The sequence below is a fragment of the Leptotrichia rugosa genome (genome assembly GCF_041200005.1).
Taxonomy (GTDB): domain Bacteria; phylum Fusobacteriota; class Fusobacteriia; order Fusobacteriales; family Leptotrichiaceae; genus Leptotrichia; species Leptotrichia rugosa.
This window is the reverse complement of the sequence record NZ_CP165644.1, coordinates 863,442-978,784: the sequence shown is the minus strand read 5'-3', so window position 1 is coordinate 978,784 and position 115,343 is coordinate 863,442. Positions and strand designations below refer to the sequence as shown.

Sequence of the window (115,343 nt, the reverse complement as noted above, 5' to 3'; positions counted from 1 at the left end):
GCCCTCTTAGCGCATCATTGTAGGGCTTCAAAATGTTGTCCCCTATTTCTATGGCTTTAGACGTTGTGTATCTCGAAGCTTCCGGTCCAAAGTACAGGCTTATATCCTCAAGCCCGACTAAGTTGTTAAGCCCCTGTATCGGATTTGTGTAGTTTACCCCTGACGTGTCCACATACATTCCGATGCTTGTCGCTTCCGAAGCTGACGGGAAGTTCTGCATATTGTTTACCGCCAGATTCAATGTTGTTATCCCTGATGGCGATGTCACCGTTACTGACACCGGATTCGGTGCTGGAGTGTCTGTGTCAACTTTTACTATCGGTATCACATTCCCTTGCGCATCTGTCACTGTCACAGGCGTCATTCTTGGCGGAACTTTTATTGTCACTCCTCCCATTTCCTTCATGTCATCCGCTGTCACCACTTTTATTAGCGGTGTCGAAGTTCCTGTCTGGATTGCCCCTGTTATCGGGTTTCTTCCGCTTGAATTTTCTTCAGCGTTCGGGAACGACTGAGTATCTGCCCAGATCCCTGCACTCTTAATATCTGAAGCCGCTATGTTTATTGTCCCGTAGTTCTTTATGTAGCTTCCGTTTGAAAGATAAATACCTTTTACTCCTCTAAGTCCTGATACAGTTGTCTGGATTGTCCCCCAGTTTTCACCATGTGCACCCCTGTCAAGATACATTCCTATCGTATCTCTTCCCGATAGGTTTATAGTTCCATAGTTTATTGCTTTTGAGCCAGGCCCTACTGCATACATTCCCATTGTGTTCGCCTTGCTTACTTCTATTGTCCCTCTGTTTATGATTGTTCCTTCATTTGAAGTTTTATTTGTTGCCTCATCATAGTATCCTGTTGCCATACCTACACCATATTCTTTTGCACTTGTGTTTGAAGGTCCCACTTTTATTGTTCCAAAGTTTGTCGCTACTCCGCCGTTTGTTGAATAAATTCCTACGTTACCGTTTCCATTTGAGAAGTCTATTGTTCCGTAGTTTTCAGTAGTCCCGTTTCCATAAAGTCCGTAGTTTCTGTCCCCTGATGATGTCAATGGAGTGTAGTTTACTATCTTTCCTGTATTGTCATTCTGGTAAGCATAGATTGCATCGCTTCCAAGAGTTACTGGATTTGCGTATGATGTTATCGTGTTCCCTTTTCCTGCGTCCACAAATCCAAATGAGTCATCTCCTATGCTAAATGTGGAACCTGCATTTGTATTGATGTTTTGATTAGAACCAACCGTATAAATACCAATTGCTTTATTATTCCCAACTGAAATAGTTCCATCATTTGTTATATCTCCATCGTTGGAATAAATACCTACATTGGCATCTCCAACAGTAATTTTACCGCTTGATGTATTATTTACAGTTTTACCGTAAATACCAACTGCATCAGTTACACCTGTTGCTGTTGTTACTATACCATTATTTGTTATTGCATTTAAACTAGATGAATACATACCAGTACCTTTATTTGCTGTTATGTTAATTTTTCCATCATTTGTTAAAAATCCACCTGTTGTTACCATACCAAAATTGGAAGCACCTACCTCAATTGATCCAGCTGCTTGGTTTGTAGCCGCTCCATTTACAGTATATACTGCGGTATTTTTAGTTCCTGTATTAAATTCAAGTTTTCCAGCATTTGTAATTGTTCCGCCAGTTTGGTATAGACCAATTACTCCATTACCTACAGAAGTTAAATCCTGTGCATTATGTACATTTCCATTTGTTGCATCAGAATAAATGAAAATAGAACCGTCATCTAATGTAATTGGATTGCTTCCATTTGAATTTGTATAATTTAAAGTATTCACATCTTTAAAGAAATATCCATAAGAGTTTTTACCAAGATTACTTTGAACTAAATCATGCACATCTATATTTACAGTTGAAGCTGTACCACGAGAATTATCTACAAATACTCCTGTTGCATTGTCAGCTGGTGTTGACCCGCTTCCACCTTTTATCAATTCAATCTTAGCGCCAGGATTAACTTTAACATCTCCTGTACTTGAATATAAGGCAACTCCTGAATCTCCAACTGTTATACTTGAGCTGCTTCCCAATTCAATTTTATCTTTTCCATAAATTCCTATTGTTTTATCTATTCCTTTAATAGTTCCATTATTTGTAATTGTTCCTTTAGCACTTGTATACATTCCAACATTGTTATTAGAATTATTTAAATTAATTTTTCCAGTTGTGTCATTTAATATATCGGAATTATCTCCAACCATTGCAATGTTATTATCTCCAGTTGTTGTTATATTTCCACTATTTTTTGCTTTTTTATCTAAAACTGCCAAAGGATCTTCAACAGAATACATTCCTATTGACGATACTCCATTAATTGTAATGTCACCTTTATTTTCTGTATTAGCTTCTGAACCGACTATGCCAAACGCTTTTATTCCGTCCATTGTTATAGATTTACCACTATTATTAGTACCTTCTGCACCGTCTCCAACATAAATTCCAATTCCATCATTGATTTTACTTGTGATAGTTCCATCATTTACAGCTTTTGAAGCTACTGTATGTGTCTTGTCATCAGTTCCTATTGCAACCAATGTTTTTAGTGCAGGTGTTGTAGAATTCATTGTAATTGTTCCTTTGTTAGTCAAGGTTCTTCCGTTATTTACTCCAAGAATATACCCTTGACTGACTAAATTAGTTGATGCTGCCACATTAGGAGAAGCCCCATCATGAACAGTTGTTCCATTATTTACAGTTATATTTGAGTCATATATTGAAACTTTATTTAACTTATTATTTACGTCTGACAAATCATAATTTGTTTCGTCTATTTTTACATCTGCCCCTTTTACTGTTAAATATTGATAATCTCCAGTAAGTGTCGCTACTATTTTACTACTATTTTGTAAAGTTGGACCTGTTATAGGTGTTATATTACTGAATAATACATTTTTATTTGCAGCATCACTTACGTCATCTAACAATAAACTTGAACCAGGCTTCATTGTCAAAGCTATTCCATTTCCTGTTCCTGTATTAATCCATTTATCTAAAAATTGAGCAAATGTAGTTCCACCTGAAAATAGATTATCATTAGTATAGAAAGCAAATGAATAAGCTCCTATTGAGGCAGTACCTGGATTATTTGTTACATCAAATTCTCCTGCAGTACCTCCTGATGTTGATGGAATATTATAAAATAAAATTGACCCAGCTTTATCAGTTCCTGAAACATCGGCATTCAATCCTTTTAAAGTTTGCTTAGAACCGTCATCTGCATAAAGTCCTACTCCACCATCAGAAACATTTAATGTTGCTGAATTTGGAGTACCACTACCTATATTAGTAGTTGAGTTTGTACCATTTTTAGAATAGACTCCCACTGAATTTACTCCAGTTGCTTTTATTGTTCCACCTTTGAAATCAAAGGTTCCTTTATTTACAACTCCTACATTGTTTGCATATGCTGTGATAGTTCCGCCATTTTGTTCAGCAAAAGATTCTTTATCATTTGTATACATACCTATTGAACCTTTACCACCAACATTTATAGTTCCACTATTTCTAATAATAGTTTTGAAATTAGTTACAGATCCAGAATCATCCTGTGCCATCATACCAACGTTTTTTCCACCATTAATATTAATAGTACCAGTATTATTACCTAAAATATTTTTTCCACTAGCTGAAGGAATAGTACCACCATTACTATCGACGTCCAGAACATATATACCAACATTTCCTTCTCCATTATTAACATTTATTGTCCCATTATTTATCCCTTCAGGACTCCCTTCTGCATTACCCATTGGTGGTGTTGTATCATAATAACTCTGAATTCTTATCCCAGCATTACTTTCAGCAACGGCATTAGAAAAATTAACTGAATTATTAGGATTATTGAACAAATTATATGCTTTATCAATAGTAATATTTCCATTATTTGTTACAGTATCATCATAAATTGATTCCAATAAAATTCCTGAATTATTATAACCTCCTACATAAATTTTACCATTATTGAATATTGTATGTTGTGAAGACCATTTTGCTTCTTTTAACTTTGCCATACCCGCAGATGAACCATAGCTTTGACTTGCAGGTAAACCATCATTGGTCCTACCAATAGTTATTCCTGTATCATATGAACCTGAAATTAAGATTAAACCATTATTTGCCATATAAGAAGCTACATTAGAATTTGGATTATAATCACTATTATCAACTTTTATAGCCTGACCTGATAATTTCATTCCATAAGAATGTGAACCATCTAACTGAATATAACCATTTTCTTTATTATTAGCTCTAACTAATGAACGATCATTAGTTGGACCTGGTACACCACTTGGTCTATGTTCAGCAGCAACTTGTATTCCTGTCGAATAGTCTCCACTAAAATGTATTACGCCTTTTGGAGTAAAAATATTTCCATTAATATTCGTATCTTTTAATGCAGTAGAAATTGAAGAAAAAGTAGGACTGCTAACAGCAGCATTCAATTTACTATCAAAGTCATTAAAGAAACTAGGAGTACCTGCTGTATCTCCATTAAAAAATTCATAAAATGTCTTTCTTGTGTAATTGACTGTTTCTTCAGTAGTTTGTGCCAAACCTACTTTATAACCAGTTTTTCCTTTATCATTTACATATACAACCTTACCATAAGGCAATGTTGCATTTACATTATTTCTTAAAGTTCCTGAGTAGCTACCTTGTGGAAGAATTTCACTTTCGTCACTAATACTTCCTACATTTGTAATATTTGTAGTTATATTACCATCTGTATATGAAGTTTCCTCATTTACTATAGCGGCTATTGCAGGTCCTTTTAAACCAATATTAGCTTGATTTTCTAATTTAAAAGTTAAACCAGGTACACTATTCCTAACATCATCAATATAGGCAAATCTACTTCCTCCACCATAAAAGTTGGAACCCAGTATATTATTTGCTGTTGCATTTCCAATCATAGTTATTGTTGTGTTTGAAGTATTATATATAGGATTACCCGTAACATCTTCATTTCCAGCAAATTGATAGTATGAAATATATTGAACACTACTAGGAGTTGCTGGATGAATATATGATGTTTGAGAATATGAATTTAAAGATAAATCCAATAATGTACCATCACTACCATTTGTATAATATTTACGTGTACCATGAGCTCCATTATCTAATGAATTAGGAAAAACTAAAGTAAAACCTTCAACCTTTTTCATACTAACAGTAGGAATATTAACTTTTGGCGGTGTTATAGATGGAACCGATGCAGTCGATGGTGTCACACTCGACACATTAACATTCAAAGTCGGTGTTTTTATAACTGGAGCTGAAGCGCCAGCTATAGCATCTATAGTTACAGTTTTTGGTCTAACCGCCGCATCCACAGGCACAGCCGAAATCGGTTCAATAACCCTTTTCAACTCAGTAGTCCCCTGCTTTGCTCCCGCATAAGTCCCGAACTTGTCATTTTCTCTCGCATATTTTATAGCTTCCTTTTTATCTCCACGACCTTTGTAAGTCCCTTTCCAGTCGTTATACACATAGTTTGAACCGAACTGAAAACTGCCCCAAGGTGATTTTACTACGTGATCCCCCTGTTCCATTAACTGAATCAATTCTAAATTCGTATTTCTCAAAAGTTTATTGTTTTCCTGCCTTGCACGCTTAAAGTCCTTTTGCAGCTGGAATATTGACATGTTTATCGCTTCCTGCTGTGTCTTGATTTCATCCGAGTAAAGATTAAGTGAAATACCGCTAAGCATTATTAGCCCAGTAAGTAAGAAAGTAATAAGTGCCGAATCGGTGTATTTAAAATCTTTAACTCTTTTTGCAAAAGATTTCAATTCTTTTTTTAGAATTCTCAAATCATTTGTCATACTTTTACCTCTTCTTTCCTAAAATTAAAAAATCCAAAAAAGCTATCAAGAATAGTTTTAAATGAGTGAGTGAGTGGTTAATAATTTTTTCAGTTTCTTCAATTTTATTTGTTTTTATTTCTTGAACCATTAACATTATAACAAAAAAAAAAAACAAGTATTTTTTTAAGAAATAGCAAAAAAATTTAAATAAATAATAATTTTTTTATTTATTTAAAAAGGAAAAACAAACGCAATTTCAATATTTATAGGTATAGCGTAAAAAAGTTTTTTATTTATTTTAGGAAAAAAATTTTTTTATTTTTAGTTACAAAAAAAAGACACTACTTCAATAGCAGAGTCTTAATTTTTGTAATTTACCTATTTCCATATCAAATGACTTTTTTCAAAATCACTACATCTCTCATCTTTTAATTTTAAACTACAATTTAAAAAATTCAGTCTATCAGATTTTATTATTTCATCCTCTAAATTAATAAACTCTATTTGCAAACAACCTTCACTTCTTTTCCATAGAACGCAATTCCAATTTTTGAAATATTCTTTATCCCTCTTGCCTTTAATCTTGTGTCATACTTCTTTTCATCAATTTGTTTCAGTGCTTCGTATGCCTTTTCTTTCATTCCCTTCTTTGTTTTTGATATTGTGAACTACTCCCGCTTTTAGAAGCGGGAGCTTCTTGGGAAGTACCTGCTTTTGCTAGCCAAATATATTTACCAAGCTCTTCGGGCAGTCCCTGCCCTGTTTTCTTTTATTTTTCTAATATCCCATTATTTCTTTTCCAACGTTTCTTATATTCAGTGCCGCATTGTAATCTCTATCAATTTCAATCCCACAGCACTCACATTTATAACTTCTTTCTGATAATTTCAGCTCCTCTTTAACGTTTCCACATCTACTACAAGTTTTCGACGATGGAAACCACTTATCTATCTTCAAAAATTGCTTTCCTAAAAACATCAGTTTATACTCAACCATCCTCAAAAACATTCCCCACCCATTATCTCCTATACTTTTACCAAAATTTAATGCCTGGCTCATCCCTTTCATATTCAAATCCTCAACAACTACAGCATTATACACTTCAGACAATTTTTTCGATAATTTATGCAAAAAATCCCTTCGACAATTTTTGATATATTCATGCAATTTTGATATTTTCGATCTTTGCTTATACCAATTTTTAGAAAATTTCACTTTTCTTGACAATGATTTCTGTAATTTCTTCAATTCTTCTTCCAACATCCTAAAATATCTTGGATAATCAGCCCTTTGGTTTTCAGAACTGACAAATAATTCAGGCATTGAAAAATCAAGCCCAATTACTTTATCGCTACTTGGTATTTTTTGAATTTCTTTTTCAAATTCTGTCAAGATGGAAACATAGTAATTTCCATTACTGTTTGTCAATGTTACCGACTTTATTCTATAATTCTTTGGTATTTCTCTATGATATTTTAATTTTATTCTTTTCAATTTTGGCAAGACCAAATATTTATTCTCCTCAATTCGTATCGAATTGTTCACACAATTTGTTGTATAACTTTTAACATTATTCTTTTTAGATTTGAACCTTGGAAACTTTGCTCTCTTCTGAAAAAAATTCATAAACGATCGTCTTACATTTAATTGAGCATTTGAAAGTGCCAAACTGTCTACTTCTTTTAGAAATTGATTTTCACTTTTCAAACTGGCAGGTGTAATTATTTTATTTTTTCCAGTCTCTTCATAAATTTTATTCGCAGTGTACAAAATTGTATTGTAAATAAAACGAACACATCCAAAAGTCTTGTTTATCAATAATTCTTGCTCCTTATTTGGATAAATTTTGTATCTGAATGCTAAATTATATTTCATAAAATTACACCTCCTTTTGATTTTGAATATTATTTTTAATTATTTCTTTAGAAATTTATCATTAGTGATTTCTCTTCGATATTTTATACAAAAATTGTATCATAGACATATCCTTTTTTCAATTTTTTTACAAAAAAAGCAATTCATCTCCCACTTGTAGAAGTCGGAGACTTCTTGCTATCTTTTTGTTAAAATATCAGTCTTTATTTCTGTTCCAAAAAATCTATCTAAAAACATATTTCCAAAATACTTTCGTATTTCCTTGTTTGGTATTTTTAAATTGTAAATATTCGTATATTCTGAAGTTACGTCTATCTCTCTTTGCTTTTCATCCTTTGTCAAATATCCGCTGTATAAAAGTAGCTGCCATATTTCATCATCACTGTTTAAAAGGCTTTTTATCGTAGTCCCATCTGAAATATATTTTTCAATACTCTCCCCTTCAGTAAACCTTTTTAAATCATCGTAAACACTTTCTCCAGCGTGATAAAGCATATTTTCTAAAAGCGTATTTCCTGAAACATTTGCCCAGTACGCTTTTATTTCTTTTTCTCCCGCATAATTCACAATGGACCAAGGATTGTAAATTTTTTTGTTTCCAAAAATGTATCCGTCATACCATTCTCTGACTTCTTCTATTCTGTATTTCATATTAAAATAATCAAGCATTTCAATTACTTCACTTTCAAGAAGTCCAAAATACTCTGAGTAATTTTTACTTAGAATTGTATTCACATAAAGATTATTTAATCCTGAAAATATTCCTTCTTTTATAATCCTTGTTATTCCAGTTAAAATACCATATTTTAAGGAATCATTTGTTTTTAATGCTGAGCTGTAAAATACTTGGAAAAAGTTTATTGCTTCATTGTAGTATCCTTTATCAAAAGCATTTATTATTGCAGCATCGTATTCATCTATTAGGATTATTACTTTTTCTCCGTAATATTTACACAAATAATTCGATAAATCCAAAAGCGAGGTTTTAAAACTTTCTTCACTATCTGTCATTTCCCAAATTTTATCAAATTCTCTTTTTTCAACAATATTTAATTTTTCTCTCACAAATTCGTATTCATTAAAAATTTTATACATTGTTTTTTTTAAATTTTCAAAGCACTTTTCCCAAGTATTTCCCTTCAAATCTTTTAGTGAAATAAATATAACAGGATATTTCCCCTGTTCACTCATATATTTACTGCTAGATATTTTTAAATTTTCAAAAAGTTTTCTATTTTCTTCTTTATTTTTTACATCGAAAAAGTATTTTATCATCGACATATTCAGTGTTTTTCCAAATCGCCGTGGCCTTGTAAAAAGTGTAACTTTTGCTTTGGTTATTAATATTTCATCTATTAACAAAGTTTTGTCAATATAATAATATCCGTCTTGTATCAATTCTTTAAAATTTTCAATTCCTACGGGAGCCGCTTTTTTCTCCATAAAATCACTTCCTCACTTTTTTATTTTCTTGAATTTAATATTATTTATTTACTAAATGACTTATGTCTTCAAATTAGCAATCTCTTCTATATGAATACTATCATATGGAAACAGTAAAGTCAATTTTAAATCACGACACTTTTCATACGGAGTATTTTTATGTGTTGACAAAATTAGCTTATTGAAAATAAGTGGTGGTACATAAAAATATCTGTCCAACTTTTTGAAGTTGATTCGCAAATTAATCAATAAATAAAGACCCTTATTCAATAAGAACAGAGTCTTTATTTTTACTGCTTTTTTTACCCTCTTAACTGGTTTTTCCTCAAAACTATTATACCGCTCATTTTTTTAATTTAATAAAAAACTTTCTGAAATTTTAAAATAAATTCTAAAATGCTGGAATAATTCTTCCTTCATATTTTTCTTCAATATATTTTTTTACTTTTTCACTTTGCAACGCTTTCATCAATTTTTGTATTCTAGGGTCATTTTCATTACCTTTTAGAACAGTTACAACATTTGCATAAGGCGAATTTTTATCTTCCTGCAAAATAATTTCGTTTTTAGTAACTCCCGCATTAATTGCAAAGTTTGAATTAATGATTGCTCCTGCAACTTCAACTAATCTCGGTGCAATTTGTTCATTTGACAAAGTTACAATTTTAATTTTTTTAGGATTGCTTGCTATATCTTTAGTTGTAGAATCCAATTTTTTGTTATCTTTCAATTTTATAATTCCCGCTTTATCAAGCAGAATTAAGGCTCTTCCACCGTTTGTCGGATCGTTCGGAATAATTAGTGTATCATTCGGTTTCAAATCTTTTATATTTTTAATTTTTTTAGAATAAAGCGCCATTGGTTCCAAGTGCACATTTCCAACTGAAACTAAAGGAATGTTATTTCTTTTTGCAAAATCTTCCATATATGGAACATGTTGGAAAAAGTTTGCGTCTATACTTTTATCCGCAAGAGCCTTATTCGGCAAAATATAGTCGTTAAATTCAACAATTTCCAAATCAACTCCTTGTTTTTTCAAATCATCTTTTACTAATTTTAGGAACTCTCCATGTGGAACTGGAGTCGCTCCAACTTTCAATTTTTCCCCTTTTCCGCAAGACACTACAAATAGTGCAAGTGCAACTAACAATGCTAATATTTTTTTCATTTTACATCATCCTTTCTTTTTAAATTAAATTAAATTTTTTATTTATACTTTTTTTCTTTTTTCAATAATTTTATTTACAATTGTATCTCCAATAAATTGTATAATTTGAACTAAAACAATAATAACTATTGTAGCTTGCCATATAATTGCATAATTTTGATTTTGATAACCATCCATTACAGCCGAATTTCCTAATCCTCCACCGCCAATAGTTCCAGCAAGTGCGGAATACCCAATAAGTGTGATAATTGTCAAAGTAATTCCATGTACTAACGAAGGCAATGCTTCTGGTATCATCACTTTTAAAATTATTTCTTTAGAAGTTGCTCCCATTGATTTTGAAGCTTCTATTAATCCTTCATCCACTTCTTTTAATGCTCCTTCAATTATTCTTGCAACAAATGGAGCAGCACCTAACGCAAGTGGTATAATAAACGGAACACTTCCAATGGAAGTTCCCACAATAAATCTCATTAATGGAAGCAACAAAACCATTAATATAATAAATGGAATTGATCTTGTTATGTTTACCAAAATAACATCTAAGATTTTATGCAGTGATTTATTCGGCTTAATTCCTTTCTCTTCAGAAGTAACCAACAAAATTCCTATTGGAAAACCAATAATTAATGAAATTAAAGTCGCAATTCCAACCATATAAATTGTTTCCCAAAGTGGTACAATCATATTTTGAAATTGAAAAAATTCTATCCAATCAAATCTCATAAATTATAACACCTCCGAATCTATTTTATGTTTTGTAAGCCAATCTATAATTTCGTGAACTTTTTTTTCATTCGCTGTAATTTCAATAAGCAAATTTCCAATTATGATGTTGCTTACTTTGTCAATAAAGCCACCTAAAATATTTACTTCCACATCGAAAGTTCTTATAAGTTCTGCAATATAAGAACGGCTAACTTGCTCTTCGTTATATTTTAATTTTAATCTCAGTTTACCGCCACTGCTATTTTCTTTTCTTCTCTTAATTTCTTCTTCCGTTCTAAAAGTATCGTGTGACAAGTGAGCGACAAATTCTTTAGTTAGTTCATTTTTGGGACTTAAAAATATTTGTTTTGTAGTTCCACTTTCAACAATTTCCCCATTCGACATAATCGCAACTTTGTTACATATTTTTCTAATCACTTCCATTTGGTGAGTAATTAAAATAATAGTTATCCCAAAATCTTTATTTATCTGTTTTAATAAATCTAAAATTGAATTTGTAGTTCTAGGGTCAAGCGCTGAAGTCGCTTCATCAGACAGAAGTATTTTAGGATTATTCGCTAAAGCCCTAGCAATTGCCACTCTTTGTTTTTGCCCTCCTGAAAGTTGTTCAGGATAATTTTCTTTTCTGTCTGAAAGTCCAACAATTTCAAGCAATTCATCCACTCTTTTATCAATATCAGCTTTTTGCCACCCAGAAATTTCTAGCGGAAACGCAACATTTTGTGCAACATTTCTCGAATTTAGCAAATTAAAGTGCTGAAATATCATTCCAGTTTTTTTCCTGTATTCTCTAAGTTCCGCTTCATTAAATTCCAAAATATTCTTTTTTGAAAAATCAGAGTCTGTACCATTTGAATCAGCATTTTCTTCAACCAGAATCTGTCCTGAAGTCGGTTCTTCAAGCCTATTTAATAGCCTTATAAGTGTTGATTTTCCAGCGCCGCTAAGCCCCATAATTCCATAAATATCGCCCTTTTCAATCTCAAGATTTATGTTATTTACTGCAAAAATCTCTTTTCCATCGGCTAATTTATACTTTTTTACCAAATCTTTTATTTCTATAAAACTTTCCAACCATTTTCACCTCTTTCATATTTATTTTGCTTCTAATATTTTTGAATAATTTTAAAATTAGAATTATTATGGTTCATTATATCATTTTTTATGTGTATATGCAAACGTTTTTTTGATTTTTCAAAAATATTAATAAATTGTATTTAAAAATTCTTTTACACGATGAGATTCTGGATTTTCAAAAATTTGTTTAGAAGTTCCTTTTTCCAATATTTTCCCATTTTCCAAAACGACAACTTTATCTGAAATTTCTTTCACAAAATTCATCTCGTGACTTACAATTAACATTGTTATTCTTTCGTTCTTCAATTTTCTTATAATATCTAAGACTTCTTTTACAAGCTCTGGATCAAGTGCCGAAGTCGGCTCATCAAAAAGCAAAATATCAGGTCTAAGTGCCAGTGCTCTAGCAATTGCCACTCTCTGTCTTTGCCCTCCCGAAAGCTCACTCGGAAAATTATCAATTTTATCGGCAAGTCCAACGACTTCCAAAACTTCTTTTGCAATTTTTGCAGCTTCACCCACAGAAGATTTTTTCACCAATTTTAGCGTTCTCACAATATTATTTCTCACCGTCATATGCGGAAATAAATTGAATGATTGAAAAACCATCCCTGTTTTTAACAAAATCTCTTTTTTTAATTTTCTATCCTTCAAATTTTTCCCTTCGATAAGAATATCGCCATCGGTAATTGTCTCCAAATCAATGATACATCTCAAAATTGTAGACTTCCCACTTCCTGAAGGTCCTATAAGCGAAACGACTTCCCCTCTATTAACAGTCAAATTTATATCGTGCAAGACTTCATTTTCACCAAAATTTTTTCTCAAATTTTTTACTTCAATTATTTTTTCCATTATTTAACTCCCAATTTCTCTTTTTTCTGCCCAATTTTATATTATATTCTAACTTTATTTCGTTTTTCAATAACTTTAAACAATCTGTCAATACAAAAACTCAAAATCAAATAAATGATAATTGCACAAATATAAGGAGTTATTGTGTAAGAAATATTCGCCAAATCTTTTGTTCTCTTCATAACTTCTGTAACAGCCAAAATATACATAAGCGATGTGTCTTTTATAAGGGTAATTGCTTCATTTCCCAAAGTGGGAAGTACTCTTCTTAGCGCCTGTGGCAAAATAATATAAATTATTTTTTGCCAATATGTATAACCCAAGACTTTTGCAGCTTCATGCTGTCCTTTATCAATGCTCTCAAGCCCACTTCTTATAATTTCAATAAGATATGCTGCATAATTTATCACAAATGTTATTGCAACAGCCATATAAGCCGTCAAAGTTATACTATATCCTTTTATTTTTATAAGCGGCAATCCATAGTACACCATCAAAAGTTGTAGCATAAGCGGCGTTCCACGAAAAATCCAAGTGTAAGTTGAAATCAAAAATTTTATAATTTTATTTTTCCCAGTATATGACAGCGCACCTAAAATTCCTAACGGGACGGAAAATACTATCGTTGTTATATACAACAGAAACATACTTGGCAATGTCTTTACAAGTTCAAAAAATATTTGAAAAAAGGTCATTTTTTCCATATTTAATCTTTAAACCATTTTGAATAAATTTGCTGATAAGTCCCGTCTTTTTTCAATTCTTCAATTGCCTTATTAATTGCGTCAATTAATTTTGCATTTCCTTTTTTAGCAGCAACTGCATATTCTTCTTGCCCAAAATCTTCTTTTAAAATTTTATATAACTCTTTTTTAGCTTGTGTTTCTTTTACTTTTTTTGTATATTTTGCCAAAACTTCATCTGCTACAATTGCATCCACTCTTCTAGCATCTAAATCCATAAACGCCTGGTCATATTGAGCGTATGTTTTAAATTCTTTAAATTTCTTGTCAAATCCAGATTTTTTCACAGCTTCTTCCCCACTGCTCTGAGTCTGGCTTCCAACATTTTTTCCAATTAAATCATTTTTATTTTCAATTTTTTCACCAGCTCTTGCAACAATAAGTTGATGCACTGTCAAATAAGGATTAGACATTTCTGTCTCCTTTTTTCTTTCATCCGTAATAGTAAGTCCATTCCAAATCAAATCTATATTTCCTGCATTCAAGTCCAAAATTTTAGAATCCCAGTTTATCGGTTTAAACTCAACTTCACTTCCAATTTTTTTAGCAACTGCACGAGCCAAGTCAATGTCAAATCCCACAATCTCACCTTTTTCATTTTTGAATCCCATCGGAACAAATGAGTCATCAAGTCCCACAATAATTTTTTTTGGGATTCCATCTTTACTAACTTCTTTTTTTTCATCTTTTTTAACACTGCACATTACAAACAACAGCGCCGCAATCATCAGTAACAATACTTTTTTCATTTTTTACCTCCATAATTTTAATATTTTTCCTTCAAAAAACATCATTTTTCAAATAAACAAGGCTTTCCTTTGATATACATTATTTTACCATAGATAATTTGAAAAAGCAATGGAGCCAAAATGAAAAAAAGATCTTTAAATAAATAATTCAAAAAAAATCACAATCAATTAAATTAAATTTAAGACTGTGATTTTTCTTAATATTTTAAATATTTTAGAATGTCCTATAATATTTTTTATTTTTTATAAAATTATTTTACAGATGCTTCATAAATTTCTTTAATAGCTTTTGCCAAATCTTTATTAAATTCATCATCGCTTTGTTGTGCTGACAATCCTTCAGTCAATGCTCTTGAAAAACTTGCGATAACTCCTTTATTTTTAGCAAGAATTTCGTTTGCTTCTTTTCTTGGGTAACCTCCTGATAATGCGACAACTCTTACAACTCTTGGATGTTTTGTCAAATCTTCATAAAAGTTTTCAACTGTTGGAAGTGTAACTTTTAACATAACATTTGAAGTTTCAGGTAATTTATCAAGATGTTTTTTGATTTCATTTTTCAAAATAGTTTCGCATTCTGCTTTGTCAACATTATGAATATCTACTTCTGGTTCAATAATTGGAACAAGACCAGCTGCAATAATTTTATCTGCAACTTCAAATTGTTGATCTACAACTTTTGCAATTCCTGTTTGAGACGCTTTTTTAATAACAGAACGCATTTTTGTTCCGAAAATATGTCTTTCATTTGCTCGGCTCAAAAGATCGTCCAATCCTGGGATAGGTTTCATAATTTGAACTCCATCTTCCAATTCTTCTAGTCCTTTGTCAACTTTCAAGAAAGGTAAAACTCCTTTTTCTTCCCACAAAAAGTCAGCTGTATATTTATCGTCAATTTTTCTATCCATAGTTTGCTCAAATAAAATAGCTCCTACAATTTCTTTATCACTAAAAGCAGGACTTTTTATGATTCTTGTTCTCATTTTATGAATTAAGTCAAACATTTCCGTATCATTAGAATACTCGCTTTCATCAATTCCATATAATTTTAATGCTTTCGGAGTACTTCCACCACTTTGATCCAATGCTGCAATAAATCCTTTACCATTTCTCATTCTTTCTAATCTTTCTTTCATCGCAATAATCCTCCTAATTTAAAATAGTTTGATTCACAAACTTCTCTTTCTATTTTTATGATAACACTTTTTTTTAAAATGTCAAGAGTAAAAAGTAAAATTATTTTTATTATTAATTTTTCAAAAATTACATAAAGTTCCAACTTTAAATTTTATTTCTCCATTTCCCACCACTTTCAATTTTTTAATCTCAACTGCCGTTTTTGGAAATAATTCTGATTCTTTTTCAGAATCTATAATTTGAAGCACAACCGTTGCAATTTTAACATTTGTTCTTTTTGCAAAAAATTTTGCATTGAACAGAAGATTTCCATCAAAATTAAATTCTCCCGTCAAAAGTAAATTACTGTAAGAAGTTTTGGGATTTGAAATAATTTCAAACTCCGTTTCGTAATCAATATTTACTAAAAGATATTCCATCAAATTGAACTCATTTTTTTCAAACATCTTTTTTCTCCTCTTAAAATTTTATATATTAAGTATTTTAGTTATGTCACATTTTTTGTTAACATATCAAAAAAACAGGAGAAAGTTTATCTCCTGTAAAAAATTATTATTTCATTATTAATGTTCCATAGATATTTTTTAAGTCTGTTTCACTTCCTAAAATATTACTTGCATTTTTGACTGTCGCTTCAATATTTTTGGCTCTTATGGATTTTATCATATTTTCTATGCTTTCAGTCAATATCTTGGCATTTTTCTTAAGTTTCTCATAGCTTTCCTTGCTTATATTTTCTTTTCTAGCATCTTCAAAAGTTAGAATTTCAATATTTTTATACGATTTTTTTACTTCTTCTTTTAATTTTTCCAAATTTGCAATCTCATTTTCATCGTAGCTTAAATTATTTTTTGAAAATGCCTCTTCTGAAAATTTATTTATGTCATTTACAAATTGAACTACACTTGATTTAACTTTTTTATTATTTTTCTCAAATTTTTCAGCTAATTTTTTATTTAACAAAATCGACATTTCCTGCAATGAAGTTGTCAAAATTTTGTCATTTTCTTTTCTTGTCTGTGAGACCAGTTTATATTTATCATTCAATTCTTTTACTTTTCCCAAATTATCTGCTTTATACTCACCTTTTTCAAAATAATCGTCTATCTCGTTTAGCACCTTTTGTTCTTCAACAAGCGATTTCAAAAGATTTTCCGCATTTTTGTCAATAGTTTCAAATTTTGGATTTCTTTGCATCACATCTTCCAAATCTCGAATTTGGTTTCCCAGCAATTTTACTGAACTTTTTATATTTTCAATGGCATCATTCCCTTTTAAATTAGTTAAAACCTCTCCATTTGCATTTTTAAATTTTCCCTCATCAATTCCATCAAATAGCATAAGCCATTCATCTGAATTAGGTACTTCGCTTATTCTCACATACTCCGTATATTTAGATAAACGGTCGGAACTTAAATCATCTTTGACATAAGTAATTTGCGCTTTATCTTTTGCACCACTTTTACTGCCATCCTTTTTTCCGCATGAAACTGTGACGAGTAATGCTAAAACTCCAATAAAAATATTTTTTTTCATAGTTTTGCCTCCATTATTTATAAAATTTCAACTTTTGCATTCAAACTATAGATAACATCTTTTCTTTCAACTATAATTTTAACTTTTTCACTCAGATCTATATCTTTTTTTATTTTTTCTAGCAACTTTTTTGCAGGATTAATTGCAATGGCGTTTCCCACATTCTTAAACATTGTCAAATCACCCGTCGTATCTCCATAGGCGTAAGATTTCTTTAAATCAATATTATATTTTTTTACGAAATCAGAAATTGCTTTTTGCTTGCTGTCGGCATCCCACATCGGCACCACTTCCCCCGTAAAAATCCCATTTTTATTAACTTTATAAATAGAAGCGCGATAATCCTTGACTCCATATTTTATAGCAAGTTTACTTACCAGAAAATCTGGGCTCCCGGAAATTATGATGACCTTATGATTTTCATTTTTGTGAAATAAAAGTCTTTCCCTTGTATAGCGATAGACTTTGTCGCCTTTTAATTCCATCACCCTTTTTGCTATAAAATCCATATCACTTTTACTAAAATTTTTTAACGCTTCTGTATATGTTCTAACCAGCTCATCTAAATAATCATCATAGTCTCCAGTTCTATTTTCCCACTTAGAAAATTTTTCTTTTACTTTCAGCTCCCAGCTCGTCATATCTATATATTGATATTTCAGTAACATTTTAAAATGTTCAATTAATAGCGAATCTCTGTAAATCGTCCCATCTATCTGAACCTCCCACTTCTTGCGTCGCAGGGTTCTTGGGTAGTAGTTGCTTTTTTTAGCCAACTAAATTTACCAAGCTATCCCCATAGTTCCTACGGTTCATATATTCTTATTTAAGCACTTATTTCTAATATCCTTAGTCCTTCTTTTAATATGTTTTTTGCTGCATTTATATCCCTATTATGTACAGCTCCACAGAATGTACAAGTCCATTCTCTTACGCTTAAATTCTTTACTTTTTCGTTCTTATATCCACAACAGTTACATATTTGACTACTTGCAAAAAACTTATCTACTCTTACTATTGTTCTTCCATACCACTTCGCTTTATATTCCAGTATTCTACTAAATTCACTCCATGATACATCTAGTATATTTCTTGCTAATTTATGGTTTCTTACCATATTTTTTACTTGTAAATCTTCCATACAAATAATATCATATTTTCTTATTAGCTCTGTCGATAATTTCTGCAAAAGTCTTTTCTTTGATTTGTTACTTTTTCATAGCATTTTGCCACTTTTATCCTAACCTTATTTCTATTTGAACTGCCCTTTGGTTTTCGTGACAGTTCTCTTTGTAATATTGCTAGTTTATTCAAAGATTTCTGTAAATATTTTGGATTTTCTATTAAGGTTTCATCACTGGTAATCGCAAAGTCCTTTATACCTAAATCTATTCCAACATTCTTATTTGTGCTCTCTAGTTTTTTTACTTCTACATCTTTACAACATAGAGACACATAATATTTTCCACTAGGTGCTTGTGTTATTGTTGCATTTATTATTCTTCCTTGTGGCTTCATCTTATCTCTTATTTTTAGTTTTCCTAACTTAGGTACTTTTATCCATTTACCTAAAAACTCTATATTATTATTAGTATAACTAGTTCTGTATGATTTTCTATTATCTTTCTTAGATTTAAACTTTGGATAACCCTTTCCACTAAAAAAGTTCTTATAGGCTACATCTAAATCTTTTAAAGAATTTTGTAAAGAAAATTTGTCCACATCTTTTAACCATTTATTTTCTTCTTTTAAAACTGTTAGCGCTTTACTACACTCACTATATGACATAGATTTTTCTCTTTGTTATACAATTCCTGTTTTAAACCTAAAAAATGATTATAGATGTATCTTACACAACCAAAAGTACAATTTAACTTTTCTATTTGAGTTTTAGTTGGATAAAATCTGAACTTGTATGCTTTTTCCATTTGATTTCACCTCCATTTACTTATACCTAAGTATACTATTTTTTATACTGTAAGTAAATGAAAAAAGTAAAATTTTTCTAAATATATGAACCTAAAAACCGACTTAGTCGTTTTAGAGGTTGTCGTTCACATAAGTACGCTACCACTTATGCAGTTCTCTTATGAACTTCTTAATATTTCTATTAAGCACAGACTATATCTTATCCCACAGCTCTACCTGTTTGGGTCTACCCACTTCCACGAAGCTTTTCGTGTACTTCCCTCAGGAGGAATAGTCGTTGAACCTTACCTTGCGGTCTTGGCTGCTGATTGCCCATTATCTTAACACTTAGGGTTTAACCTTATGTCATCTAGTATATTTTTTCTGCTTTCGCAACGTTCACACTTGCCTCTCTCCTTAATTTGTTAAGGTGGAGTTGCTATGTTGTAGTTATACTAGCTTTAGGGGTTTCCAGCAATTCGAGCAGTATTGGGTAACTTCTTTTAAGTTGCTACCTCTACATACATATTTCTATATATGCTGACTATACTTAATGGTCTAACTCACTTCTTTTGTTGCAAGTGTGCGACCATATTTTTAATCAAAAAAAGCCGCTATATTCTTCGTCATAACTATTCTCCTTAAAATTCATTTTTTTTGTGAGAAATATTGCCATAAATACTACTATAAAAATACCACATATATTTAGAAAAGTCAACTTTTATTAATAAAATTTTAACGTAAAAGCAAAAAGGCGTTGATTTATTTTTCTAATCTGTTCTAAGTGCTTCCATAGGTTCCAATTTTGCCGCTTTTTTAGCTGGATAAACTCCAAATACAAGTCCCAACATTGTAGAAACAAATATACATACAAACACTACACCTGGACTTAATATTGGAGATGTCTTAATAAATATACCAATTAAAAGTGCTAAAGAATACCCAATTATAACTCCAATTATACCTCCAAAAAATGTTAAGATTACCGCTTCAATCAAAAATTGCACAAGAATGTCCTTCGTTCTGGCTCCCAATGCTTTTCTTAGGCCAACTTCCCTTATTCTTTCAGTAACGCTGACAAGCATAATGTTCATTACCCCAATTCCACCTACAAATAGCGAAATTCCAGCAACTCCGCTTATAAATAAAGTTACCATATTTAAAATATTATTAAATTGATCTAATCCAGAACTTTCTGATCTCACATTATATATGTCAGGAGAACTTCCTCTTCTTGACATCAAATCTTTAACTTCCGCCATTGCGATATTTAATGAATTTGCAGAAGCCACCTTTACTTGCAGTTCTTCAAACTTATTTTGCTCTCCTCCATTGACAAACACTAAAAACTGGTTTGGTATAAGTCCGCTCGATGGCGCACCTCCTCCACCTCCAAAATTTAGACTTGAATAGGGATCTTTATACACTCCGACAATGACTAATTCATATCTGTTCTTTTTAAAGTTTAGAGTTACCTTTTTTCCTATCGGGTTTTCATCTGGATACAGCTGCTCTGCTGTCGAACTGTCAATTATTATGAACCTTCCATCTTTTTTATACTCACTGGGTAAAAATTTTCTTCCTTTTACTATAGTAAAATTTGATATTTTAAAATAATCTTGCGTAACTCCTGTTCCCATAAACATTTTTGTATTTCCATCAACTTCAATTCTGGCAAAGGCACTGGAAGTTGGACTAACCGCTTCAACTTCTTCTATTTTTTTTATATTTTCAATATCTTTTTCTGTCATCAGATCTTCGCTTTTATAAGTTTGTCCAGGAGAGGTATCAATCGAAACATTGAAATTTCCCACTCCTAGCTTATTTAAGTCTCCCGTTATGTTTTGCTTCATTCCAGCTCCCAATGATGACATCATAATAACTGCTCCAATTCCAATTATTATACCTAACATCGTCAAAAATGACCTCACTTTATAACTAAATAAATTGGATAAAGACAACTTTAGCGATTCCAAAAAATCCATTTACACTCCTCTCCGGTTTACGACAATTTCATCTTTTTCAATTACGCCATCCTTTAATCTAATAATTCTTTTACAATGCTCGGCGACATCTTCTTCGTGAGTTACCATAACAATCGTTGTCCCTTTATCGTTTAATTTTTTAAAAATTTCCAAAATTTCTTCAGTCGATTTGGAATCCAGATTTCCAGTTGGCTCATCTGCCAAAAGTATATTTGGACTATTAATGATGGCTCTTGCGATTGCAACCCTTTGTCTTTGCCCTCCAGACATTTCATTTGGCTTATGGTGAATTCTATCTCCAAGTCCTACACTTTCAAGTGCTTCTATCGCCCTTCTCATTCTTTCTGACTTTTTTACCCCTGCATAAAGTGCTGGAAGTGCAACATTTTCAACAGCATTCATTTTGGGAAGCAAATTAAAAGTCTGAAACACAAATCCAATTTTTTCATTTCTTACTTTTGCCAGTGCATCGCCTTTTATTCTAGAAACATCTTGACCGTCTAAAATATATGTTCCTGAAGTCAGACTGTCAAGGCAGCCCAAAATGTTCATAAGAGTAGATTTTCCACTTCCACTTGGTCCCATAAATGCGACATATTCTCCTTTTTTGACTGATAGATTAAGTCCTTTTAATACAGTCAATTCCAAATTTCCATTTTTATACGTCTTTACAACATCTTTTACATCTATCATAGATTTATAATTCCTTTATCAGATTTTAAATTTTTTTACATAATTTTACATAGGTCCAGGACCTCGCTGCATCACCTGCTGGTACACTTTCTACATTTTGTTGTTTTATTATTTTTTTGTTATCTTTTTTAGGTTTTTTAGGATCAGCAATTTTTATTTTCTGACCATCTTTTAATGTTTCGTCAACAATAGAAATTATATTATCTCCTAAGCTTAATCCAGAAGTTACTTCATAATAAGTTTCATCACTGATTCCTACTTTTACTTCTCTTTTTGTAATTTTTTTATCCTTTCCAACTATAAACACAAAATATTTTCCATTTTCATTTATTACTGCGCTATACGGAATTTTTATAATATTTTTTCTCTCTTTATAAAAAATTGTGGCACTTATTGTAGTTCCTGGTCTTAAATTTTTTGTATCGTTCATTTTTATAGTAACAGTCGTGTTACTTTCATCTAAATTCTCACTTTTTTTAGCCACTCCTGAAATTTGCGATACATATCCTTCAACTTTTTCTCCTTTAGGCAATGCATCTGATGTAATTTCTACTCTTTGTCCCACTTCTATATCTTTTACTTGCGTGTCTGATAAACTCACTTCCACTTTCATATTTTTGGAATCTGATACCTTGAATAAAGTTGTTTCAGTATTTACTTTATAATTTTCATCGGCGGTCATCTCTGTAATAACTCCATCTACTGGACTTGTTATTTCATTTTTTATAAGCGTCATATCTTCCTGCAATGTCGCTAGTTCCAATTTTGCAGTCTTTAACGCTGTCCTTGCATCTTCTATGTTAGTTCTTTCTTCGCTATCAACGGTATCTGATTCTAGCCTAGAAGTTCTTAATGCTTTTCTTGCATCATCCACATTAACCCTAGTTTCTCCTCCAACTTTGTAAAGCTCTTCAGCGTTATGCAAATCTCGTGACTTTTGCTGAATTTCCAAACTTTTAGTTTCTTTTTTTCTTCTAAGGGAACTTTGAGCACTAGCTAAATTTCTTTCATATTTTTGAATTTCCAAATTTTTCATCTGTATTTTTCTTAAAGTTTCATTTTTATCAGCTGGATAAAATGTAACAACTACATCTCCCTTTTTTACATTATCACCCGTTTTAAAAAATACATCTTTTACTCTTTGGCTGGAACTCGTATAAACTGACACTACATTATCCGATACAACTTGCCCTGTCTTTGAAACTGATAATGAAATATCTCCCATACCAACTTTTGTTACTTCATATTCTATTCCTTCTTCCTTTTTTCCACAGCTGATTAGACAAAATAATAAAACAACAAAAATCGAAAATATTTTTGCAATATTTTTTTTATCTTTTAAAATATAATTTTTCTTCACAAAATCACCTCTTTTTATTTTTTCTCTTTTTATGCTATTCTTTATTTAAAAGTAAACTTATTATAAATTCTTCTTCATAAAGTCTCCAAACTCCTTGTCGTTAAATAACTAAAATATAATTTTTAATTTTTTTATAAAATTTAGATATAATATTATTTATAATATTTTATTTTTTTGGTAAATGCCGCAAGTTCATTTTTAGCTTTTTCATAATCTTTTACAGCTTTTCTGTACTCATTTCTTTTTTCCACATAATTTTCAAAAGTATCAACTCCCAATTCGTATTTTTTCGCATAAATTTCAGAGTTTCTCTTTGTGATGTTCATAGTGTTTTCAGCAGTTATCTCATTGGTTTCATAAGTCGTATAAGTTATCATTTGCTGTCCTACATTTGATAATAGCTCATTTTTTTTCTGCGCATACTGTAGTTCCAATTTTTCTTTTTCATTTTTCAAATCTTCAATCGTATCGTTGTACCTTTTAAATGTTTTAGTAACGCCAAGACCAAATACAACTGAATGATTTTTTAATGAATATCCGACATCCGCCGTCAATTTTGGATACTTATAATCTATTGATTCCTTTCTCAATTTTTCATCATTGAGTTTGCCATTTAACTCAATCGACTCCGCTTCTGACAATCTCAAATCATAAAAATCCTCCTTTTTTAATTCAACTTTTTTTAAATCTTCAAGTTCGCTTTTTTCAGGCAATTTCACATTATAAATCATAAATTTTTCTCCCAAAATTTTTAACTCTCTTTCAAGATTTTCATATTTTAACTGGGAATTTTCATATTCTGTTTTTGCCAGCTCAAAATCATAAAGCGTTGTCGTTCCCAAATTCCATTTTTCCGACTGAATGGCATAATCTCTTTTACTATCTTCCAGTGTCAATTTTTCCTGCTCGATTTCTTTTTCTTTATTTTTATAATCTTTATACAAATCAATTAAATCCCTAATTTCAGAATTTTTAGTAGTCTCATTATTTATTTTTTGAATATTTCTTGAAATATCATTAGTACTTTTATTATATTTATTGTCGCTATACCCAAAATAATCATTTAATTCTTTAGAAATTCCTATTTTATTTTCTGTAACCTTTTTATTTCTAAAATTATACCCATTTTTGTAATAAAGCATTCCGTATTTCACATTATTTTCCATAGTTAAGCCATCAAAATCCCCGTGTAATGTATAATTACTATCAGAAGTTACTTTAATTTCATTCCAGTCACCATTTTTTAAAGCTTTGTCTTTTATGTCATAAGTTTTCATATTAACTTCGTTTATCTTGGTTGTATAAGAATTTTTTTCATACTGTGAAATCACGTCATCAACGTTAATCCCATAGCTCAAAGTTTCCATAAAACAAAACAGTATACTTACATTAATAATCTTAATATCAAAAAATGTTTTAAACATCACTTTCCTTTCTCAAATAAAACTATTATAAACAAAAGTTTCATTTTAAAAATTTTTTTTATTATATCATATTTTTTTGACAAAAGTATGACAAATTTTTAATATTTTTTTCAATTTAGAGTATAAAAGCCTAGGTAGGCTTATTTCCAACATTAAACATAATAAATTAAAAATAACCGCTGTCTTTTACAACAACGGTTATCTAAAAATTCTAACTGTCTTCTTTTAGGTTATATTTTTTTACATAATCTTCCATCATTTTCACTGCTATTGGTCTATTAAACCTTCTCGCAAATTCAATTACTGTTAGTCCCCATTTATCTTTTACTAAAAGAGGAAGTCCTGGTTGAGAAAATATTAACTGATATAGTGGTAACATTTCCATTTCAGGAGCACCAATATTAAATAATTCCTTGAATGAAACCGTTTTTTCTTTCTTATGTATCACTGTTATATCTGCTCTCTTTTCCAATAATGTCTTACACAAAATTGTTGTTTTTACTATATCTTGCCATCCAAGAGAAAATAATGGAAAAAACATACTCATTCCATCTTCTGTTATCATTTTAACATCAGCTCCTTTATTTATAAGAAAATTTGCTATTTTATATCTTTCCTTAGAATTTGTATTACATAATGCTGTAAAAAGCAAACTTTCTCTAGAAGCATTTATTTCATTTTGATCGCCTTCTTTAAATATTTTTAAAAATTCTTCATATGTTCCCATTAATGTTGCTGAATAAATTGTCATAGCTTTTTATCCTTTCTTTATTTTATAGGTATTTTCATTTCTTGTTTTTGAATTATATTTTGTATTATTTATATAATTTGGCTTATATTCTAATAATGGTACTGTTTTGTATTTTTTTCCACACCTTGCTTTAAACCTCTATTTATAAGAAACTTTCATTTTTTCTATTCAGACTATTAAATATTTCTATAACTATATTTTAACAGACAGATTGCTTTTTAGCCATAGCAAAAACCTCCAAATATTATACAGTTATTTTACCATGTATTATTTAGAGGTTTACATAAAATGTTTTACACACTCACACAAAAATTTTGGACATTTTCAATTTCTTTTAGATTAATCCTAATAACGGTTTAAATATATTATTCATTTCCACAAATTCTTCATAAGTAATATCTGCCTTGTCATTAAAGATAATGTATATACCCTTTTCAAGTAACTGAACTTCATTCGCTTTCCCTTTGAGTCTTTCCAAAAGCTCTTCCTTTGGTACTTTTATCAGCTTATTATAACTTTCTTCATTGAAATACATCACTGGAGATAGTATAAATAATACATCTTTAAGTTTTCCTATCTTTAGCCCTTTTTCCTTTAATTTTAAAATTTCTGATTTATAGCTTTCTTTATAAGCAATTGAGTAACTTGAAGAAACAAAAATATCAGCAACATAAGGATCAAAAATATTTATCACTTTTGGAAGGTCTTCATATATCATTTTCTTATAGTCTATCAGCTTATATGTTATCTTAAATTCATAACGCAACTCATCCCAGACTACATATTTAAGTCCTCTCCACCTATATACACCTTCTATTGAAACACCTTTAGTTTTAATATTTTTAGCATCATAAAAACATACCAGTTCTATCCCAAAGTCAGGTGTTTCTGGAATTTTACTATCTTTCAATCCTAAAGGTGCTTCCAGTTTTGACAGTCCTTCCATAACTTTCTTATGTCTTTCTTCCATTGACTCATTTACATCTACTTTTCTGTATATTCTGATGGTTCTTTCTTTATTTTTCATAAATTTAAATATCCTTTCAATTTCATTTTTCTGGTCTAACTCTGATTTCATCTATTATATTTTTATATCCTGGATTTTTATCTAGCCAGTCAGTAAATTTGGTTTTTGCCTTTTCATTTGGAAATTCGTATATTATTTTAATTTCTGGATTTTGATTTTTAGCTTCATTTATTCTATCAAATGTTTTTGTCAAATTTTTCATAGCACTTTTATTCCAATAAGGAACATTTCTCTTTGTATCGATAAGATAAGTTGTACCATTCCTTACTTCAATTCCATCAAATTTAATAAAATTCATTCCTCGAGGGTTAGAGTTATCATATCTTAAAGCAGGTATTATATTTTTGGGTCCTGATGGTGTTTGTTGCATCATACTTCCTGTTAATCCCCATTGAAATTCTTGAGCCTCGAGTTTTCCAGCAGGTTTTTCAAACATATATTCAACCCCTCTATTAGGAGTAGCATTGCTTCCTCTTCCTAATTGACTTAATTCACTTCCAGACTAATAAATGTTCCATTACATTATTCAATAATTAAAAACCAAAGTTTTTTTTTCAAATTTTCAACTTTTTGATTTATATTATACATCTCACTATTATTATTTTCAATATATACACAGTAGTCACTCAACCCTTCATGTGGAGGAAAAAGGCTTTTTAATTATTGTAATTTTTTGTATTCTAAAGTTTCTTCTCCTTCCCAATGATATGCAGCATAAATAAGATTTTTTGTCAATTTTTGTGGACCTATAATTATCTTACATCATTCTTTATTTATTACTTTCCAATGCCAATCAAAAGGTATCCTTCCATCTATAATTTCTAGTTCTGTATCCAAAACTTCAGAATTATCCTACAATAGAAATAATTTTTTTTGACTGTCTAAAATGACAATTCCAAAAACTTCGTAGATCATTTCATTTTTTTTTAATTTTATTTTCATTGAATATTTTCATATCCTATCTTTTTATTTTAAAATCGTCAATTTTTGTTATTTTTCCATTTTCCATTTTTCCAACACAATGTACTCTTATGTTTTGATTATCAAACATATTTCGATGATTATACTCATATTTACACCATTTTAAATTTTTTGTTTTTTCAAACATACATTATGAAAAACCATAAAAAATTAAACTATATTCCTTTTATTTCATTCCAATTTTTATCTAGTACAAGTTCTTCCCATTTATAACCATGACCGCCACTTCTATTTTTTATGTGTTCAATTTTATTATATCAAGTTGATTTAAATTATCTAGAACTTGGTTTAGGATTTACACCATATTCTATATATAACTTATTTAATTTTCTTCTGCCAAATACTCTTTAGATGTCAAAATATTATATTTTTTTATTATACTACTAACTTCTTTACTTTTCAATAAAACTGGATTTATTTCTTTTATTTCTTTAATAAATTTTTTAGTAGTTATTTGTATTTCTGATATAAATTCTTCAAAATTAATTTTTTCCTCTTTGAAAAAAATATTCTTATTCTTATCTTCATCATAAAATTTATTATATACTTTTACAATATGTGAATTTGTTATTTTTGATTTTACTTTTTCTTCTTCAATTTGACTTATGTATAATTCGTTATTTATTCTCTTAAATTCGATCCAATTTTTTGATTCAATATCCATTACAGCAACATAATCCTTTTTTTCAATTCAATACAAATTTCTAAAAAAATTATTATCCATAAACTTATAATATCTTGAAGTTCAAATAAATCATCAAATTCCTCTTTTTCTTTTTCATCACAAAATTTTTGATCTTTATACCTTACAATATAATTATACATTTTATCATTAATTAAAAGTTCAAAAGCTCCATAAATCATACTATATTCTTCTTCAAATTCTTTTATCGAAATATTTTTTAATTTTTTTCATACTATCGTATATTAAGTAATTAAATTTAAACATAATTTTATTTTCCTGCTTTCTTCACTAATTTTAGAAATTCTTCATAAGATATTTTATATGAACCATACGAAGTACGCAAATTAGCATTACTTTCCATATAAATTATAATCTTTTCACCTTGATAAACTGTTGTATACTTACCTTTTATTTTTTTCTTCTTTCTCTATTCCACTTTTTGTTTCTTTGTAATCCTTTTTTATCGTATTGCTTGTATGAATCATATTAGTTTTCTCCTTTGATTTTTGGCTTAAATCAATTATACAACAGAAAATTTTTATGATTCTTATTTTTTATTTCTAATAGTAACACTTTATTTTACAACTTTTATTTTATTCTGTCTAATAATATAATCATTTACAATTATATCATTTTAGTATATAATATACAAAAACAATAAAAATAAAGGAGTATTTATGGCTAGTTATAAAGATTTTGACTTTAAAAAATTATATTTTATTGTATATATAGCTCTAATTTTATTAGTAGTTTTTTTACTGTTTAAACTGGGAATTTTTTTATTTCCATTTACTCTTGCACTATTTATTTCAATAATAATTCGACCACTTACAAGGTTTTTAATGAATAAATTGAAGTTTTCCAGAAAAACGGCTTCCATAATTTCAATTGTAACATTTTTAATAGTATTTTTCGGAATAATTGGAATCCTCTCTTTAAAATTTTTTGTTGAAATTTATAAATTATCTCAAAATTTAAATAGTTATAGCACTGATATTCAAAAGTTATGGACAGAAAATGTTAAAAAAATTTATATTTATCTAGGTAATTTTCCCGCTGGATTTAATGATCAGCTAAACAATACAATAAATAGCTTTGTTTCAAAGGGCTCTGTAAAAATTGGATCTTTTATAAATGCTGTTATCAGTTTCGTTACATCTATTCCAACTTTAATTTTATATATTGTGATTACAATTTTATCTACTTTTTTTATGATTTTAGATAGAGATGAGATACTTAATTATTTGGAGCATCAATTGCCAAAAAGTTGGCTTGATAAAGTGTTCAGCATAAAAACGGAAATGTTTACAGTGCTTGTTTCATATTTAAAAGCACAGGCAATTTTAGGAACTATTTGTCTTATTGAATCATTAATATTATTAAATTTACTGGCGTTTTTAAAATTTGATGTACCGTATCCCCTTTTAATGTCCATCATCATTTGTATTGCTGATATTTTACCAATTTTAGGTGCTGGGACAATTTTAATTCCTTGGTCTATTCTATCTTTTGCTACAAGAAATATAAAATTGGGAATTGCACTACTTATTTGTTATTTAATAATTATGTCAGTAAGACAGATGTTGGAACCAAAATTAATAAGTCAAAATTTGGGAGTTCATCCTTTGATTACTCTTATTTCAATGTATTCAGGCTTTAAAGTCTTTGGAGTCAGCGGATTTTTAATCGGACCTGTTGTCATGATTATTTTAAAAAATGTCTTTTCAAAAGAACTGGAAGTCGGATTCTTCAGAGATATTTTTGGAGATGCTGGAGACAACAGCAATAAAAAGATACAAAAAAAAGACAAATAGTTATATTTTAAAACTGTTTCTAAATCTAGATATTGTGAAACAGTTTTTTTAACAATTTGTCTTGAAAATTTATATTTTACTTTTTTATAAATTTAAATTCCACTCTTCTATTTTTGATTCTTCCTTCTTCAGTATTATTTGAACTTATGGGATTTTTTCGCCCCGTCCCATTACACTTACAATTCTATCTTCTGCAAGACCAATATTTAAAAGATTGGAACTAACATTTTCTGCCCTTTTTTGTGATAATCTTTTATTATATGATTTCATACCAGTTGTATCAGTATATCCAACTACCGAAACTAAAAAATCATTTTTTTCAACATAAGCTTTTACATCTTCCAATATAGGATAAGCTGCTTTTTTTAGCTCAGCACTATTTTTATCAAAAACTAATTCATGAGAACGAAGTGAAATAAAATCAGACTTTGTCAACTCAAACTTGCCAGTTTCATCTAATGGTGTTTCGTCAACTGCTTTAGAAATTTTTTTCTGTGTCAAACTCAAATCGGAATTTTTCTTTTGAACATCATTTTCATCTTTATCTATCTTTGTACCTGTTCCGTCCCGAGTGAGTGAAACTGTTATCAAATCAGGATCATCTACGGGCTTTTCAGGATTAGGCGGATCCAATGTCGGCACATCTTCTTCTTCATCTTCTTCTGTCACATCAGCTACATTTGCACGAATGATTTCTTTTCTCATTTCCGAAGTTGTCACTTTGCCTGAAACAGTCGGTACTGACATTGCTACAAGCGAGGACATCGCTAACACTACCGGTTTTTTCATCAATTTTACCTCCTTTATCTTTTATTTTTTAAGAATAAAATTTCAAATAATCAATTATTTTCTTAAATCATATTTTTTAAGTAACTCATCATATTTTCCATTTTCTTTTAATTTCTTAAGTTCTGCATTTATCTTCTGAATTAACTCAGCATTTTTTCCTTTGTCAAATGCCATTGCCATTCCATCATTATCCACTTTTTCATCAAAAATTTCCATTTCAGGATTTTTTTTCATATATTCAATTGCAACTACGTTATCCATTATAAGAGCGTCAACTTTTCCCATTTTTAAATCTAAGATTGTATTTACAATACTCTTATTTGGCACAACAACAGCACCATTAATTTTTCTAGCTGCAATTTCCTGTATTGACCCAAGTAAGACTCCAATTTTCTTTCCTTTTAAAGTTGAAGGCGTAACTGAGCTGTTACCTTTTTTTCTGATGTAAAGTTGTTTTGACACAAAGTAGTCATCTGTGAAATCCACTGATTTTCTTCTGTCATCTGTCGCTGTCATTCCTGAAACTATAACATCAATTTTTCCAGCTTTTAATGAAGGAATAAGTCCATCAAACGACTGGTCAATAATTTCGGTTTCATAGTTTAAATCTTTTGCAATCTCATTTATTAAATCCACATCAAATCCTACAACTTGCCCATTCTCTTTATATTCAAATGGTGCAAATACTGCATTCAATCCCACTCTCAATTTTTTTGAGTCCTTTGCCGCTTTATTTTCGCCACATGAAGTCAGTCCAAAAACTAACAATGTTAACATTAAAAATACTTTTTTCATATTTTTTCTCCTTTGCATTTAATTTTTTTATTTTATAAATTTTATTTTTTATATTTCTTTCCCAAAACTAATCAATTGGATTCAAAACTTTTTTCAAAAACTCTTTTGTTCTTTCATTTTTTGGATTATCAAAAATCTCTTTTGGTAAATCATCTTCCAAAATATATCCATCATCCATAAAAAACACTCTATTTGCAACATTTCTTGCAAATCCCATTTCATGAGTAACCACAATCATTGTCATTCCTGCTTGAGCCAGTTCTTTCATAACTTTTAGAACTTCTCCTATCATCTCAGGATCAAGCGCACTCGTAGGTTCATCAAATAGCATAATTTTAGGATCCATTGCTAACGCCCTTGCAATTGCCACCCTTTGTTTTTGTCCTCCTGACAATTTATTTGGATAAACATCTCTTTTATCTTCCAAGCCAACTTTTTTTAAAAGTTCAACTGCCTTTTTTCCCGCTTCCGTTTTTGAGATTTTTTTTAATTTTATTGGTCCCAAAGTAATATTTTCAAGTACAGTTTTGTGAGGATACAAATTAAAATGCTGAAAGACCATTCCGACATTTTCACGAATTTTATTTATATTTACTTTTTTTCCTAAAACATCCGTCCCATGTATAAAAATTTGCCCTGAAGTTGGCTCTTCAAGTCTGTTAATACATCTTAAAAAAGTTGATTTTCCTGAACCAGACGGTCCTATTATTGAAATTACTTCACCTTCTTTTATTTTTGTATCAATTCCTTTTAAAACTTCCAATTTACCGTATGACTTTTTAAGATTTTTTATTTTAATCATTTCATTTGTGTTAATTTCTTTTTTTATTTGAGTTAAATCTTTCGAATTAGTCATTTCTTCTCAACCTCATTTCCAGCATTCTTCCTAAAAATGAAAATATTTTTACGCTCACATAATAAATAATACCTGTAAATAATATTGGTCCAACACTGTAATAAGTTGCTTGAAGTCCGTTACTATTCATTGTTATATCAACGACACTTATATATCCCACAACCGATGTTTCTTTAAATAATGTAATAAACTCATTTACAAGTGCGGGTAATATATTTTTTATCGCTTGTGGCATAATTATTTCATTCATTGCCATTTTGTAAGGCATACCTGTTGCCCTTGCCGCTTCCATTTGTCCTTTATCAATACTTTCAATTCCCGAACGAACTACTTCTGCAACATAGGCAGCACTATTTAATCCTAGTGCAATCATCGCTATCCAATAGTTAGCAAATAATTTTATAAGTACTGAAAGTATAAGTAATTGTAATATCATAGGCGTTCCACGCATTATATCTATGTATTCATCAATTATTATTTCTTTTATCATATCAAAAACTGGAAAGTTTGTTCTCAAAAATTTTAAAAATGCTAAAAACATCCCCAAAAATATTCCAATCAAAGCTCCTCCAATTGTCAAACCAACTGTTGTTATCAAATAACTGTCAACGATGTAAAGTTTCCACTCATTTGGTTTCAATTCTTTTGGAAATGTCAATATCAAACCAACTGCCACAATTATTAGAAAATATGATATTTTTAATACTTTTCTTAACTTTTCTATATTTTTCATAATTTTATGAACTTTTTTGTCCACATCCTCCTTCCAAAATTTTTTCATATATTACATTATACCTAATATTTTTTACTTTTTCAATAAAAACTTAAAAAAACTTATTTTTATGATAATTTTAGAAAAAATAACATTTTTATTGCTTTTCTTTTCTTTTTATGTTAAAATTGCATTAATAGAAATAATCAGAAAGGGTGTGAAATCAATGATAACCGTTTCTATAAATGCTAATCCTGACATAGAAAAAAAAATAAACAATTATGTTAAGGAAAATAATATCAATTTAAACCAAGTAATGTTAGATTTAATTCTTGAAAAAATCGAAGATGAAGAAGACTATAAGTTGGCTGTTGAGGCTTATGAAGAAGAAAAAGACAACAGAGAAAACTGGATTAGCCACGAAGATTTAATAAAAAAATTAGGGTTAGAAAATGAAATATAGTCTAATGTACTCTGAAAAAGCACAGAAACAACTAAATAAACTAGATAATTCTATGAAATCAAAAATTTTAAAATATATTGATCAAAATCTTTTTGATACAGATAATCCAAAAAAATTTGGAAAAGCATTGAGATATAATCTAAAAAGATTTTGGAGGTATCGAGTTGAAAATTATAGAATTATTGTAAAAATTGAAGAAAACGAATTACTTATTTTGGTTGTTCAAATAGATAAAAGGGATAAAATTTATATTTAAAATTTCTGAATTGAATTTTAAATTATTGGGTTGAATTGAGGATTAAAAATAATAAAACTGTCTGATATTCTTGATTTTAAAAAATAACAGGCAGTTTTGTTTTACATAATATAAAATTAAATATTGTTTAGCATATCAATATTTAAAGCTTAGTACTTTTGATACAATATCAAAGATATTAATTTTAAAATCTTCTTTAGTTACATCTATTGATTTCAGAAACTCTTTATTATCTCTTAACGATTTCCATAACAATTTTTTCTCTACCTCATTAGTATTAATCTTGTATAAAAGATTTGCCAGAGTAATAATTGATCTTTTTTCAGATGAACTATACCATGCGCTATATTTTCTTTTTATATATTCATCAAGATCTTCATTTGTATATTTAGGCTGTAATTCCTTTATAGGATTTACTAATAATTGAGTACTCGTATCTATCAACTGAATATATTTTTTTAATTCATCTTGTTGCTCTTCTGTCATTTCACTGTAATTTAATCCTAAACTTTGTATAATTCTAATAGCAAATTTTAACTCTATATTCTCATTATCAATTTGTTTAATACGATTATCTAATTCATTTATTGCTAATTCAAAAGATTTCAAATCACGGTTACTAATCCTTATAAATAAATTTTCAAGACATTTTTGATCATTTTTATTTTTCCAAAATAAAAGTCCCCCTGCTATAACTCCAACTCCTGCAATAGCCAATCCAATAGGCCCCATTAAAGCAAGAAATGCTTCTCCAGCAGCCATTCCACCTCCACCTGCTGCAAGTGCACCTCCTCCAATCCATGCCAAACCTGCATTCATAGCCGCAGCACCACTCAAAGCAGATATAGCAGTTCCTGTTGAAGCAACACCAAATGTGGTAGCAATACCCATAGCTACACCAGGACCCAAAGCAGCAACCGCAACACCAGCTCCAATTCCAACTCCCGCAACTCCAGCAGCGGTAGCATCTTTATTTTTTATTTCTTCATATTTTTTTATTATCTCATCAACTTGATTTTTCCAATTTAATCTAATTTGTTTTAATTCTTCATACCGCATTTTTTCTTCATTCGGTATATTTTGAACTTTATCAAATTCTTCTTGAATATTCGTTAATGTTGTGTTTAAAATGCCTAGATGTTCTCCCAATATAGTTATTTTTTCATTTACTCTAACAACTATTTTTTGTACTTTGTCCTGCATCTTTTCAAGTTCTGTTTTTCCTTTTTTCATATATTCTTTCCTCCATTTAAAATTAAAATAAAAATTTACATTATATTATACCCCCCCCCGAATTTGATTTTGATTACAGAATAATTAAAATTAATTAAATTATTATTTCGTTTTTTGCATTATTTTTGAAAAACATCAAAAAAACAGAAAATTTTTTCATAAAAAGTTAAAACATAGAATATGTTGTAAAAATTTTTGAAAGAAGGTAAAGTAATTATAAATTTTTTCAATGGTTCAAGACCTTTTATTAGCAAGTAATATGAAATATAATTTCTATTTTTTAAATGAAGTTTAATGTAAATATGAATAAAAAAACTACACCACTTTAATTATAAATAAATTTTTTGGTGCAGTCCATATTTTTTATAAAATTTCAACTAACAAACTTTGAAACCCTTCAAAAACAACTTTCTCTCCATCATTTTCAAAACCATCAAAATTATTAATCAAAATCTCTCCAATTTTAGTTTCTTTTTTTCCCAAAACTTTCGCAATTTCACTCAATTTAACCTCTTGTTTCATTTCAGAAAAATTATTAATACAAAGAACTTTTTGATTTTTATATTTTCTCACATAAGCGATAATTTTTTCATTCTCCAACGGAACAGAGATGAAATCACCAAAAGTCAAGCAATCTGAATATTTACCATTTTGTCTCAAATCAATCATTTTTTTGTAGTGTGAAAAAATTGAATCTTTGTCATTTATTTGGTCTACTACATTTGTTGCGGCTTGACTTCCTGTTAATTTTATCCACGATTTTGAGTCTTTATCTTTTGAAAATCCAGCATTCTTGCTACTATCCCATTGCATAGGCGTTCTTGAATTGTCACGGCTTCGTTTATTTACAAAATGCAACGCTTCTTCAGATGAAAATCCTTCTCCTAAAGCCCGTTGATATTGATCTTTACTTGCAATGTCGTCAAATTCAGAAATATCATTTCTCACAAAATTATCCATTCCAATTTCTTGACCTTGATAAATAAACGGTGTTCCTCGCAAGAAGAAAAATACATTTGCTAACAATTTTGCATTTGTTTCATTCGCTTTTTTACCAAAAAATTTATTCAAACTTCTTGGTAAATCATGATTTTCCAAAAATGGTGCTCCCCATCCGTATTTTTGCTGTGTCAACTGACTTTCAAAAATCTTATTTCTCAATTCCACAGTTGGAATATCTCGTAATGAATAGTAAAATCCACCTTTTGTCATATCCAAATCAGAATAACTAAAATCGAAAATCATCGAAAAGAACCCATCTTCACCAATAAAATCATTGTATCTTTCATACTCCAACAACGGCGTTTCAGCCACAGTCATACAATTATGCTTTTTAAAAGTTTTTTTCGCTAATTCACCCAAAAATTCCTCAATTCCAGGTTGATTTAACGTATATTTAATACTGTAGGCGAATCCATCCGCTCCATCAACAGGTAAATTCAAATATCTCGCATCTTTTTTTATTGAATTAATTGCATCAACTCTAAATCCAGCAATTCCCTTTTCAAGCCAATAATTTACCATTTTATAAAGCTCTTCCCTGACTTCAGGATTTTCCCAGTTTAAGTCAGGCTGTTTTTTTGAGAATAAATGCAAATAATACATTTCATTCCCATTTTCATCAGCTTCACCTTCAACTTTTTCCCAAGCAGAACCACCAAAATGGCTTCTCCAGTTTGTTGGTGGCAATCCGTTTTCTCCTCTTTTAAAAATATAGTAATCTCTATACTTACTTTCAGGATTTCTCAATGCTTCCAAAAACCACTCATGCTCATCAGAAGTATGATTAATTACTAAATCTAGAATTACTTTTATCCCTCTTTTTTCCGCCTCCGCAATCAATCTCTCCAAATCTTCCTTTGTCCCAAATTCAGGATTCACATCGTAATAATCTGAAATATCATATCCATTGTCATCCATTGGCGACTTAAATATCGGACAAACCCAAATAAGCGTTATTCCTAAATCCTTCAAATAATCTAACTTTTCTGTAATCCCATTCAAATCCCCAATTCCATCGTTATTACTGTCATAAAAACTTCTTGGATAAATTTGATATCCAACTTCTTTTTTCCACCATTTTTTATCTAATTTTTTTATATCCATATTTTTCTCCTTTCTATTTAATAATTATTGCAACAATTCTATCACTTTCTTTACTTCTATAACTTCTAATTTTTTGAATCATTATTTAAATCTACTTTATCTACTTATTACTAATACAAATTTTTACTTCATTGCTTAATTTGTACTCATCTAGTAACTGTTTTGCATAAAACCTTGCTCTATTTGAACTTATCGTACCTTCAGAATAATATTTTGTTCCTTTTATAGGAAATGCTGTTACAAGTAAATTACTATTTTCCGTTATTAAAGGATCTTTTTCGGGATAATTTTTAGTAGCTCGATTTTTATGAATTTGATTTTTTTCTACAATATATTGAAATTTTTCTTTGTCTACATCATATGCGATTTTACAAATTTTTGAAAAGAACTCTTTCCATGTAGAAACTGATATATGATTATCACGGAAAATAATATAATCTATATCTTTTCCTTCCATTGGAGTCGTCGTATCTGAAATAGAATAAATTCCTTCTTCTACAAATTCATTAGAAGGATTTTTAATTTGATAACTTCTTGTTCTTTCAAGTGGAGAAGTTATATATTTACAAGCTTTTGTAGAAATTTCATTATTTCTTTTTTGTATATTTTCTTCATTCCATTTTTCATTTTCACAAACTTCTGATGTAATTACAAATTGAACATCTTTTAAATATATTTTTTTTTCTTCCCAAGGTCTATTTGAAATTGTTGAATTATATTCTTTTGAAATAGGTGCTTTATTCCCAATACAATTTAAATATTTTTCATGAATAAATTCTGCTTTTTCTTTTCCGCCAAGATAAGTTTTCCAATATTCACTTAAAGTTTGTGGCATTAGATGCTCTACTGTTACTTCAGAAAGTGGCACTGAGATATTTTTCTTTTCAGATTCTTCTATTATCAGTAAAATAATTCTAGCATAATTATTTCCAACAAAATTCATAAGTGCTTCTTTAAATTCTGCATCATTTGGAAATCTTCCGGCAGGGGTTGAGCTATTAGACAATTCAAACAATATAATTTCATAATATTCATCTGTTCTATCAAGCTCTTTTAATTTTTTTATCAAATTATATACAACTGCACTTATTGTTCCTCCTCCTCCTGATGGAGCAACAACACGGTATCTTATTAAAAAATCCCTTAATAAAATTAGACACTTGATTAGTTCTTCAACATTTTCATCATATAATTCTTCAAAAATAAATAAGTATAACGGATAAAAATCATCTGATTTAATGAAATTTAAACTCTTTAATACTTTATTTACTTTTTTATTAGGACAATTCTCAAATTTTATCCACTCATAATATTTAGAATAATGTTTCATTTGATATAAAATTTCCTCATGTGTCATTTCTAAATCGGAAAAATATTCTTTAAATTTTTTATAAATTTTTGATTCTGAAACTTCTTCAAATATATTTAAAGTTAAAAAGTTTTTTGAAAATTTAGAAATATTTTCACCTCTAACTTTTTTTTCAATTGGTATCCAATACTTTTCATAAAGCTTTTCTTGTTCTTTTGAAGTTGTAGACAGTAACAAAAAATTTCTTATTAAATCTGATGGTGCCAATCTTTTTCCTGTAGAATTTATTTTTTCAAAAATTGTTTGAACAACCTCTAAATCATTTTCAATTTGCAAATTAACATCTACTATTTCTAGCTTGCTTATTGTTTCATAAATATCTGATATTTCTATATTTTCACTATCTATTAACTTCAAAAAATACTTATAATTTTTAAATATATTATTATTTTTATCTATTTCTTCTGTTCTTCCATCAACTATAGATATAAATGTTCTTTGATCATAAGATGTTTGTTTAAGTCTAACTCTAAACTTACTATTGTCTGTATCATTAATTAAATATCTTTTATTTATACTATTAATTATATTTTTATCTATTGTTTTATCTCTTAAAGCACAAAGCAAAATAAGTATAGTTGAAACTCTCTGCTGCCCATCTATAAGTATTAATTCTGAGTACGAAGCTCCATTGTTTTCTCCAACATAGTAGACAATATTTCCTAAATAATGTTTTTTATTTGTAGTATGAGCTTTTATTATATCTTCAAATAATTCTCTACACTGTTCATAAGACCATTCATAATTTCGTTGAAACGGTGGTATTATAAAAACTTTATCAAATCCACCAATAAAATTTAAAATACTAGTTTCTGTTGCTTTCATAATATTTACTCTCCTTATTAACTTAATATACTTTTTCACTATTTATAAAAATTTTTAACTATTTATAATTAATTTTATTAAGCTAATTATACCACAAAAAAAGACACTACTTCAATAGCAGTGCCTTTATTTTTGCAATTTATTTTACTATACCACGCTGAATGGTTATTTTCCTAAATAATTATATCATAAATTAATTAACATTTCAAGCACTAAAAATTTATTTTCATTTTAAAATTATTCAGATGTAATCTATTTCAATACTGGCCAGAAGTCTTTATTTGCTTCAATTAAATCATCTAATATTGCTTTTGCAACAGAGGCACTTGGTACTGTTCTTGACAATGTGATTGCTTGCCAAAGTTTTTGGTATGAACCTTCTATCCATGCTTCTACAGTCAATTTTTCAACAGAAACTTGTTGTTCCATAAGCCCTTTTTGGAATTGAGGGATTTTACCTTGAACAATTTTTTCAGGTCCATTTGAACCTACTATACAAGGTACTTCAACCATTGCAGTTGGATCAAAGTTTGAGATTGCTCCGTCGTTTTCTACGATTAATAACATTCTTTCTTTTGTATCATAAGCAATTGCTCTTGCCAAGTCAACTATGTATGAAGCGTGATCATCTACGTGAAGTTTACTATCTTTTGCAGTTCCTTTTTCAGCGATTTCTCTACATTCTCCGAATACAAATTTTTCTCTTCCTTCCATTACTTCATTTGCTCTTGTGTGATTAGGATTTGAATGTTTCACTACATAATCAGGGAATAAATAATATTTTAAATAAGTATTTGGCATTGTTGTCGGATCAACTGCAAACACATCTTTTGCTTTTGTAAATGTGTCATTCCAGCTTGCTTCTGTATTTTCACCTTCAATTTCCACATTATATCCAACTTTTGCAACTTTTTCTCTTAATGCAGGCATTAAATCATTTCCTTGTTTATCTCTAATATCTGTCCACCATCCAAAATGATTCAATCCGAAATATCTCACTACCATTTCTTTTCTCGATTTTAATCCTAACATTTCAGCCATTCTAAGTTCGATTCCAATTGGCATATCACAAATATTTAATATCTTAGAGTTTGGACGTAGTCTTCTAGTTGCTTCTGCCACGATTGCCGCAGGATTTGAGTAGTTCAGCATCCAAGCATTTGGTGAATATTTTTCCATAAAGTTGACTAATTCGATAACTCCACCAATTGAACGCATTCCATAAGCAATTCCTCCAGGTCCACAAGTTTCTTGTCCTAATACTCCGTGTCTTAAAGGTATTTTTTCGTCTTTTTCACGCATTGCATATTTTCCAACTCTTATATGTGCCATAACAAAGTCAACATCTGTAAACGCTGTTTCAGGATCAGTTGTATAAACAAAGTTAATATCAGGTGCTTTTTCTTTTATTATAATATCACATGCTTTTGCAATAACTTCTTGTCTTTGGGCATCATTATCATAAAATTTTATCTGTCTAATCGGGAATTTATCCAAGTTTTCTAACAACATCAAAACAATCCCTGGAGTAAATGTACTCCCTCCACCAGCTACTACAATTGAAAATTTTTTCATAAATAATCATCTCCTATAATTTATTAGTTATATATTTTTTGTTTTCTCATTTCAGTAACTATTATATCATAAATTTTTAAAAAGTCAATAGGTTTATATAAATCTTTTTAAGATTTATTATTATTATATAAATCTTTTTATTTTTAGTTGTTATTTAAAGAAATTTATTGTATAATATATAAAAATAATATGAAAGGTTTATACAAATGACTAAATATGAAAAAGTATATTATGATATAAAAGATAAAATTAAAAATGGTATTATTAAACCAGGAGATTTTTTAAAAAAAGAAGATGACTTGGCAAAAGATTATAATTTTTCCAAACTTACCGTGAGAAAAGCTCTTTCTATACTGGAGGCTGAAGGTTTTATTCAAAAAGTGAAGGGGAAAAAATCAATTGTACTGGAGAAAAAAAATTTGGAAAATATTTCTCTGACTTCAATTCAAACTGTGCAGGAACTCAATAAACTTCAAAATATTAATCTTGAAACCGACTTAATCAGCTTATACATTGTTCAGGGAGATAAAAAATTAATGAAAGAATTTCAAGTTTCTGAAAGTGCCGATTTTTATAAAGTTGTCCGTACTAATTCTTTAAACAGTGAAGTCTTAAATTATTCTACAAGTTTTTTTGACAGAAAAATTGTACCTTTTTTGAATGAAGAGATTGCCAGAAAGTCAATATATGAATATTTGGAAAAGGATTTAAAACTAAAGATCGGCTATTCTCGAAGAGATATTAATTTCAGAAAGATTACGCCAGAAGAACAGAAATATCTCAAATTAAAAGATATAAATATGGTTGTTGTCATTGAAACTCATGCCTATTTATCAAATGGAACACTTTTTCAGTATGAAACAATAATCCATCATCCTGAGAAATTTACTTTCACTGCTATTGCAAAAAGATAATTTTTATACAAAAAAAAGAGATTATATCATTTTTGAAATAACCTCTTTTTTTTTATTTTGAAATTTTTTCAAATGCTTTAACAAATCCAATCGTATAAATATCAAAAAATAAATTTACATTTTTTTCAGGAATATCACCTAATGCCATCATCACATTTTTTGCAAAATGTATAGGACTATCTCCTTTTGCAGTTACCAAGTTTCCATCAATTACTGACTCCATTTCTACAAAATTTTTAGAATTCGTATAATTCAAATTATCTTTTATTTCATCAAAGCTATTTACCGTATGTTTTCGATCATTCAATAATCCATTTGTCGCAAGAAAATATGCAGCATCACAAATAGCACCTACAACTTTATTAGGATTATTTTTAAATTTTTTCACAAGCTCAACAATCTTATTATTTGTTTCTTCTGTTTGACTTCTCCAAGTTCTCCCACCAATTAAAACTAACCCGTCTACATCGTTTTCATCAATTTCTTTCAATGTCAAATCAGGTAACACTTTTAAATTTCCCATTGACTTTTTTAAATTTTTATCAATTGAAGCAAAGTTAGTTGTATAATTTTTTGTTATATTCTTATCATTCAATGCTGAAGATAAAAAAGCTGCTTCCCAATCTGAAAATTCATCTAAAATTACAAAAACTATATTTTTCATTTTCTTTATCTCCTTTAATTATTAAAAATTCTATTTATTTTATTTAACAATAAGAGATCAAAATCTCTCGCTAAATAACATAATTTTATATAAAAGAAAGAACTTTCTCAAATCCTGTATTTTAAAACCTTAAAATTAAAATCTTAAAATTTTTGACTTTTGAAAATTCTTTCTTAATTTTTTTATAAAATTTAATTTCAATTATTTATTATTTATCAAATTTTATTTTTACCCTTTTTTCATCATGTCTTCAATTCTTTCTCTTACTTGAGGTACTGACAATCCGATGATTACTTGAATAGCTGTTCCTTTTCTAACTACACCATGAGCTCCTGCTGCTTTAAACGCTGCATCTGGTAATAATTTACTTGCATCTTTTACACTTACTCTAAGTCTAGTTGCACAGTTATTAAGTTCTTCAATATTTTCTCTTCCACCTAATGCTTCAAGAATGATTGCACCTTTTTGAGCATATTCATCTCCACCAGCTGCGGCAGCTGCACCTTGTGCTCCACCTTCACCGTGTTTAGCTCTATAGTCAGCTTTTGTATAAAGTTTCATTTCTTCATCTTCATCTTCTCTACCTGGAGTTTTTAAATCCATTTTTAAAATTAAGAATCTGAATAATACGAAGTAAATACATGTGAAGATTAATCCAATTACAATTTGAGTAATTACTGTTCCACTGTGGTTTTTAAACATTGGAATCCAGTTTAAGAACATAAAGTCTAAGAATCCTCCACCGAAGTTTCCTACAACTCCAAATATATACATCAATGTTGCCATTGTTGCAGCTAATACTGCGTGTAATCCAAATAATACTGGAGCTATAAATAAGAATGTAAATTCAAGCGGTTCTGTTATTCCTGAAACTATTGCAGTTAATAAAACTGGTAATAACAATCCTGCTACTTTTCTCTTGTTTTCAGGTTTAGCTGTTGAATACATTGCAAGTGCGATACCTACTGAACCAAAGATTTTTGAGTTACCGTGTAATGCAAATCCACCTTGTGGGAACATTTCTTTTAAAGGTTTTGTAGATTGAGCAAATTGACTTATATGTTGAACCCAGTAAGTTTGAATTCCACCCGGAACTGCTGCTGGTCCGAATATAAATGGTGTATATACAAAGTGATGCAATCCTGTTGGAATCAATGCTCTTTCAAGGAATGTATAAATCCATACTCCAATTGGTCCTGAAACTTTTAATAATTGTTGTAAGTTGTTAATTCCAATTTGAACTTTTGGCCAGCAAAGTGCAGTTATGAAAGCACATGGAATCATTACTAAGAAACCAATAATATAAACAAATACTGTTCCTTGAAATACTCCTAAAAAGTCTGGTAACTTTTTATCAAAATATTTATTATGTAAATAAACTACTATTGCAGAAATTATAATTGCACCAAATAAGTTTGTATCTAGTGTTTTTACTCCAGCAATTACTGCAAGTCCACTTGTTCCTCCAGCTTCTTGACTCATGTCAACACCAAAGAAGCTCCATTGTGTAAGCATTGCTGCTACAAGATAATTATAAGTTGTATATAAAGCAAAAGCTTCAAGACATGCTCTTGCATTTGTTTTATTCGCAAGGCTGATTGGCAATCCGATTGCGAACAATAACGGCATTTGTCTAAATACTGTCCAACCACCTTCACTTATCACAAACCAGAATTTATACCAGTTTGTCCCTTCATTTGCAATTGAACCCATTACTTGTGGATTCGTAAATAGTGATGCTATTCCTACGACTAACCCTGTGAATGCAAATAATAGAACTGGCGCCATCATTGCTCCACCAAATCGCTGAATTTTTTTCATCATGATTGAGTACCTCCTAAAAATATTTATAAATTAAAATTTGTTTTACATATTAGTTATACCTCATAATTTTCATTTGTCAAGACATTTACGGAAAACTTTTTAAATTTTTTTTATCTTTTACCAAAATGAAAATTTTATAACTCTATTTTCACTTCCAAACCAAAATGATCTGAAACAACTTCCTTATTTTCTCCATTAAAAATGACTTTACTTTCTAAAACTTTTACTTTTTTATTTGAAAAAATGTAATCCAGTCTTTTCTCAGAACCGCTAGTTGCCCAACCATCAATTTTTTTATTGACTGTTATTCCACTATCTTTTTTTTCAGCTAATTCGTAAGTGTCAAATAATCCTTGATTTATTATATTTTGATAAGCTTCTTGATTATGTATTGCATCTGTGTTGAAATCTCCCATCAAAAATTTTAAATTATCATTTTTCGTTCTTTTTAAAATTGTCTGAATATTTTCTCCCATATCTTCTGTTTCACAATTTGGCAAATTCATATGGCAACTGTAAAACTCTACTTTTTGCCCTTCATAATCCAAAGTTATACTCACAATTCTTCTTGCGTTAATAACTCTGACAGATTGTGAAAAGGTGCAATAAAACTCATCCTCATCTTTTATTGGATGCTTTGTAATAATTGCCACTCCTTCGTCATATTTCCCAAAACCGATGTGAGAATTGCTCCAATGATAATAATAATCAGTATCTGTGTACTTTTCCAGCTTTTCCAGCAATTTCCATCCGTAATTATCGTTTCGAATTCCATCGTAAATAACTGGACTATTCATAAGCTGATTCACTTCTTGCATAGCAATTACATCATACTGCTTTTCAGCAATCGTCTTTGCCAAAATTTCCATCTTTTCATCTTGATTTTCTTCCAACCACGCATGTGTGTTGATTGTCAATAATTTCATTCCACTGCCTCCTATTTTTTATTTTTCTTAATATTATATTACACTTTAATATTACAACATTTTTTTTATATAGTCAAGATATTCGAATAAGTAAAAATTTTTTTAATAACTTTTACGGATAAGTTGACTTTTTAAAAAAAATATAGTATATTTAAAGTAGTATAGTTTTTATAAAAATATATTTTTTAATAAAAAAATTTTAGGAGGGCTACTATGTTTAAAAGAAGTTCTGGGATTTTATTACATCCAACTTCACTTCCAGGAAAATATGGAATTGGAACACTTGGAAGAGAAGCTTTTAATTTTATAGATTTTTTGAAAAAATCTAATCAAAAACTTTGGCAAATTTTTCCACTTGGACCCACAGGTTATGGAGATTCGCCTTATCAATGTTTTTCTTCATTTGCAGGAAATCCTTATTTGATTGACTTTGATTTATTAATTGAGCAAAACTTGCTTTCAGGAAACGATCTTGAAAATGTAAATTTTGGAGAAAACGAAGAATTCGTTGATTATGGTGCAATTTACAACAGTAAATATCCGCTACTTAGAAAAGCTTACGAAAACTATAAAGCTAATCAAAATGACGAATTAAGAGGAAAATTTGAAGAATTTAAATTTAAGAATGCCGAATGGCTAGACGACTACAGCCTTTACATTTCGCTAAAAAACCATTTTGGTGGACTTTCTTGGAACGAATGGCAAGAAGATATTAAAAACAGAGAACCACAAGCTATGGAGAGATATAGAAACGAACTTTCTGACGACATTGAATATCATAATTTCATTCAATTTTTATTCTTCTCACAATGGGAAGCTGTAAAAAGATACGCAAACGAAAACGGAATTAAAATCATCGGAGATATTCCAATATTTGTTGCTGCCGACAGTGCTGACACTTGGGCAAATACTGATATTTTCCTATTTGACAAAGATAAAAAACCAGTTAAAGTGGCAGGAGTTCCGCCTGACTATTTCAGTGCCACAGGACAACTTTGGGGAAATCCTTTATACGACTGGCAAAAATTGAAAGAAACTAACTACAGATGGTGGATCGATAGAGTAAAATCTAATCTTACAACTTGTGATATAATAAGAATCGACCACTTCAGAGGATTTGACGAATACTGGGCTGTTCCTTATGGAGATAAAACTGCCGAAAATGGTACTTGGTGTCCAGGTCCTAGAATGGACTTATTTAATGCCATAAAAAATGAACTTGGAGATTTACCTATAATTGCTGAAGATTTAGGAACAATGACACAAGGAGTTATTGATTTGAGAAATGCTTCTGGTTTCCCAGGAATGAAAATTTTAGGATTTGCATTTGACTCAGCTGAAGAAAATGACTACTTGCCACACACATATGACAAAAACTGCGTTGTCTACACAGGTACTCACGACAACGACACAATCGTTGGATGGTTTGAAAAAGCAAAAGAAGAAGACAAACAATTTGCAAGAGATTATTTAAATTCAACAAATGATGCAAATATACACTGGGACGCTATAAGAGGAGCTTGGAGTTCAGTCGCAAACATTGCAATTGCACCAATTCAAGACTTTTTAGGACTTGGAAGCTATGCTCGTATAAATACACCAGGACTTGCATCTGGAAATTGGCAATGGAGATTAAAACCAAATCAATTGACAGACGAACTAGCACAAAATATTGCAAAATTGACAAAAACTTATTCAAGATGATTATTAATTCTTAATTACTATGTAAAGAAAATATTTCTAATTTTAATTCTAATTTTAGAAATATTTCTTTTTTTTAAATATAAAATTTAATATTGAAAAAAATTAATATCTATTATATACTTTATACAAGAAAAAATATTAAACGAAGGATGTAATTTTTATGGATTATAAAACGATTATTGTCGGAATTGCAGGGGGAACAGGCTCAGGAAAAACTAGTGTCACTCATGCAATTATTAAAAATTTGGAAAAAAAGGGAATTCACTCAATACTTCTTGAACAAGATTCCTATTACAAAAGAAATGACCATTTAACTTACGAACAAAGGGTTACATTAAATTATGACCATCCGGACGCGATAGATTTTGATTTGCTTGAAACTCACATTCTCGCATTAAAAAACAATAAATCTATCGAAAAACCTATTTATGATTTTCAAGTTCACAACAGAGTAAACAGAACTGAACATATAGAGCCAGCAAATTTGATTATTGTGGAAGGAATTTTAGTTTTAGCAATTGAAAAAATACGCAATTTATTTGATGCAAAAATATTTGTAGATACAGATGATGACGAAAGACTTTTGCGAAGAATAGAAAGAGATCTAAATGAAAGAGCCAGAAGTTTTGAAAGTATAAAAAATCAATATATCAAAACCGTTAAACCTATGCACTTGGAATTTGTAGAACCGTCTAAAAGATATGCTGATGTCATAATTCCAAGAGGAAAAGACAATAAAGTCGGTATAAATATGGTTGTCAGCCGACTTCGCTACTTATTTAACAAATTAAAAAACAAATAGAAAAGAGGTAATCTTATGAAAATAGTTGTAATTGGCGGTGGAGCTGCAGGAATGATGTTTTCCACTCAATATAAAAAAGCAAATCCTAATGATGAAATTTTTTTGTTTGAAAAATCAAGCTATGTGGCTTGGGCTGGATGTCCAACTCCTTATTTTATCGCTGATGAATTAAAAAAAAGCGATGTTTTGCACGGAACTCCTGAAGATTTTATAAAAAGAGGAGTTAATGTAAAAATTCATCACGAAGTTAAAAGCATTGATTTTGAAAATAAAACACTTGAAGTAAAGGGAAATGAAATTAATGGAATTTTTTCTTACGACAAGCTTGTAATTGCTGTCGGTGGAAAATCATTTGTTCCAAATATTGAAGGATATTCTCCAAATTTAGAAAATGTCTTTACGTTATCTCACGCTGAAAGTGCTTTTAAAATTAAAGAATATTTAACTCAGAATAAAAAGAAACTAAAAAATGCAGTTGTAATTGGAGCTGGATTTGTTGGAATTGAAATGGCAGAATCTTTTCAAAAAAATGGACTTGATGTAACTGTCATTGAAAAAGCAAAGGAAATTTTTCCAACAGTTTCAGAAAATTTAAAAGAAAAAATTTACAAAAAATTTGAAGAAAAAGATATAAATCTAAAATTGAATTCTGGTGTTGTTGCCATAAATTCTGAAAATAATGTCGCAAAATCAGTAAAATTAGACTCATCTGAAAATATTGACTTTGATATTGCATTATTTAGTATAGGAGTTACTCCAAACATAGATTTTTTACCAAAAACATTAAAAACTGACAGTGGAAAAATCATTGTAAATGATAAATTTGAAACAAATATAGACGATGTCTACGCAATTGGAGATTGTGTATTTAACAAGTATTACAAAACTGACAGAAATTTATTTGAGCCGCTTGGAGATGTTGCAAATAAACACGGAATGATGCTGGCTAAATATTTATCTGGACAAAATATAAGCTGGAAAGGATTAATTCGCTCATTTGCCACTTCATTTTATGATATAAAATTAGCACAAACTGGACTTTCTCTAAAAGAAGCGACTGAACTTGGCTACAATGCCGATGTTGTCAAAATGAAAGCGATGTATAAAAACTCTGGATTCGCAGATTCAATTCCTGCAAGTGCAGAAATTGTTTATGATAAAGATAAAAAAGTTGTCTTGGGTGGTGCAATGGTAGGTTTTGAAGCTGTCGCACAATTTATCGACCAAATTGCGATTGTTATCACTTTTGAAATACCAATTGAAAATTTTATCGAAATTGATTTCGCTTATTCTCCAACAAATGCGAGTGTTTGGAATCCACTTCTTGTAGTTTATAGAAAAGTTATTAAATAAGGGAGTTTTTTTTGAAGAATAAGATACATAAAATCAAAAGTGATATTAATAAAAATAAAAAATTTAAAATAAATTATCAAATATTCTTTATTTTTCTTGCAATTTACAGCTTTGCCACGACGCTACTTGATTTACACGGCGATATTCATATTTCTGAAAATTCTCTCTTGAATTTTATTGATTTTTCGATTTATTTGATTTTTGCTATTGACTACATAATAAGATTTATATTTGCTAAACACAAAGCTGATTTTATTGAAAACAATATCCCCGATTTAATTTCAATAATTCCATATTATTCAATTTTTAGATTGTTTAGGATTTTTAAAATCAGAAAATTTGCAAAAATTTTTAGACATTTAAAATTATCTCGATTTTATCTTTTTGTAAAAAAAACATACAAAAAAATAAAAAAATTTTTAAAGTTAAATGGTTTAATTTATTTATTAATTATGGCGGGACTTGGAATTATAATCTCAGCTCTTGTCATTTCCTATGTGGAAAAAATGAATTATGGCGACAGCCTTTGGTGGGCATTTGTTACAGCGACTACAGTTGGCTATGGAGATATTTCTCCTAAGACTTATATTGGAAGATTTGTTGCCATTTTTCTGATGCTCATTGGAATTGGAACTTTCGGAATGATTACTGGAACAATTGCAACCTATTTTTTGAATAAGCAAAACGATGTTGCACCAAACGATGATTTGGACAAATATATTTTAAATTCCGAAAATTTTAGCGACTCTGAAAAAAAAGAAATAATTACTTTTATACACTTTATAAAATCAAAGCGGGAAAAATAAAAAGATTTAAAATTTTGAATTGAATAAAAATATTCTTTTCTCATTTTAAATCTTTTTTTACTTTTTTTTTCTCCATCTTTTGTGTTGCCACATATATTGCTCTGGATATTCCCTAATTATTTCTTCAAATTCATTATAAATTTTTTGCATATTAAATTTCATAGTTTCTTTTAACTTGCTCTGCTTTTCTATCTCAATAATCTTTTTATTTTTTACAATTATTTTATTATTTTTATCAAATACCGCATAAGCCAGTACCAATGGAACTTTATACTTAATCGACAAAAGCACAGGTCCAGCAACCGCCGTTGTTTTTCTGCCAAAAAATTCAATCTCCACATCTTTTCCATAGTGATCTGAAGCCAAAGCAATTATTGATTTTTCGTTTATAGCTTTGCTTAAAAGCTGACTTTCATGCAGCGGAATTGAATTTAGTCCGCCTTTTTCACGCCACTCAGTCATTAAATCATTAATTTTCTCATTTTTTTGCTTTCTAAAAACAGCATAAAATTTTCTCAAATTTTCCATTTTACTTCCCGCTTCAAATCCGCCTAAATGCAATGAAACAATCAAAACTGCCTTATCTTTTGCCATTCCTATTGCCTTTTTCATCAGCTCTTCATTTTCAACAGAAGTATTTTCCCCTTTTGTAATTTCTTCTAAAAAAATTGAAGTCATTATCATTTTTCCCATCGTTTTATATGACTCTTTGGCTATTCTTCTGACTTCTTTTTCATTTTTTTGGGGAAAAGCATTTTTTATATTGTCTAATGTCAATTCTCGTCTTTTTTTTACTAAGAAATATGCTAAAAGTCCCATTTTTTCAAAAAATTTGTATCGCCACTTCAATGAAAAAATTGATAAAATATTTTTTAATGCTACAAGAAAAAATTTTAACATATTTTCTCCTTTTTTTATCTTTTTTATCCTTTTTTAAAAAAAGAGCATATTTAATACGCTCTTATTTATTACTATTTTCTGATTCCTAACTTTTCGATTAAGTTTCTGTAATCGTCTACATTTCTATTTTTAACATAGTTTAATAATCTTCTTCTTTTTCCGATTAATTTTAATAATCCCGCTCTTGAATGAACATCTTTAGGATGTACTTTTAAGTGTCCTGTCAAATGACTGATTCTATCTGTTAATAAAGCTATTTGAACCTCAGCAGAACCTGTATCTTGAGCATTTTTTCCAAATTTTTCAATAATCTCTTTTTTCGCTGTTAATGCCATTTATAATTTCCTCCTAATTTTATTATCTAAACCAAGAATATAGTGGCAAACTGATATTCATAGTTTAAATTCTTTAATATTATATCATACATTTTTTTTTATGTAAAGAAATTAATTCATAAAAGTTTTTGTAAGTGAATCTTCATCCACTGGCAACTCCAATTCTTCTTCGACTTTGTCACCATTAATTTTTAAATTAAACGGAAATCCTTGTACATCGAATCCTCTTAAAATTTCTCCATCTTCATCATAATATGCTGGTACTGTATATCCATTTTCTTTTATATATGCTTGAGCTTTTCCCAAACTTGATCTAGAATTTGTAAATACTATAACTACATTTACTTTATCTTTATTTTTGTCATAAAATCTTTGTACTTCAGGAATTTCTTCACGACAATGTGGACACCATTCAGCTGCAACTATAAATAGAGTCTTTTTCCCATTTTTAAAAATTTTTGTACTTTTTATTTTTTTCCCATTTAAATCTTTTAACTCAAAGTCTGGAAGTGCAGCTCCAGCTAAATCTTGCGCTCCATTTAATGGTTTTACAACAAATTCCTTACCTTTTCCACAAGATAATACAAACACTAAGAATAATGACAACATCAAAATAAACTTTTTCATTTTTCCCTCTTTTCTTATATTTTTATTTTATTAATTTAATTTTTTAAAAAAGCTTCATAAAATTCCCCAATATCAAATCCTGTACTTTTAGCAGCTATAAAATAAAATTTAGCTTTTTTATTTTTTTTCTTATTAAAATAATAAACTCCTAGATTATAATATGCTTCAGGATATTGATCCACAGCCGCTTTTAAATTTAATATTCTGACTTTATTGCTATTTTTTGGATAATAAGAACTCAAAGTTACTGTTGCACTGCTTATGTCATTTTTAGACAATCTTTCTAATATTTTTTTAGCTTCCTTATTTTTTAAAGTTTCCGATTGAGATGTATTTTTACTCTGCTCTTCATTTTCATAAATAAACGCCAGTCTTTCCCCCGCTTCTGATGAACCAAGTGAATAAGCTTTAGTATACATATTTTTGGCTTTTTTTAATTCATTTTGTGTTTCATACATTTTTCCCAGATAATACATCGTATCTATATCGTTTTTAGCAACTGCTTTTAAATAATACTTTTCAGCTTCTTTAAAATTTCCCAAATTTTCATATAAATATCCCATATAACTATTTATCAATATTTCATCACTTTTTACATCTGCTAAAGGAAGTAGCGCCGTTTCATAACTTTTGTTTTCATCTGCTAACTTTTTAGCTATTTCATAAGCTGACAAATAATATTTGTTTTTAAACAATGTGTCTTGATATAATTTAATTGCTTCGTCATTTTTTCCATCGCCTTCTAGTACTTTAGCTTTCGCATAAAGTGCAGGTGGATAATTTTCAGCTAAAAAATCTTTCAAAATATCATAAGCTTTTCCAGCATACTGTGTTCTTTCCACAAGAAGAGTTCCTAATTCTTTTTTTTCATCTTTTGAAATATTTCCTGCAGTCATTTTTTTATTCAAAGCTTCAATTTTTTCGTAATAACTCATCATATTTTTCCCAGCTTCATATGAACGTAAAGATAAAAAGTCTCCAGCCTCTTTACCTTTTTTAAAATATTCCTGAGCTTTTGAAAATTCCAATTTATTTTCGTAAATATCCCCCATCACATAATAAGCTTTACTAAATCCCTGCTTGGCAGAGCTTTCCAAAAGTTCTAAAATTTCATTTTCACTGCCATTTTGTTTTTTTAATAAAAGTGCTTTAAAATATTCAGCATATCCATTACTTTTTTTTAAGTATTTGTCAAAAATTTCCTCGCTATTTCCCTCCAAATATACAAGCGACAATGCGAAAGCTTCCTTATTTTTTAATTTTATCGCTTTTTCTAATTGTTTTGATATATATTCGTCATTTTCCTGTTTTGAAAAAATTCCAAGTAAAGAATTTTCCAAATAATCGTATCCCTTGTCATGGGAACACGAAACAAACAAAAATGGAACAAAAAATAAATAATATAACCATTTTCTCATATTTTACCAATCCTGTCTTTCAAAATTAAATATTAACCCCCATAACCTTTTTAAACACTATTTAACATTCGCTCCAAGTTTTACATTTTCATCAATGAATATCAATTTTATCTTTTTTTTCTCCACAGTCGTCAAAAGCATTCCCTGTGAAATTTCTCCTTTTAATTTTACTGGTTCTAAGTTTAGCACAGCCATAACCTTTTTCCCTATCAATTCCTCTTCTTTTTTATACCATTTTGCAATTCCTGAAACAATTTGTCTTTTTTCAGTTCCCGTATTAACGATAAATTTTAAAAGTTTATCTGTATTCTCAACTTTGGAAACTTTTTCAATTTGCACAACTTTCATTTCAATTTTACCAAAGTCATTAATTGTAATTGAATTTTCAATTTCTAAATCTGAGTTAAACTCTTCTTTTTCTTCATCTTCAATTTCCTCCAAATCAATTCGCGGAAAAATAGGTTCAGGTTCCTTCAATTTATTTCCAATCGGATAAATTCCCCATTCTTTGAACTTTTTCAATTTAACTTTTGTCACATCTTCAATAAGTCCTAGCTGATTTATCATTTTTTGTGCTGTCTGCGACATAAATGGTGAAATTATGATAGCAATTTTGTAAAGTCCTTCAACCAGATTGTACATGACTGTTGAAAGTCTATTCTTTTTATCTTCTTCCTTTGCCAATTTCCAAGGCTCACATTCATCAATGTATTTATTAAGTCTTGAAATAAATTTCCAAATATCTTTTAGAGCTTCTGAAAATTGATATTCATTCATATGTTTATCCAATTCTTTTAATGTTTTATCCCACAAATTTTTTAGTTCGTTATCAATTTCTTTATTATCTTCATTTAACACAACTTCCAAATCAAAATATTTTTTTTGCATTCCAATTGTTCTATTAAGTAAATTTCCAAGGTCATTTGCCAAATCAGAATTTATTCTTTGAATCATTGATTTTTTTGAATAATCCGCATCATGTCCAAATGTTGCTTCTCTCATCAAATAATATCTAAAGGCATCAAGTCCATATTTATCCACTTCTTTTGCTGGATCTATAACATTTCCAAGAGATTTTGACATCTTTTCTCCTTCGACCGTCCACCATCCGTGTGCAGCTATTGTTTGAGGCAATGGAATACCAGCAGACATAAGCATAGCAGGCCAAATTATAGCATGAAATCTCAAAATATCTTTTCCAACTACATGATTCACTTCCCCATTTATCCAAATATCTTCAAATCTTCCTTTATCTTCCGAATATTTTGCTCCAGTCAAATAATTAGTCAAAGCGTCAAACCAGACATAAATAACATGCCCTTCCTCCAATTCTAACGGAATTCCCCAGTCAAATACCGTTCTTGAAATTGATAAATCTTGCAACCCTTGTTTTATAAATGCAATCACTTCATTTTTTTTACTTTCAGGCTTGATAAAATTAGGATTTTCTTCAATGTATTTTAATAATTTGTCCCCATATTTTGACAATTTAAAAAAATATGAAGTTTCTTTTACGTCAATAACTTCTTTTCCCATGTATTTTCCGTCTACCAGTTGATTTTCAGGAACAAAAGTCTCTTCTGAAACACAATATTTCCCGCTGTATTCTCCACGATAAATATCGCCTTTTTCATTTACTGTTTTTACTATTTCTTTTACACTATTTATATGCCTTTGTTGAGTCGTTCTCATAAAATCAGTATTTGAAATGTTTAATTTTTCCCAAAGTGTTGTAAAATTTAGTGACATTTTATCAACCCATTGCTGTGGTGTAAATCCGTTTTTTTCAGCAGCCTGCTGAATTTTTTGCCCATGTTCATCTACTCCAGTTAAAAAAGTTACATCATAGCCTAATAACCTTTTATATCTTGCAACAACATCACAAATGATTGTCGTATATGCCGTCCCAACATGTGGTGCCGCATTCGGATAATAAATTGGTGTTGTTATATAAAACGATTTTGACATATTTTTTATTCCTCCTTAAAATTTAATTGATGTATATTTTAGTTTAATTTTAATTATATTATATTTCATTTTAAAACTTTTCTTCGTTAAATTCAAGTGTTTTTGAATTTTTATTATATTTTTTTTCATAAATTTCAAACGCTTTGTAGCCAGCACTATGTATTTTTTCTTTTACTATTTTTATTGCATCTTCCATTTTTACTTCTTTTGATAAATAAAACTCTTCTCCAACATAATGAACACATTTAGAAAATGGCTTTGGAATTTCCAGTTTATCCCACATATTTTTAAAAATCCACTTTTTACTGCAATAAGAACTTACTGGAACTATTGGCATTCCAGTTTTTTGTGCTATAAAAACTGCTCCAGCCTTAGGCTCAAAAATTGGTCCACTATACCATCAATTGCAATCCCCAATGTATAATTTTTTTAGCATATCTCACAGCCTCTTTTAAACTTTTTATGTTATCTCTATTTGATGACCCTCGAATTAACTCATTTCCCTCTCGCTTTAAAACTTCCGCAAGTATCTCTCCATCTTTGGAAGCACTGACAATTGATGCTTTCTTTTTTATTATTCTAGTCGCATTGCAAACTGTAAAAATTTTTCTGTGCCAAAAAACTATTATATTAGGATTATTCATCATTTTCATATTTTTCGCATAGAAATATTCTTTCCTTGTCATAAAGCTTAAAATTCTGTAAAAAAAATGTAAAATTATTCCTAAAAATTTGTATTTATTCATAAATTTATATCTCCATTTTTTATTTAAAATTTTCCATTTTAAAATACTTTGACATTCCGATTATTTTCTCTTCAATAACTTTATCAGTTTCGTTCTTTTTTTCTTCATTGCTAAAACTTGTGCAAACCAATGTTGCATATCCAAATATAAAATACCACAATTTGTTTATTATTTCTTTTCCTTCTTCAAAAGTTAAATTTGGAAAACTTAGTAAAAGACTTTCCTGAGTCAAAAGGTAATCCAACGTTTCGTTATACAATTTTTTAAATCTTTCCGTAATATTTAAAAATATCGTTTTAAATAATTCTTTTTCTTCTCTTGCAAAAATTACAAATCCAATTGAAGCGTTTAATATTTTCCTTTGTGAATAATTTCCATATAAATATTTATTTAGTTTTTTTTCACACAGATTAATAACTTCTTTCTTCACTTCTTCAACTGTTTCAAAATTAAAGTAAATAGGCGCTGTGGAACAATTCAACTTCTTTGCAATTTTTCTGGCACTTATATTTTCAAACCCTTCTTCTTTTAAAATATCATAAGCCGCATTAACTATAATTTCCTTTGTAAACTTCAACTTTGGCATATTTAACTTTTCTCCTTTTTAACTTTATCAAAAATACAAAACTTCCAATTTTCATATTTTTTCTCAAAAACTTTTTCCCAATTTTTGAAATCTATTTTAGGAAAATAAGCATCAGCCATTTCATCTTCAAAATTTATATAACTTATATACATTTTATCTACAATTCCTAGTTCCAAAGACTTTTTATAAACTTTTTCGCCACCAATTATAAAAATTTCTTCGTCTGAATCTTTAAATTTTTCTATTAATTTAGAAAAATCATCAAAAATCAAAATAGAATTATCATCTTTTTTTATTGTCTTTGAAAGCACAATATTTTCACGATTTGGAAGTGGTCTGCCAATGCTCTCAAAAGTTTTTCTCCCCATTATAATCTTTTTTCCAGAAGTTACCTTCTTAAAATTTTTTAAATCTTCGCTAATATGCCAAAGAAGCTTATTTTCTTTTCCAATCTCATTATTTTTACCGATCGCAACAATCAAGCTATACATATTTTCCACCTCCAAAGTTATACTGCCACTTCAAATTTTATTGCAGGATGGCTTTTGTAATCTTCAAGTGTAATATCTTCAAATGTCAATTCATTAAACGGTTTATCAGCAATTTTAATTTTAGCTAATTTCATTGGCTCTCTTTTAAGCTGCTCATGAAGGCCGTCAATGTGATTTTCATAAATGTGAGCATCAATTATCGTATGAGCAAATTCTCCAGGTTCATACCCGCACTCTTTTGCAATCATCATTGTAAGTAACGAATAACAAGCCAAATTAAAAGGAATTCCTAACGCAATATCTCCACTTCTTTGAGTCAAATGACAATTTAATTTATTTCCCGAAACATTAAACACAAAAGTGTAATGACATGGTGGTAATTTACTAATAGTGGCATTTCCTGGATTCCAAGCGACAACTACCATTCTTCGTCCATTTTTTGTCTGCGGGTTTACTTTTATTTCCTTTAATGTATCAATGATGTATTGGATTTGATCAAATACAAGCTGTCCATTTTCTTCCCGTGTTGTCCAAGGATTACTTTCATCTACAAAAACTTCCCCATCCAGTGAAATTTCTGGCACAGGATACCTTCTCCAAAATCTTCCGTAAGCTGTTTCAAGCCTACCTTCCTTGTCAGCCCAAGCGTCCCAAATTTTTGTTTTTTTTCTTAAATTTTTTATATGCTCATCGCCCGACAAATACCAGAATAACTCATACAGCATCGAGTTAAAGTACATCTTTTTAGTAGTCAATAACGGATAACCACAACTTAAATCAACTTTGTAAAAATAAGCAAATGTTGAAATAGTGTCCACTCCTGTTCGATTTTTTTTTCTTGTTCCGTTATCTAACACATACTTTACCATATCCAAATATTGTTTCATATTTTAATCTTTATAACCCTTAAATTTACAAAATTGAAAATAAATTCATTTCAAAATAAATTCATTTTGTATTCTAAGATGCTCTCCTTTCATCATTTAAATTTCTCTATTTCTTATTATATCACATAGTTTAATATAACTCAAAAAAAATTTTTTATTATTCAAATTCAAAATTAACTTGTTTTAACGCTTCATATAAAATAATCGCAACTGCATTTGATAAATTTAGTGAACGCCCTATTGGTAACATTGGAATTGTTATATTTTTTTCTTTGTGAGCATTTAAAAAATCTTCTGGGATTCCTCTCGACTCAGGTCCAAACATTATGTAATCATCTTTTTGAAATTTTACATCTGTATATTTTTGTTTAGTTTTTGTAGTCGCCATATAAATTTTAGCACTGTCATTACCTTCAATATTTTTGCTCCAAAAATCCTCCAAGCTTTCCCAGACAAAAAGCTGAACATCTTTCCAATAATCCAGTCCCGCTCTTTTTATTTTTTTATCACCTAATTCAAATCCCAATGGTTTTATTAGATGTAATTTTGTATTTGTCAAAACACAAGTTCTTCCAATATTTCCTGTATTTACATGAATTTCTGGATTTAATAAAACTATATTCATTTTTTTACCGCCTTTCTTGTTTTTATTTACTATTCAATAATTTTTTATAATCTGATAACTTTATTTTATCCGAATTTAATTTTTCTAATTTTTTTGTTATGTTGTCTCCTCGCTCAAATCCGCCAAATCCGTTTTTTGAATTGATATGAGTAATTGCAATTGCGAGTGCATCTGCTGCATCATCTGGTTTTGGAATTTTATCTAAATGCAAAATCATTTTTACCATTTGCTGAATTTGTTTTTTATCTGCACGACCGTATCCTGCAATCCCCATTTTTACTTGAAGTGGAGTATAGCTAAATAAATTTAATTTATTTTTTTGTCCAGCAAGTGTGATCACGCCTCTTGCCTGTCCCACTTTTATAACCGTTTTCTGATTTTTAAAAAAGAATAAATCTTCTATCGCCATATCAGTTGGTTTATAACGATTTATAATTTCATCTAATGAATTATAAATTTTCTCCAATCTAATTGGCATATCTTCATCTTTTTCAGTAAAAATACAACCGTAATCCAAGACATCTAATCTTTTCTTTGAATAATCAATAATCGAATAACCAACAATAGCTGTTCCTGGATCAATTCCCAAAACTTTCATTTTTTCTCCTAATACTTTTTTTAATTTTTTATTCTTTGATTTTTTATTCTAAAAATTCTATATTTTTAAATTTTATGAATTGCTTTCTTCACTAAAATTTTCATCTATATAATTTTTAGCATAGTCAATATAACTGCATAAATCCATATCTTCATAATCCTCAAATTCATTTACATTCGTTTCTACTTTTTTTACTTTATACAAATTGCTATTTACATCTCCAAATCCAAATTTTTTATAATATTTATTTTTCTCTTGAATTACAACTTTATAATTCCCAGTTTTTGAAAAATATAATCGGTATTTTCTATTTTTTCTAAGTCTATCGTTATCTTCATAAAGTACTTTACCATCGTTATCACACGCATAAATATTTTCGTAGATAGAAGCATACAAAAAAAATACATCAGGATTTTTTAAAAATAATTCTTTTATTTCAGTTTCAATGTTTTTCTTGTCAAAAAAGTAATTTTTAAGCACTTTTATCAGCCAAATGTGCTGCCTTGGTATAATTAAATTACCATAATCAAACTCATTTGTTCCAGTAATCTTTTTATCAATTTCATAAAGCAGCGATTTTTTATCTTTTAAAAAATTACTTATATAATTTATTTCTAAAATATTGCTATATTTATTTTCCATTTTAGTTTTTAACTCTTCCACATTTTTATCAATCAATAAAAAAACTTCATTTTTAAAGACTTCTAGCACTTTAATATTCTTTTTTCTAAAATATTTTTTTAATTTTTTTAAAATTATTCTTTCATATTTTTTTGTGATTCCTTTTAAATATGAAGATTGTAAAAGTAAATTTTTTGAAATTTTCTCTAAAATATTCAAATCATTTTTTTTAAACATTTTATTTTCCAAAAGACTATTATACAAAAAATCATCTTTTATTGACAGTTTGTACACATTGTCGTTCAAATAGTAACTTTCTTCTACTGTTTTAAAAACTTTTTTAGGAATCATTTTAGGTTGTTCAATATTTAAATTATTTTTCAAAATTAACGATAAAAGTTTATCATTGTTATAATAAAGATATTTTATTTTAGTTTTTAACTTCATACTGTTTTTATAATTTCCAGTTGTTATAATATTTAATAAATTTTCTTTTTCTTCCCAATTATTTTTATTCTTAGAGACATAATTGTACATCTTCTCTGTAGCCAAGACATCTTTTAAACAATAATCCACAACTTTTTCAACTATTTCATCATAGTTGTCCTTTTTTATACTCTTATTAAAATTTGCAAAATCCTGCTCTTCAATATTTTCACCCAAATTAAATTCAAATCCTTTTACGCCCAGCTTTAAGTCATATTCATCGGCAATATCATAAGAATAGAATTCACATTTCCCGTTTTTATATTTTTCTTTATATAAATTTTGGATTTCATTGATATTTTTATTCAATAAAAATCTTTTTGCCACTCTATTTTTATATCTCAAAAGTTCATTTATAATCAAATCATCAAATCCATGTCCTGCATATGAAATCATCACGTTTTTTGACACAATATCATAAAGCCTTTTTTTTTGCTGATTAAAGTTATCTGAGTCAATGACAAAAATATCTTTGCCATTTAACTGCTTTGCTACGACACAAAAATAATTCGGAAATACTTCAATATCAAATATGTATTTTCTAGCCTTTTTCATAGAACAAAAATTCTCCTTTTATAAAAAATATTTATCTCTTTTCAAATAAATTCTATCCTCTGTAACCTTTACAACCTTTACAATTCCACGGAAAACTTTAGCTTGAGTCCTTCTATCCCTTACATAAATCTTATATTTTTGCTCTGGCAAGACTATTATTTTTTTACCAAATTTTTTACTTATATTTTCAAATTTTTTATGAGAAGTTAGTACTGTCATTCCATTTTTTAACTTTTCATATTTTTCATTAGAAACATTAATTCCCAAATATTCCAACACATATTCAATTTCCGCAAAATATCCAAGATTTTCCAACTTTTCCAGTTTTTCCAAATTTTTTTCTTCATTTTTGTCAAATTTTAAAAATTTTTGTTCTAACTCATCAATCGTCACAGCATCTTCTATAACAAATTGGTCAATTTTTGTTCTAACAAGTCTTGTCATTGTTGCAAAAACTCCCAATTTTTCACCTATATCCCGTACAAGTGATCTTATATAAGTCCCACTTGAAACTTCCACAAAAAACGATATTTTTATCTTTTCATTTCTCAAAATTTTTATTTCTCTTAATTTTTTAACTTCCACTTTTCTAGGTTTTCTTTCAAGTTCAATTCCTTTTCTTGCCAAATCATATAATTTTTTTCCATCAATTTTTATTGCGGAATACATCGGTGGAATCTGTTCAATTTTTCCCAAAAAACTATTTATGACTTCTTTTATTTTCTCATCATCTATTTCGATTTTTCCAGTAAATTCTTTTACAATCGTACCTTCCAAATCATAACTGTCCGTTTCATAACCTAATTCCATTTCCACATAATATTCTTTATCTCTTTTCATCAAATCATCTGAAAATTTTGTAGCATTATTTATCAACACCATTATAACTCCTTCTGCCATTGGGTCAAGTGTTCCTGTATGCCCTACCTTCTTTGCACCAACAATTCTCTTTAAATGATTGATTGCTCCAAACGAACTAACTCCTTTAACTTTATTTAATAAAACTATTCCATCTTTTTCAAAATTATTTTTCATTTTACTCCTTTTAAATTTAATAAATTAATAAAATTACATAATCGGCGAAATCAATTTAAATCCAGAATTTCTCAGTCTTTTAAAAAAACCAACTTTTTTCAATCTCGCTTCATCAAATTTTTCACATAATTCCAAATCGCATAAAAACTGCTTTTTCAAATCACGGCTAATTTCTTCATTAAAAAACACCGAATTTACTTCATAATTTATCTCAAAACTTCGCATATCAAAATTACAAGTTCCCATTGTCGACATCTTTTCATCCACAATTATATTTTTACAGTGCAAAAATCCAGCTTTATATCGATAGATTTTCACTCCAACATCAATTAATTCCTCAAAATAAGTTTCTGCAATCCAATACGGAATTTTTTTATCGGGAACTCCCGTCATCATTATTTTTATTTTAACTCCTGAGAGTGCCATTATTTTTAGCTGTGAAACAAGACTCGTGTCAGGTACAAAATATGGACTTTGTATGATTATCTCTTTTTTTGCGACAGAAATCATCTTTGAGTACAGGTATTTTAATGTTGTCCACTCGGTATCAGGTCCACTTGAAGAAACTTGCATGACATATTTCAGCTTTTGCTTATCAATCGGTTCTTGCTCTTTTATTTCTTTGACCGCCTCCGATTTTATAATCCGTGAAAAATCGTCATTTTTTCCACCGCTGTTTAACCAATCTGTTACAAAAATGGCTAAATATTGCGCAGTTATTTCTCCAATAAATCTTGCATTCGTATCTCTCCAGCTAGAAAACCTCTTTCCACCGTCAATATATTCTTGACCTACATTCATTCCGCCAGTATGTAAAATTTCATTGTCAACAATCGTCATTTTTCTATGATTTCTATAATTCAATTTTGTTATTGAAAATTTTACATCTAAAAAGAACCTTGCTTCAATTCCAGCCATTTTCAATTCTTTTTTGTATTTTCTTGACAAATTAAACGCCCCCACACCATCAAAAAGCAATTTTATTTTTACACCTTCTTTTGCCTTTTTCAAAAGTAAATTTTTAATTTTTTCTCCCAGCTCGTCTGATTTCCAAATAAAATATTCCATATAAATACTGTGTTTTGCGCCTTTTATATCTTCCAAAATCGAATCAAACGCATCTTTTCCATTGTAAAACAATCTATAGCTCGTATTATTAGTCAAAAATGTCCCTTCAGATTTGTAGAGCATTTTTACAATTTCTTGCTCTCTTTCATTCATATTTATATTTTGCAACATCACATCAATTTGTTTATTTATTTTCTTTTCTCTTTCTTGAAGTGTCATTTTTTCAAAATTTTCATTTTTTGTACCTACAACTTTGTTATAATAAAAAAAATCTTTTGAGCGAAAAATTTCCGAAGTATCCCTTTGCAAAAAATTAAATAATCTGGAAAATATTTTTTTTTCTTCACCTTTCATCTTATTTGAAACAATTCTATTTTTTCTCCAGTTTATCCCAAAAAGAAAATATAAAATTATTCCTCCAACAGGGAAAACATAAATTGTAAATATCCACGCAAGCATATTATTTGGTGATCTGTCCGATAATAAAATTACTATTATGAAAATTATTACAAGTAAATAGTGCATCCTCTCAAAAAAAACTGTATAATTCAAAATTAAACCAAATAAATCGAACATCATTTCTCCTTTAATAAAAAATTTTAAAATTTAATTAAAAAAAGTAAACCTAATTTGTTTTAGGTTTACTTGCATAAAAGTGAAATTTATTTGCCACAATAAGCAATTGCTTCTATTTCTACTAAAACATTTTTGGGTAATTTATCCACAGCGAATGCAGAACGAGCTGGAAATGGCTCTACAAAATAATTTGCATAAATTTCATTAACTGCTCCAAAATCTGCAATATTATCTAACAAAACTGTCGTCTTTATAACATTTTGAGTAGTTAGCCCATTATTTTCCAAAATGGCTTTTATATTTTCCAAAACTTGTTTTGCTTGTTCTTCCACTGTGATTGCTTCTATTTTTTGATTTTCAGGATTAATGGCAATTTGCCCCGAAATATATAAAAAATCACCCGCTTTTCTAAATGCTGAATACGGTCCTACTGCTTCAGGTATTTTTTTCATAATAATCCTCCTAAATTTTATTTTACAATTTATCTTATAATTCATTTTATCACATTTTTTTATATCTATCAACAAAAATTCAATCATAAAATAAATTAAAAATTAATTTTTCTTTTTAAATAAATTTTTGATAGAAAACACAGGTTTATTTCTAACTATTTTTTCATTTCCAAGAAAATCTCGCATAGTTTTCAAAGTTTTTCCAGCATTTTTTACAACAAAGTTAAATGTCCCTGCACTTTTTGTATCAATAAAAAATCCACGAATATATTTATCCCGAAAAAACAGCTGTGCCCTTACTCTAATTATCTCTTCCCAAGGAATCTGTAAATAATCTTCAGGATTTTTCTCATTATAAAACTCAAACGCCCTATCTCCAACTAAAATATCTCCTCTTTTATTCCCAATCATTCCGCTCAATAAATTTGCCTTTGTATTAAACAAAACTTTTGTATTTTTTGAAATTGCCATCTTTTACCTTTCTTAAATATTTAATATTAAATAATTTTTTTTTTATAATATTCAGAAAAACTTTTAATTTCAGAAAATTAACTAGATTATTATCTAGATTATTATTCAAAAAAGGAACTATTTATAGCAACAGTTCCTTTTATTTTTTTGTATTCTATAATTTTTTTAATTTCTTTAGAATATTCCAATGAAATGTCCTGCTATTCCAACTATAAACAATGCAAAAATTATCAAAATTGGACTAACTTTCTTCTTCAAAAGCCACATACATAAAAATGTAAGAAGTAATGCTGCAAGTCCAGGAACAAGCTGATCCAAGTTATCCTGCAAAGTTGTAACTTTTTCAGGAGAAATTGAAAGCCCTGCAGCTAAATCTGTCAATATTTTTTGCAACTGAGTTCCATCTACCATTCCTTTTGGAAATTCGATAAACGCACCTTTAGATAATTTTGCACTCGCAACTATCATAGGAAATTTAATTGTAATCCATCTTTGAACCAAAATTCCCATTACAAACATCCCTAGAATAGATGCACCTTTTGTTATTTTTTGTAACATTCCACCTGACAAATCCTGTGTAATTTCTGTTCCTTTCTGGTAACCAAATTCTTGTGTGTGCCATAAGAATGCTATACGAATTACATTCCATAAAATAAAGAATAACAAAGGTCCTACAATCGAACCACTAGCAACTGCAAGAGAAGCCGCAACCGCTCCCAATATTGGACGAATAGTAAACCAGAACACTGGATCTCCTATTCCTGCAAGAGGTCCCATCATTCCTACTTTTACCCCTTGAATAGCCGCATCATTAATATCTGCTCCATTTGCTTTTTCTTCTTCCAAAGCCAAAGTAACTCCTAAAATTGGTGCCGCTATATATGGATGCGTATTAAAGAATTCCAAATGTCTTTTTAATGCTGCTGACGCATCTTCTTTATTTGGATATAGTTTTTTTAATGCTGGTATTAACGCAAAAGCCCAACCACCATTTTGCATTCTTTCATAGTTCCAAGAACCTTGCAAAAATTGTGAACGAAGCATAACTTTACGACGATCAGCTTTTGTTAATTTTATTTTTTCTGCCATTTTATTCTCCTCCTAATTAATAATCATTTAGTATGTCTCCTAATGGATCTCCTGAAGCTTTTGAACCACTGTCGCCACTTCCTCCTCCACCATTGTTATTTTGAGTTACATTCAAGTAAATAATTGCAGCGCAAACTCCAATTATTCCTGTTGCAATCAAAGTTAATTCTTTTACTGGAGCTAATGCAAATCCTAAGAAGAAGAATGGCCATACTTCTTTAGTAGCCATCAAGTTAATTACCATCGCATAACCTACCGCCACTACAAATCCTCCACCTATTGTCATTCCATCTGTAAACCATTTTGGCAATGAACCTAGAGCACCTTGAACAGCAGAAGATGGAATAAATAACAATAACATTGCAGGAATTGCAATACGTAAACCTTGACAAATAAGTGCCACTATATGCCAAAACTCAACTCCAGCAAAATTTCCATTTTCAGCTGCACGATCAGCTTGGTGAACGATAACTACTGATAATGTACGAACTAACATTGTTAATACTAAACCTACAGTTGCAAGTGCTACTGCAATTCCAATGGCATTACTTATACCACCTTGATTAAACTCTCCAGCTTTTACAAATATTATCGCTGAAGCTACTGAAGCTAGAGCCGCATCTGGCGAAACTGCTGCTCCGACATTTGCCCAACCCATAGCCATAAGCTGTAATGTTCCACCTAGCATGATACATTCAGTTGGATGCCCAGTCGCAATCCCAATTAATGAACACGCAACAATTGGTTGATGGAATTGAAATTGGTCAAGAATACCTTCCATTCCAGCTAAAAATGCAACAATCAATATTAATACAATTGATATTATACCGAAATTCATAATACCCTCCTAATAATTTTAAAATTTTAAAGTTTTAAACCTTCACTTTCTTTTTCTTTTATCAATTTAAACAAATCAACTGGCTTATCTGCCGCCACTTTACGGACATCAAATTTTACGCCTAATTCTTTTAATCTCTTATATGTTTCCACATCATTTTGATCTACTGAAAGTACATTATTAATTTGAATTTTTCCAACAGAATGAGCCATTGAACCAATATTCAATTCTTTGATTGGAACTCCTTCTTCAATTACTTTTAGCGCATCTTGAGGATTTTCAAATAAAAGTAGCGCTTTTGTATTTCCAAATCTTGGATCTTTTGAAACTTCCACTAATTTTTTTAGCGGAATGACATGGGCTTTTACCCCTGGAGGTGCAGCCTGTTCTATAAGTTTTTTACGCATGTTGTCTTTTGAAACTGAATCTGAAACTACGATTATTCTATTTGGATTTGTTGCCTTTGTCCAACTTGTCGCAACTTGTCCATGAAGCAAACGAGTGTCGATACGAGCCAATACAAACTTGATTTTCCCATCTCCAATAACCGTTCCTTCTGGAATCGCACCTTTTGGTGTGTCATCTTGAGATGCTGCCACTGCTTTTCCTTCGCTCTTTGGCTCTAACTCTTCAGGACGCACCTTTACTTGGTCTTTTGCTTCTGAAATAATGGCTTTGGCTACTTCATGAGCTGTATCATAATCTTCTCTTTCTGACAACGCCGCAAGTAACATTGGTAAATTAAGTCCCGCAACGATTGCCCTTTTTTCAGGATTTTCTTCAAAAAATCTGTTTGATTGGTTAAAAGGGCTTCCTCCCCATAAATCAACTAGGAATAAAACTTCTTCTGTTCCTAATTTCTCAATAGCTTTTTGAATATTTCCATACAAGTCATCAGGCCCTTCGCTTGGCATAAACACAACTGATTCAAGACCTTCTGTCTCTCCCAGAATCATTGAAGCAGACTGCTTAATACCTGCAGCAAATTCTCCGTGACTGGCAATGATAATTCCTACCATTTTTTTACCTCCTTCTTCATTTTAATTTTATAAAAATCTTTCGACAATTTAATTATACCTTTAATTTAAAAAAAATCAACAGTAAACTAAAAAATTTTTTAATATTTTTGTATATTTCCTTTAGAAATTGTTCCTTTTATATTAAAATTATTGTCAAAATAAGTCAGATCAGCAATGTATCCTTCTTTTATATAACCATATCTGTCATTTACCGAAATAAATTTAGCTGGATAGGAAGTTGCCATTTTTAGTGCTTCTTCCAAAGGCTGATTCACATATTTTACTAAATTTTTAACTCCATCAATCATAACAAGAGTTGATCCACCCAAAGTTCCACTAGGTGAAACCCATTTGTCATCAACGCACAAAACTTTGTTACCTTCAAACATAAATTCTTTCATATCAGTTGTTCCAGCTGGACTAACCGCATCAGTTACCAAATATAATCGCTCTTTCATAATTTTTTTAGCAATTTCAACAGCACAAAACTTTGAATGAAGCCCATCCACAATAATTCCAGCGCTAAGTTTATCGTCATTGAATAAAAATCCCACAACTCCTGGATTTCTTGATTCTAGTGGACTCATTGCATTGTATAAATGAGTTGCTCCGTCATAATACTCTTTTTTTTCTTCACATTCATCATAAGTTGCGTTTGAATGTCCCATATTTATTTTAATTCCAGCTTTTCTTAAAATTTCCAAATGCTTTATTTTAGCTTTTTCAGGTGCAATTGTAATAATTCTTGTTATTTTCCTTCCAGCGTCTGCAATTTTTTGAACAATTTCATCTGAAAGAACCCTTATATATTCAGGTCTATGAATCCCTTTTTTTTCCACACTTATATAAGGCCCCTCAATATGAAGCCCTAAAACTCCAATTTCTTCCAAATCTTTTATGCCTTTCAAAGTTTTTATCGCACTTAAAATTTTTTCATCAGGAGAAGTGATTAGCGTTGGCAAAAACGAAGTGCATCCAAATCTTTTATTAGTTTCATTCATTATTTTTAAACCTTTTTCAGAAATATCATCATTAAACAGCACTCCACCACATCCATTTATCTGCAAATCAATAAATCCTGGCGACAAAACCATTCCTTCTATATCAACTATTTCATTTTCTACCAATTCTTTTTCAGTCAATTCGTTAAAATTCAATACTTTTTTTATAAGTGTTTTTTCTAAAAGAACTGTATTTTTTTCAATAAATTTTTCTCCGTCAAAAATTTTTGCATTTTTTATAATCATAAATTTCTCCTTTTTTCTAAATTTTTAACAAGAAGCCTTCACTTCTTACAATTATTTTTTTTAATTTAACATATCAAAAATTAATTCTAACTCCTGTCGTGTAAACATTGTTACTTCCTTTACCTTTTCCGCTGTCAATAGAATCATCATAGTTTACATACCAACCAAAACTTTTATTTACTTCAGTTAGTACACCTGCTCCTACCCAAGTTTTATTTTTTGAAAGTCCAATACCTTTTACTTTGAATTTTGCTCCTGGAAGTCCAGTATATCTTGCATCAAAGCTCAAATCCTCATCTTTAAAAGCTTTTTGGTGTGTTACATATCCCTGGAAAGTCGTTTTGCTTTCACTATTCCAATTTACAGATTTTCCGACTCTAAGTCCTACTAATGCTGCGGTTTGATTATAAGTTTTTTTCTCCGCTGTAAGTCCAAATTGGCTGTCTTTTTCAGAAAATGAACCTCTTTGAACCGTGTCGTGAGTCAACCCAACAAATGGTGTTACGACAAAATCTCCATTTTTATTTTTTATATCATATCCTGTTTCCAAGTACCCTGAATAGACTTTGTCATTGTGATTAATCTTTGCTTGAGAATAATCATTACTACTTAAAATGATGTCCCTTTCAACATCACTGTCAACAAATCCTGCTCCCAAACGACCTTGCAAATATAACGGATTATTTTTGTTGCCTAATCTTCCATACAACGAAAAACCAAAATTATTTGCATCGGATTTTCCTCCGTATCTGTCAAACTTAACATTGGCTTTTGAATAAGACAAGGCTGTCCCTAAAATTAAATTTTCACCAAATTGTTTGTCAACTCCAACTTGTCCACCAAGTACTTTTGTATCTCCAGTTCCATATCCATCTTGTTTTAGTTTACCATTTGCGCCAAAACCTGATACCCAAAGTCCAAATTTATCCCCGACATTGTCAAGTGTTCCAAGCATTACAAGTCTATTTGACAAATCTTTATTCACAGTTTGTGAATGTCCAAAAGTCAACGCTTGAGCTGAAGCATAAATTTGTCCTGATAAACTGTCTAAAATTGCTGCTCTTGCTGTAGAAGAAAGCGATTGTAATTTTGCAGCTTTTTTCTCAAACTGTGAAACATTTTCCGCCGTTCCATTCTCAACTTTTTCATCTAATTTTTGAAAAGCTGTTTCAATATTTTGCGCGGTATTTTCTTGCATCTCGTCAGTTCCTACTATTTTTTTCACATAATCTAACACATTTTTTCTGCTCAATTTCACACTTAATTTATTTCCTGTTACTTCAGTCGTACCATTAACCAATTCAGGTGTTTCCACTTCCCCAAAATTACCTTCAATTCCTTTTTCTGCTTCAATCACAGTCATCGATAATGGTTTTGCTGTAATATATCTTCCATTACTTAAAGTTTGTAATGTTGCACTCTCTCCATTTAAATTCACTATTCCATTAACTATAAGTTTAGAACCTATTTCTGCTTTTGTTATAGAACCAGCTGTTGCTATGTAATTTCCTGTTATAATCGCTCCTGAACCTCTGTTTTCAAAAGTTCCTCCATTATTGTAAACACTTTTTGGAACACCATCTTTTTTGTTTATTATAGCTGTTGGATATGTTACTAGTGTCCCTTGTGAATTTATTGTTATATCAGAAGTATTATTTCCATATATTTCTAATTTTCCTTCATCTATGGTAGTATCTCCAGCATAACTGTTATTCCCTGTTAAAATCAATGTTCCATTTCCAGATTTTCTTAATCCGCCATCACCTTTAATATCATTTTCAAAAATAGAAGTCATTGAATTTCCGATATTTGCGTTAAATTGCCCTTTTAATCCGTTATCTGAAGCGTTTTTACCAACAAGAAGAATATTATCAAATTGAGCAGGTCCTTTTAATGCTTTTTCTTCATTCAAATATCCCCATCCATATCTTGAACTTACATCACCATTACCAATTAATAGTGTATTTATTTTAGTTGCAGTTGTTAAAATCGTCTGCTGAATTTCGTGTCCTGTCATCCAAGGAAATCTTTCTTTAACTTTTGCTGCCGCCGCTGTAACTCTTGGAGCTGCATTTGATGAACCCGGTGAAGAACAACCTGGCAATTCACAACGTCCATTTGCAGAAATAGTCCAATATGCTGCACTTTCTCCTGCCCACGCAAAATGTTTTGGAAAATCTTTTGCACTTCCATCAGCCTGTTCTTCCAAACCTACCACTGCTATCCAACCTTTTTGTAATGAAGGAATTGCTATTGGTAACCCCGACTGAACAGACACTGCTGTAAGTTCAGTTTTATCTGCTTTATAATTTCCAGCTGCCCAGACAAATAATGAACCTTCGTTAACAGCTTTTTTATAGAAATTTATTAACTCATCTACCTTTTGATCCATTTTATCTTGAGTCCAATTTCCAACAGTTTTAATAGATTCCCATAAATCCTTTCTATAAGTCGTAGAAGAAAATTCTTGAGGTATTCCAAGAGATTGATTGTATATTCTTACACCTTTAGCTTGTAATTCTTTGTACCTATCCACATTTATAATTAATCCAGCACTTTGTGTTCCCAAAGATACTCCGTGTATTGTTGCTCCTTTAGCTCCATTACCGCTTTCACCACCAAGTATTGTAGCTACTCTCAATCCGTGATCATTTTTACTTGGACTATGACCTGTAGCAACTGCATAATTTGAATTCAATCTTCCTTTAAATTCATCTTCTTTTACTTTCTCAAAAGTTTGTCCTCTTTTGTAATATTTCATTGTTTCATTATTAGTTATAAAATCCTCATCCAAAACTGCAACTTGTACGCCTTTTCCTGTCATTACACCTTGATTTGCAGGTTTTTCAAAATTATTTGGGATGGGTACTTGACTTTGTTGTCCAGAATTAGAACTGTTGTTTGTTGTGGAATTTCCAGCACTTTGTCCAGAGCTAGAATTATTATTTGATTCAGAATTTCCAATATTTTGACTTGGATTAAAATTACTTTTTCCACCAATATTTAGGATTTGAGATGGATTTTCCGACTATGCTTGGATTTGGTATGGGGGTTGCTTGAGATGTCTGCGAACTTCCGCCTCCACCTCCGCCACAGCTAGATAACACGGTAATCAAACTGATTAATAGTAGTGTTTTTTTCATTTTTTTCGCTACTTAATTTTAATTTATCATATTGCACTGACAATAAATTTTCATATATTTGTCAAATTACTCTAAAAAGTAGCGCCTCCTTTCTTTTTTTAATTTAAATATTTATATTTTTATAATTATTACAATTTATTCATTCATTTAATTATACCATAAGATAAGAAAAAAACAATTAATATCTTAAAAATTTTATAGAAAAAATGATACATATTTTGATTAGTACATATAGTAAAACCGTTTTAAAGCTGAACTCAAAAACTATGACTATTTTGTTCAAACTCTAAATTTATATAATTTTTAGCAGTTTAATTTTAAATAAGTTTGAGTACATATTCAGTATACTGTATGTTTATAAAAAAATGAGAAGTTTGTCTTTTTATTCTTAAATAATAGTATTTATAAGAACAAAAATCAATCCATTAAAATTAAAAATATCAGGCAAATATTCCTGATATCTTTTAATGTGTATTTATCTATTTGTTTTAGCTAATTATTTTTCTTACTTAAAATTTCAAAAATAGCCGCCATATCTTGTTCTCCATACCCTTGTTTTAAAGCATCTGAATAATTTCTAGTTGTATCTTCAATTAGTGGTAATGATAATTTTCTATTTTCGATTTCTTCATTTGATAATTTCAAGTCTTTTGTCATATGTTTAAGCATAAATGCCGCAGGATATTCTCTGTTTGTAAACATATCTTTTTTTTCCTGAAATAGTGCCGAACTCATTCTAGAATCTGAAATAGCATTTACAATAGTTTCTGTATCTATTCCAAAATTTTGTGCTAATAATAACACTTCACTATAAGCTTCTCCAAATATTCCAAGTAAAGAATTCAATACTAATTTTGCTCCAGTTGATTTTCCTAATTCTCCAAAATAATATGTTTTACTTCCTAAAATATCAAAAATTGAATATAAATCTTTTGTATCAGCTTCATTTCCACCAACTAATATTAATAAAACTCCAGCAGTAGCAGCTCCTACTGATCCAGATACCGGTGCTTCAATATATTTCCCATTATTTTCAATAACAAGTTTTCCTACAGCTTTACTTTCAGTAGGTGAAATTGTACTCATATTTACTATTTTTTTACCTTTTATTTTTGATAAAACATTTTCATTTAAAACTTCTAATGCCACACTGTAATTTGAAATCATAAAGAATATAGTATCATTTTGTTCAAAAATTTCTTCCACAGTTTTTGCGTTTTTAGCTCCTTTTTCTACAAGTGGTAAAGTTTTATCAAAACTTCTATTGTAAACAGTTACATCAACAGAACCTTTTAATAAATTTTCTACCATAGGAGTTCCCATTTGTCCTAATCCTATCCAACCTATTTTAGCTATTATTTTATTTCTCCCTTCACAACTTTAACTAATACACTTAACCAATCTAAATGTTCATTCATCATAACATTTAGAAAAGTTTAAGCCAATATTTTTTCATTTATTTTATGAATCATCATATTTTAAATTTTTGATTATTCATAATAACATAATGAGATAAAAATATTAGAACATAATAAAATATTTTTATAAACAGACACGATTTTATATTTCTAAAAGTTTAAATTTATGATAAAACAAAATGTAATCAGCAGAAATGATTATTTTGAAAGAATTTTCGTAATAAAAAACCACCTTTTAATATGTTGCAAGTGGTTTTTTTAATATATTATTTTCTCGCAGAAATCACATAAATCGGATTTTCTGACATCATCATGTTAAAATCCTTTACTTTTCTATTTTTTGCCACAATTATTTGAGAAATATCAATATCCTCAAAATTTGATTTTTTTAAGCATTCAAGTGCTTCAAATGTGTTTTCTAAAACGATGAAGTTCAAAGCGATTATTCCACCTTCTTTTAAATTTTCATAAGAATAGTTAATAATTTTTGATAAATTTCCGCCTGAACCACCGATAAACACCTTATCAAAAGTTATTCCTTGTGGCAAATCTTCTGGTGCTTTCCCAGAAATTACAGTCATATTTTTTATCTCAAATTTTTCCATATTCTGTTTTATTAAATCAACAGCTTCCTCTTTTTGCTCAATCGTGTAAACATGACCATTTTTAGCAAATCTAGCCATTTCAATACTAACCGAGCCAGTTCCACCACCAATATCAATACACACATCTTCATCAGAAATTTCCATTTTCGCAATACTCACCGCTCTTATCTCTTCCTTTGTCATTGGAACTTTTCCACGAATAAAGTCCTTATCTTTTATATGATACATTTTCTCTCCACTTCTTACATTTAATTTTTTTATTTTGTTAAAAACTTTCTTTTTATTACAAAAACTTTTAACCTTTTTTTATTTTTTCAAAATCACAACATTCATTCCAAATTTATCTTCATAATTTGCCAATTTACTCGCCTTTTCAAAAGATTTAATCACAATTTTTGCCGTTAAAATATACATAATTTCCCATTTTTTATTTCTCCAAAATTGTATTAAAATTCAAATTTTTTACTATTGAGGTTTATATCCAAAATTCAAAATGTATCGCAAAGTTTCTCCAGTAACTTTCGCTATTCCAAAATAATAAGGTCCAAGCGGTGTTTTTATCCCAAATCCAAATTTATAACTTTCTCTTTTCCGACTTCCGAAATCAAACCCTTCATTTGAAATGTAAGCCCGTGAATACATTGTATCCGCATACAAAATTTTAGAAATATTGTACTGCAATTTCACACTTCCGACGAATATGCTCTCTCCTCTGACCTTATCCGCAGGAAGTCCAAAAAATTCAAGCGAATTATCTTCTGTCTTTATTCCCCCCAATTTAGGCTCATATGTTTCAGGTATGTTTTCCCCTTTTGCCGTCAAATATGAAACTTTTGGAGTTATTGTTATTTTTTCACCAATTGGAATATTTATTTCCCCTGTTTGATATAATGCATTAAAATCTGCATCTTTTGAATTTGAAAAAGTGTATTTTGAAGTCAAATAAACTCCTCTCGTAGGCGATTCAACTGAATCTCTCGTGTCATAAGTCAAACTTGTCTCAAAAAAAGGGAATCTCTTTTTTCCATTTTTGCTTGGGTCTTGATTTTTTTCAACTTTTGAAGTTTGATAACCTCCACCAGCAAAAAGTAATAAATTTTTTGAAATTTGAAATCCAACCCCAGTTTCCACACTAAATTTTTTATTTACAAAGTCATAATATCCATTTCCAGAATTTTGATTATAGATCATATCTCTTTTATAATCCAAATTTCCTAAGATTAATACCTTATCGTCTTTCCCAATTCCTAAAATTACACTGTTATTAACTCCATATTCATTCGCCACTGTCGTGTTTAAAGAATATCTGGCATTCATATCTCCTAAAACTTTATTTCCTTGAAATCCAAAATTAATAGTTGCTTTGTCCTCGTTGTTCACATTTCCAGTCAAAGTTACATAATCGCTCGGCTTTTCTTGAACATTAATCACAAGTTTGTCATTTTTCACTTCATAATATGCCGTTGTAAAATTCCCATTTTGATAAATTTCATTTACAATTTCTTCCATTTCAAGCCGATTCATATTTCCAAGTTTTTTCGGTAAAAATTTTTTAAAATAGCTATCTTTATATTTTTTATTTCCTTCAATGTCAATACTCGTTATTTTATATTCATCAGTCCAAGTTTTTCTAAACTCTTTTCTTTTTTCTTCAAGCTCATCATAGAGTTTAGGATTTGATAATTCTCTTATTTTATCAATATTATCTCTTGCAATTTTTTCCCCAGCTGCAATAATTTCCTTAACTTTTGAAAAATCGTACGCCTCAAATTTTTCCAAATCTGGTTTCATATATAAATCAAGCATTCTAATTTGACGCTCAACTTCCTGTCTACCCGCAATTGTTGATGAATCTGTTATTACATCAATCAAGTTCATTTTATTCTCATCTCTTTTTACAAATCCATCTCCGACATTAACTCCAATCGTATAATCAGCTCCCAGAACTTTTAAATCCTGTACAGGTAAATTTCTTACAACTCCTCCGTCAATGTAAAGTCTATCACCACTTCTAACTGGCGCAAATATTGAAGGAAGCGACAAACTCGCACGAATAGCCGTTGCAATCGAACCTTTTGTAATCATAACTCCTTCTCCAGAATTTAAATCTGTCGCAACAGCCGCAAATTTTCTTGGAAATTTCGTAAAGTCATCAGTTCCAATTGCACCGTAAAAAAGTTCATTTAATTGCTGACTTGCAGTTTTTCCTCCAACTACGCCAACTGGCAGTTTAGGCATAGCTTTTTTTCCAAGCGGCAAGACAATTGAATTTTGATCTTCAATCATATTTCTTGTAATTCCCTTATTCCGTCGCTCAATTTTATCGTTAAATAATTTCATCCAGTCCATATTTTCTGCAATTTCTTCAATTTCTTTGGGAGTGTAGCCGACACTATACATTCCTGCAATAATACTTCCCATGCTCGTTCCTGTCATAAATTCCACTGGCACTTTTTCCTCGTCCAAAACTTTTAAAATTCCAATGTGAGCAAGTCCTTTTGCAGTTCCACCGCTAAGTGCAAGACCTATTTTTTTGTCTTTTTGAAGTATTTCATTTTTTTTATTTTCACTTTTTTTATCTATATTTTTATCTTCTTTTTTCAAAAAATTTTTCTTCTCAAATTTTTTTAAATCACCTTTTTTTATATCTTTAATATCTTTATCATTTTCATCAGAAATTTTCTCAAGATTTTCTTTCGGATTTTCTAAAAAATTCCTTTTTCATCAGAAAAACTTAAATTTGTAAGTAAAAGAAAAATAAAAAATATAAAAAAATAAATCATATTTTTTCTTTTCAAAATTAAAAATCTCCTTTCTTTAAAATATTAAAATTTATTTTTATTCTTAAAAACAGTATAACATTTTTTAATAATTTTTCAAAATACAAAAAAAATAAATTACAAAAAATATTCAAAAAATATTATTTTTAAATATTTTACAAAAAAATCTTTTAATGTTATAATATTTTATAAAATAAAAAATAATTACGGAGGTTTTTATGAAAAGAAGTTTATCTGGGATTCAGCCCAGCGGAGTATTGCATATAGGAAACTATTTTGGCGCAATAAAACAGTTTGTGGAATTGCAAGATGAATATGAAGGTTTCTATTTTTTGGCAAATTATCATGCACTTACATCTTCGCCAAAAGGAGAAGATTTGAAAAATAATACAATAAATGTCATTTTGGATTATTTAGCTTTGGGACTTGACCCTGAAAAATCAACATTGTTTTTACAATCAGATGTGCCTGAGCACACAGAACTTTCTTGGATTTTATCAAATGTAACACCGATGGGACTTTTAGAAAGAGCTCATTCTTATAAAGATAAAACTGCCAAAGGAATAAAACCAAATGTTGGATTATTTACTTATCCTGTACTTATGGCAAGTGACATTCTAATTTATTCGCCAGATATAGTTCCCGTTGGAAAAGATCAAAAGCAACATGTTGAAATAACGAGGGACATAGCGATAAAATTTAACGAAACTTACGGAAAAGAAGTTTTTAAATTGCCAAAAGAAAAAATAGTTGAAAATGTGGCAACAGTTCCAGGAACTGACGGAGATAAAATGAGTAAATCATACGGAAATGTAATAAATATGTTTGGCTCAAAAAAACAGCTAAAAAAACAAATAATGAACATAGTAACAGATTCTACACCATTAGAAGAGCCTAAAAATCCAGATAACAACATAACAAAACTATATTCGTTATTTGCGACTGAAGAAGAAGTAAATGCGTTAAAAGAAAAATTTTTAGCTGGAAATTTTGGTTATGGACATGCAAAAACTGAATTATTTGACAAATTTATGGATTACTTTGCGCCATTTCAGAAAAAAAGAGAAGAACTTTTGCAAAATATGGATTATGTAAACGAAATATTGAAAAAAGGTGCGCTAAAAGCGAGAGAAATTGCAACTAAAAAAGTTGATGAAGTTAGAGATGCAGTTGGAATTATGAAAAAAAGTTATTAAAAAATTCTTGAAAATATAGTTATATCGTATAAAATATAACAAGGAATGAAAGATATGAGTAAATATTTCAAAAATTTTTTGAATGAACAATTAAAAGATGAAGAATTTAGAAAAGAACATGAAAGCCTTGAAGCAGAGTTTCAAATTATAAAAGAAATTGTTGAAGCAAGAAAGGATAAAAATATCACACAAAAGGAATTGTCAGACTTAACTGGAATAACACAAGGAGATATAAGTAAAATCGAAAACGGAAATGCAAATCTTTCACTAAAAACATTAAAAAAATTGGCAGCTGCATTTCGGAAAAAATTGGTGATTTCGTTTGAATAAATTTAATTTTGAAAATTAAGTGTCTTTTTAGATTTTGTAATTTTTGAATCTAACATTAGTTTTATAACTTTTTTAATTATTTAGCAAGTATAATTCTTAAATCTGGTTTTAAAGTAAACTCTACATCACAAAAAAGCAGTTGGAGGCAGTAGCAATTGAAAAAAAGAATAAATTTAAAAGTAGATACAAAAAAAGAGAGTATTCTAGTTCTATTTATAGTTTATATATTTCATCTCGTCTTTATGATTTTTGTAAATAATAAAACGCTAATTACAGATAATAAAATACTTCAATATGTATTCATATTTAGAATACATAGATGGATGCTCAGTTTTCCAATAATATATTATTTTGTAAAAACTTATAAAAAATATAAATATTTTAAAACAGACGAAAGATTAAATATAAGAAATTTTAGTATATATTTTGCATTGGCTTTTTGGGTAGGAAACATTTTCCATATACTAACTACATTAACATTTAAATTTAAAGAACGGACAACTTTAGTGGAAGGACCTTTGTATATTGATATAATAATGACGTTATGTGTGGCACCTATACTAGAAGAAATGGTATTCCGTGGAGTTATAATGAATAATTTGAAAAAATATGGCATTAAAACAGCAATAATTGTAAATTCGATTCTCTTTGGAGTATCTCATTCTAATATAAATATGATTATTCCAGCAATCTTAACAGGGATTATTTTTTCTTATACTGCTTACAAATATTCATTAAAATATTCCATCTTGCTACATTTCTTATTAAATACATTAACAAAGATATCGCAGGTTATAATATTTTCCAAAATTGAAATACTTATAGTGTCAATTGGTTTATTTTTCATATTTTTAGTTATTTTTTTACTAATATTTTTGGTAATCGGACTTGGAAAAGGAAAATACAAGGAAATGTTTTCAATCTTAAAATTAGACATTGAAGATAGAAAAAGTCTAGTTACTTTTACAAAAAATAATTTATTGTACTTATTTGTAATACTTGTTATTGTAATTTCTAACTTGTTATTTAATTATAAATTATTTTAAATTAAATAGAGAGTTTCTGGTTTTTAGGAGCTCTTTATTTTTTATTTATCTTAAAGAAAGTAAATCTATTTTTTTAAGTTTTGAAAATTAAGGTTTAAAAGATGTTTGGTATATTTTAAACGAGAAAACCATCTGTTTTTATTTTTAATTATAATTTTAAACTATTAAAAAATTAAATAAAAATTAACTTGACAAAATACGTGGGGGGGGTATAATATGCACATTAATAATTTTAAAAAAAATTATTAAAATAAAAAATTTAGAGGTGATAAAAATGAAAATTGTAGAACTAAATGAAATGGAACTAATGACAATCGATGGTGGAGGCATTAGAGACAGAAGCAGATCACATGAAAGCAGAAGTGGAGCTAGTAGTCATGGAAGACGAGGAAGTGGAAATCATGGATGTAGCAGAGATTGGGGAGGAGCAGCTATTGGTGCTGGAAAAGCAGTTGCTTGCGGAATAGGATATGCTGGAACTTTATTTGGAGATGATGGTAGTAGAAGTCGAATCGATCATATAAGAGAGGCTACAGGTGGATTGGCTAAAAGTGGATGGAAGCAAATGGGAGAGAGTTTTAAATGCAAAAAAAGATAAAATTAAAAGATATATCTAGCATTTTATTTATAATGTATTTGTTTCATCTAGTATTTATGATTTTTTTTAATAATATTATAGAAATTAGAGATAATAAAATATTTGAATATATTTATACATTTAAAATATATAGATGGTTATTTAGTTTTCCGATAATTTATTATTTTGTAAAAAATATTAAAAATTATGAATATTTTAAAACAAGTAATAAATTGGATATAAAAAATTTTATTATATATTTTGCTATATTTTTCTTAGGAATTCATATTTTAAATATTTTGAATATTTTTACTATAACAATAAGTAATCTTAAAGAAAAGCAATCTACGATACAAGGTTTTTTATATGTGGATACTCTGTGGACAGTGTTTATATCTCCTGTTTTAGAAGAAATAGTATTTCGTGGTGTTATTATGAATAACCTGAAAAAATACGGAATTAAAATAGCTATTATCGTAAATTCAATCTTTTTTGCATTTTCTCATTATGATATAGAAAAGATTATGCCAGTATTATTTATGGGTATTATTCTTTCACATATTACATACAAATATTCGTTAAAATATTCAATTATATTTCACTTTTTTATGAATTTACTTGGGATTATACCTGTGATAATATTTACGTTGAAAATTCAAAAATATTTGTATATATACTCATTAATTTTTATTGTCTTAGTTGTATTCTTATTTATTATTTTTATACGTAATGTAAAAAGAGAAAAATATAAAGAAATATTTTCAATATTTAAACTAAATAATGAAGATAGAAAAAATATTGCTGAATTTGTGAAAAATAATGGGCTGTATTTATTTGTAATACTTGTTATTGTAATTTCTAACTTGTTATTTAATTATAAATTATTTTAAATTAAATAGAGAGTTTCTAGTTTCTAGGAACTCTTTATTTTTAAAGAAAGAGAGGTGGAAAAAGATTTTTTCGATGTTTAAAAGATATTGCTGTGTTTTACAAAAGGATGAGAAGGATTGTGGACCTGCCTGTATATTAACAATAGCCAAGCAGTATAATTCCAATTTTTCAATTGCCAAGTTACGGCAAATATCAGGAACAGATAGAAACGGAACTAATCTTGCGGGAATGATAAAAGGGCTGGATTATTTAGGATTTGATTCAAAGGCTGTGAAAGTTGAGGATAAAAAAATTGATAATAGTGTGTCTTTTCCTATAATAGCACATATTCAGACCACAAATAATTTTTTACACTATGTGGTTGTTCATGATGTAGATAAGAAAAGAATTATTATTTCTGATCCTGAAAGTGGGATAAAAAAAGTTTCCCACAAAGAATTTTCTGAAATTTGGACTGGAATCCTGCTTTTAATTGAGCCTAAGAAAGATTTTCAGAAGAGGAATGAGAAAGATAATTCTTTGAGTAGGTTTTTTTATGTTTTGAAAAATCAAAAAAGTCTTTTGTTTAATATATTTCTAGCCTCAATACTTTATACTGTGCTTGGCATAGTAACTTCATTCAGTTCGAAATTTCTAATAGACTATATTTTAAAAGATAAGCTTATGACTACATTAACTGTAATGGTTGTGGGAATGGTAATACTTGAAATAATCCAAATGCTGCTTAGCATATTTAGGGGATATTTGCTAATATTTTTAGGACAGAGAATAGATATAGCAATATTGCTAGGATATTATAATCATGTAATAAAATTACCAATGAATTTTTTTTCAACAAGAAAAACAGGAGAAATAACATCGAGATTTTCTGATGCTGATAATATAAATGATGCGGTAGCTAAAACGGTATTGACATTAATGCTGGATGTCATAACAGCTATTACAGGTGGAATTATTGTCTATATTCAAAATCAATATTTGTTTTTTGTTTCAATGGCTGTACTATCATTTTATCTTGTGATTGTATTTTCGTTTAAAGAAATTCTAAAAAAGATAAATAATGAAGTTTTAGAAAATAACTCTCAATTAACTTCTTTTATAATTCAAAGTATAAATGGAATAGAAACTATAAAAGCGTATAATCTTGAAAAAAGTATACAGGATGAAACAGAATTTAAATATTTAAAAGTTATAAAATCTTCATTTAAGAGAAGTAAAATTTATAATTTACTAACTTTTTTATCGGGTGTTGTAGGATTAACAGGAAATATTCTAATAATAATGTAAATACCTTAAATCTAAAAAAAGGAATGTCGTTAGAAAGTAGTATAATTTATACAAGAAAACGGATAATAGATTATATACTTGAGATTCTAAGTTTCAAAGTAAAAACACTCAAATAAATAAAAAGAACATGTTTTCAAAATTATTTTTTTGAAATTTATGTTCTTAACTTCATAATATTTATTTACTTTTCAAATATTTTTTATAAACCTTTTTAAACTCCAAATCCTCTTCAATATGTTCCAACTTTTTCTCAAATAAATCTTCTCGATTTTGAATAGTTTTCTCAATCGATTTCATCTGTCTAAACTCATCTATTTTAGCATGATTTCCACTCCTTAAAACCTCTGGCACTTCTATTCCATCAATTTCTACAGGTCTTGTATACTGCGGAAAACCCAAAAGTCCATTGTAAAAAGAGTCTGTTTCAAAAGATTCTTTTTTTATTACACCATTTTTTATCCGAATGACAGAATCCATCAAAACTAGCGACGGCAAATCTCCGCTGCTTAAAACATAATCTCCAATTGAGATTTCTTCGTCGACAAATTTATCAATAACTCTTTGGTCAAGGCCCTCATACCTACCTGAAATTAGCACAATTTCATCTTTTTGAGAAAGTTCTGTAACTTTTTTGTGAGTTAATTGTTTTCCCTGTGGAGATAAAAATATCACATATGGTTTTTTTAATTCTAAATTTTCATTTTTAAAATATTCAAAATTTTCATAGAAATAATTCCAGTAGGCTTCTGGCTTTAAAACCATTCCAGCACCGCCACCGAAAGGGATGTCGTCCATTTGACTGTGTTTGTTTCTTGCATAATCACGAATGTTTATAATTTTGTAATCTACTATGTTTTTATCGACTGCCCGTTTTAAAATAGTTTGTGATAGATACTGCTCAAATAACTCGGGAAATAAAGTTAACACATTAAATTTCATTTTATTATTTCTCGCTTTCTATCTCATTCCGTCAATCAAATTTACTTCGACTCTTCCGTTTTCAAAATCTATTTTTTTGACAAATTCGTCAATCAACGGAATCATAATTTCTTTTTTAGTTTTTATATCTTCAACTATCAAAATTTCATGTGCAGCAGTTTCCATCACATCTGTAATTTCCCCAACTTTTTCATTGTCTAAAAAAACTTCTATTCCAAGCAAGTCTTTTATGTAAAATTCATCTTCCGTCTTTTGTGGCAGCAAATCTCTTCTTATTTTTAGTTTAAATCCATTTAATTTCTGAGCTTCATCAATATTTCTTATTTCTTCAAAATCTAAAATTGCTTTTTTTTCATTTAACCGTTTCACATTTTTTACACAAAGAATTTTTTTAATTTCTTCTTTTTCAAGCAAAACTCTCTCACCCTTAATTAACTCAATTTCCTCAAAAATCGAATTAATTTTCACACTTCCCCGCAAATGGTGCGTTCCCACAATTGTCCCGATATTAATTAAATTTTCCATTTTTTCAAAAAATTCTCACTTTCTTAAATTATATTAATTATAGTTCTTTTCTTAATTTCGTAAAATTTCTACTTTCTTCAGCAATCAATCTCAAATCTTCCAAATCCATATCCGAAGAATTTGCTGCGACAGCCGATAAAACTCCTTCCACAATTGGAGCATCAACGATTTTTGCATTAATTTTTCCTTTTAACTCTTTTATCACTTGCATAGCATTAAAGATTGAACTTCCCATATCTACGAAAATTAATACTCCAGTGCCATTATCAGCGGAAATCACTGCATTTTTCATATTTTCTACATTTGTACCATAAACTTCCCTTTCAACATCTCCGCCATTCACAATTGGAAAATCTTCCTGTCTCAAAACCTTTGCAAAATTGATAATTTCTTCAGCAAGTTTGTTATTGTGACTCGCAACAACAATTCCAACCAAATTTTTATTTTTTATATTTTTATTTTTCATAGTTTTCCCCTTAATTTTTCCTTCCTTAAAAAATATTTAATTTTCTCCAAGTAATCTATCCAAAATAATTGACACTGCACTTCTGACGCACAAATGATTATATTTTGTTTTTCCACGAATAGGTTTTAAAATTTTATAAGACAAATCCATAATTTCATCAGTAAGTCCCCAACCCGTTCCAAATAAAATAAGATATGGTGCTTCGTCTTCTATCATCTCTTTTCCCAAAACATCGTAATCAACTGAATTTGAAAAGATTCTCGCAGAAGTTGTTATAATTTTTGGCTTTCTCCCTTCAAGTTTTTCAATTGTCTCAACCGAACTTTGCACGGAATCTTCAAGTTCCGTATTTTCAAACGCTTCGTTCCTATTTTTATTAAATTCTATTCCATCACCTTCAGTCCAGAAACCGATAATTCTACTTGTCAGCTCCTTTTGAGCATCAACAGGTGTTATAATAAAATATTTTTTTATATCGTAAGTTCTACAAGTTCTTGAAATATCGTGTATATCAAAATTTGTAACCGAAGTCGCAACCACATCGCTATTTTTATTATATACAGGATAATGAACCAATCCCACATAAATATTATTTCTCATTTCTTATTTTATTTCCTTTCTTTAAATTCTAATTTTATTTTTATTTTATTATCTTAAATATTGTTATTTTCTTTTTTATTCTTTTTTTTATTTTTTTATTTAAAAATTTTATAATTTTAGTTTTTTTTAGTTTTTTCAATAACTCTTTAATTTTTTAATTCTTTAAATTAATTTTCTGATTCTTCATTTTTTATTTTTCTATAACCCTTTATCATTTTATTATCTTCTTCATACGACGAAATCATTATAAACAAAAGTACCGTCTGAACCCAGAAAATTGTAAAATCCGTCAAATTGTGAAAAATCACTCCAACTATCAAAGCAATCTTTAAAATATTGTTTCTATCTTTTTTCAAAATTTCATATAAATATCTAAAAAAAACTGTCGCAAGCAAAACTGTTCCAATAAGCCCGTAACTTAAAAGAAATTCCACAATTGCATTGTGCGAGTGCGGATAGACATGATTTGTAAACTTGTAGTAAAAAAAGTTTCCGTGTCCGTACAAAAAATTTGTCCTTTTAAAAGCAACAATTGCCATTTGCACAATTTCCACCCTCAGCCAGAAATATTCCACAAAAGTGTCCATTCGCAAGAAAGGGAAAACATGAAGATAAACTCCCAAAATATAGACTAAAAGCACTAAAGTTCCAAAAATAAAATATCTTTTATCCAAAAAATAGAATAATAGTACAAAAATTCCTAAAATTACTGCAATTAACGATGAGCGAGAGCCACTTAAAAAAAGTGTCGCCATATTTAATAAAAAAAACAAAATATTTTTTTTATTTCTTTTTTCAAAAAATAAATATAAATTCACAATCGCCCCCATCATCATAACGCTTCCCAAATAATTCGGATTAAAAAATGCGAAATATCCAATTCTACCTTTTGTCAAAATAAATTCAACAATCCCAACAAAAAATGGAACTATCGAAAATTTTGAAATTATTTGCAAAACTTTTTGCTTTAATTCCACATCAACTGCCAAAGTATAATATCTTCCAACCACTAGGAACAAAAATATTGGAATTGCCACAAGCCCTAAAATATTTTTATAAAAGACGGAAGTCATTATCGAAAATCCTAAAACAACTCCAACTGTAATTAATGTTCTGTCTTTCAATATTTTTTTGTAATCCTTTGAAATAAAAATTTCAAATAGTATTAAAATACTGAATAAAATTACTAAAATATAATGAATAAAAATAGAAGCTCCCAATAACAAATATAATTTTCCTAAATATTTTTGTTTTTTTATAATTTCCACTTTTTCTCCTTAAAATTTTAATTTTTATAAAACCCCCTGTTCAAAAGCATACGGAGTATATTTCCCACTTTTTGTCGTCAAACTTTCAATAACTTTTTTAATTTCCTTCTCTGTCTCAAAAGTAAAATCGAGCCTCAATTCATCAAGCCCCAGCTCCAAAATTTCGTCCAGTTTAGGAATCAAATTCATAGGCTTATTTAAATAAAGTTCAATATTGTCCAAATCATTTTTTACAATTTTATATTTGTCATAAAACTCTCCCTCAAGTTCTTTATACTTTTCATTAAAAATTTTATGCTCGATATACATTCCTTTCAAATGCCCATAAATCACAAGTCCCTTTTTTATCTTATCGCTTTTTATAACTTTTAATTGCCGATAGCTTAGTTCAGGCGATAAAAATATGGTTTCCAAATTTGGAAATTGAGAAAAAACTTCTACTGTAAAATTGTTAAAAACATTTAAGTTCCAATCAAGTGATTGCCCTTTTAATCCATTTTTCTCGCCCATCACAACTTGATAAAGATTTGATGCCAAATTTGTGTTTATTTCTATTTTATCAAGATTCTTCTCTTTTGCCACATCAAACTGCTTTTTATAAATTTTAGCAATTCCAAGCTCACGACAGACTTTTTCTTGCCGTTCATTTGAAACAAGCACAGAAAAAATAGGATTTTTTACAACTTTTTCCTGCAAAAATTCATATTCTTTCTTTTCAGGCGCAATTCTTTTGTAAGATGCTAAAAGCTCTTTAGAAAGCTCTTGTGTGCACAATCTTTTTAAGTTTTTAAGTTCACTGAATGGAATAAACGAATTTCCATCATAAATTATTTTAACATTTGCAAGTTCAAATGATGTATCGCCAAGTTCCGCAATTTTCTCAGCAATTTGCTCTTTTGAAATCATTTTTTTTGCAATTTCATCCAAAACAAAATCACTTTCTTTTGTGACCGTTATTTTTTCATTTTTCAGATTTTTAATCTCAAAAGTAAGTTTCAATTTTTTACCTTTTTCTGCGACAAATTCTGCATCAATGGCAGAAAATCTTTTGGAAACTTTTATATTGTGAATAATTTTGTCATTGATTTCTTTAGAATAATTTTTATAAATATATTTTGTCCCTTTTGGCAGTTTTCCAATCGAAATCGTGTCATTTTTTTTAGCCTTTTGAACTTTTTCGCCGTTAAAAATAATTTTATTGACATATTCTCCTGAAATTTTTTCAAAATTTTCATCAACAAATTGAACTCCATCACCTAAAATTAATTCATCGTCAATTTTAAAATTATTCGAACTACCTAATCTAACTCCCAAAAAATACCCAAAATTTGAAGAATACTTTTGATTCATAAGCTTGTCATCTAAATAAAAATAACCTTTGGAATATCCTCTATTAAAAAGTTTATAGCTTTCTGTCGGTCTTGGAGTCCCCTTTAAAATATTGTCGTAATAACTCACCGTTTCAAAGACGTACTCGCTAGATTTTTTCCGCCCTTCAACTTTTAGCGCATCAACTCCAATTTCTTTTAATAAATTAATCTCTTTTTCCTGCAAAAGCTGATCATTTGGACTCAAAAAATACGCACTTTTCCCATTTTCATCGGTAAACTTTTTTCTGCAAGAATAAGCACAAAGTCCACGATTACCGCTTCTACCACCAATAAAACTGCTTATATAGCAATTTCCTGAATACGAGATACAAAGCGATCCTGATACAAAAATTTCTAGCTCAATATCAGTATTTTTTCTAATTTCCTTAATTTCCTCAAAAGATAATTCTCTTGCAAGACAAACTCTGCTAAGTCCCATTTCTTTTAACCTATTGGCTTCAATATGATTAGCAACCGTCATTTGCGTACTTGCATGAAGTTTTAAATTTGGAAAATTTTCTTTTAAAAATTTGACCAATCCCAAATCCTGCACAATAACCGCATCCACACCGTATTCATACAATCTTTTTATATTGTTATACATACTTTTGATTTCACTATCTTTTAAAATCGTATTAAAAGCCATAATCGCTTTAACACCGTGTAAATGTGCATAGTCAATGGCACTAAAAACTTCTTTCATATCTAAATTTTCATTATTTCTTCTGGCACTAAATCCCTTCAGCCCAAAAAAAACTTCATTCGCTCCAGCCTTTATCGCCGCAACAAGTTTTTCATAATTCCCAGCTGGTGCCAAAATATTTAATTTATTACTTTTTTTAATCACTTCGTTTTCTCTCCATACAAAATTTATTTTATTTACTATTATACCAAATTAATCAATTTTTTCCAATAATTTTAAAAAAGATATATACAATTTTTTAAACAAAAAAATAACTCAATATGAATTCTAAAATTTATAAAGAGTTATTTTTTATTTTAAATTTTCAAAAGAATTATTTGATTAAAACCTAGATTAATAAATCAATCTAAATCCAAGTCCACCTCTTACATTTTCTCCCTTAGTGTCATATCCAGCATTTACTGTTACTCCGAATCTTGTGTTGTCAATTCCGACATTAAGGTCAAATTTACCGTTTCCTCGTCTATTTTCCTTTTCTCCTCTAACTCCAAACCAGTCGGCCTCTGTGTATCTTACTCTTGCCTTGTTCTTACCGTTTGCAACTCTTCCCAATTCATTTTCATACGCTGCTGCAAGTCCTACTGACAAGTTTGTTTTTAATGCCATTGGCTGTACATACTTAAATTCCAATCCAACTTCCGGTTTTACTGAGAAATAGTCGTTTCCGTCAACTTCTAGTCTGATTTCCCCTGAATCTTCTTTAATATCAGTAAATCTTCCATATTCCATCTTTAACGCTCCATATGGTCTTAGGTGTGCTCTTTCACTTAAACGGACATCATATCCCAAATCTGTTTTGAATGCCGCACCATATGATGTATAGTCAGCTTTTGCATTAAAGATGTCATCAACTACCAGGAATCTACGTTTCATTTCATTTCTTCCTGCAAATACATCTCCTGCTATTGTCCATCTAAGTGAACCATTGTGGTCAAAAGATGGAGACATTGTTTTAAAGACTCCCGCTTTTATCATAGTTTGATTTTCTCTTGATTTTCCTATATCTTTGAATTTAAATCTGTTGTTTACTGCTCCTGCATACCATCCAGAAGAATTTCCCAATCTTACAGTTTCATCTTCATGAACGTAAGCCACGCCGTAGGCGTTACTTGTATAATCAATTATTCCTGCTGTATCAGTCTTGTATTCATCCCTTTGACCAAATACTTTGATTTTGTTGCTTTGTTTAGATGAATTTTTCCAGTTATCATGCAAATAAGTAAATTCCTTGTCCAAAGCATTTCCTGTGGAATTTATTCTCTGTTGAACATTTCCATATTGGTGTCCCATCATTTCGTCGAATGCTTGGTACAGTAATACTTCCTCGTTGTTTCCAATTCCATTCAATTTGCTGAATACCTGTCTTTCCCTAGTTCCTAAAGCTTCAACTCCGTATCTTTGCTCAAGCCCGTCTGCAAAGTTGTATGTATCTGTGCTGTCTACTGGCGTAGCCTGTCTTCCTGCCCATTCTGTATACGGTATTTTTGCCATATATAGGCTTGTTATTGAACCGTCATTCGGATCTAGTGTTGGAGTAGCTATCCAACTTATTGAACCTGAGTACACATTCCACTTAATGTTTGGATTGCTTAGCATTGCTGTTTTATACGGATTTATTATATTAGGATCGTTTACTAATATATATTTGCTGTTTGTTGACTCAGCCGCTTCATTACCAATAATTAAGTCTGCTTCACTTGTCAAGTTTTGCAATCCGTCTATTGATCTTGTGTAGTCAACTCCTGATGTATTTACATACAGTCCAATACTTGAAGCTGATACTGTTATCGGGTTTCTACCTTTTGTATTTACTACCACTGGTGTTTGCGGCACTCCATTTAGTGTGATTGTAGCAGTCTGAGCTCCTGCTGGTGCATCAATTGCTACTCCGCCTACTCCTTTTCCTGTTTCAGGCACTGTAAATTGGTATATTATGTTTCCGTCCACATCATTGTTATTTGTTTTAGAAGCACCATTTACTGTGATTGTTCCGTAGTTTGCTACTATTCCACCTTTCAAGTAAACTCCCACACCGTTCTTGGCATTTATGTTAATTGTTGCGCCTTTGTTATTTATCAGTTTAGAATCTTTTCCAAGATATACCCCTACTGCATTTGTGTAAGTTCCTGAACCAGTCGTAATTGATTTGTTATTAATTGCTGTCGCTCCATTGTCAACGTAGATACCTGTCGTGTTGCTTGCATTCAATACAATGTTTCCATCATTTGTCGCCGTACTTCCTGCTCCACTTGCATACATACCTATGCTGTGTTTTCCATTTACATTAATTGTTCCTTTATTTACAATGTTTCCTGTATCAGTTGTAGAATATCCTGCACCCATACCTATTGAGTAAAGGCTGTTTGCAACATCTGACTCCCCTACCGTAATTGTCGCATTATTTGTCGCAGTTCCACCTTTTATACTGTAAACTGCCACACTTCCTTTTCCGCTTGACAAATTAATATCTGCATTATTTGTTACTGTTCCTGCTGAATAGATTCCATAGTTCTGTTCTCCAGTAGAAGTTATTTTTGTAGAATTTGTCACAGTTCCTGCAGTATCATTTGAATACATGTACACATTGTTGTCTCCAAGCCCTACATTTGAAATGCTTGAAGTTATTGTATTCCCCGTTCCGACGTTTACAAATCCAAATGAGTTGTTTCCAATGTTGAATGCAGTTCCGCTGTTTGTAACAGTTTGTCCGCTTCCCACTGTGTAAACTCCAACTGCCTCATCTGTTCCAGTTGTAATTGTTCCTCCTGTCAAATTTACGTTTCCACTTTGAGAGTAAATTCCAATTGCAGCATTTCCTATCTTCAAGTCACCTGAATTTTCTACATTGTGTCCATATACTCCAATCGTATTGTTTCCAGACTCTATTTTTCCTGTATTTTGCAATGGTACACTATTATGATCTGTGTAAAGCCCGACATTAGGACTTGTAATTGAGGCTGAATCTCCCAATGTGATTGTTCCGCTGTTTTTAGCTGCATATCCTGGTGTTCCTGTTGCATAAACTGCTGTATTTCTGTCACCTGTCATTGTGATTTTTCCTGTATTTTCAAGCACTGTTCCTGAACCAAGTCCCGCATCTGGCTTGTAGGAAATCGCAACCGAATCATTTCCAGACGTTTCTATAGTTCCTGTATTTTTTATTGTCTGTGATGTGGAACCTTCTGAATACAGTCCTGTAGAATTAGAACCTATTGTGATCTTACCTGCATTTTCAATCAATGAATCATCAATACCATAAATAGCAGTTGATTTGTCACCTATTGTCATAACTCCTGTTGCCTTGTTGTATAATTCTCCAAACTTGGCATACATTCCTGTAGAACCTGTACCGCTCAAGCTAATTGTCCCTTCATTTGACAAGACAACATCATTTCTATGATATAAAGCCTTATCATTTTCCTGAGCCATTGCAACCTGATTAGCCTTTGTTCCTGTGATAGTCTTAGTATTTGCATTTGTTATTGATGAATTTGAAATTTCAAGCTGGTTATATGCGTCAGTTGCATCATCTAAATTTACATCCTGGTTGATTGCAAGTTTGCTTAAATACAGCATGAATGTCTTATAGTCAGTTCCATTTATATGTGCACCTGTAGCAGTTGAAACGGTATTTCCAGTCGTATCAGACAGGTCCATCTTAACATTTTGTGCAATGAACAGTCTTGAACCGCTGTTCATATTTAATGTTAAATGCCCTAAAGTTGTATTTGTTCCATCTCCAAAGTTATTCTTTGCCCAGTTTTCAATTTGAGATTTTCCAAAGTCTCCACCATTTCCTACATAAAGAAAAGCGTTACCTCTAGTATTAGGAGTTGTTCCACCTTCAACGGTTGCTGTCATAGTTCCATTTATTAAAACTTTTCCTTGATTCGCATTATCTGGTACCTGTATAGAACAGCAATGACTTTTGTCCTGTAGTTGCAGTTCCTGTTCCTGTCAATGTCAATGTAGAACCTTTTTCAGCATCATAGTTTACTGCTCCTTCGTAGGCTTTTACTGTGTGATTGTTAACATCTAATTTAGCATTTTCACCAGTATATAGTCCAACTGATTCTTGCCCTTTTATATTAATATCAGCATTAATCTTGTGAGTTCCATCACTTACAAGTTTTGAATCTTTACTTACAATAATACCATAAGAACCTTGTTTCTTCTTATTAGCACCTTCCATATATTCATAAACTCCAGCAGATGTTGATGTTCCATTATTTACAGTTACTGTACCATCATTTTCTACTGTTACTTCAGCCTTACCAGTATCATTATCTCCGACAATTATTCCTGAAACTCCATTTCCTGTAACTGATACATTTCCACCATACTTTAAAGAAGCTGGCGTTCCAGTTGATAAACCATTAATCAATATACCTGTTGAGCTATCTCCAGACACAGTTATATTACTGTTTTGTCCTAAAGTACCTTCTGGATTACGTGTTCCATATTTATTCAAAAATACCCCAATATTTTTTGTAACTCCACTTCCAGTTACTGTTATTGTTCCATCATTATTAAGTGCTCCACCTAAAGTAGACATTCCAATAGAATTTTTTACATCACCATTAGTTATTATCTTACCACCTGTTTTATTTGTAGCTGTAGATAATCTTGCCAATTGTCCAATTGCAAACTTCCCTTTTAACTTAATTTCACCAGTAGTATCATTTATTACTTCAGCATTTAAACCAGGTGTAGTGCTTCCTCCATGCCCAGTTCCATAATCCGCTCTCATTGCTACGTTCATAGGTTGATCTGTATCAACTTCAGCTATATCTGAATCTATTTGAATTTTACCTTTATTTGTCATATCTGAGTCTATATTGACAAACATTCCTAATGAATTTTGTACATTTTCAAGTTTGATAACTCCAGTTGACGCATTTATTGCTTTTCCTCTATCCATACTTACATTTGTTGTAACACTATCATCTTCCATAAGTGCCATTGCTGCTGAATTATCTGCTTTATCTTTTATGTTTCTTTTAAGAATTATAGTTCCTGCATTCACCATTCCTGCTGTCGAATCAGCTTTAGCAGCAAATTTCATTCCGTAACTTTCTTTTCCACTTAAACTTATTGTTGAATCTTGTAAATTTTCCATTTTTGCAAAACTTCTATCTGTTGTATATGAACCCGCTTGTTTAGGAAGATACACATACATTCCTATTGAACGTTCTCCTCTAAAATCTATAATTCCTGCGTTTTGTAATTTTTGACTTTCCCACTGTGCCCAACGAGGACTACCATTCCAACCAGTTCTACTATTTTCTTCAACCTGTGCTATCCCAACTTTATATCCTACATAACCATCATCACTCTTTTTTACGTAATAAACACTTGAACTAGGTCCAAAAATTTTTAAATACTTTCCTTCAGATGGATTTGATGTAGCTTCTTCTGTTTTAACACTTCCATCTTCATTAAATTCAACATTTTTTATATTGTATTTTTGAGTAATATTTTGAATATATGCATCATCTTTTTCTGCTGCATCTGTTATTGTTCCACTATTCTTAAGTGTTGCTCCATTTTCTTGTGAAACTAAAGCTAATGTTAAAATTCCTCCAAGACTAACAGTTTTATTTGTTGGAATCTCAAAAGTTCCTGTACCACCATAATTATCTATTTCCCAGAATCTAGAACCTCCTATAAAAAAATATTGATTATTTTTATTACTTCCTACTGAAGTTACAACACCACTTCCAAATTCATCTCCGAAATTATATGAATTAAAATAATAAGTATTTATTCCTGATGGAAGTCGAGTATTTGCCCCAACATTAGGATGCCCTGCTACTACGTTAAATTGAGGATCAGTTATATCTGTTGTATCTGTTTCAGCATACATTTTGAAAGCATATGATCGTTCTGCTGAAGTTGCCGTACCATTTGGCCAAGTATAATGTAACCATGTTGTTGTATTTTGTGCGCTTCGAGTATCGGCTATAATACTTGTATTTGATTTTTGTCTTGGGGTATTTGAAGCACTGCTACATCCCTCATTACAATCCGCACCTAATATAACTGCAAATGTTGGTGGATTTGGAGTAAATGGATCTTTTGGAATACCAATAACTGGTTTTGGCGGTGTAAAACTAATTGCTTCTGGTAACGTAGGTGTAACTGCCGTCTTATCTGCTATTCTTATTGCTGATTTATTTATGTTTCTTGGACGTATACCTGCGTTCACTTCAAATGGTACAATTGGCTCCTTAACAGGTTTGAAACTTCCTATACCGTATCCAGCGGCTGAACCCAAGGCAAAATTTGGTCTTCTGTTTCTGCTTAACAGTCCGTATTTGTCACTATCTGGCGAAACTGATCTCTCGTAAATGTCCAAACTTCTCTGATAAACCCCTTCATAAGGATATTTTGCCTTTTTATCTCCACGACCTTTATAAGTTCCTTGCCAGTCGTTATACACATAATTCATTCCATATTGCCAAGAGCTCCAAGGTGATTTAACTACGTGATCTCCCTGTTCCATTAATTGAATTAACTCAAGATTTGTCGCACGTAACAGTCTATTATTTTCTTGTCTTGCTCGCTTAAAATCCTTTTGTAATTGTAGTATTGATGTATTTATAGCATGTTCCTGTGTCTTAATTTCATCTTCAGCAGAATAAAGATTAAATGAAATGCCACCAATTCCTATCATTCCTGTCAACAGAAATACAATAAGTGCTGAATCGGTATATTTAAAATCTTTAACTCTTTTTGCAAAAGCTTTAAGTTCTTTTTTTAAGACTTTTAAATTATTTGTCATAAGTTTTACCTCTTTTCATTTTATTCAAAATTAAGGAAACTAGAAAGCTATTATAGAATAATTTAAAATAAATGAGTGAGCGAGTGATAATAAAACTTTAAGTTTCCTAAATTTTTTCAGCAATGTTATTTTATCAGAAAAATCAAGAAAAAACAAGTATTTTTTTAAGATTTTTCAAAAAATTTGTATATTTTTTACTTATTAATAAAGATAAAACAAATATAAAAGGGAGAATTAATAGGTATAAATAATATAATTTTGTATTCATTTTAATAAAGAAATCTTTTCTAATATAAAAAAAGACACATTTATTTCAGTGCCTTTTTTAAAATAATTCTGAATGTGAACCTAATCGAGATAATGACAAAACTAAAATATCATCATAATATTTATATATCAATAACCAGTCAGGTTCAATATGACATTCTCTAAATCCTTTATAACTGCTAATTAATGCATGATCTTTATATTTTGCATCTAACGATTTTTTTTCAGCTAAAATACCAACAATTTGAAATAATTTATCAATATTTTTTCCTTGTTTTTTAGCTCTTTTCAATTCTTTTCTAAATTGTCCTGTAAATTTAACCTTATACGCCAAGTGCTTCTCTCAACTCCTCTATATTATCGTATCCTTTTACATTCTCATCTCTTGCTATTCTGTCAGCTTCTCTCATTGCTTCCAAAGTTGTTTCATTCGGTTCTTTTTCCAACTTCAACTCAAAAGGAATTCCATTTTCTCTAATCGCAGTTTTTAAAAAGATATTTACAGCAGTTGTCATCGTCAAGCCAAGTTTGTTAAATAATTCGTTTGCTCTTTCCTTTGTTTCCGCATCAATTCTGATACTTATATTTGCATTTGTCATAATATTTCACCTCTTTTTTACTTATTGTATCATTTTAATAATACATTGTAAATAAATTATATTAGAATTTTGATAAAAAAAGACACATTTTTTCAGTACCTTTTATATTTTAAATTTAAAATACTTTAAATTACAATTATAAACAAGAAATTTTCTCTCTGTTCTATCAATATTCTATCCCCAACTCGTGTTTTAGAGCATCTTGCAATATTTGAGAAAAATTTATGTTTTGTTTTTTTGCCATTTCATTCAGCCAGCTCGGTATTGATACATTCTTTCTAACTGTCGTTTTTTTACATTCATTTACATACTTTAACATATCTAATGCAATTAATGTTTTAAAACTCTCTCCTTCCACATAAAAATCTTTTTCATCTTCTGGGATTTCAAGAGAGACATCATTCAATTTACTCGGAGTCGGCAATTTTTTTTTATTTACAAAATCGTCATATAACCAAGTCCCAACATAGTCCTCTGCCATTTCCATCGCTTCCTCCAATGTTTTTCCTTCAGTCGCTCCACAGTCAAAATCTGGAAATACTACAATGTATCCTTCTTCTTTTGTTTTATGAAATATTGCTGGATATACTACCAACATTACTTGTCACACTCCTTTTGTGAGGCACAAGCTAGACTATTTTAATCCAGCCTGTTTTAAAATTTTATGTTCCAAACCTTTCCCAAGTTCTTGTTTATGATCTGGAACAACTGTTAATCTGCCTGTAATCTTATTATAAAATTTCTTATGTGAACCCTTTCCACCTGCAACTTGTACAAAGCCATTTTTTTTAAGAAATTTTATCATTTGCGTAGATGTCATCGGCATTTTATCACCTCAAAATTATTATACTTAAAATTATGTATAAAGTCAATATTTTTTATAAGATTTTTAGATTACCAATTATTTGATAAGTTTATAACACAAAAAAAGACACATTTTTCTAGTGTCTTTTTAAATAATATTTTAATCCACAAACAGCAGATCACTTATCTCGTCTATTTTTGGTATTTCAAATTCTTTTCCTAAAATTGAAAATACTGCCGCCACAGCTTGCAATATTAATATAATTGCGACAATTATAAAAAATAGTGCAGAGCCAATTTTCATTATTATATTTAATGGCAGTGCCACAATTATTATGACATTTAGTGAAAGTGTCTGTTTTGAATATTTTCTGACAAATTCGTTTTCTGGTTCTAAAATTAATACGATTAAAGAAAAAATTAGTCCAACTCCCACGAAAGTGCTTAAATTTGTTAAAAATGCCACAGCATTAGCCCTTAATCCAGCTATTGATCTCTGATTTTTAATATCTAAATCCATTTTTTACCTCCTAAATTTTGTATGATTTTAACATATATTTAAAAAAAAATCAATTTAAACTTATTTCTTTGCCAAAGGATGCGTATTCATGTAAATATCCCGCAGTAGATTTTTATTCACATGAGTATACATCTGTGTTGTCGAAAGGGAACTATGTCCTAAGAGTTCTTGTAAATATTCCATATCTATTCCTTTATTTAAAAGCTCTACTGCAAATGAATGACGAAATACATGCGGAGTTATTTCCTTTTCTATCCCCGCATTTTTTGCATGACCTGAAATTAATCTTCTGAGCGACCGTGTAGTCAGCTTTCTGCCTTTACTATTTACAATTATCGCATCCGGCGTGTAATTTTTATACTGTTTTTGTTTTTCTGCAATATATTTTATCAGCCATTTTTTTGCAGTTTCACTAAAAAAAGTAAACCTTTCCTTGCCGCCTTTTCCAATGACACGGATTTCACGTTCCTCAATATCAACCATATATTCACTTAAATTTATGAGTTCTACCGAGCGAAGACCGCTGGAATAAAGAAGTTCTATGATAAGCCTGTCCCTTAATCCAAGAATTTTACTTGTGTCAATCACATTCCTCAACTTTTGCAGCTCATCTCGATTTATAACATCTGGCAGTTCTTTTTCAAATTTTGGCATATTTATGTAAATAACTTTATTTGTCTTCACTACTTTAATTTCCTGCAAATATTTAAAAAATGTTCTAAGAGCCGATATTTTACGATTTATGCTTCTTTTAGAAACTGGCTTAATCTCTTTTTTTCTACCCAAAACATCTTTTTTGTCAGATTTATTTTTTTTTCTTTCTGGAGAATTTAAAAACATGATAAATGACCTAAAAGTCATCATTTCAATTTGCTCAAAATCATAAATTTTTTCATATTCAAAAAGATATTCCGCAAACTGAAGCAAATCCCTTTTATAACTTCTAATCGTATTATAACTTTTACCCATCAGCACTTCCTCATAATACAAAAATTTATCGACATAGGAAAGAAGAGCTTCGCTTTTCTGCTGCTTTAAAATGTTATCTTTTTTCTCATTTTCCATTTTTTAATTCTCCTTTTTGAAAATTTCTCAAAATTTTTAATGATAAATTAAATATTATTTTTTTGTAATTGACTTTTTCGCAGTTTTCGCTTTTGTTTTTCTAGTTGCAGTTTTCTTTTTAGTTGTCGCTTTTTTTGCTGTTTTAGCTGCTGATTTTGTCTTATCTTTTGTTTCAGTTTTTTTGTCAGAAGCAACCGTTATTTTCCCAGTTTTTATATTTTTAATTGTCTTGCAATCTGGATAACCTGTACAAGCTAGAAATTTTCCAAATCGTCCATTTTTTATTTCAAACGGTTTTCCACAATTTGGACAAACTCCGGCTTCTTTTACAATCTTCTCATTTTCTTCTAAAATTCTAGTCATTTCTTCGTTAATTTGCAAAATATCATCAACTTCAACTATTGCTCCCTTTTTAAACTTTTGTTTCAATTCTGGTGGCAACGACATTCTTTTTTCATCTTTTTCATAATTTTCACTTTCCAAATACTCCCCAAATCGCCCACTTTTCAATAAATAACGGCTCCCATCTTCCGTAAAAAAATCTGTCAAAATTCCTTTTTTTGTACTCTGAATTTTTTCGACTTCCTCTTTTACAAAAATTTGCCCATTTTCTAGCTGCTCTTGTGGAATAACGACTTTTTTTAATGAAACTGTTTCTTTTTCATTACTCTCGCTTACCAGATATTTTCCATAAAGCCCTGTTTTTAAAACCATAGGAGCTCCCTTGCTATCCAGCACATCCGAAACAATTCGTTTACTTTTTATCTTTTCAATTTCAATTTCAAATTTTTTAATATCTTTTTCCAGCGAATCATAAAAATCTGACAGAAGCTGCACCCATTCAACTAGACCTTCTTCAACTTTGTCGAGGTCTTTCTCCATATTTGCTGTGAATTTTACATTTATTATATTTCTAAAGTTTTTAACTAATTCATCTTTTACTTCATAACCCAAATAAGTTGGGAAAAATCGCTTGTCAACAACTTCAACGTATTCCCTTGCCTTTAGTGTTTCAACTATCGTAGCATAAGTCGACGGTCTTCCAATCCCTTCAGATTCTAATTTTTTTACAAGAGTCGCTTCCGAAAATCTTGTCGGTGCTTTCGTTATTCCTTCCTCAATATTTAATTTTTCAATCGGATAAATATCATTTTCTTTTAATTCTGGAAAATCCCCTGTTTTTATTTCATCCTCGTCTTTAAAAATTTTGTAATAGCCGTCAAAAACTACTTTATTAATCGTCCCACGGAATTTGTAGTCGCCATTTACCGCATTAATTTGCATCTGCTCATATTTCATTGCCGCAAACTGTGAAACCAAAAATCTGTCCCAAATTAATTTGTATAATTTATACTGCTCATTTGTCAAATTGTCTTTTATCGAATCTGGCGTAAGCTCGATGTAGGACGGTCTAATTCCTTCGTGTGCATCTTGAACATTTGATTTTGAATTTCGTGTCACATATTTTCCAACATATTTTTCGCCGTAATTTTGAGTTATGTAATCTTTTGCCATATTTATCGCATCATTTGAAATCCTTGTCGAATCTGTTCTCATGTATGTGATAAGCCCTTTATTTTCGCCATCTATTGACAATCCTTCATAGAGCTGCTGCGCAATTATCATAGTTTTAGTTGCGCCGTAACCCAAATATGATGAAGCCAGTTGTTGCAATGTGCTTGTTTTAAAGACAAGTGGCGGTCTTTGAGACTTTTTCTTAACTTCGATTTTGTCAAGCGTAAGTTTGCCATTTTTCAAATCTTTTTTCAATTTTTTTATTATTTTTTCATCAAAAATTTTGTCAACTTTTTCATCGGCAATCTTTATTAAATTAAGATTTATATTTTTTTGAATAGATGCACTGACTTCCCAGTATTTTTGCGGCACAAATGCTTTTATTTCATCTTCCAGGTCACAAATTAATTTTAGCGCAACTGATTGAACTCTTCCAGCACTCGCATTTCTGCTTATGATTTTCCACAAAAGCGGACTTATTTTGTATCCGACTATTCTATCTAGCAGTCTTCTTGCCTGTTGCGAATGGACAAGATTTTTATTTATTACTCTTGGATTTTTTATCGCATTGGTTACGGCATTTTTTGTAATTTCGTTAAATTCTATTCTTTTAATTTTGTCTGGCTGATTTATGTAATTTGCGATATGCCAAGCTATTGCTTCTCCCTCCCTGTCCTGATCGGACGCAAGATACACAACACTTGCCTTTTTTGATTTTTCCTTTAAATTTTTTAAAATTTCACCTTTACCTTTTATAACCTTGTATTGCGGTTCAAAATTGTTTTCTATGTCAATTCCCAATTTTGTTTTCGGCAAATCAATCACATGTCCATAAGATGCTGTAACTTCATAGCCTCTTCCTAGTATTTTTTCAATAGTTTTCGCCTTTGATGGCGACTCCACAATTACTAATTTTTTTGCCAACTTTCTTTCTCCTGTTTTAAATAATTCTTATATATTTTGAGCCATTCGTTTCGGTAATCAAACCTTTTATTTCTAAACTCATTATTATTGAAAATAATTTTATTTTATCCACTTTTTCATTCGTTTTATTAATTATTTCTTCAAAGCTTGTCTCTTCCGTTATCGCTTCAAACACGATTTTCTCTTCTGAACTTAATTTTTTTAGTTTGCTTTTCTCTTTTTTTATGTCCCACAAAAACTCTTTTGCTATATCCTCAGCACTAGCCACAAGTTTAGCTTTGTTATCTCTTATTAAATTATTACAGCCCTCAAACGACGGATAATTGATGCACCCTGGTATTGCAAAAATTTCCCTGTCCATAGAAAATCCAAGTTCTGCTGTTATGAGCGAACCTCCAGATTTAAAACTTTCAGCAATTAAAATTCCGTCTGACATTCCAGCTATGATTCTGTTTCTTCTAGGAAAAGTCCACCTTGTTGGCTGAGTTCCCAGCGGATATTCACTCACAATAGTTCCAATTTCACTAATTTTTTGCCACAAATCTCGATTTTCATAAGGATAGACAACATCTATTCCGCTTCCCACGACAGCTATGACTTCCATTTCACATTCAATAGCCTTTTTTTGTGCAATCGAGTCAATTCCTTCTGCAAGTCCGCTTATTATCGTGACATCGTAACTCGACAGTTCCTTTACTATCTTTTCACATGCACTTTTCCCAAAACTCGTAAATTTTCTCGTTCCAACAACAGCAATATTTCGTTTATTATCCACAAAGATTTTGTCCTTGTCTATTTTTATTCTGTCATATTCTTTTATTTTTTTTCCTTTTAAATATAAAAATACGGGAAAATCTTTTATCTCTTTCAGTCTCTTGGGATATTCCACATCGTTTACGCTCACTATCCTCACTTTATTACGCCTATAGAGCGCAAGTCTTTCTTCCAAATTAATTTTTTGCGCCTCTTCCAGCTTTCTTTTCAAATCATCGCTAAATAATTTGAAATTTTCTTCTGAAAATAATTCTTCATAATTCTGAAAAACTGCCATTATTTTTTTTATATGAGAATTTTTCATTCCAATTTCCTTAAGTCTAATCCATTCCATAAAAATCCCCCCTTTTTTGAATGTTTTAGTTTAACTGTTTGTCGCTAGAACTTCATTTAAATATTTTATTTCTTTTTGAACTTGTTCTGTTGAGTTAAGATCTTCATATTCGTTTAAATATTTCAGAGCTTTTGCAAAATCTCCTTTACTTTTATAAGCGATGGCAATTCCCAAAAGTGCTTCAGGCTGTGCTTCACCTTGAGAAAGTATTCTGTTATAATACTCAACAGACTGGTCAAAATTTCCCATAAGCCGTGATCCGATTGCGACGACATACAACAGAGAAATATCAGGTTCTCCTTCTTTTAACGCCAAATTTACAGCTTTTTCATAAAGTCCGTCTTTAAAATACAATTGTGCCATTCTAAATGTTGCAGATTTTCCTTTTTTTAGCGTGGCATTTTCGTAATTTCCATACGAGCTGTATTTTTCTTCAGATGAGACATCTTCGCTTTGTGTAACAGGCATCGTCCCAGTATCAACATTTTGCTTGCCCGTTTCCTTCTTCACGTCAACCCGTTTTTTCGGTTTCGCTTTAGGAGCCGCTGCTGGCTGCTCTTCTTGCGGTGGCGCTGAAGGTTCTTCCAAAGTGCTCTCTTCAATTGCTGTCGATGTTTGAGAATTTTCAACTTCCGCTATGACAATTGTTGTGCTAAGCAGCAAAATTCCAACTAATCCGTATATTATTTTTTTCATTTTTTCACCTTTTTCTCTGGTAAATTTTAGAACTCGAGATTTTTATTAGTTCTAGGAAACGGTATCACATCCCTAATATTTGTCATTCCTGTTATATACATAAGCATTCTGTCAAATCCTAGCCCAAATCCTGAATGCGGTACACTTCCATATTTTCTAAGATCCAAATACCACCAGTAGTCTTTTTCTTTTAGTCCCATTTCATTTATTTTGTCTAAAAGAATATTGTAGTCATCTTCCCTTTGACTTCCTCCAACAATTTCCCCAATTCCAGGAGCAAGTAAATCAACTGCTCTGACTGTTTTTCCATCTTTGTTAAGCTTCATGTAAAACGCTTTTATATCCTTTGGGTAATCAGTTACAAATACAGGCTTTTTAAAGTGTTTTTCCGCTAAATATCTTTCGTGCTCAGTCTGCAAGTCAATTCCCCATTCCACTTCATACTCAAATTTTTCTTTTGAATTTTTCAAAATTTCAATCGCTTCCGTATAAGTAATTCTATTGAATTTATTGTTTACTAGAGTATCAAGCCGCTCAAATAGACCTTTATCCACCCATTTGTTAAAAAATTCCATCTCTTCAGCCGCATTTTCTCTCACGTAATTTACAATATATTTAATCATTTCTTCAATGATGTCCATATTTACTTCCAAATCTGCAAATGCGATTTCAGGTTCCATCATCCAAAATTCTGCAGCGTGTTTAGGAGTATTTGAACGCTCCGCCCTAAATGTTGGTCCAAAAGTGTAAGTATTTTTAAACGCTGTCGCAAATGTTTCCACATTTAACTGCCCGCTTACAGTCAGATTGGCTTCTTTTCCGAAAAAATCCTGTCTGTAGTCAACTTCCCCACTATCAGTTTTAGGAATATTGTTGATATCCATCGTCGTAAGTCTAAACATTTCTCCTGCACCTTCCGCATCACTTCCAGTAATAATTGGAGTTTGAACGTAGACAAAGTTCTTTTCCTGAAAAAATTTGTGAATTGCATAAGACAAAATTGAACGCACTCTAAAAGTCGCAAAAAAAGCATTTGTTCTTGGTCTCAAGTGTGCTATTGTTCTCAAAAACTCAAAGCTGTGTCTTTTATTTTGAAGCGGATAATCTGAATTAGCTTTCTGATAAACCGAAATTTGGGTTGCCTTAATTTCATAATCCTGCCCTGCTCCTTGGGATTTTACAACAACTCCAGTAACTTTGACAGACGACGAAATCGTAAGTTTTGAAATTTCTGCAAAATTTTCCAGCTCTTCTCCAAACACGATTTGAATTCCATTAAAAAAAGTTCCATCATTCAATTCAATAAATCCAAAATTTTTCTGACTTCTAATTTTCTTAACCCATCCATTCAATGTAACTTCCTGCTCCAAATATTTTGAAGTATTTTTTTGTAATTCTCTCAATTCTAATAACATTTTCTCTCCTTTTAACTTTTATTTATATATTATATCACAATTTAATCTTTTTTAAATAAACTTATTTTAAAATCGTGATTTTTTAATTTCATAGTAAAATTATACTTTACTTTGTTCGTAAAATCAAGGTTTTTTTATTAATAAATAACAAAAATAGTGAAACATAAAAGTCTCACTATTTTTTTATTCATGCTAAATTGTAAAAAAGTTTTCTTCAATTAGTAAATCAATCTGAATCCAAGTCCACCTCTTACATTTTCTCCCTTAGTGTCATATCCAGCATTTACTGTTACTCCGAATCTTGTGTTGTCAATTCCAATGTTAAGGTCAAACTTACCGCTTCCTTTTCTGTCTTCTTTTTCATTCTTCAAGTTATACCAGTCTGCTGTTGTATATCTTACCTTGGCTTTATTTAATTCGTTTACTTTTCCTAGCTCATCTGTATAGGCTGCTGTAAGTCCTACTGACAAGTTTGTTTTTAGCGCCATTGGCTGTACATACTTAAATTCCACTCCAACTTCCGGTTTTACTGAAATATAGTCGTTTCCGTCAACTGTCAATCTGATTTCTCCGTCATCCTCTTTTATGTCCGTAAATCTTCCATATTCCACTTTCAATGCTCCGTATGGTCTTAAATGTGTTCTTTCTGATGTTCTTATGTCGTATCCCAAGTCAGTCTTCAATGCGGCTCCGTATGAATAGTAATCAGATTTTGCATTGAATGTGTCGTCAACTATCCAGAATCTACGTTTCATCTCATTTCTTCCTGCAAACACATCTCCTGCTATTGTCCATTGAAGTGCGCCGTTGTGATCCTTAGCCGGTGACATTGTCTTGAACACTCCTGCTTTTACCATTGTCTGGTTCTCTCTTGAGCCACCTAAATCTTTAAATTTATAGTGGTTGTTTACCGCACCTGCATACCATCCTTGGCTGTGACCCATTCTCACATCTTCCTTTTCATGGACGTAAGCTACTCCGTAGGCGTTGCTTTCGTTATCTATCACTCCTGCTGTATCTGTGTTGTATTCGTTTCTCATTCCAAATACTTTTATCTTGTTGCTGTCTTTCGATGGATTTCTCCATTGATCCTGAAGATAACTGAACTCCTTGTCAAGAAGGCTTCCTGTTTCATTTATTCTCTGCTGTGTATTTGAATATTGGTAACCCTTCATTTCATTTACCGCCTGTGCAAATATGTGAGTTTCACCTTTTCCTATGTCATTCAATTTATTAAACAGAAGTTTTTCTCTGGCTCCCCTGTCGCCGTATGTGTCAGCTCCATATCTTTGTTCCAGTCCATCCAGGAAGTTCTTCGTATCTGGATCTTTTGCACTTGCAAAGTCTGTATATGGAACTTTTACCAAGTAGATTCTGTCTATTCCGCTTCCTGCCAAGTTTCTTACTGGCTGTGCAAGCCAAGTCAAGCTTGATGAATTTACATTAAGTGTTCCTGTTATTCCTGTCAACGCATCGTTATATGGTTTTAATATGTTGTCCCCTATTTCAATCGCTTTGGCATTTGAATATTGAGTAGCTTCTACTCCCACTATCAAGTTTATATCTGTCAATCCTGACAAATAATGCAATCCTTGAATTGGGTGAGTGAAGTTAATTCCTGATGTATCTACATACATTGCTAGGCTTGTGATTTCTCCAGTCTGCCCTTTTTGTGAGAAGTCTTTCAAGTTAAATGTTCTAAATGGATCATTCAATAGCGTACTGTCTCCTGCTCTCACTTCCACCAATGTCGCATTAGGTGTTGCAGCATTTGTGTCAACATTTTCTATTGCTACTGGTTCAAGTGTTCCATCTGGCTTTCTTACCATTACTGACTGTGGATTTGCCTTTGGCGGAGTCTTGATTACTACGCTTCCTTCAGGTTTTTCATCTGTAGCTGAGGCCAAATATATTGGTCTGTCTGAGTTGTTGTGTCCTGTCACTCCTCTTGCAGAATCTTCATCTTCCGCATAAGGCATGCTTACGCTTCCTGTTCCATCTGAGTAAACTCCCATTGTATCTGGTCCTGTTATTTCGATGTTACCATAGTTCTTAAGGATACCTCCGTTGGTTAATACCACACCTTTCATTTTAGATCCTGTCGCCACTGTCTTTATTGTTCCGTAGTTTATTCCTGTCGCTCCCTGGTCGATGTACATTCCTACTGTGTTAGCTCCGCTCAGGTTGATTATTCCGCTTGTTTCATTTATCGCTTTTGAACCTGCTCCTACCGCATACATTCCTATACTGTTTGGAGTCGTTACATTGATTACCCCTCTGTTTACTACTGTTCCTCTATTTGAAACCGCTCCTGTTGCTTCATCAAAATATCCTGTTGCCATCCCGATTCCAAATTCTTTTGTCATCGTATTAGACGGTCCTACATTAATTGTTCCTGTATTCGTAATTGTTCCACCTGTCGAGTAAAGACCTATATTTCCTACCCCTGAACCTAGGTTAAGAGTTCCGTTGTTTACCGCATCCTGCAATGAGTAGATTGCATATCCGTTACTTCCTGTAGTATTTACAGTACTGTTATTAGTTATCAAGCTTCCTGCCTGAATTGGTGAAGCTGAGTAGATATACACTGACTTATCTCCAACTGTAGCTGTAGTTCCCGCTCCTGTTGTCAAGTTTACAGGTCTGTTTGTGATTAAGCTGTATCCAAATGACTGGTTGTTTCCAACATTCATATTTACATTTCCTGTAATATTTATTGCAGGAGATGGTGAATTCTTGTCATCTTGAGCATACACCCCTACCGCATTGTCATTACCGACATTGATTGTTCCACCAGTTAATGCTATATTTGGACCTGTTGAGTAAATACCTAGTCCGTTATCTCCAACATTGACTGTTCCGCCAGTCATATTTACGTTTCTTCCATAAATACCGTATGAATTTTTACCAACATTGATTGTTCCTGATGTTGTTATTGGTGTATTTATATCTTGTGTATATATACCTATAGATTCCGAACCTACTGGAGCTGGAGTGGTTACTGCTACATTAATTGTTCCTGCATTATTTAATATAGACGAATTTTCTCCAAACATTCCTGATGATTTTGAATTTTCTACATTAATTGTTCCAGTTGCAGCATTTGTTAATGTACCGTTATTTGCTGCCATAGCAATCGCATTATCTCCACCGTGCATTGTTATAGTTTTATTATTTGTAGCCGTTGTTTGCGCAACAGTTCTTTGGTATGCACCTGTTCCTAAACTATTATTTTTAATGTAAATTCCTAATGAGCCAGAAGAAGTTGCGGCATCATTCACATTCATTTCAATATTTCCATTATTTACTACATTTACTATTCCTGTTGTATCTGTCAAAGGATTATTTGCAAATGGCTCAGCATTTGTTACTGGATTTCCAGAATCATCCAGTCTATAAGATAATCCTAGAATACCAATTGATTTTTTACCATCAACTTTTATATTACCATTAGCTTGGTTATTTACAGCTGTACTATTTGTTGCATAGATACCTACAGCATTATCATTAGCTGCATTTGGTGTAGCTCCTGTTCCTTGTTCTACATTTATATTTCCATCATTATTTATAAATCCATAGTTAGCATATAGTCCAACTGCTCCTGCTCCTGCATCTGTTCTGTCTGATTCGATTGTTACCCCATTTGATACGTTTATTCCTGTTGTAGAAATTTTAGTTGATTTACTACTTGCACTAATTGCAAGACCAACTGGCATATTTAAAGACGAATCTATTTCAGATAATTGTTTTGTATTCAAATTAGCACTTACATTTGCTTGTGCATTTAGTCTTGAATTTTGGAATAATACTCTTCTACTAAAGATATAATCATCAGATGTAGATGTTGAATTTGATTTATCTATCACACTATCTATATTTACGTCAACATCATCAAGAACAGTATATTTAAATCCGTTATAAGTTGTACTACCTTCAGTATAATTTATCGGATTAGTTGGTAAAAAACTAGTCAGTGCAGTTCCATTTACTTTTGAACCACTAGTATTATAAGTAGTCACACCTTTTAAATTCATTACTATTACATCATTTGAAAAAGCATTAATCGTTGCATTTCCTAAATTTATTGGTGAACCTCCTGTAACAGGTAATGAATAACCTGTCGCATTTCCTCTTAAAGTCAATGTTCCATTTGTAAAGTTTATATTTCCTCCATCTTTAGAGAAAAATGCATAACCTGGTCCATTATATTCTACTTTGCTGTCTGTTAAATCTATAGTTGATGAACCATCTATTGAAACTATTGCAGCTCCAGCATTTGATACTTTGATATTATTTTTCTGAGCATCTATTGTTGCTTTATTGGAATACAATCCAAATCCTGTATAAGTACCTTTTTGATCTGTAAATTCAGTTCCTGTTATTTCAATATTTGGTGTTGCAGGTGCAGCGGTTCCAGATCTAGTAATTGTTACTTTACTTCCTCCAATTGCATAAACCGCACCTGAATTTTTTTTGTTTACAGTATTTGCGTCACTTTCTACAGTTGCACCAGAAACATTTAATTCATCTGCTTTTACTTTTGCACCATTACTTGCATATATTAATACAGAGTTTTTTGTTCCTGTAGCATTAACTTTATTAACTTCTACATCAGTAGCACTTGAATTTTTTGTTGCTGCTATTGCCAAATTTCCTATTCCGTTATTAACATCTACGACTCCAGTAGATTTTACACTTCCTCCAGCACTTCCTATATAAATTCCAACATTATTTTTAGATGTATTTCCACCCTCTAATGTAATAGAACCTCCTCCTAAATCCAAAGCGACATTTGCATTAGGCATAACTCCAACATTATTTTCTGTCTTATCATAAATTTTTATTTGGTGACTAGTTAAAGTCATTGGGGAACTTGATAAAATTCCAAATGAATTTCTGATATAATCAGGATTATTTTTAGCATTTGCTGCATCATCTGTTGCATTTACAGAATAATTTGTAATAAGATCTCCATTTGTTTCTCCTCCAGTAGCAGTAGTTATTTTTGAAGTTTTATTTGTTGTAAAACTTTGATTTCCTACTCCATTTGCTCCTATATTTACAGCAAAATTTCCTTCAGTAGTAGTTTGTGTTTGATTTTGAAAATATCCAACACTGTTATCTCCATAAATTGTTATTGGCTTAAAAGAACCTGTAAAAGTATTATTTGCACTATTGAAGGTAAAATCTGAACTTACAAATTGTAAATCTATACTTTTCTTAAAATTTTTAACAAAATATGTTCCTACACTTCCTTGACCATATACATTAATATTACCTCTATTAATTACACTCATAGCTCTATCACCATCAGCATCTAAAAAATATGCTGAAGCGGATGTCCACAAATCTATATTTCCTGTACTTCCATTATAAACAATTGCATGATGTCCATTAGGGTTAGCTGCATTACTAGTTATATTAAATGAACCCATAAAACCATCAGATAAACTGAAAACAGCATTAGAAGTTTCAGAATAACCATTATTATCATGATAAGGTTGAATTTTTATATCTCCTATGTTAGCAGCAACCGATTTCGAATTTTTATTCCCATTATGATCATAATTATTTGTAACAACATTATTTTTACCCTCCATAACAATTCTACCACTATTCATCCAAAAAAATAATGCAGATGTTTTTGAAGTGGTTGTTGTATTTCTAGTATTTTGTAAAGTCGTAGCATTAACATTATTTACTACATCATTATATGCATCTAAAACAGCAGTTTTATTTGAACCTGATGACACTGTAGAATCCCAATTGGGATCTGTTGTTCCTGAAGTTAATCCTGTTATTGCACCTCCTGCTGTAACATGACTATGATGATCCAAGTGCACAAACTCTCTTATAACTGATGTACTTCCACTAGTAAAATTATTAACATTTGTTAATAAATTATTTGTATTTGTTAATCCCATCGCATATCCAGAACCATCCCCAACTAATTTTTGAAATCCTAAAAAGCTAGTTGTTGTTCCATCGTCATCTACATTATTCCAAGAAGTTGTAGTAATACTTCCTGCAGGTGTCCCCCAAGGAGATGTTCCACTATATTTCTTAAAACTATATTTCATAGTTCCATCAGACTGTCTTACTATATTAAAATTTCCTCCACTAGAAATAACAGATTCTATTGCTCCATTTGAATTAGTTTTTTCAAAAGCAATTGTTCGTCCACCATTTCCATTTGATACACCTGTTAGAGAAAAATTAAATGAACCAGGTGTTGGTAAAACTGGTGCAGATGGTTCCACAGGATCGTTTACAGTTCTCGGTTTAAATTGTGGAAGATTACTAATATCCACATTAAGTGCCAAATTAGCATTCTTAGCCAACGGTGTAATAGGTTTTAGTGCCGCTGCTATTGGTATTGCCGCATTAGGCTCAATTGGGAATGTTATATCAGTCGAACCACCATAACTTAGCTGTCCTCTTCTTTGGTATTGATATTTATCCATTCCTGTGCTTCTTGTATATTTAACGTCTTTTACTTTATCTCCACGTCCTTTATATTCACCATTCCAGTTGTTATTAACATAATTCATTCCATATTGCCAAGAGCTCCAAGGTGATTTAACTACGTGATCTCCCTGTTCCATTAATTGAATTAATTCAAGATTTGTCGTTCTTAACAGCTTGTTATTTTCCTGTCTTGCCCGCTTAAAATCCTTCTGTAGTTGTAATATGGATGTATTTATTGCATGTTCCTGTGTTTTTATTTCATCCTCTGCTGAATAAAGATTAATTGCAAATCCAGTAATTCCCAACATTCCTGTCAACAGGAAAGTGATAAGCGCTGAGTCTGTATATTTAAAATCTTTAACTCTTTTTGCAAAAGCTTTCAGTTCTTTTTTTAAATTTCTTAAATTATCAGTCATAAACTTTAACCTCTCTTCAAATTTTTTTAAAAAACTAAGAAATGCGGAAAAACTATCAAGAATAGTTTTAAATGAGTGAGTGATTTTAATAGAATTTCCGAACTTTTTTAAATTTTTTTACTTTTTTAGTAACATTAATATTATAACAATCGAAAAAAAAAAAATCAAGCTTTTTTTTAAGAATTTACAAAAAAATTGAAAGGATAAATGCTTTTTTTATTTATTAACAAAGATAAAACAAATATTAAGACTATTATTAACTGGATTTGAAGAGATGTACTTTTTATTTTTTTTAATAATAAAAAACAGGAGGTATTGATTTCCTAATATAATTTTTAACAAAAGATAGCAAGAAGTCGTAGGCTTTCTACAAGCGGGAGATGAATTGCTTTTTTTGTAAAAAAATTGAAAAAAGGATATATTTATGATATAATTTACTCAGTGAAATAATATAAAAGTAGGTAATAATAATGTCATATAATAGCAATTATCATTCAGTATTTGATATAAATTATCATATGATTTTTTGTATAAAGTATCGAAGAGAAGTCATTAATGATGAAATTTCTAATAGATTGAAAGAGATTTTTGAAAAAATATGTCCGAAGTATAACATTGTTCTTAAAGAATGGGAACATGATATTGATCATATTCATATGTTGATTAATGCTATGCCTAATACTGAACTTTCTAAGTTTGTAAATACTTACAAAAGTGCTTCCAGCAGGTTGATAAAAAAAGAATTTCCTGAAATAAGGGGAAGATTGTGGAAAGAATATTTTTGGAGTAGAAGTTACTTAGTTGTAAGTGTCGGAGGTGCACCGTTAGAGATAATTAAAAAATATATTCAAAATCAAAAGGAGGTGTAATTTTATGAAATATAATTTAGCATTCAGATACAGAATTTATCCAAATAAGGAGCAGGAATTATTGATAAACAAGACTTTTGGATGTGTTCGTTTTGTCTACAATACGCTCTTGTATACTGCTAATAAAATTTATGAAGAAACCGGAAAAAATAAAATAATTACACCTGCCAGTTTAAAAAGTGAAAATCAATTTTTAAAAGAAGTGGACAGTCTGGCACTTTCAAATGCTCAATTGAATGTAAAACGATCGTTTACAAATTTCTTTCAGAAGAGGGCAAAGTTTCCAAGGTTCAAATCTAAAAAGAATAATGTTAAAAGTTATACGACAAATTGTGTGAATAATTCAATACGAATTGAGGAAAACAAATATTTGGTTTTGCCAAAATTGAAAAAAGTTAAATTAAAATATCATAGAGAAATACCAGAAGATTACAAGATAAAGTCGGTAACACTAACAAACAGTAATGGAAATTACTATGTTTCTGTTTTGACGGAATTTGAAAAAGAAATTCAAAAAATACCAAGTAATGATAAAGTAATTGGGCTTGATTTTTCAATGCCTGAATTATTTGTCAGTTCTGAAAACCAAAGGGCTGATTATCCAAGATATTTTAGGATGTTGGAGAAAAAATTGAAGAAATTACAGAAATCGTTATCAAGAAAAGTGAAATTTTCTAAAAATTGGTATAAGCAAAAAGCGAAAATATCGAAATTACATGAGTATATCAAAAATTGTCGAAGAGATTTTCTACATAAATTATCGAAAAAATTATCTAAAGAGTATAATGCTGTAGTTGTTGAGGATTTGAATATGAAAGGGATGAGCCAGGCATTAAATTTTGGGAAAAGTGTAGGAGATAATGGATGGGGAATATTTTTGAGGATGCTTGAGTATAAGTTGATGTTTTTAGGGAAACAATTTTTGAAGATAGATAAGTGGTTTCTGTCGTCGAAAACTTGTAGTAGATGTGGAAATGTTAAAGAGGAGCTGAAATTATCAGAAAGAAGCTATAAATGTGAGTGCTGTGGAATTGAAATTGATAGAGATTATAATGCGGCACTGAATATAAGAAACGTTGGAAAAGAAATAATGGAATATTAGAAAAATAAAAGAAGACAGGGCAGGGACTGCCCGAAGAGCTTGGTAAATATATTTGGCTAGCAAAAGCAGATACTTCCCAAGAAGCTCCTGCTTCTAAAAGCGGGAGTAGTTCACCACCTTGCTATATTTATATTCTTGATAGCTTAGTTTATAATTTTATCCCGAATGCCACAAAAAAATAATTATTATTGCTTTAACCAAAAAAAAATGGTATTATTTAATGATGAAAAAAATGTAGGATAGTAGGAAGCGAGGGAAATTTATGAAAAAATTATTAATTTTGTTTAGCCTTCTGACTTTTTTAATTATCGGTTGCGGTAATTCAGCAGAAAGCGGAAATAAAACAAATGAAAAGACAGGTAATTCCAAAAAATTTAAGATAGGAATTACACAAATTGCGTCACATCCGGCGCTAGATAATGCGAGAAAAGGATTTGAAGATGCCTTTAAAGAAGCTGGAGTCGATGCGGACTTTGATGAAAAAAATGCAAATGGGGAAACTGCAAATGCAAATCTTATTGCAAATAATTTTGCCAGCTCAAAAGTTGACTTAATTTATGCAATAGCGACAAGTACAGCACAAACTGCGGTACAGTCAACAAGTTCTATACCAATTGTTTTTGCAGCAATTACAGACCCAAAATCAGCTGGAATTTTAAAACCAAATGTAACTGGTGTCAGTGACAGAATGGATGTATCTGAACAAATGAAACTGCTAAAAAGATTGGATGACAAAATCAAATCAGTTGGTGTCATTTACAATTCATCCGAACCAAATTCAAAAGTTCAAGTGGAAGACTTAAAAAAAGCAGCAGCGCCACTAGGACTTACAGTTGTTGAGAAAAGTGTAACTCAGGCAAATGAAATTCCACAGACAGTTGATAATTTGACAAGGGAAGCTGACGCAATCTATTTGCCGACAGATAACTTGGTCGCTTCAGTTGCAAATTTAATCACAGAAAAAGCTGCAAGTGCTAAAAAAATAGTATTTGGAGCGGAAGCCGCCCATGTAGAAAAAGGAGCTTTAATAACTCAGGGAGTAAGTTATTACGAAATTGGAAAAGAAGCTGGAAAAATGGCAATTGAAATTTTGAAAAACGGTAAAAAGCCAAGTGAAATCCAGTTTAAGCAAATGCCATTAAGTGAAATCGTAATTAATGAAAAAACACTTGCAGCGCTAAATATTAATTTACCGCAAGATATTAAAAGTAAAGCAAAAATGGTAAAATAAAAAATATAAAAATTTTTTTATTAAATTAAATTTATTAAATTAAATTAAATACTTAAATAATTAAATTAATCAAAAAATAAAAAATTTTAAATTTTTAAAAAAAATAAAAATTAAGAAATTAAAAAATAATAAATTTTAAGAAAGGAAAAATAAGAACATGAAAAAGATATTATTGGTACTTGTAAGTTTAATTTTTGCACTTTCGTGTGGAAATAAAAACGACACAGTCAATGGAAAGACTCAAAATAATTCACAGCAAAAAGCTAAATTCAAAATTGGAGTAACTCAGTTTATGACACATCCATCGCTTGATTTGGTAAAAAAAGGATTTGAAGATGCGATAAAACAAGCTGGAATTGATGCAGACTTTGATGAAAAAAATGCAAATGGAGAAGTTTCAACTGCAACATTAATCGCAAATAACTATAAAGCCGACAAAAAAGACTTGGTATTCGGAATTGCAACTCCGTCAGCACAGCAACTGGCAAACAACATAACTGATATACCGGTACTATTTTCTGCTGTAACAGACCCCGCTTCTGCCAAAATTTTAAATTCAAATGTGACAGGGACAAGCGACAAGGTTGATAATGTTTCACAGCAATTAGATTTACTTTTAAAATTAAATCCAAATGTAAAAAAGATAGGAGTTTTATACAATCCATCTGAACAAAACTCACTTGTTCAAATCGCTGAAATTCAAAAAAGAGCAAAAGAAAAAAAATTAGAAGTTGTGCTACAAGGTATTACAAATTTTGGAGAACTAGCTCAAGCTACAAAAAATTTACTTACACAAGTTGACGCACTTTATTTGCCAACAGATAACTTGGTAGTTTCAGGAATGCAGCTTATCACATCAGAAGCGATAAATGCTAAAAAAATAGTCGTTGTTTCCGAAAACTCATCAGTTGAAATAGGAGCACTATTTACAATGGGAATTGACTACTATGAATTAGGAAAAAGAACAGGACAGATGGCAGTTGAAATCTTAAATGGAAAACCTATTTCACAAGTTCCTTTTGAAACTTCAAAGCAATTAAAGCTTTATGTCAATAAAAAAACTGCAAAATCACTTGGAATCGATATAAATAATCCGCTATTTAAAGGTGCCGAAATTGTAGGTAAATAAAACAAAAAACTAATACAAAAAGAAAGAGAGTAAAAAATGAATGAGTTGGTAATTTTCTTACAGAGCTTGCCTGAAGCTTTTAAGATAGGATTTATATATTCAATAATGGTTATGGGAGTCTATTTGACTTATAAAATACTGGATTTTCCAGATATGTCAGTGGACGGAACTTTTCCACTTGGAGGATTTATCTTTGCGGCGTTTTCCCTTTCGTCAACAGGATTTTTTGGGATAACAAGTCCTGTTATGGGACTAATTTTAGCCGTTATTGGTGGAATGATAGCTGGACTTATTACAGGAGCACTGCACGTCTATTTAAAAATTAATGGACTTCTTGCAGGAATTCTTGTAATGACTGGACTTTACAGCATAAATTCCAGAATTGTCGGAATGCCAAATGTGTTTATTTCGCCAGAGAGAAGTATTTACGAAATAGTTTCGTTTGAAAAAAACTTTATTCCATTTATAATCATATTAGTATTTTTACTAATTTTAAAAGGATTTTACGATTATAAAATCAAAGCAAATAAATATATGTTTGTGAGCATGGGAGTTTATACAGTTTCAACAATCGTATTAATTATCTATGTTGCACTTACAAAAGATGTAAAACTTATGCTAACTGTCATAATCGCCTTTGTCATAAAAATGATAATTGACTATATTTTAACTTCAAAATTTGGATTTGCGTTAAGAGCACTGGGAAATAACGAACAGCTTGTAATCAGTTTGGGAGTCAATCAGAAAAGATTAAAAATATTTGGACTTATGATTTCAAACGGAGTTGTCGCACTATCTGGAGCACTTTTTGCACAAAACTTAAAGGTTGCAGATTTACAATCTGGAGTTGGAACAATCGTAATCGGTCTTGCTGCAATAATTTTAG

98 protein-coding genes and 2 pseudogenes (2 of these 100 cut by a window edge) are annotated in these 115,343 nt (G+C 30.1%); 19 read left to right on the top strand and 81 right to left on the bottom strand.

All coding sequences use genetic code 11. From position 1 onward, the window contains the following. From AB8B22_RS04790 to AB8B22_RS04670, 25 genes and pseudogenes are all read right to left on the bottom strand, one after another. A protein-coding gene (locus tag AB8B22_RS04790; protein ID WP_369711863.1) for an autotransporter-associated N-terminal domain-containing protein crosses the window boundary here: on the bottom strand, nt 1-5,869 show its 5' portion. The gene continues 1,241 nt to the left of window position 1, outside the view; 5,869 of the gene's 7,110 nt are visible here — the first part of the coding sequence; the start codon lies at nt 5,867-5,869; the stop codon falls past the left edge of the window. A gap of 482 nt (nt 5,870-6,351) precedes the next feature. Beyond that, nucleotides 6,352-6,519 (bottom strand): annotated as a pseudogene (locus tag AB8B22_RS04785) (PD-(D/E)XK nuclease domain-containing protein); the annotation flags it as partial. Between the two features lie 109 nt (nt 6,520-6,628). After that, on the bottom strand, nt 6,629-7,726 hold the full coding sequence (locus AB8B22_RS04780; RefSeq protein WP_369711862.1) for an RNA-guided endonuclease TnpB family protein: 1,098 nt from the start codon (nt 7,724-7,726) through the stop codon (nt 6,629-6,631). A gap of 177 nt (nt 7,727-7,903) precedes the next feature. After that, nucleotides 7,904-9,169, bottom strand: coding sequence for an AAA family ATPase (locus AB8B22_RS04775; RefSeq protein WP_369711861.1), 1,266 nt, complete (start codon nt 9,167-9,169; stop codon nt 7,904-7,906). Between the two features lie 391 nt (nt 9,170-9,560). Beyond that, nucleotides 9,561-10,337, bottom strand: coding sequence for a MetQ/NlpA family ABC transporter substrate-binding protein (locus tag AB8B22_RS04770; RefSeq protein WP_094080386.1), 777 nt, complete (start codon nt 10,335-10,337; stop codon nt 9,561-9,563). 42 nt (nt 10,338-10,379) lie between these two features. Next, nucleotides 10,380-11,063, bottom strand: a complete 684-nt coding sequence (locus AB8B22_RS04765; protein ID WP_094080385.1) for a methionine ABC transporter permease — start codon at nt 11,061-11,063, stop codon at nt 10,380-10,382. A 3-nt stretch (nt 11,064-11,066) separates the two neighbouring features. Then, a complete protein-coding gene (locus AB8B22_RS04760; RefSeq protein ID WP_094080384.1) occupies nt 11,067-12,140 on the bottom strand; it encodes a methionine ABC transporter ATP-binding protein in 1,074 nt (357 codons plus the stop codon). Between the two features lie 129 nt (nt 12,141-12,269). Next, on the bottom strand, nt 12,270-12,989 hold the full coding sequence (locus AB8B22_RS04755) for an amino acid ABC transporter ATP-binding protein (RefSeq protein ID WP_369711928.1): 720 nt from the start codon (nt 12,987-12,989) through the stop codon (nt 12,270-12,272). 50 nt (nt 12,990-13,039) lie between these two features. Beyond that, nucleotides 13,040-13,693, bottom strand: coding sequence for an amino acid ABC transporter permease (locus tag AB8B22_RS04750; protein ID WP_094080810.1), 654 nt, complete (start codon nt 13,691-13,693; stop codon nt 13,040-13,042). Nucleotides 13,694-13,704: 11 nt separating this feature from the next. Next, nucleotides 13,705-14,490, bottom strand: coding sequence for an amino acid ABC transporter substrate-binding protein (locus AB8B22_RS04745; protein WP_369711859.1), 786 nt, complete (start codon nt 14,488-14,490; stop codon nt 13,705-13,707). 251 nt (nt 14,491-14,741) lie between these two features. Further along, nucleotides 14,742-15,626: a fructose bisphosphate aldolase gene (locus AB8B22_RS04740; RefSeq protein ID WP_314079584.1), complete on the bottom strand. Its 885-nt coding sequence runs from the start codon at nt 15,624-15,626 to the stop codon at nt 14,742-14,744. A 120-nt stretch (nt 15,627-15,746) separates the two neighbouring features. Beyond that, on the bottom strand, nt 15,747-16,073 hold the full coding sequence (locus AB8B22_RS04735; RefSeq protein ID WP_369711858.1) for a hypothetical protein: 327 nt from the start codon (nt 16,071-16,073) through the stop codon (nt 15,747-15,749). Between the two features lie 106 nt (nt 16,074-16,179). Continuing rightward, a complete protein-coding gene (locus AB8B22_RS04730) occupies nt 16,180-17,163 on the bottom strand; it encodes a DUF3829 domain-containing protein (protein ID WP_369711857.1) in 984 nt (327 codons plus the stop codon). A 17-nt stretch (nt 17,164-17,180) separates the two neighbouring features. Next, nucleotides 17,181-17,939, bottom strand: coding sequence for an HAD family hydrolase (locus AB8B22_RS04725; protein ID WP_369711856.1), 759 nt, complete (start codon nt 17,937-17,939; stop codon nt 17,181-17,183). A gap of 50 nt (nt 17,940-17,989) precedes the next feature. Then, nucleotides 17,990-19,091, bottom strand: a pseudogene (tnpB, locus tag AB8B22_RS04720) (IS200/IS605 family element RNA-guided endonuclease TnpB). Between the two features lie 750 nt (nt 19,092-19,841). After that, entirely contained in the window at nt 19,842-21,056 is a 1,215-nt protein-coding gene (locus tag AB8B22_RS04715) for an ABC transporter permease (RefSeq protein WP_369711855.1), read from the bottom strand. Beyond that, the gene (locus AB8B22_RS04710; protein WP_068157739.1) at nt 21,057-21,749 is read right to left on the bottom strand and encodes an ABC transporter ATP-binding protein; all 693 of its coding nucleotides are present in this window, start codon (nt 21,747-21,749) and stop codon (nt 21,057-21,059) included. 25 nt (nt 21,750-21,774) lie between these two features. Continuing rightward, nucleotides 21,775-23,109 carry an efflux RND transporter periplasmic adaptor subunit gene (locus AB8B22_RS04705; protein WP_369711853.1) on the bottom strand — a complete coding sequence of 445 codons (1,335 nt, stop codon included), beginning with the start codon at nt 23,107-23,109 and terminating at the stop codon, nt 21,775-21,777. 152 nt (nt 23,110-23,261) lie between these two features. After that, the gene (locus AB8B22_RS04700; RefSeq protein WP_369711852.1) at nt 23,262-24,533 is read right to left on the bottom strand and encodes a TolC family protein; all 1,272 of its coding nucleotides are present in this window, start codon (nt 24,531-24,533) and stop codon (nt 23,262-23,264) included. Between the two features lie 211 nt (nt 24,534-24,744). Then, nucleotides 24,745-25,284, bottom strand: a complete 540-nt coding sequence (locus AB8B22_RS04695; RefSeq protein ID WP_369711851.1) for an ankyrin repeat domain-containing protein — start codon at nt 25,282-25,284, stop codon at nt 24,745-24,747. 334 nt (nt 25,285-25,618) lie between these two features. Then, a complete protein-coding gene (locus AB8B22_RS04690) occupies nt 25,619-26,362 on the bottom strand; it encodes a helicase (RefSeq protein ID WP_369711850.1) in 744 nt (247 codons plus the stop codon). After that, nucleotides 26,334-26,747, bottom strand: coding sequence for a hypothetical protein (locus AB8B22_RS04685; RefSeq protein ID WP_369711849.1), 414 nt, complete (start codon nt 26,745-26,747; stop codon nt 26,334-26,336). The genes AB8B22_RS04690 and AB8B22_RS04685 overlap by 29 nt, the downstream gene beginning before the upstream one ends. Before the next feature lie 522 nt (nt 26,748-27,269). Next, nucleotides 27,270-27,419, bottom strand: a complete 150-nt coding sequence (locus AB8B22_RS04680; protein WP_369711848.1) for a hypothetical protein — start codon at nt 27,417-27,419, stop codon at nt 27,270-27,272. 195 nt (nt 27,420-27,614) lie between these two features. Next, complete coding sequence (locus AB8B22_RS04675; protein WP_369711847.1) at nt 27,615-27,956, bottom strand: hypothetical protein; 342 nt, start codon at nt 27,954-27,956, stop codon at nt 27,615-27,617. After that, complete coding sequence (locus AB8B22_RS04670) at nt 27,956-28,156, bottom strand: hypothetical protein (protein WP_369711846.1); 201 nt, start codon at nt 28,154-28,156, stop codon at nt 27,956-27,958. The genes AB8B22_RS04675 and AB8B22_RS04670 overlap by 1 nt, the downstream gene beginning before the upstream one ends. Before the next feature lie 498 nt (nt 28,157-28,654). Between AB8B22_RS04670 and ytvI the strand changes: the two genes are divergently transcribed. Continuing rightward, nucleotides 28,655-29,791 carry a sporulation integral membrane protein YtvI gene (gene ytvI / locus AB8B22_RS04665; protein WP_094080369.1) on the top strand — a complete coding sequence of 379 codons (1,137 nt, stop codon included), beginning with the start codon at nt 28,655-28,657 and terminating at the stop codon, nt 29,789-29,791. Nucleotides 29,792-29,935: 144 nt separating this feature from the next. Here the strand turns inward: ytvI and AB8B22_RS04660 are convergent, their stop codons facing one another. The 4 genes from AB8B22_RS04660 to AB8B22_RS04645 all read right to left on the bottom strand — a co-directional run bounded on the left by AB8B22_RS04660 (nt 29,936) and on the right by AB8B22_RS04645 (nt 33,012). Continuing rightward, nucleotides 29,936-30,580 carry an OmpA family protein gene (locus tag AB8B22_RS04660; RefSeq protein ID WP_369711844.1) on the bottom strand — a complete coding sequence of 215 codons (645 nt, stop codon included), beginning with the start codon at nt 30,578-30,580 and terminating at the stop codon, nt 29,936-29,938. A 54-nt stretch (nt 30,581-30,634) separates the two neighbouring features. Further along, nucleotides 30,635-31,375, bottom strand: coding sequence for a basic amino acid ABC transporter substrate-binding protein (locus AB8B22_RS04655; protein WP_369711843.1), 741 nt, complete (start codon nt 31,373-31,375; stop codon nt 30,635-30,637). 67 nt (nt 31,376-31,442) lie between these two features. Then, on the bottom strand, nt 31,443-32,177 hold the full coding sequence (locus AB8B22_RS04650) for an amino acid ABC transporter ATP-binding protein (RefSeq protein ID WP_369711927.1): 735 nt from the start codon (nt 32,175-32,177) through the stop codon (nt 31,443-31,445). 46 nt (nt 32,178-32,223) lie between these two features. Next, nucleotides 32,224-33,012 (bottom strand): amino acid ABC transporter permease, encoded by a 789-nt coding sequence (locus AB8B22_RS04645; RefSeq protein ID WP_369711841.1) that lies wholly within the window; start codon nt 33,010-33,012, stop codon nt 32,224-32,226. A 61-nt stretch (nt 33,013-33,073) separates the two neighbouring features. Between AB8B22_RS04645 and AB8B22_RS04640 the strand changes: the two genes are divergently transcribed. After that, the gene (locus AB8B22_RS04640) at nt 33,074-33,406 is read left to right on the top strand and encodes a DUF6290 family protein (protein WP_369711840.1); all 333 of its coding nucleotides are present in this window, start codon (nt 33,074-33,076) and stop codon (nt 33,404-33,406) included. Next, complete coding sequence (locus tag AB8B22_RS04635) at nt 33,396-33,662, top strand: type II toxin-antitoxin system RelE family toxin (protein ID WP_369711838.1); 267 nt, start codon at nt 33,396-33,398, stop codon at nt 33,660-33,662. Before AB8B22_RS04640 ends, AB8B22_RS04635 begins: the two co-directional genes overlap by 11 nt. 135 nt (nt 33,663-33,797) lie before the next feature. Here AB8B22_RS04635 and AB8B22_RS04630 read toward each other — a convergent pair whose 3' ends face one another. The 4 genes from AB8B22_RS04630 to AB8B22_RS04615 form a co-directional block, all read right to left on the bottom strand. Continuing rightward, the gene (locus AB8B22_RS04630) at nt 33,798-34,895 is read right to left on the bottom strand and encodes a hypothetical protein (RefSeq protein ID WP_369711837.1); all 1,098 of its coding nucleotides are present in this window, start codon (nt 34,893-34,895) and stop codon (nt 33,798-33,800) included. 363 nt (nt 34,896-35,258) lie between these two features. Next, a complete protein-coding gene (locus tag AB8B22_RS04625) occupies nt 35,259-37,001 on the bottom strand; it encodes a glycoside hydrolase family 13 protein (RefSeq protein ID WP_369711835.1) in 1,743 nt (580 codons plus the stop codon). Nucleotides 37,002-37,101: 100 nt separating this feature from the next. Beyond that, complete coding sequence (locus AB8B22_RS04620; RefSeq protein ID WP_369711834.1) at nt 37,102-39,195, bottom strand: DUF262 domain-containing protein; 2,094 nt, start codon at nt 39,193-39,195, stop codon at nt 37,102-37,104. Nucleotides 39,196-39,447: 252 nt separating this feature from the next. Beyond that, a complete protein-coding gene (locus AB8B22_RS04615; protein ID WP_369711832.1) occupies nt 39,448-40,770 on the bottom strand; it encodes a 6-phospho-alpha-glucosidase in 1,323 nt (440 codons plus the stop codon). Between the two features lie 206 nt (nt 40,771-40,976). Here AB8B22_RS04615 and AB8B22_RS04610 point away from each other — a divergent pair, with 206 nt between their 5' ends. Further along, on the top strand, nt 40,977-41,684 hold the full coding sequence (locus AB8B22_RS04610; RefSeq protein WP_369711831.1) for a GntR family transcriptional regulator: 708 nt from the start codon (nt 40,977-40,979) through the stop codon (nt 41,682-41,684). Between the two features lie 52 nt (nt 41,685-41,736). Here the strand turns inward: AB8B22_RS04610 and AB8B22_RS04605 are convergent, their stop codons facing one another. From AB8B22_RS04605 to AB8B22_RS04595, 3 genes are all read right to left on the bottom strand, one after another. Beyond that, the gene (locus AB8B22_RS04605) at nt 41,737-42,348 is read right to left on the bottom strand and encodes a DJ-1/PfpI family protein (protein WP_369711829.1); all 612 of its coding nucleotides are present in this window, start codon (nt 42,346-42,348) and stop codon (nt 41,737-41,739) included. Between the two features lie 228 nt (nt 42,349-42,576). Then, entirely contained in the window at nt 42,577-44,172 is a 1,596-nt protein-coding gene (locus AB8B22_RS04600; protein ID WP_369711827.1) for an alpha-glucoside-specific PTS transporter subunit IIBC, read from the bottom strand. 134 nt (nt 44,173-44,306) lie between these two features. Then, a complete protein-coding gene (locus AB8B22_RS04595) occupies nt 44,307-45,098 on the bottom strand; it encodes an endonuclease/exonuclease/phosphatase family protein (RefSeq protein ID WP_094080360.1) in 792 nt (263 codons plus the stop codon). A 213-nt stretch (nt 45,099-45,311) separates the two neighbouring features. On the opposite strand from AB8B22_RS04595, the gene malQ reads away from it, so the two are divergent. From malQ to AB8B22_RS04575, 4 genes are all read left to right on the top strand, one after another. Continuing rightward, complete coding sequence (malQ, locus tag AB8B22_RS04590) at nt 45,312-46,802, top strand: 4-alpha-glucanotransferase (protein WP_094080359.1); 1,491 nt, start codon at nt 45,312-45,314, stop codon at nt 46,800-46,802. Nucleotides 46,803-46,962: 160 nt separating this feature from the next. Next, complete coding sequence (gene udk / locus AB8B22_RS04585; protein WP_314079535.1) at nt 46,963-47,604, top strand: uridine kinase; 642 nt, start codon at nt 46,963-46,965, stop codon at nt 47,602-47,604. A gap of 15 nt (nt 47,605-47,619) precedes the next feature. Then, nucleotides 47,620-48,957, top strand: a complete 1,338-nt coding sequence (locus AB8B22_RS04580) for an FAD-dependent oxidoreductase (RefSeq protein ID WP_369711826.1) — start codon at nt 47,620-47,622, stop codon at nt 48,955-48,957. An 11-nt stretch (nt 48,958-48,968) separates the two neighbouring features. Next, entirely contained in the window at nt 48,969-49,763 is a 795-nt protein-coding gene (locus tag AB8B22_RS04575; RefSeq protein ID WP_369711825.1) for a potassium channel family protein, read from the top strand. 57 nt (nt 49,764-49,820) lie between these two features. Here AB8B22_RS04575 and AB8B22_RS04570 read toward each other — a convergent pair whose 3' ends face one another. The 26 genes from AB8B22_RS04570 to AB8B22_RS04445 all read right to left on the bottom strand — a co-directional run bounded on the left by AB8B22_RS04570 (nt 49,821) and on the right by AB8B22_RS04445 (nt 76,171). Then, nucleotides 49,821-50,681, bottom strand: coding sequence for a lysophospholipid acyltransferase family protein (locus AB8B22_RS04570; RefSeq protein WP_369711926.1), 861 nt, complete (start codon nt 50,679-50,681; stop codon nt 49,821-49,823). Nucleotides 50,682-50,734: 53 nt separating this feature from the next. Beyond that, nucleotides 50,735-50,998: a 30S ribosomal protein S15 gene (gene rpsO, locus AB8B22_RS04565; RefSeq protein WP_094080355.1), complete on the bottom strand. Its 264-nt coding sequence runs from the start codon at nt 50,996-50,998 to the stop codon at nt 50,735-50,737. Between the two features lie 111 nt (nt 50,999-51,109). Then, entirely contained in the window at nt 51,110-51,625 is a 516-nt protein-coding gene (locus tag AB8B22_RS04560; RefSeq protein WP_094080354.1) for a TlpA family protein disulfide reductase, read from the bottom strand. A 35-nt stretch (nt 51,626-51,660) separates the two neighbouring features. Continuing rightward, nucleotides 51,661-53,043, bottom strand: a complete 1,383-nt coding sequence (locus AB8B22_RS04555) for a tetratricopeptide repeat protein (protein ID WP_314079520.1) — start codon at nt 53,041-53,043, stop codon at nt 51,661-51,663. 57 nt (nt 53,044-53,100) lie between these two features. Continuing rightward, nucleotides 53,101-55,011, bottom strand: a complete 1,911-nt coding sequence (gene metG, locus AB8B22_RS04550; RefSeq protein ID WP_369711824.1) for a methionine--tRNA ligase — start codon at nt 55,009-55,011, stop codon at nt 53,101-53,103. 70 nt (nt 55,012-55,081) lie between these two features. Beyond that, nucleotides 55,082-55,348, bottom strand: coding sequence for a hypothetical protein (locus tag AB8B22_RS04545; protein ID WP_369711823.1), 267 nt, complete (start codon nt 55,346-55,348; stop codon nt 55,082-55,084). A gap of 55 nt (nt 55,349-55,403) precedes the next feature. Then, nucleotides 55,404-55,757, bottom strand: a complete 354-nt coding sequence (locus AB8B22_RS04540) for a DUF374 domain-containing protein (protein WP_369711821.1) — start codon at nt 55,755-55,757, stop codon at nt 55,404-55,406. A gap of 19 nt (nt 55,758-55,776) precedes the next feature. Further along, on the bottom strand, nt 55,777-56,343 hold the full coding sequence (locus tag AB8B22_RS04535) for a TetR/AcrR family transcriptional regulator (protein ID WP_314079513.1): 567 nt from the start codon (nt 56,341-56,343) through the stop codon (nt 55,777-55,779). A gap of 2 nt (nt 56,344-56,345) precedes the next feature. Further along, nucleotides 56,346-56,834: a dihydrofolate reductase gene (locus tag AB8B22_RS04530; protein WP_369711819.1), complete on the bottom strand. Its 489-nt coding sequence runs from the start codon at nt 56,832-56,834 to the stop codon at nt 56,346-56,348. Nucleotides 56,835-56,851: 17 nt separating this feature from the next. After that, nucleotides 56,852-57,721, bottom strand: a complete 870-nt coding sequence (gene thyA / locus AB8B22_RS04525) for a thymidylate synthase (protein ID WP_369711817.1) — start codon at nt 57,719-57,721, stop codon at nt 56,852-56,854. 157 nt (nt 57,722-57,878) lie between these two features. Beyond that, nucleotides 57,879-58,346, bottom strand: a complete 468-nt coding sequence (locus AB8B22_RS04520) for a tRNA (cytidine(34)-2'-O)-methyltransferase (RefSeq protein ID WP_094080347.1) — start codon at nt 58,344-58,346, stop codon at nt 57,879-57,881. 22 nt (nt 58,347-58,368) lie between these two features. Next, the gene (gene ruvC, locus AB8B22_RS04515) at nt 58,369-58,944 is read right to left on the bottom strand and encodes a crossover junction endodeoxyribonuclease RuvC (RefSeq protein WP_314079503.1); all 576 of its coding nucleotides are present in this window, start codon (nt 58,942-58,944) and stop codon (nt 58,369-58,371) included. Between the two features lie 72 nt (nt 58,945-59,016). Continuing rightward, entirely contained in the window at nt 59,017-60,606 is a 1,590-nt protein-coding gene (locus tag AB8B22_RS04510; protein ID WP_369711816.1) for a hypothetical protein, read from the bottom strand. An 18-nt stretch (nt 60,607-60,624) separates the two neighbouring features. Continuing rightward, a complete protein-coding gene (truB, locus tag AB8B22_RS04505; protein ID WP_094080344.1) occupies nt 60,625-61,641 on the bottom strand; it encodes a tRNA pseudouridine(55) synthase TruB in 1,017 nt (338 codons plus the stop codon). A 33-nt stretch (nt 61,642-61,674) separates the two neighbouring features. Then, the gene (gene cls, locus AB8B22_RS04500) at nt 61,675-63,288 is read right to left on the bottom strand and encodes a cardiolipin synthase (RefSeq protein WP_369711815.1); all 1,614 of its coding nucleotides are present in this window, start codon (nt 63,286-63,288) and stop codon (nt 61,675-61,677) included. 83 nt (nt 63,289-63,371) lie between these two features. Further along, nucleotides 63,372-63,737 carry a Rid family detoxifying hydrolase gene (locus AB8B22_RS04495; protein ID WP_094080342.1) on the bottom strand — a complete coding sequence of 122 codons (366 nt, stop codon included), beginning with the start codon at nt 63,735-63,737 and terminating at the stop codon, nt 63,372-63,374. A gap of 102 nt (nt 63,738-63,839) precedes the next feature. Further along, nucleotides 63,840-64,208: a DUF956 family protein gene (locus AB8B22_RS04490; protein WP_094080341.1), complete on the bottom strand. Its 369-nt coding sequence runs from the start codon at nt 64,206-64,208 to the stop codon at nt 63,840-63,842. Between the two features lie 174 nt (nt 64,209-64,382). Further along, nucleotides 64,383-65,297, bottom strand: a complete 915-nt coding sequence (locus tag AB8B22_RS04485) for a PTS system mannose/fructose/sorbose family transporter subunit IID (RefSeq protein WP_369711814.1) — start codon at nt 65,295-65,297, stop codon at nt 64,383-64,385. 16 nt (nt 65,298-65,313) lie between these two features. Then, on the bottom strand, nt 65,314-66,135 hold the full coding sequence (locus tag AB8B22_RS04480) for a PTS mannose/fructose/sorbose transporter subunit IIC (protein ID WP_094080339.1): 822 nt from the start codon (nt 66,133-66,135) through the stop codon (nt 65,314-65,316). A gap of 26 nt (nt 66,136-66,161) precedes the next feature. Next, nucleotides 66,162-67,154: a mannose/fructose/sorbose PTS transporter subunit IIB gene (locus AB8B22_RS04475; RefSeq protein WP_094080338.1), complete on the bottom strand. Its 993-nt coding sequence runs from the start codon at nt 67,152-67,154 to the stop codon at nt 66,162-66,164. 98 nt (nt 67,155-67,252) lie between these two features. Then, nucleotides 67,253-68,401, bottom strand: coding sequence for an N-acetylglucosamine-6-phosphate deacetylase (nagA, locus tag AB8B22_RS04470; protein ID WP_369711813.1), 1,149 nt, complete (start codon nt 68,399-68,401; stop codon nt 67,253-67,255). A gap of 73 nt (nt 68,402-68,474) precedes the next feature. Then, entirely contained in the window at nt 68,475-71,225 is a 2,751-nt protein-coding gene (locus AB8B22_RS04465; protein ID WP_369711812.1) for an autotransporter domain-containing protein, read from the bottom strand. Between the two features lie 160 nt (nt 71,226-71,385). After that, a complete protein-coding gene (locus AB8B22_RS04460) occupies nt 71,386-71,544 on the bottom strand; it encodes a hypothetical protein (protein ID WP_369711811.1) in 159 nt (52 codons plus the stop codon). A gap of 492 nt (nt 71,545-72,036) precedes the next feature. Further along, the gene (locus AB8B22_RS04455; protein ID WP_369711925.1) at nt 72,037-72,891 is read right to left on the bottom strand and encodes an NAD(P)-dependent oxidoreductase; all 855 of its coding nucleotides are present in this window, start codon (nt 72,889-72,891) and stop codon (nt 72,037-72,039) included. Between the two features lie 337 nt (nt 72,892-73,228). After that, nucleotides 73,229-73,795, bottom strand: coding sequence for a precorrin-6Y C5,15-methyltransferase (decarboxylating) subunit CbiT (gene cbiT / locus AB8B22_RS04450; protein ID WP_369711810.1), 567 nt, complete (start codon nt 73,793-73,795; stop codon nt 73,229-73,231). A gap of 237 nt (nt 73,796-74,032) precedes the next feature. Then, nucleotides 74,033-76,171 (bottom strand): patatin-like phospholipase family protein, encoded by a 2,139-nt coding sequence (locus tag AB8B22_RS04445; RefSeq protein WP_369711809.1) that lies wholly within the window; start codon nt 76,169-76,171, stop codon nt 74,033-74,035. 394 nt (nt 76,172-76,565) lie between these two features. Here AB8B22_RS04445 and trpS point away from each other — a divergent pair, with 394 nt between their 5' ends. From trpS to AB8B22_RS04415, 6 genes are all read left to right on the top strand, one after another. After that, nucleotides 76,566-77,543, top strand: a complete 978-nt coding sequence (gene trpS, locus AB8B22_RS04440; RefSeq protein WP_369711808.1) for a tryptophan--tRNA ligase — start codon at nt 76,566-76,568, stop codon at nt 77,541-77,543. Between the two features lie 45 nt (nt 77,544-77,588). Continuing rightward, a complete protein-coding gene (locus AB8B22_RS04435; RefSeq protein ID WP_369711807.1) occupies nt 77,589-77,873 on the top strand; it encodes a helix-turn-helix domain-containing protein in 285 nt (94 codons plus the stop codon). A 155-nt stretch (nt 77,874-78,028) separates the two neighbouring features. Next, nucleotides 78,029-78,919: a CPBP family intramembrane glutamic endopeptidase gene (locus AB8B22_RS04430; protein WP_369711806.1), complete on the top strand. Its 891-nt coding sequence runs from the start codon at nt 78,029-78,031 to the stop codon at nt 78,917-78,919. Nucleotides 78,920-79,193: 274 nt separating this feature from the next. Further along, nucleotides 79,194-79,517, top strand: coding sequence for a hypothetical protein (locus AB8B22_RS04425; protein WP_369711805.1), 324 nt, complete (start codon nt 79,194-79,196; stop codon nt 79,515-79,517). Then, nucleotides 79,502-80,386 (top strand): CPBP family intramembrane glutamic endopeptidase, encoded by an 885-nt coding sequence (locus tag AB8B22_RS04420; protein WP_021745745.1) that lies wholly within the window; start codon nt 79,502-79,504, stop codon nt 80,384-80,386. Before AB8B22_RS04425 ends, AB8B22_RS04420 begins: the two co-directional genes overlap by 16 nt. 73 nt (nt 80,387-80,459) lie before the next feature. Beyond that, entirely contained in the window at nt 80,460-81,674 is a 1,215-nt protein-coding gene (locus AB8B22_RS04415; RefSeq protein WP_369711804.1) for a peptidase domain-containing ABC transporter, read from the top strand. 177 nt (nt 81,675-81,851) lie between these two features. On the opposite strand, the gene trmD is transcribed toward AB8B22_RS04415, so the two are convergent. The 19 genes from trmD to AB8B22_RS04320 all read right to left on the bottom strand — a co-directional run bounded on the left by trmD (nt 81,852) and on the right by AB8B22_RS04320 (nt 110,126). Further along, a complete protein-coding gene (gene trmD, locus AB8B22_RS04410; RefSeq protein ID WP_369711803.1) occupies nt 81,852-82,613 on the bottom strand; it encodes a tRNA (guanosine(37)-N1)-methyltransferase TrmD in 762 nt (253 codons plus the stop codon). 18 nt (nt 82,614-82,631) lie between these two features. Next, the gene (gene rimM, locus AB8B22_RS04405; protein ID WP_369711802.1) at nt 82,632-83,138 is read right to left on the bottom strand and encodes a ribosome maturation factor RimM; all 507 of its coding nucleotides are present in this window, start codon (nt 83,136-83,138) and stop codon (nt 82,632-82,634) included. 37 nt (nt 83,139-83,175) lie between these two features. Then, complete coding sequence (locus AB8B22_RS04400; RefSeq protein WP_369711801.1) at nt 83,176-83,604, bottom strand: PTS-dependent dihydroxyacetone kinase phosphotransferase subunit DhaM; 429 nt, start codon at nt 83,602-83,604, stop codon at nt 83,176-83,178. 36 nt (nt 83,605-83,640) lie between these two features. Then, the gene (locus AB8B22_RS04395; protein WP_211613673.1) at nt 83,641-84,204 is read right to left on the bottom strand and encodes an RNA methyltransferase; all 564 of its coding nucleotides are present in this window, start codon (nt 84,202-84,204) and stop codon (nt 83,641-83,643) included. Between the two features lie 167 nt (nt 84,205-84,371). Further along, a complete protein-coding gene (locus AB8B22_RS04390) occupies nt 84,372-85,472 on the bottom strand; it encodes an O-antigen ligase family protein (RefSeq protein WP_094080324.1) in 1,101 nt (366 codons plus the stop codon). Between the two features lie 24 nt (nt 85,473-85,496). Then, on the bottom strand, nt 85,497-87,689 hold the full coding sequence (locus AB8B22_RS04385; protein ID WP_369711800.1) for a peptidase U32 family protein: 2,193 nt from the start codon (nt 87,687-87,689) through the stop codon (nt 85,497-85,499). 189 nt (nt 87,690-87,878) lie between these two features. After that, on the bottom strand, nt 87,879-91,406 hold the full coding sequence (locus AB8B22_RS04380; RefSeq protein WP_369711799.1) for an autotransporter domain-containing protein: 3,528 nt from the start codon (nt 91,404-91,406) through the stop codon (nt 87,879-87,881). Between the two features lie 34 nt (nt 91,407-91,440). Further along, on the bottom strand, nt 91,441-94,329 hold the full coding sequence (locus tag AB8B22_RS04375; protein ID WP_369711798.1) for an autotransporter-associated N-terminal domain-containing protein: 2,889 nt from the start codon (nt 94,327-94,329) through the stop codon (nt 91,441-91,443). Nucleotides 94,330-94,654: 325 nt separating this feature from the next. Beyond that, the gene (locus tag AB8B22_RS04370) at nt 94,655-94,930 is read right to left on the bottom strand and encodes a type II toxin-antitoxin system YafQ family toxin (RefSeq protein WP_369711797.1); all 276 of its coding nucleotides are present in this window, start codon (nt 94,928-94,930) and stop codon (nt 94,655-94,657) included. Further along, on the bottom strand, nt 94,920-95,195 hold the full coding sequence (locus AB8B22_RS04365) for a type II toxin-antitoxin system RelB/DinJ family antitoxin (protein ID WP_369711796.1): 276 nt from the start codon (nt 95,193-95,195) through the stop codon (nt 94,920-94,922). Before AB8B22_RS04365 ends, AB8B22_RS04370 begins: the two co-directional genes overlap by 11 nt. 166 nt (nt 95,196-95,361) lie before the next feature. Next, on the bottom strand, nt 95,362-95,793 hold the full coding sequence (locus AB8B22_RS04360) for a type II toxin-antitoxin system HicB family antitoxin (protein WP_369711795.1): 432 nt from the start codon (nt 95,791-95,793) through the stop codon (nt 95,362-95,364). Between the two features lie 36 nt (nt 95,794-95,829). Next, nucleotides 95,830-96,015 (bottom strand): type II toxin-antitoxin system HicA family toxin, encoded by a 186-nt coding sequence (locus tag AB8B22_RS04355; RefSeq protein WP_237048633.1) that lies wholly within the window; start codon nt 96,013-96,015, stop codon nt 95,830-95,832. A 144-nt stretch (nt 96,016-96,159) separates the two neighbouring features. Then, complete coding sequence (locus AB8B22_RS04350; RefSeq protein WP_369711794.1) at nt 96,160-96,519, bottom strand: DUF4870 domain-containing protein; 360 nt, start codon at nt 96,517-96,519, stop codon at nt 96,160-96,162. A gap of 60 nt (nt 96,520-96,579) precedes the next feature. After that, a complete protein-coding gene (locus AB8B22_RS04345) occupies nt 96,580-97,584 on the bottom strand; it encodes a tyrosine-type recombinase/integrase (RefSeq protein ID WP_314079438.1) in 1,005 nt (334 codons plus the stop codon). A 54-nt stretch (nt 97,585-97,638) separates the two neighbouring features. Beyond that, nucleotides 97,639-100,023, bottom strand: a complete 2,385-nt coding sequence (gene topA, locus AB8B22_RS04340; RefSeq protein WP_369711793.1) for a type I DNA topoisomerase — start codon at nt 100,021-100,023, stop codon at nt 97,639-97,641. Nucleotides 100,024-100,039: 16 nt separating this feature from the next. Further along, nucleotides 100,040-101,131, bottom strand: coding sequence for a DNA-processing protein DprA (gene dprA / locus AB8B22_RS04335; RefSeq protein ID WP_369711792.1), 1,092 nt, complete (start codon nt 101,129-101,131; stop codon nt 100,040-100,042). A 30-nt stretch (nt 101,132-101,161) separates the two neighbouring features. Further along, nucleotides 101,162-101,827, bottom strand: a complete 666-nt coding sequence (locus AB8B22_RS04330; protein WP_314079432.1) for a tetratricopeptide repeat protein — start codon at nt 101,825-101,827, stop codon at nt 101,162-101,164. Nucleotides 101,828-101,853: 26 nt separating this feature from the next. After that, nucleotides 101,854-103,242, bottom strand: a complete 1,389-nt coding sequence (asnS, locus tag AB8B22_RS04325) for an asparagine--tRNA ligase (RefSeq protein WP_369711791.1) — start codon at nt 103,240-103,242, stop codon at nt 101,854-101,856. A gap of 218 nt (nt 103,243-103,460) precedes the next feature. After that, on the bottom strand, nt 103,461-110,126 hold the full coding sequence (locus AB8B22_RS04320) for an autotransporter-associated N-terminal domain-containing protein (protein ID WP_369711790.1): 6,666 nt from the start codon (nt 110,124-110,126) through the stop codon (nt 103,461-103,463). Between the two features lie 470 nt (nt 110,127-110,596). Here AB8B22_RS04320 and tnpA point away from each other — a divergent pair, with 470 nt between their 5' ends. The 5 genes from tnpA to AB8B22_RS04295 form a co-directional block, all read left to right on the top strand. Continuing rightward, entirely contained in the window at nt 110,597-110,995 is a 399-nt protein-coding gene (tnpA, locus tag AB8B22_RS04315) for an IS200/IS605 family transposase (RefSeq protein WP_369711789.1), read from the top strand. A gap of 4 nt (nt 110,996-110,999) precedes the next feature. Then, the gene (locus tag AB8B22_RS04310; protein WP_369711788.1) at nt 111,000-112,097 is read left to right on the top strand and encodes an RNA-guided endonuclease TnpB family protein; all 1,098 of its coding nucleotides are present in this window, start codon (nt 111,000-111,002) and stop codon (nt 112,095-112,097) included. Between the two features lie 262 nt (nt 112,098-112,359). Beyond that, nucleotides 112,360-113,328 carry an ABC transporter substrate-binding protein gene (locus AB8B22_RS04305; protein WP_369711787.1) on the top strand — a complete coding sequence of 323 codons (969 nt, stop codon included), beginning with the start codon at nt 112,360-112,362 and terminating at the stop codon, nt 113,326-113,328. A 157-nt stretch (nt 113,329-113,485) separates the two neighbouring features. Further along, nucleotides 113,486-114,457: an ABC transporter substrate-binding protein gene (locus AB8B22_RS04300; RefSeq protein WP_369711786.1), complete on the top strand. Its 972-nt coding sequence runs from the start codon at nt 113,486-113,488 to the stop codon at nt 114,455-114,457. 36 nt (nt 114,458-114,493) lie between these two features. Further along, a protein-coding gene (locus AB8B22_RS04295) for an ABC transporter permease (protein ID WP_369711785.1) crosses the window boundary here: on the top strand, nt 114,494-115,343 show its 5' portion. Its footprint extends 287 nt past the window's final position; only the first 850 of its 1,137 coding nucleotides appear in the window; it begins with the start codon at nt 114,494-114,496; the stop codon falls past the right edge of the window.

Excerpts from the sequence above, each read along its gene's own strand:
- AB8B22_RS04610 (WP_369711831.1), top strand. The coding sequence starts at position 40,977 with ATGACTAAATATGAAAAAGTATATTATGATATAAAAGATAAAATTAAA.
- AB8B22_RS04355 (WP_237048633.1), bottom strand. The coding sequence starts at position 96,015 with ATGACATCTACGCAAATGATAAAATTTCTTAAAAAAAATGGCTTTGTA.
- rimM (WP_369711802.1), bottom strand. The coding sequence starts at position 83,138 with ATGGAAAATTTAATTAATATCGGGACAATTGTGGGAACGCACCATTTG.
- AB8B22_RS04780 (WP_369711862.1), bottom strand. The coding sequence starts at position 7,726 with ATGAAATATAATTTAGCATTCAGATACAAAATTTATCCAAATAAGGAG.
- AB8B22_RS04485 (WP_369711814.1), bottom strand. The coding sequence starts at position 65,297 with ATGGCAGAAAAAATAAAATTAACAAAAGCTGATCGTCGTAAAGTTATG.
- AB8B22_RS04735 (WP_369711858.1), bottom strand. The coding sequence starts at position 16,073 with ATGTTTGAAAAAAATGAGTTCAATTTGATGGAATATCTTTTAGTAAAT.
- thyA (WP_369711817.1), bottom strand. The coding sequence starts at position 57,721 with ATGAAACAATATTTGGATATGGTAAAGTATGTGTTAGATAACGGAACA.
- AB8B22_RS04685 (WP_369711849.1), bottom strand. The coding sequence starts at position 26,747 with ATGTTTGAAAAACCTGCTGGAAAACTCGAGGCTCAAGAATTTCAATGG.
- AB8B22_RS04540 (WP_369711821.1), bottom strand. The coding sequence starts at position 55,757 with ATGAATAAATACAAATTTTTAGGAATAATTTTACATTTTTTTTACAGA.
- AB8B22_RS04380 (WP_369711799.1), bottom strand. The coding sequence starts at position 91,406 with ATGACAGCAACCGTTGAAGGTGGAACAACTCCTAATACTAGAGGTAAC.
- AB8B22_RS04310 (WP_369711788.1), top strand. The coding sequence starts at position 111,000 with ATGAAATATAATTTAGCATTCAGATACAGAATTTATCCAAATAAGGAG.
- AB8B22_RS04645 (WP_369711841.1), bottom strand. The coding sequence starts at position 33,012 with ATGAAAAAATTTTGGAAGGAGGATGTGGACAAAAAAGTTCATAAAATT.
- AB8B22_RS04345 (WP_314079438.1), bottom strand. The coding sequence starts at position 97,584 with ATGGAAAATGAGAAAAAAGATAACATTTTAAAGCAGCAGAAAAGCGAA.
- AB8B22_RS04535 (WP_314079513.1), bottom strand. The coding sequence starts at position 56,343 with ATGCCAAAGTTGAAGTTTACAAAGGAAATTATAGTTAATGCGGCTTAT.
- AB8B22_RS04620 (WP_369711834.1), bottom strand. The coding sequence starts at position 39,195 with ATGAAAGCAACAGAAACTAGTATTTTAAATTTTATTGGTGGATTTGAT.
- AB8B22_RS04475 (WP_094080338.1), bottom strand. The coding sequence starts at position 67,154 with ATGGTAGGAATTATCATTGCCAGTCACGGAGAATTTGCTGCAGGTATT.
- trmD (WP_369711803.1), bottom strand. The coding sequence starts at position 82,613 with ATGAAATTTAATGTGTTAACTTTATTTCCCGAGTTATTTGAGCAGTAT.
- AB8B22_RS04715 (WP_369711855.1), bottom strand. The coding sequence starts at position 21,056 with ATGGATTTTTTGGAATCGCTAAAGTTGTCTTTATCCAATTTATTTAGT.
- AB8B22_RS04740 (WP_314079584.1), bottom strand. The coding sequence starts at position 15,626 with ATGAAAGAAAGATTAGAAAGAATGAGAAATGGTAAAGGATTTATTGCA.
- AB8B22_RS04305 (WP_369711787.1), top strand. The coding sequence starts at position 112,360 with ATGAAAAAATTATTAATTTTGTTTAGCCTTCTGACTTTTTTAATTATC.
- AB8B22_RS04615 (WP_369711832.1), bottom strand. The coding sequence starts at position 40,770 with ATGAAAAAATTTTCAATTGTAGTAGCTGGTGGAGGGAGTACATTTACT.
- metG (WP_369711824.1), bottom strand. The coding sequence starts at position 55,011 with ATGTCAAAATCGTTTTATATAACAACACCAATTTATTATCCGAATGCG.
- rpsO (WP_094080355.1), bottom strand. The coding sequence starts at position 50,998 with ATGGCATTAACAGCGAAAAAAGAGATTATTGAAAAATTTGGAAAAAAT.
- AB8B22_RS04745 (WP_369711859.1), bottom strand. The coding sequence starts at position 14,490 with ATGAAAAAAGTATTGTTACTGATGATTGCGGCGCTGTTGTTTGTAATG.
- AB8B22_RS04395 (WP_211613673.1), bottom strand. The coding sequence starts at position 84,204 with ATGAGAAATAATATTTATGTGGGATTGGTTCATTATCCTGTATATAAT.
- AB8B22_RS04640 (WP_369711840.1), top strand. The coding sequence starts at position 33,074 with ATGATAATTTTAGAAAAAATAACATTTTTATTGCTTTTCTTTTCTTTT.
- AB8B22_RS04650 (WP_369711927.1), bottom strand. The coding sequence starts at position 32,177 with ATGATTAAAATAAAAAATCTTAAAAAGTCATACGGTAAATTGGAAGTT.
- tnpA (WP_369711789.1), top strand. The coding sequence starts at position 110,597 with ATGTCATATAATAGCAATTATCATTCAGTATTTGATATAAATTATCAT.
- AB8B22_RS04765 (WP_094080385.1), bottom strand. The coding sequence starts at position 11,063 with ATGAGATTTGATTGGATAGAATTTTTTCAATTTCAAAATATGATTGTA.
- AB8B22_RS04600 (WP_369711827.1), bottom strand. The coding sequence starts at position 44,172 with ATGATGAAAAAAATTCAGCGATTTGGTGGAGCAATGATGGCGCCAGTT.
- malQ (WP_094080359.1), top strand. The coding sequence starts at position 45,312 with ATGTTTAAAAGAAGTTCTGGGATTTTATTACATCCAACTTCACTTCCA.
- AB8B22_RS04415 (WP_369711804.1), top strand. The coding sequence starts at position 80,460 with ATGTTTAAAAGATATTGCTGTGTTTTACAAAAGGATGAGAAGGATTGT.
- cls (WP_369711815.1), bottom strand. The coding sequence starts at position 63,288 with ATGATGTTCGATTTATTTGGTTTAATTTTGAATTATACAGTTTTTTTT.
- AB8B22_RS04660 (WP_369711844.1), bottom strand. The coding sequence starts at position 30,580 with ATGAAAAAACCGGTAGTGTTAGCGATGTCCTCGCTTGTAGCAATGTCA.
- AB8B22_RS04460 (WP_369711811.1), bottom strand. The coding sequence starts at position 71,544 with ATGAAAAAAACACTACTATTAATCAGTTTGATTACCGTGTTATCTAGC.
- nagA (WP_369711813.1), bottom strand. The coding sequence starts at position 68,401 with ATGATTATAAAAAATGCAAAAATTTTTGACGGAGAAAAATTTATTGAA.
- asnS (WP_369711791.1), bottom strand. The coding sequence starts at position 103,242 with ATGTTATTAGAATTGAGAGAATTACAAAAAAATACTTCAAAATATTTG.
- AB8B22_RS04635 (WP_369711838.1), top strand. The coding sequence starts at position 33,396 with ATGAAATATAGTCTAATGTACTCTGAAAAAGCACAGAAACAACTAAAT.
- AB8B22_RS04330 (WP_314079432.1), bottom strand. The coding sequence starts at position 101,827 with ATGAAAAAAATAATATACGGATTAGTTGGAATTTTGCTGCTTAGCACA.
- AB8B22_RS04490 (WP_094080341.1), bottom strand. The coding sequence starts at position 64,208 with ATGGCAATTTCAAAAAATACAAAAGTTTTGTTTAATACAAAGGCAAAT.
- AB8B22_RS04495 (WP_094080342.1), bottom strand. The coding sequence starts at position 63,737 with ATGAAAAAAATACCTGAAGCAGTAGGACCGTATTCAGCATTTAGAAAA.
- truB (WP_094080344.1), bottom strand. The coding sequence starts at position 61,641 with ATGAAAAATAATTTTGAAAAAGATGGAATAGTTTTATTAAATAAAGTT.
- AB8B22_RS04530 (WP_369711819.1), bottom strand. The coding sequence starts at position 56,834 with ATGTATAGCTTGATTGTTGCGATCGGTAAAAATAATGAGATTGGAAAA.
- AB8B22_RS04465 (WP_369711812.1), bottom strand. The coding sequence starts at position 71,225 with ATGACAGGAAAAGGCGTACAAGTTGCAGTTTTGGATGAGGATTTTATA.
- AB8B22_RS04625 (WP_369711835.1), bottom strand. The coding sequence starts at position 37,001 with ATGGATATAAAAAAATTAGATAAAAAATGGTGGAAAAAAGAAGTTGGA.
- AB8B22_RS04545 (WP_369711823.1), bottom strand. The coding sequence starts at position 55,348 with ATGCCAATAGTTCCAGTAAGTTCTTATTGCAGTAAAAAGTGGATTTTT.
- udk (WP_314079535.1), top strand. The coding sequence starts at position 46,963 with ATGGATTATAAAACGATTATTGTCGGAATTGCAGGGGGAACAGGCTCA.
- ytvI (WP_094080369.1), top strand. The coding sequence starts at position 28,655 with ATGGCTAGTTATAAAGATTTTGACTTTAAAAAATTATATTTTATTGTA.
- AB8B22_RS04300 (WP_369711786.1), top strand. The coding sequence starts at position 113,486 with ATGAAAAAGATATTATTGGTACTTGTAAGTTTAATTTTTGCACTTTCG.
- AB8B22_RS04560 (WP_094080354.1), bottom strand. The coding sequence starts at position 51,625 with ATGAAAAAGTTTATTTTGATGTTGTCATTATTCTTAGTGTTTGTATTA.
- AB8B22_RS04425 (WP_369711805.1), top strand. The coding sequence starts at position 79,194 with ATGAAAATTGTAGAACTAAATGAAATGGAACTAATGACAATCGATGGT.
- AB8B22_RS04700 (WP_369711852.1), bottom strand. The coding sequence starts at position 24,533 with ATGTTTAAAACATTTTTTGATATTAAGATTATTAATGTAAGTATACTG.
- AB8B22_RS04775 (WP_369711861.1), bottom strand. The coding sequence starts at position 9,169 with ATGGAGAAAAAAGCGGCTCCCGTAGGAATTGAAAATTTTAAAGAATTG.
- AB8B22_RS04360 (WP_369711795.1), bottom strand. The coding sequence starts at position 95,793 with ATGTTGGTAGTATATCCAGCAATATTTCATAAAACAAAAGAAGAAGGA.
- AB8B22_RS04365 (WP_369711796.1), bottom strand. The coding sequence starts at position 95,195 with ATGACAAATGCAAATATAAGTATCAGAATTGATGCGGAAACAAAGGAA.
- ruvC (WP_314079503.1), bottom strand. The coding sequence starts at position 58,944 with ATGAAAGTTTTGGGAATTGATCCAGGAACAGCTATTGTTGGTTATTCG.
- AB8B22_RS04750 (WP_094080810.1), bottom strand. The coding sequence starts at position 13,693 with ATGACCTTTTTTCAAATATTTTTTGAACTTGTAAAGACATTGCCAAGT.
- AB8B22_RS04655 (WP_369711843.1), bottom strand. The coding sequence starts at position 31,375 with ATGAAAAAAGTATTTTTAATGTTAACATTGTTAGTTTTTGGACTGACT.
- AB8B22_RS04350 (WP_369711794.1), bottom strand. The coding sequence starts at position 96,519 with ATGGATTTAGATATTAAAAATCAGAGATCAATAGCTGGATTAAGGGCT.
- AB8B22_RS04400 (WP_369711801.1), bottom strand. The coding sequence starts at position 83,604 with ATGAAAAATAAAAATATAAAAAATAAAAATTTGGTTGGAATTGTTGTT.
- AB8B22_RS04730 (WP_369711857.1), bottom strand. The coding sequence starts at position 17,163 with ATGAAAAAAAATATTTTTATTGGAGTTTTAGCATTACTCGTCACAGTT.
- AB8B22_RS04320 (WP_369711790.1), bottom strand. The coding sequence starts at position 110,126 with ATGACTGATAATTTAAGAAATTTAAAAAAAGAACTGAAAGCTTTTGCA.
- AB8B22_RS04520 (WP_094080347.1), bottom strand. The coding sequence starts at position 58,346 with ATGAATATAGTTTTATTAAATCCAGAAATTCATGTAAATACAGGAAAT.
- trpS (WP_369711808.1), top strand. The coding sequence starts at position 76,566 with ATGAAAAGAAGTTTATCTGGGATTCAGCCCAGCGGAGTATTGCATATA.
- AB8B22_RS04595 (WP_094080360.1), bottom strand. The coding sequence starts at position 45,098 with ATGAAATTATTGACAATCAACACACATGCGTGGTTGGAAGAAAATCAA.
- AB8B22_RS04510 (WP_369711816.1), bottom strand. The coding sequence starts at position 60,606 with ATGAAAAAGGCTAGAAAATACATATTTGATATTGAAGTATTTCCGAAT.
- AB8B22_RS04630 (WP_369711837.1), bottom strand. The coding sequence starts at position 34,895 with ATGAAAAAAGGAAAAACAGAACTTGAAAAGATGCAGGACAAAGTACAA.
- dprA (WP_369711792.1), bottom strand. The coding sequence starts at position 101,131 with ATGGAATGGATTAGACTTAAGGAAATTGGAATGAAAAATTCTCATATA.
- AB8B22_RS04420 (WP_021745745.1), top strand. The coding sequence starts at position 79,502 with ATGCAAAAAAAGATAAAATTAAAAGATATATCTAGCATTTTATTTATA.
- AB8B22_RS04770 (WP_094080386.1), bottom strand. The coding sequence starts at position 10,337 with ATGAAAAAAATATTAGCATTGTTAGTTGCACTTGCACTATTTGTAGTG.
- AB8B22_RS04605 (WP_369711829.1), bottom strand. The coding sequence starts at position 42,348 with ATGAAAAATATAGTTTTTGTAATTTTAGATGAATTTTCAGATTGGGAA.
- AB8B22_RS04680 (WP_369711848.1), bottom strand. The coding sequence starts at position 27,419 with ATGTTTGAAAAAACAAAAAATTTAAAATGGTGTAAATATGAGTATAAT.
- AB8B22_RS04375 (WP_369711798.1), bottom strand. The coding sequence starts at position 94,329 with ATGACAAATAATTTAAAAGTCTTAAAAAAAGAACTTAAAGCTTTTGCA.
- AB8B22_RS04675 (WP_369711847.1), bottom strand. The coding sequence starts at position 27,956 with ATGGATATTGAATCAAAAAATTGGATCGAATTTAAGAGAATAAATAAC.
- AB8B22_RS04555 (WP_314079520.1), bottom strand. The coding sequence starts at position 53,043 with ATGAGAAAATGGTTATATTATTTATTTTTTGTTCCATTTTTGTTTGTT.
- AB8B22_RS04690 (WP_369711850.1), bottom strand. The coding sequence starts at position 26,362 with ATGAAATCAGAGTTAGACCAGAAAAATGAAATTGAAAGGATATTTAAA.
- AB8B22_RS04580 (WP_369711826.1), top strand. The coding sequence starts at position 47,620 with ATGAAAATAGTTGTAATTGGCGGTGGAGCTGCAGGAATGATGTTTTCC.
- AB8B22_RS04435 (WP_369711807.1), top strand. The coding sequence starts at position 77,589 with ATGAAAGATATGAGTAAATATTTCAAAAATTTTTTGAATGAACAATTA.
- AB8B22_RS04480 (WP_094080339.1), bottom strand. The coding sequence starts at position 66,135 with ATGAATTTCGGTATAATATCAATTGTATTAATATTGATTGTTGCATTT.
- cbiT (WP_369711810.1), bottom strand. The coding sequence starts at position 73,795 with ATGTATCATATAAAAGATAAGGACTTTATTCGTGGAAAAGTTCCAATG.
- AB8B22_RS04710 (WP_068157739.1), bottom strand. The coding sequence starts at position 21,749 with ATGATAGATGTAAAAGATGTTGTAAAGACGTATAAAAATGGAAATTTG.
- AB8B22_RS04670 (WP_369711846.1), bottom strand. The coding sequence starts at position 28,156 with ATGATTTATGGAGCTTTTGAACTTTTAATTAATGATAAAATGTATAAT.
- AB8B22_RS04695 (WP_369711851.1), bottom strand. The coding sequence starts at position 25,284 with ATGACAATTTATTCAGCAACATTAATGGGAACATATGAAGAATTTTTA.